The 114,347-nt window shown below is 58.5% G+C and carries 110 protein-coding genes, 1 pseudogene and 1 riboswitch (2 of these 112 cut by a window edge); of the genes and pseudogenes, 76 read left to right on the top strand and 35 right to left on the bottom strand.

All coding sequences use genetic code 11. The annotated features are described in order from the left end of the window. Both istA and istB read left to right on the top strand, forming a co-directional pair. A protein-coding gene (gene istA, locus IMCC20628_RS04690) for an IS21 family transposase (protein ID WP_047029244.1) crosses the window boundary here: on the top strand, positions 1 to 738 show its end. It extends 750 nt beyond the left edge of the window; only the last 738 of its 1,488 coding nucleotides appear in the window; its start codon lies beyond the left edge, outside the window; its stop codon occupies positions 736 to 738. A gap of 20 nt (positions 739 to 758) precedes the next feature. Beyond that, positions 759 to 1,577 (top strand): IS21-like element helper ATPase IstB, encoded by an 819-nt coding sequence (gene istB / locus IMCC20628_RS04695; protein ID WP_047032263.1) that lies wholly within the window; start codon positions 759 to 761, stop codon positions 1,575 to 1,577. Here istB and IMCC20628_RS24590 read toward each other — a convergent pair. The 4 genes from IMCC20628_RS24590 to IMCC20628_RS04715 all read right to left on the bottom strand — a co-directional run bounded on the left by IMCC20628_RS24590 (position 1,475) and on the right by IMCC20628_RS04715 (position 4,999). Beyond that, positions 1,475 to 2,545 carry an IS630 family transposase gene (locus tag IMCC20628_RS24590; RefSeq protein ID WP_082128003.1) on the bottom strand — a complete coding sequence of 357 codons (1,071 nt, stop codon included), beginning with the start codon at positions 2,543 to 2,545 and terminating at the stop codon, positions 1,475 to 1,477. The genes istB and IMCC20628_RS24590 overlap by 103 nt on opposite strands. Positions 2,546 to 2,767: 222 nt before the next feature. Further along, complete coding sequence (locus tag IMCC20628_RS04705; RefSeq protein ID WP_047029246.1) at positions 2,768 to 3,976, bottom strand: UxaA family hydrolase; 1,209 nt, start codon at positions 3,974 to 3,976, stop codon at positions 2,768 to 2,770. Between the two features lie 2 nt (positions 3,977 to 3,978). Next, positions 3,979 to 4,269: a UxaA family hydrolase gene (locus tag IMCC20628_RS04710; RefSeq protein ID WP_047029247.1), complete on the bottom strand. Its 291-nt coding sequence runs from the start codon at positions 4,267 to 4,269 to the stop codon at positions 3,979 to 3,981. Between the two features lie 10 nt (positions 4,270 to 4,279). Further along, positions 4,280 to 4,999: a FadR/GntR family transcriptional regulator gene (locus IMCC20628_RS04715; protein ID WP_047029248.1), complete on the bottom strand. Its 720-nt coding sequence runs from the start codon at positions 4,997 to 4,999 to the stop codon at positions 4,280 to 4,282. Positions 5,000 to 5,444: 445 nt separating this feature from the next. On the opposite strand from IMCC20628_RS04715, the gene IMCC20628_RS04720 reads away from it, so the two are divergent. The 14 genes from IMCC20628_RS04720 (at position 5,445) to IMCC20628_RS04785 (ending at position 18,509) form a co-directional block, all read left to right on the top strand. Continuing rightward, complete coding sequence (locus IMCC20628_RS04720) at positions 5,445 to 6,464, top strand: zinc-binding alcohol dehydrogenase family protein (RefSeq protein WP_047029249.1); 1,020 nt, start codon at positions 5,445 to 5,447, stop codon at positions 6,462 to 6,464. Between the two features lie 2 nt (positions 6,465 to 6,466). Beyond that, positions 6,467 to 7,234, top strand: a complete 768-nt coding sequence (locus IMCC20628_RS04725) for an SDR family oxidoreductase (protein WP_082128004.1) — start codon at positions 6,467 to 6,469, stop codon at positions 7,232 to 7,234. A gap of 24 nt (positions 7,235 to 7,258) precedes the next feature. Beyond that, the gene (locus tag IMCC20628_RS04730; protein WP_047029250.1) at positions 7,259 to 7,936 is read left to right on the top strand and encodes an RraA family protein; all 678 of its coding nucleotides are present in this window, start codon (positions 7,259 to 7,261) and stop codon (positions 7,934 to 7,936) included. Positions 7,937 to 7,993: 57 nt separating this feature from the next. Further along, complete coding sequence (locus IMCC20628_RS04735; protein ID WP_047029251.1) at positions 7,994 to 8,971, top strand: C4-dicarboxylate TRAP transporter substrate-binding protein; 978 nt, start codon at positions 7,994 to 7,996, stop codon at positions 8,969 to 8,971. Positions 8,972 to 9,051: 80 nt separating this feature from the next. Then, positions 9,052 to 9,519, top strand: a complete 468-nt coding sequence (locus tag IMCC20628_RS04740) for a TRAP transporter small permease (protein WP_047029252.1) — start codon at positions 9,052 to 9,054, stop codon at positions 9,517 to 9,519. Continuing rightward, the gene (locus tag IMCC20628_RS04745) at positions 9,516 to 10,790 is read left to right on the top strand and encodes a TRAP transporter large permease (RefSeq protein ID WP_047029253.1); all 1,275 of its coding nucleotides are present in this window, start codon (positions 9,516 to 9,518) and stop codon (positions 10,788 to 10,790) included. The genes IMCC20628_RS04740 and IMCC20628_RS04745 overlap by 4 nt, the downstream gene beginning before the upstream one ends. A 777-nt stretch (positions 10,791 to 11,567) precedes the next feature. Next, positions 11,568 to 12,029 (top strand): enolase C-terminal domain-like protein, encoded by a 462-nt coding sequence (locus tag IMCC20628_RS04750; RefSeq protein WP_047029254.1) that lies wholly within the window; start codon positions 11,568 to 11,570, stop codon positions 12,027 to 12,029. Between the two features lie 78 nt (positions 12,030 to 12,107). After that, positions 12,108 to 13,085 (top strand): aldose epimerase family protein, encoded by a 978-nt coding sequence (locus IMCC20628_RS04755; RefSeq protein WP_047029255.1) that lies wholly within the window; start codon positions 12,108 to 12,110, stop codon positions 13,083 to 13,085. A 120-nt stretch (positions 13,086 to 13,205) separates the two neighbouring features. Continuing rightward, positions 13,206 to 13,907, top strand: a complete 702-nt coding sequence (locus IMCC20628_RS04760; RefSeq protein WP_047029256.1) for a GntR family transcriptional regulator — start codon at positions 13,206 to 13,208, stop codon at positions 13,905 to 13,907. 22 nt (positions 13,908 to 13,929) lie between these two features. Further along, complete coding sequence (locus tag IMCC20628_RS04765; protein ID WP_047029257.1) at positions 13,930 to 14,919, top strand: sialic acid TRAP transporter substrate-binding protein SiaP; 990 nt, start codon at positions 13,930 to 13,932, stop codon at positions 14,917 to 14,919. A gap of 4 nt (positions 14,920 to 14,923) precedes the next feature. Beyond that, entirely contained in the window at positions 14,924 to 15,442 is a 519-nt protein-coding gene (locus tag IMCC20628_RS04770) for a TRAP transporter small permease (protein WP_047029258.1), read from the top strand. Next, positions 15,439 to 16,728, top strand: a complete 1,290-nt coding sequence (locus IMCC20628_RS04775) for a TRAP transporter large permease (protein WP_047029259.1) — start codon at positions 15,439 to 15,441, stop codon at positions 16,726 to 16,728. The genes IMCC20628_RS04770 and IMCC20628_RS04775 overlap by 4 nt, the downstream gene beginning before the upstream one ends. Before the next feature lie 15 nt (positions 16,729 to 16,743). After that, entirely contained in the window at positions 16,744 to 17,703 is a 960-nt protein-coding gene (locus IMCC20628_RS04780) for a sugar phosphate isomerase/epimerase family protein (protein ID WP_047029260.1), read from the top strand. Positions 17,704 to 17,771: 68 nt separating this feature from the next. Further along, positions 17,772 to 18,509 (top strand): TIM barrel protein, encoded by a 738-nt coding sequence (locus IMCC20628_RS04785; RefSeq protein WP_245307879.1) that lies wholly within the window; start codon positions 17,772 to 17,774, stop codon positions 18,507 to 18,509. Positions 18,510 to 19,135: 626 nt separating this feature from the next. Here the strand turns inward: IMCC20628_RS04785 and IMCC20628_RS04790 are convergent. The 4 genes from IMCC20628_RS04790 to argH form a co-directional block, all read right to left on the bottom strand. After that, complete coding sequence (locus tag IMCC20628_RS04790; protein ID WP_047029262.1) at positions 19,136 to 20,584, bottom strand: hypothetical protein; 1,449 nt, start codon at positions 20,582 to 20,584, stop codon at positions 19,136 to 19,138. A gap of 504 nt (positions 20,585 to 21,088) precedes the next feature. Beyond that, complete coding sequence (locus tag IMCC20628_RS04795) at positions 21,089 to 21,859, bottom strand: glucosamine-6-phosphate deaminase (protein ID WP_047029263.1); 771 nt, start codon at positions 21,857 to 21,859, stop codon at positions 21,089 to 21,091. A 46-nt stretch (positions 21,860 to 21,905) separates the two neighbouring features. Beyond that, positions 21,906 to 23,114 carry an ROK family transcriptional regulator gene (locus tag IMCC20628_RS04800; protein WP_082128006.1) on the bottom strand — a complete coding sequence of 403 codons (1,209 nt, stop codon included), beginning with the start codon at positions 23,112 to 23,114 and terminating at the stop codon, positions 21,906 to 21,908. Further along, positions 23,111 to 24,628, bottom strand: a complete 1,518-nt coding sequence (gene argH / locus IMCC20628_RS04805) for an argininosuccinate lyase (protein WP_047029264.1) — start codon at positions 24,626 to 24,628, stop codon at positions 23,111 to 23,113. Before argH ends, IMCC20628_RS04800 begins: the two co-directional genes overlap by 4 nt. A gap of 382 nt (positions 24,629 to 25,010) precedes the next feature. Between argH and IMCC20628_RS04810 the strand changes: the two genes are divergently transcribed. The 5 genes from IMCC20628_RS04810 (at position 25,011) to IMCC20628_RS04830 (ending at position 29,752) form a co-directional block, all read left to right on the top strand. Next, positions 25,011 to 26,060 (top strand): extracellular solute-binding protein, encoded by a 1,050-nt coding sequence (locus IMCC20628_RS04810; protein WP_047029265.1) that lies wholly within the window; start codon positions 25,011 to 25,013, stop codon positions 26,058 to 26,060. Positions 26,061 to 26,126: 66 nt separating this feature from the next. After that, positions 26,127 to 27,017 (top strand): ABC transporter permease subunit, encoded by an 891-nt coding sequence (locus IMCC20628_RS04815; RefSeq protein WP_082128007.1) that lies wholly within the window; start codon positions 26,127 to 26,129, stop codon positions 27,015 to 27,017. Next, positions 27,018 to 27,806 carry an ABC transporter permease gene (locus IMCC20628_RS04820; RefSeq protein ID WP_082128008.1) on the top strand — a complete coding sequence of 263 codons (789 nt, stop codon included), beginning with the start codon at positions 27,018 to 27,020 and terminating at the stop codon, positions 27,804 to 27,806. It begins immediately after the preceding gene. After that, positions 27,803 to 28,906 (top strand): ABC transporter ATP-binding protein, encoded by a 1,104-nt coding sequence (locus IMCC20628_RS04825; RefSeq protein ID WP_047029268.1) that lies wholly within the window; start codon positions 27,803 to 27,805, stop codon positions 28,904 to 28,906. Before IMCC20628_RS04820 ends, IMCC20628_RS04825 begins: the two co-directional genes overlap by 4 nt. 57 nt (positions 28,907 to 28,963) lie before the next feature. Next, positions 28,964 to 29,752 (top strand): amidohydrolase family protein, encoded by a 789-nt coding sequence (locus IMCC20628_RS04830; RefSeq protein ID WP_082128009.1) that lies wholly within the window; start codon positions 28,964 to 28,966, stop codon positions 29,750 to 29,752. 238 nt (positions 29,753 to 29,990) lie between these two features. On the opposite strand, the gene IMCC20628_RS04835 is transcribed toward IMCC20628_RS04830, so the two are convergent. From IMCC20628_RS04835 to IMCC20628_RS04845, 3 genes are read right to left on the bottom strand one after another with little or no spacing between them, the layout of a single operon-like run. Then, positions 29,991 to 30,929, bottom strand: coding sequence for an SMP-30/gluconolactonase/LRE family protein (locus tag IMCC20628_RS04835; protein ID WP_052766300.1), 939 nt, complete (start codon positions 30,927 to 30,929; stop codon positions 29,991 to 29,993). A 2-nt stretch (positions 30,930 to 30,931) separates the two neighbouring features. Then, on the bottom strand, positions 30,932 to 32,215 hold the full coding sequence (locus IMCC20628_RS04840; protein ID WP_047029270.1) for a TRAP transporter large permease: 1,284 nt from the start codon (positions 32,213 to 32,215) through the stop codon (positions 30,932 to 30,934). Beyond that, the gene (locus IMCC20628_RS04845; RefSeq protein WP_047029271.1) at positions 32,215 to 32,769 is read right to left on the bottom strand and encodes a TRAP transporter small permease subunit; all 555 of its coding nucleotides are present in this window, start codon (positions 32,767 to 32,769) and stop codon (positions 32,215 to 32,217) included. The genes IMCC20628_RS04840 and IMCC20628_RS04845 overlap by 1 nt, the downstream gene beginning before the upstream one ends. Before the next feature lie 181 nt (positions 32,770 to 32,950). Between IMCC20628_RS04845 and IMCC20628_RS04850 the strand changes: the two genes are divergently transcribed. The 5 genes and pseudogenes from IMCC20628_RS04850 to IMCC20628_RS04870 all read left to right on the top strand — a co-directional run. Beyond that, complete coding sequence (locus IMCC20628_RS04850) at positions 32,951 to 33,943, top strand: TRAP transporter substrate-binding protein (protein WP_047029272.1); 993 nt, start codon at positions 32,951 to 32,953, stop codon at positions 33,941 to 33,943. Between the two features lie 81 nt (positions 33,944 to 34,024). Next, entirely contained in the window at positions 34,025 to 34,786 is a 762-nt protein-coding gene (locus tag IMCC20628_RS04855) for an SDR family NAD(P)-dependent oxidoreductase (RefSeq protein WP_047029273.1), read from the top strand. Positions 34,787 to 34,860: 74 nt separating this feature from the next. Further along, positions 34,861 to 35,532: a GntR family transcriptional regulator gene (locus IMCC20628_RS04860; protein ID WP_082128013.1), complete on the top strand. Its 672-nt coding sequence runs from the start codon at positions 34,861 to 34,863 to the stop codon at positions 35,530 to 35,532. Beyond that, a complete protein-coding gene (locus IMCC20628_RS04865; protein WP_047029275.1) occupies positions 35,529 to 36,689 on the top strand; it encodes a mandelate racemase/muconate lactonizing enzyme family protein in 1,161 nt (386 codons plus the stop codon). Before IMCC20628_RS04860 ends, IMCC20628_RS04865 begins: the two co-directional genes overlap by 4 nt. A gap of 615 nt (positions 36,690 to 37,304) precedes the next feature. Then, positions 37,305 to 37,616: pseudogene (locus IMCC20628_RS04870) on the top strand (transposase); the annotation flags it as partial. A 398-nt stretch (positions 37,617 to 38,014) separates the two neighbouring features. On the opposite strand, the gene lpdA reads toward IMCC20628_RS04870, so the two are convergent. Then, positions 38,015 to 39,388, bottom strand: coding sequence for a dihydrolipoyl dehydrogenase (gene lpdA, locus IMCC20628_RS04875; protein ID WP_047029277.1), 1,374 nt, complete (start codon positions 39,386 to 39,388; stop codon positions 38,015 to 38,017). A gap of 173 nt (positions 39,389 to 39,561) precedes the next feature. On the opposite strand from lpdA, the gene IMCC20628_RS04880 reads away from it, so the two are divergent. The 23 genes from IMCC20628_RS04880 to IMCC20628_RS04990 all read left to right on the top strand — a co-directional run bounded on the left by IMCC20628_RS04880 (position 39,562) and on the right by IMCC20628_RS04990 (position 67,091). Next, positions 39,562 to 40,473, top strand: a complete 912-nt coding sequence (locus tag IMCC20628_RS04880; protein ID WP_047029278.1) for an ABC transporter substrate-binding protein — start codon at positions 39,562 to 39,564, stop codon at positions 40,471 to 40,473. 106 nt (positions 40,474 to 40,579) lie between these two features. Beyond that, the gene (locus IMCC20628_RS04885) at positions 40,580 to 41,704 is read left to right on the top strand and encodes an ABC transporter permease (RefSeq protein ID WP_245307933.1); all 1,125 of its coding nucleotides are present in this window, start codon (positions 40,580 to 40,582) and stop codon (positions 41,702 to 41,704) included. Next, entirely contained in the window at positions 41,701 to 42,636 is a 936-nt protein-coding gene (locus tag IMCC20628_RS04890; RefSeq protein ID WP_047029279.1) for an ABC transporter ATP-binding protein, read from the top strand. The genes IMCC20628_RS04885 and IMCC20628_RS04890 overlap by 4 nt, the downstream gene beginning before the upstream one ends. After that, positions 42,633 to 43,385 carry an ABC transporter permease gene (locus tag IMCC20628_RS04895; RefSeq protein WP_047029280.1) on the top strand — a complete coding sequence of 251 codons (753 nt, stop codon included), beginning with the start codon at positions 42,633 to 42,635 and terminating at the stop codon, positions 43,383 to 43,385. The genes IMCC20628_RS04890 and IMCC20628_RS04895 overlap by 4 nt, the downstream gene beginning before the upstream one ends. A gap of 193 nt (positions 43,386 to 43,578) precedes the next feature. After that, a complete protein-coding gene (locus tag IMCC20628_RS04900) occupies positions 43,579 to 45,285 on the top strand; it encodes a hypothetical protein (RefSeq protein WP_052766301.1) in 1,707 nt (568 codons plus the stop codon). A 122-nt stretch (positions 45,286 to 45,407) separates the two neighbouring features. Next, positions 45,408 to 46,421, top strand: a complete 1,014-nt coding sequence (gene dgcN / locus IMCC20628_RS04905; protein ID WP_047029281.1) for an N-acetyltransferase DgcN — start codon at positions 45,408 to 45,410, stop codon at positions 46,419 to 46,421. Between the two features lie 240 nt (positions 46,422 to 46,661). Beyond that, positions 46,662 to 48,647 carry an AMP-binding protein gene (locus IMCC20628_RS04910; protein WP_047029282.1) on the top strand — a complete coding sequence of 662 codons (1,986 nt, stop codon included), beginning with the start codon at positions 46,662 to 46,664 and terminating at the stop codon, positions 48,645 to 48,647. Beyond that, entirely contained in the window at positions 48,644 to 49,468 is an 825-nt protein-coding gene (locus tag IMCC20628_RS04915; RefSeq protein ID WP_047029283.1) for an ABC transporter ATP-binding protein, read from the top strand. The genes IMCC20628_RS04910 and IMCC20628_RS04915 overlap by 4 nt, the downstream gene beginning before the upstream one ends. Beyond that, positions 49,468 to 50,427, top strand: a complete 960-nt coding sequence (locus tag IMCC20628_RS04920; RefSeq protein ID WP_047029284.1) for a branched-chain amino acid ABC transporter permease — start codon at positions 49,468 to 49,470, stop codon at positions 50,425 to 50,427. The genes IMCC20628_RS04915 and IMCC20628_RS04920 overlap by 1 nt, the downstream gene beginning before the upstream one ends. A 3-nt stretch (positions 50,428 to 50,430) precedes the next feature. Further along, on the top strand, positions 50,431 to 50,808 hold the full coding sequence (locus tag IMCC20628_RS04925; RefSeq protein WP_047029285.1) for a VOC family protein: 378 nt from the start codon (positions 50,431 to 50,433) through the stop codon (positions 50,806 to 50,808). Beyond that, entirely contained in the window at positions 50,808 to 51,887 is a 1,080-nt protein-coding gene (locus tag IMCC20628_RS04930; protein WP_047029286.1) for a branched-chain amino acid ABC transporter permease, read from the top strand. Before IMCC20628_RS04925 ends, IMCC20628_RS04930 begins: the two co-directional genes overlap by 1 nt. A 152-nt stretch (positions 51,888 to 52,039) precedes the next feature. After that, positions 52,040 to 53,359: an ABC transporter substrate-binding protein gene (locus IMCC20628_RS04935; protein ID WP_047029287.1), complete on the top strand. Its 1,320-nt coding sequence runs from the start codon at positions 52,040 to 52,042 to the stop codon at positions 53,357 to 53,359. A gap of 88 nt (positions 53,360 to 53,447) precedes the next feature. After that, positions 53,448 to 54,290 (top strand): ABC transporter ATP-binding protein, encoded by an 843-nt coding sequence (locus tag IMCC20628_RS04940; RefSeq protein ID WP_047029288.1) that lies wholly within the window; start codon positions 53,448 to 53,450, stop codon positions 54,288 to 54,290. A 124-nt stretch (positions 54,291 to 54,414) separates the two neighbouring features. Beyond that, the gene (locus IMCC20628_RS04945) at positions 54,415 to 55,035 is read left to right on the top strand and encodes a TetR/AcrR family transcriptional regulator (protein WP_047029289.1); all 621 of its coding nucleotides are present in this window, start codon (positions 54,415 to 54,417) and stop codon (positions 55,033 to 55,035) included. Next, positions 55,017 to 56,180, top strand: a complete 1,164-nt coding sequence (locus IMCC20628_RS04950) for an isovaleryl-CoA dehydrogenase (protein WP_047029290.1) — start codon at positions 55,017 to 55,019, stop codon at positions 56,178 to 56,180. The genes IMCC20628_RS04945 and IMCC20628_RS04950 overlap by 19 nt, the downstream gene beginning before the upstream one ends. Further along, positions 56,177 to 57,793 (top strand): carboxyl transferase domain-containing protein, encoded by a 1,617-nt coding sequence (locus tag IMCC20628_RS04955; RefSeq protein ID WP_047029291.1) that lies wholly within the window; start codon positions 56,177 to 56,179, stop codon positions 57,791 to 57,793. The genes IMCC20628_RS04950 and IMCC20628_RS04955 overlap by 4 nt, the downstream gene beginning before the upstream one ends. A gap of 54 nt (positions 57,794 to 57,847) precedes the next feature. Then, a complete protein-coding gene (locus IMCC20628_RS04960; protein ID WP_047029292.1) occupies positions 57,848 to 58,108 on the top strand; it encodes a hypothetical protein in 261 nt (86 codons plus the stop codon). A gap of 2 nt (positions 58,109 to 58,110) precedes the next feature. Further along, entirely contained in the window at positions 58,111 to 58,545 is a 435-nt protein-coding gene (locus IMCC20628_RS04965; RefSeq protein ID WP_197078391.1) for a PIN domain-containing protein, read from the top strand. Next, a complete protein-coding gene (locus IMCC20628_RS04970) occupies positions 58,542 to 60,542 on the top strand; it encodes an acetyl/propionyl/methylcrotonyl-CoA carboxylase subunit alpha (protein ID WP_047029294.1) in 2,001 nt (666 codons plus the stop codon). Before IMCC20628_RS04965 ends, IMCC20628_RS04970 begins: the two co-directional genes overlap by 4 nt. Positions 60,543 to 60,656: 114 nt before the next feature. Continuing rightward, on the top strand, positions 60,657 to 61,202 hold the full coding sequence (locus tag IMCC20628_RS04975) for a DUF924 family protein (RefSeq protein WP_047029295.1): 546 nt from the start codon (positions 60,657 to 60,659) through the stop codon (positions 61,200 to 61,202). 123 nt (positions 61,203 to 61,325) lie between these two features. Then, the gene (locus IMCC20628_RS04980; protein WP_047029296.1) at positions 61,326 to 63,953 is read left to right on the top strand and encodes a mechanosensitive ion channel domain-containing protein; all 2,628 of its coding nucleotides are present in this window, start codon (positions 61,326 to 61,328) and stop codon (positions 63,951 to 63,953) included. Positions 63,954 to 64,068: 115 nt separating this feature from the next. Then, on the top strand, positions 64,069 to 64,332 hold the full coding sequence (locus IMCC20628_RS04985) for a hypothetical protein (protein ID WP_047029297.1): 264 nt from the start codon (positions 64,069 to 64,071) through the stop codon (positions 64,330 to 64,332). Positions 64,333 to 64,529: 197 nt separating this feature from the next. Then, a complete protein-coding gene (locus IMCC20628_RS04990; RefSeq protein ID WP_047029298.1) occupies positions 64,530 to 67,091 on the top strand; it encodes an FAD-dependent oxidoreductase in 2,562 nt (853 codons plus the stop codon). Here IMCC20628_RS04990 and IMCC20628_RS24595 read toward each other — a convergent pair. After that, positions 67,075 to 67,263, bottom strand: coding sequence for a hypothetical protein (locus tag IMCC20628_RS24595; RefSeq protein WP_047029299.1), 189 nt, complete (start codon positions 67,261 to 67,263; stop codon positions 67,075 to 67,077). The two genes, IMCC20628_RS04990 and IMCC20628_RS24595, sit on opposite strands and share 17 nt — an antisense overlap. Between IMCC20628_RS24595 and IMCC20628_RS05000 the strand changes: the two genes are divergently transcribed. Continuing rightward, complete coding sequence (locus IMCC20628_RS05000; protein ID WP_047029300.1) at positions 67,262 to 68,095, top strand: DUF1194 domain-containing protein; 834 nt, start codon at positions 67,262 to 67,264, stop codon at positions 68,093 to 68,095. The genes IMCC20628_RS24595 and IMCC20628_RS05000 overlap by 2 nt on opposite strands. 126 nt (positions 68,096 to 68,221) lie before the next feature. Then, positions 68,222 to 69,550, top strand: a complete 1,329-nt coding sequence (locus IMCC20628_RS05005) for a diguanylate cyclase (protein ID WP_047029301.1) — start codon at positions 68,222 to 68,224, stop codon at positions 69,548 to 69,550. Positions 69,551 to 69,606: 56 nt separating this feature from the next. Here IMCC20628_RS05005 and IMCC20628_RS05010 read toward each other — a convergent pair whose 3' ends face one another. Continuing rightward, positions 69,607 to 70,608 (bottom strand): GlxA family transcriptional regulator, encoded by a 1,002-nt coding sequence (locus IMCC20628_RS05010; protein ID WP_047032269.1) that lies wholly within the window; start codon positions 70,606 to 70,608, stop codon positions 69,607 to 69,609. A 117-nt stretch (positions 70,609 to 70,725) separates the two neighbouring features. Continuing rightward, positions 70,726 to 70,917: a hypothetical protein gene (locus tag IMCC20628_RS25020; RefSeq protein WP_156174411.1), complete on the bottom strand. Its 192-nt coding sequence runs from the start codon at positions 70,915 to 70,917 to the stop codon at positions 70,726 to 70,728. A 118-nt stretch (positions 70,918 to 71,035) separates the two neighbouring features. Here IMCC20628_RS25020 and IMCC20628_RS05020 point away from each other — a divergent pair, with 118 nt between their 5' ends. Next, a complete protein-coding gene (locus IMCC20628_RS05020; RefSeq protein ID WP_047029303.1) occupies positions 71,036 to 71,938 on the top strand; it encodes a LysR family transcriptional regulator in 903 nt (300 codons plus the stop codon). A 124-nt stretch (positions 71,939 to 72,062) separates the two neighbouring features. Then, positions 72,063 to 72,428: an SH3 domain-containing protein gene (locus IMCC20628_RS05025; RefSeq protein WP_047029304.1), complete on the top strand. Its 366-nt coding sequence runs from the start codon at positions 72,063 to 72,065 to the stop codon at positions 72,426 to 72,428. A 54-nt stretch (positions 72,429 to 72,482) separates the two neighbouring features. Here the strand turns inward: IMCC20628_RS05025 and IMCC20628_RS05030 are convergent, their stop codons facing one another. From IMCC20628_RS05030 to IMCC20628_RS05075, 11 genes are all read right to left on the bottom strand, one after another. Further along, entirely contained in the window at positions 72,483 to 73,673 is a 1,191-nt protein-coding gene (locus IMCC20628_RS05030) for an MFS transporter (RefSeq protein ID WP_052766604.1), read from the bottom strand. A 100-nt stretch (positions 73,674 to 73,773) separates the two neighbouring features. After that, entirely contained in the window at positions 73,774 to 73,992 is a 219-nt protein-coding gene (locus IMCC20628_RS25570; RefSeq protein ID WP_082128015.1) for a GDCCVxC domain-containing (seleno)protein, read from the bottom strand. Next, a complete protein-coding gene (gene merF, locus IMCC20628_RS05035) occupies positions 73,989 to 74,192 on the bottom strand; it encodes a mercury resistance system transport protein MerF (protein ID WP_047029305.1) in 204 nt (67 codons plus the stop codon). The genes IMCC20628_RS25570 and merF overlap by 4 nt, the downstream gene beginning before the upstream one ends. Before the next feature lie 96 nt (positions 74,193 to 74,288). Then, the gene (locus IMCC20628_RS05040) at positions 74,289 to 76,331 is read right to left on the bottom strand and encodes an ASKHA domain-containing protein (protein WP_156174412.1); all 2,043 of its coding nucleotides are present in this window, start codon (positions 76,329 to 76,331) and stop codon (positions 74,289 to 74,291) included. Between the two features lie 7 nt (positions 76,332 to 76,338). Then, on the bottom strand, positions 76,339 to 77,301 hold the full coding sequence (locus IMCC20628_RS05045; protein ID WP_047029306.1) for a methyltetrahydrofolate cobalamin methyltransferase: 963 nt from the start codon (positions 77,299 to 77,301) through the stop codon (positions 76,339 to 76,341). Between the two features lie 85 nt (positions 77,302 to 77,386). Then, positions 77,387 to 78,475: a methylenetetrahydrofolate reductase gene (locus IMCC20628_RS05050; RefSeq protein WP_156174645.1), complete on the bottom strand. Its 1,089-nt coding sequence runs from the start codon at positions 78,473 to 78,475 to the stop codon at positions 77,387 to 77,389. Between the two features lie 2 nt (positions 78,476 to 78,477). Continuing rightward, positions 78,478 to 79,065 carry a methylenetetrahydrofolate reductase C-terminal domain-containing protein gene (locus IMCC20628_RS05055; RefSeq protein ID WP_047029308.1) on the bottom strand — a complete coding sequence of 196 codons (588 nt, stop codon included), beginning with the start codon at positions 79,063 to 79,065 and terminating at the stop codon, positions 78,478 to 78,480. Further along, on the bottom strand, positions 79,058 to 79,363 hold the full coding sequence (locus IMCC20628_RS05060) for a virulence factor (RefSeq protein WP_047029309.1): 306 nt from the start codon (positions 79,361 to 79,363) through the stop codon (positions 79,058 to 79,060). Before IMCC20628_RS05060 ends, IMCC20628_RS05055 begins: the two co-directional genes overlap by 8 nt. A 196-nt stretch (positions 79,364 to 79,559) precedes the next feature. After that, on the bottom strand, positions 79,560 to 80,330 hold the full coding sequence (locus IMCC20628_RS05065) for a formyl transferase (RefSeq protein ID WP_047029310.1): 771 nt from the start codon (positions 80,328 to 80,330) through the stop codon (positions 79,560 to 79,562). A gap of 77 nt (positions 80,331 to 80,407) precedes the next feature. Beyond that, complete coding sequence (locus IMCC20628_RS05070; protein ID WP_047029311.1) at positions 80,408 to 81,052, bottom strand: exopolysaccharide biosynthesis protein; 645 nt, start codon at positions 81,050 to 81,052, stop codon at positions 80,408 to 80,410. 114 nt (positions 81,053 to 81,166) lie between these two features. Beyond that, positions 81,167 to 81,793, bottom strand: a complete 627-nt coding sequence (locus IMCC20628_RS05075) for a DUF1638 domain-containing protein (RefSeq protein ID WP_047032272.1) — start codon at positions 81,791 to 81,793, stop codon at positions 81,167 to 81,169. Positions 81,794 to 81,855: 62 nt separating this feature from the next. Between IMCC20628_RS05075 and IMCC20628_RS24605 the strand changes: the two genes are divergently transcribed. Next, on the top strand, positions 81,856 to 81,987 hold the full coding sequence (locus IMCC20628_RS24605) for an Entericidin EcnAB (protein WP_082128016.1): 132 nt from the start codon (positions 81,856 to 81,858) through the stop codon (positions 81,985 to 81,987). 36 nt (positions 81,988 to 82,023) lie between these two features. On the opposite strand, the gene IMCC20628_RS05080 is transcribed toward IMCC20628_RS24605, so the two are convergent. The 3 genes from IMCC20628_RS05080 to IMCC20628_RS05090 form a co-directional block, all read right to left on the bottom strand. After that, on the bottom strand, positions 82,024 to 82,722 hold the full coding sequence (locus IMCC20628_RS05080; RefSeq protein ID WP_047029312.1) for a B12-binding domain-containing protein: 699 nt from the start codon (positions 82,720 to 82,722) through the stop codon (positions 82,024 to 82,026). A 189-nt stretch (positions 82,723 to 82,911) separates the two neighbouring features. Further along, on the bottom strand, positions 82,912 to 84,294 hold the full coding sequence (locus IMCC20628_RS05085; RefSeq protein WP_156174413.1) for a hypothetical protein: 1,383 nt from the start codon (positions 84,292 to 84,294) through the stop codon (positions 82,912 to 82,914). Between the two features lie 173 nt (positions 84,295 to 84,467). After that, complete coding sequence (locus tag IMCC20628_RS05090) at positions 84,468 to 85,745, bottom strand: IS66 family transposase (protein ID WP_047028619.1); 1,278 nt, start codon at positions 85,743 to 85,745, stop codon at positions 84,468 to 84,470. A 220-nt stretch (positions 85,746 to 85,965) separates the two neighbouring features. Between IMCC20628_RS05090 and IMCC20628_RS05095 the strand changes: the two genes are divergently transcribed. The 5 genes from IMCC20628_RS05095 to IMCC20628_RS05115 all read left to right on the top strand — a co-directional run bounded on the left by IMCC20628_RS05095 (position 85,966) and on the right by IMCC20628_RS05115 (position 91,839). Beyond that, positions 85,966 to 87,555, top strand: a complete 1,590-nt coding sequence (locus IMCC20628_RS05095; RefSeq protein WP_156174414.1) for a trimethylamine methyltransferase family protein — start codon at positions 85,966 to 85,968, stop codon at positions 87,553 to 87,555. 100 nt (positions 87,556 to 87,655) lie between these two features. After that, entirely contained in the window at positions 87,656 to 88,336 is a 681-nt protein-coding gene (locus IMCC20628_RS05100) for a 4Fe-4S dicluster domain-containing protein (protein ID WP_047029314.1), read from the top strand. Positions 88,337 to 88,425: 89 nt separating this feature from the next. Beyond that, a complete protein-coding gene (locus IMCC20628_RS05105) occupies positions 88,426 to 88,974 on the top strand; it encodes an RNA polymerase sigma factor (RefSeq protein ID WP_047032274.1) in 549 nt (182 codons plus the stop codon). After that, positions 88,971 to 90,986: a VWA domain-containing protein gene (locus IMCC20628_RS05110; protein WP_047029315.1), complete on the top strand. Its 2,016-nt coding sequence runs from the start codon at positions 88,971 to 88,973 to the stop codon at positions 90,984 to 90,986. Before IMCC20628_RS05105 ends, IMCC20628_RS05110 begins: the two co-directional genes overlap by 4 nt. Before the next feature lie 391 nt (positions 90,987 to 91,377). Then, on the top strand, positions 91,378 to 91,839 hold the full coding sequence (locus IMCC20628_RS05115) for a PadR family transcriptional regulator (protein ID WP_245307880.1): 462 nt from the start codon (positions 91,378 to 91,380) through the stop codon (positions 91,837 to 91,839). A 70-nt stretch (positions 91,840 to 91,909) separates the two neighbouring features. Here the strand turns inward: IMCC20628_RS05115 and bmt are convergent, their stop codons facing one another. The 5 genes from bmt to IMCC20628_RS05140 form a co-directional block, all read right to left on the bottom strand. Further along, on the bottom strand, positions 91,910 to 92,920 hold the full coding sequence (gene bmt, locus IMCC20628_RS05120) for a betaine--homocysteine S-methyltransferase (RefSeq protein WP_047029316.1): 1,011 nt from the start codon (positions 92,918 to 92,920) through the stop codon (positions 91,910 to 91,912). A gap of 135 nt (positions 92,921 to 93,055) precedes the next feature. After that, a complete protein-coding gene (locus tag IMCC20628_RS05125; RefSeq protein ID WP_047029317.1) occupies positions 93,056 to 94,111 on the bottom strand; it encodes a glycine betaine/L-proline ABC transporter ATP-binding protein in 1,056 nt (351 codons plus the stop codon). Then, complete coding sequence (locus IMCC20628_RS05130) at positions 94,104 to 94,991, bottom strand: proline/glycine betaine ABC transporter permease (RefSeq protein ID WP_047029318.1); 888 nt, start codon at positions 94,989 to 94,991, stop codon at positions 94,104 to 94,106. Before IMCC20628_RS05130 ends, IMCC20628_RS05125 begins: the two co-directional genes overlap by 8 nt. A gap of 201 nt (positions 94,992 to 95,192) precedes the next feature. Beyond that, positions 95,193 to 96,209, bottom strand: a complete 1,017-nt coding sequence (locus IMCC20628_RS05135; RefSeq protein ID WP_047029319.1) for an ABC transporter substrate-binding protein — start codon at positions 96,207 to 96,209, stop codon at positions 95,193 to 95,195. Positions 96,210 to 96,853: 644 nt separating this feature from the next. Then, positions 96,854 to 97,036, bottom strand: coding sequence for a hypothetical protein (locus IMCC20628_RS05140; RefSeq protein ID WP_047029320.1), 183 nt, complete (start codon positions 97,034 to 97,036; stop codon positions 96,854 to 96,856). 180 nt (positions 97,037 to 97,216) lie between these two features. On the opposite strand from IMCC20628_RS05140, the gene IMCC20628_RS05145 reads away from it, so the two are divergent. The 10 genes from IMCC20628_RS05145 to IMCC20628_RS24170 all read left to right on the top strand — a co-directional run bounded on the left by IMCC20628_RS05145 (position 97,217) and on the right by IMCC20628_RS24170 (position 107,975). Next, on the top strand, positions 97,217 to 98,683 hold the full coding sequence (locus tag IMCC20628_RS05145; protein ID WP_047029321.1) for a cobyric acid synthase: 1,467 nt from the start codon (positions 97,217 to 97,219) through the stop codon (positions 98,681 to 98,683). A gap of 50 nt (positions 98,684 to 98,733) precedes the next feature. Then, positions 98,734 to 99,110: riboswitch (cobalamin riboswitch) on the top strand. A gap of 48 nt (positions 99,111 to 99,158) precedes the next feature. Further along, positions 99,159 to 99,338, top strand: coding sequence for a CbtB-domain containing protein (locus IMCC20628_RS05155; protein WP_047029323.1), 180 nt, complete (start codon positions 99,159 to 99,161; stop codon positions 99,336 to 99,338). Positions 99,339 to 99,350: 12 nt separating this feature from the next. Further along, complete coding sequence (locus IMCC20628_RS05160) at positions 99,351 to 100,094, top strand: CbtA family protein (protein WP_047029324.1); 744 nt, start codon at positions 99,351 to 99,353, stop codon at positions 100,092 to 100,094. Continuing rightward, positions 100,091 to 100,615: a bifunctional adenosylcobinamide kinase/adenosylcobinamide-phosphate guanylyltransferase gene (cobU, locus tag IMCC20628_RS05165; RefSeq protein ID WP_082128019.1), complete on the top strand. Its 525-nt coding sequence runs from the start codon at positions 100,091 to 100,093 to the stop codon at positions 100,613 to 100,615. The genes IMCC20628_RS05160 and cobU overlap by 4 nt, the downstream gene beginning before the upstream one ends. Before the next feature lie 4 nt (positions 100,616 to 100,619). Further along, positions 100,620 to 101,678, top strand: coding sequence for a cobalamin biosynthesis protein CobW (gene cobW / locus IMCC20628_RS05170; RefSeq protein WP_047029325.1), 1,059 nt, complete (start codon positions 100,620 to 100,622; stop codon positions 101,676 to 101,678). After that, positions 101,678 to 105,409 carry a cobaltochelatase subunit CobN gene (cobN, locus tag IMCC20628_RS05175; RefSeq protein WP_047029326.1) on the top strand — a complete coding sequence of 1,244 codons (3,732 nt, stop codon included), beginning with the start codon at positions 101,678 to 101,680 and terminating at the stop codon, positions 105,407 to 105,409. Before cobW ends, cobN begins: the two co-directional genes overlap by 1 nt. Next, positions 105,406 to 105,846 carry a GNAT family N-acetyltransferase gene (locus IMCC20628_RS05180; protein ID WP_245307881.1) on the top strand — a complete coding sequence of 147 codons (441 nt, stop codon included), beginning with the start codon at positions 105,406 to 105,408 and terminating at the stop codon, positions 105,844 to 105,846. The genes cobN and IMCC20628_RS05180 overlap by 4 nt, the downstream gene beginning before the upstream one ends. 70 nt (positions 105,847 to 105,916) lie before the next feature. Beyond that, a complete protein-coding gene (gene cobO / locus IMCC20628_RS05185) occupies positions 105,917 to 106,555 on the top strand; it encodes a cob(I)yrinic acid a,c-diamide adenosyltransferase (protein ID WP_047029328.1) in 639 nt (212 codons plus the stop codon). A 14-nt stretch (positions 106,556 to 106,569) separates the two neighbouring features. Then, the gene (locus tag IMCC20628_RS05190; RefSeq protein ID WP_047029329.1) at positions 106,570 to 107,001 is read left to right on the top strand and encodes an EamA family transporter; all 432 of its coding nucleotides are present in this window, start codon (positions 106,570 to 106,572) and stop codon (positions 106,999 to 107,001) included. Between the two features lie 248 nt (positions 107,002 to 107,249). Next, positions 107,250 to 107,975, top strand: coding sequence for a hypothetical protein (locus IMCC20628_RS24170; protein WP_156174415.1), 726 nt, complete (start codon positions 107,250 to 107,252; stop codon positions 107,973 to 107,975). A gap of 528 nt (positions 107,976 to 108,503) precedes the next feature. Here the strand turns inward: IMCC20628_RS24170 and IMCC20628_RS05200 are convergent. After that, positions 108,504 to 109,259 carry a TSUP family transporter gene (locus tag IMCC20628_RS05200; protein WP_047029330.1) on the bottom strand — a complete coding sequence of 252 codons (756 nt, stop codon included), beginning with the start codon at positions 109,257 to 109,259 and terminating at the stop codon, positions 108,504 to 108,506. Positions 109,260 to 109,394: 135 nt separating this feature from the next. Between IMCC20628_RS05200 and IMCC20628_RS05205 the strand changes: the two genes are divergently transcribed. The 7 genes from IMCC20628_RS05205 to cobI all read left to right on the top strand — a co-directional run. Beyond that, positions 109,395 to 109,841, top strand: a complete 447-nt coding sequence (locus IMCC20628_RS05205; protein WP_047029331.1) for a TerB family tellurite resistance protein — start codon at positions 109,395 to 109,397, stop codon at positions 109,839 to 109,841. A 3-nt stretch (positions 109,842 to 109,844) separates the two neighbouring features. After that, positions 109,845 to 110,273 carry a TerB family tellurite resistance protein gene (locus IMCC20628_RS05210; RefSeq protein ID WP_047029332.1) on the top strand — a complete coding sequence of 143 codons (429 nt, stop codon included), beginning with the start codon at positions 109,845 to 109,847 and terminating at the stop codon, positions 110,271 to 110,273. A gap of 266 nt (positions 110,274 to 110,539) precedes the next feature. Then, entirely contained in the window at positions 110,540 to 110,779 is a 240-nt protein-coding gene (locus tag IMCC20628_RS05215) for a DUF6732 family protein (RefSeq protein WP_047029333.1), read from the top strand. Positions 110,780 to 110,818: 39 nt separating this feature from the next. Further along, positions 110,819 to 111,997, top strand: a complete 1,179-nt coding sequence (locus IMCC20628_RS05220; RefSeq protein WP_047029334.1) for a sirohydrochlorin chelatase — start codon at positions 110,819 to 110,821, stop codon at positions 111,995 to 111,997. Between the two features lie 3 nt (positions 111,998 to 112,000). Continuing rightward, positions 112,001 to 112,642, top strand: coding sequence for a precorrin-8X methylmutase (locus IMCC20628_RS05225; protein ID WP_047029335.1), 642 nt, complete (start codon positions 112,001 to 112,003; stop codon positions 112,640 to 112,642). Continuing rightward, on the top strand, positions 112,635 to 113,858 hold the full coding sequence (locus tag IMCC20628_RS05230) for a bifunctional cobalt-precorrin-7 (C(5))-methyltransferase/cobalt-precorrin-6B (C(15))-methyltransferase (RefSeq protein ID WP_047029336.1): 1,224 nt from the start codon (positions 112,635 to 112,637) through the stop codon (positions 113,856 to 113,858). Before IMCC20628_RS05225 ends, IMCC20628_RS05230 begins: the two co-directional genes overlap by 8 nt. Further along, positions 113,855 to 114,347: the 5' portion of a precorrin-2 C(20)-methyltransferase gene (gene cobI, locus IMCC20628_RS05235; protein WP_047029337.1), read on the top strand. Its footprint extends 236 nt past the window's final position; 493 of the gene's 729 nt are visible here — the first part of the coding sequence; its start codon is at positions 113,855 to 113,857; the stop codon falls past the right edge of the window. The genes IMCC20628_RS05230 and cobI overlap by 4 nt, the downstream gene beginning before the upstream one ends.

A 114,347-nucleotide genomic window follows, 5' to 3' on the forward strand; every position in this document is an offset into this window, starting at 1 on the left:
ATGGTGCCAATTCCGCAGATGGCGAGCTTCGAGGCGTTGAACATGATGCTCGAAGACCGTTGCCGTGGCCGCCAGGGCGAGTGCGCCGGTCGACACACCGAGACCATAGGTGAGCGCCTGGTGACCGACACCGTGGCCCTTCGTCCTCTCCCTGCAGTGCCGCTGGAGCCCTGCGAGAAGCGTGCCGGCCGCGTCTCTTCAATGGCGCTGGTACGCTATCGCACCAACGACTACTCAGTGCCGACGGCCTACGGCTTCCAGGATGTCGTGGTGAAGGGCTTTGTCGAGGAAGTCGTCATCCTGTGCGCGGGCCAGGAGATCGCTCGACACCCTCGCTCGTATGGCGAAGGCGTGTTCGTTTCCAATCCGCTGCATTATCTGGCGCTGATTGAGATGAAGCCCAATGCGCTCGACCAGGCAGCCGCCCTGCAAGGCTGGGACTTGCCGGAGGTGTTCCAGCATCTACGCCATCTGCTGGAGGCACGGATGGGCAATCGAGGAAAGCGTGAGTTCATCCAGGTCCTGCGGCTTCTGGAGGCAATGCCGAAGGACGTTGTCACCTTTGCGGTGACCGAGGCAATCCATCTGGGCGCTCCTGGCTTCGACGCGGTCAAGCTGATTGCACTGGCCCGTATTGAGCGTCGCCCAGCCCGACTTGACCTTGCTCCCTACCCGCATCTGCCGAAGATGGATGTGAAGATAACTTCGGCAGCAGACTATTCGGTGCTGGCAGCATGACCCGCACAGTCAGCGATGCGATGCCGTCCGGCACAACAGGCGGAACCCCGCAGATCCTTCTGGCCCATCACCTCAAGCAACTGAAGCTGCCTACCGTGCTGCGAGAGTATGAGAAGGTGGCTCGGGAATGCGCCGAAAGCGGCGTCGATCACCCCCGCTATCTGTTGCGCCTGATCGAACTCGAACTCATCGACCGGGAGCGACGCACGGTCGAACGACGCATCCGCGCTGCCCGCTTCCCGGCGGTCAAAAGCTTCGATACCTTCGACTTCAAGGCCATACCCGGCCTGAACAAGATGCTCGTCCTGGAGCTTGCTCGGTGCGAATACATCCTGCGGCACGATAACATTATCGCTCTTGGCAATAGTGGCACCGGCAAGACCCATGTCGCTCTGGCGCTGGGCCTGGCTGCCTGCCAGAAGGGCTTCACCGTGATGTTCACCACTGCAGCCGCATTGGTCAGCCAGCTTCTGGAGGCTCGTGACGAGCGACGCCTGCTCAAGCTGCAGCGCGACCTGGCATCGGCAAAACTATTGATCATAGATGAGCTCGGCTACGTCCCCCTATCATCGACAGGGGCCGAACTTTTGTTCGAGACCTTCTCGCAGCGCTATGAGCGAGGCTCGACCATCGTGACGTCCAATCTGCCATTTGAGGACTGGACGTCGATGCTGGGATCCGAACGCTTGACCGGGGCGCTACTTGACCGCCTGACCCACCATGTTAGTGCACTGACTCATACAGACGGTACAGGTATTTCGTCGAGCTTTGCGAAAATATCTTTGGCGGATTTTGTCCACACGAAGGGCTTTGGATCCGCATTCTGGCGCTTGATATAGTCTCGGATTGTTTTCTGCAGATCCGGCACGGATTTGAAGACACCCCTTCGGAGTGCTCTTCGGGTGAGGGCTGAAAAGAAGTTCTCGACCGCATTGAGCCAGGACGCGGAAGTCGGGGTAAAATGAAATGTCCATCGGGGATGACCGGCCAGCCATTCAAGCACTTTGGGATGCTTGTGTGTGGCGTAATTGTCGAGAATGGCGTGAACGACTTTGCCTGCGGGCGCGGCTTTTTCCACGGCATTTAGAAAGCGGATGAATTCCTGATGGCGATGACGTGACATGCATCGCCCCAAGACGGTTCCATCCAGGATATTGAGGGCTGCGAACAGAGTTGTTGTTCCGTTGCGTTTGTAATCATGGGTCATGGTGGCGCATTTTCCGGGTTTGAGCGGCAGTCCGGGCTGAGTTCGGTCATACGCCTGGATCTGGCTCTTCTCATCGATGGAGACGACAATCGCATGAGCCGGTGGGCTCATATAAAGGCCGACGATATCCTCCACCTTCTGGGCGAAGGCGGGATCGTTGGATGTCTTGAACGTATGCAGGCGATGGGGCTGGAGACGATGAGCCTCCCATATGCGCTGGACAGACCGCAGAGAGATACCGATGATGCCGGCGACAGCGCGCCCGGTCCAATGCGTGATTGAACCGGGTGGCTCCGTGCATGTCAGCGCCAGAACGCGGGCCGTCACGGAGGTGCCAAGTGGAGCCCTGCCAGGTGGTCGTGTCTTGTCGCGGACAAGGCCATCAGGCCCTTCCTCGCCAAAGCGCAACTGCCAGCGCCAGACGCAGGGACGACTGACCCCGACGCGCCGAGCAATATCCTGCACCGTCAGGCGCTCCGCCGAAAACAGAATGATTTTGGCCCGCTGCACATGTTTGAGCGGGCGATTGCGATCCGACACGATCGCTTCAAGATAACAGCGATCGGCAGGGTTCAAAAGAATGCATACGGTCTGGGACATAATCCCAGACTCGCACATTTGAAACCCATTGTGAATCTTCTGTGTGCGTCAATGCATTAGCATCCTCACCATGACCGGCGACAGCTATCGGCTGAAACAGTCCGCCGGTCGCCGCCGCGGAGAAGCTTGAGAACCCTTTCAATGCGATACGGGTTCAATCAGAAGACACCATTGCTGCTCTCGTAACCCAAGCGCCCAGGTTTTTATCCAGCGGTGAGCTTCCTACGCAGCGCTGTGGCAGCCCGGTTCGGGGGTGGCGAGCGTCTTGTAGGTGAGCACGAATTCGGTATGGCCGAGCAGTTCTGATTGTGTCCGCGCGCCTTGCCCAAGCGTCACCAGTTGGTCGAAAATCTCCCGGCCTACATCAGCAAGCCGGGCCTCGCCCTTCAGAATGCGCCCGGCGTTGACGTCCATGTCGCCTGACATCCGGGCGTAGGTTTCGGGATTGGCGCAAACTTTCAGCACCGGCGAAATCGCCGACCCGACCACGGAGCCGCGTCCGGTGACGAAAATTATCGCATGCGCGCCGCAGGAGATCATCTCGATGATCTCGGCGGTGTCGTTGATGTTGGGGAATCCGAATTTGGGCACCCCATCGGGAACCACGTCAAGGAGGTAGAGGCCACCGCCGGGCGCCCGTTGCGCGGGTTTGAGAATGCCGCTGATCGGGCTTGCGCCAGATTTGGCGTAGGCGCCCAGCGATTTTTCTTCGATGCTGGACAGGCCACCCTCGGCATTGCCGTTGGAAAAGGAACCGTAGCCCATTGCCGCATAGTAGCGAGCGGCCTTTTCTACCGTGGCAATGATTGCAGGCTTGAGCGCTGAGTCAGCAACCCGGTCGGCCATGATGTGCTCGCAGCCGATCAGTTCGCCGGTTTCCTCGAAGATGCAGGTCGCACCCTGGTCTACAAGCTGGTCGAAGGCCAGCCCTGCCGCCGGGTTGCCGGTGATCCCCGAGGTGGCGTCGGAGCCGCCGCAGATGGTGCCGATCACCAGTTCGGAAATCTCCATCGGCACTGTGGGTTGTACTGCCAGCGCCTCTGCCGCATCCTTCACCCAGGCTCGGCCGGTCTCAATCGCTGCGGCGGTTCCGCCGCCGGCCTGGATCGTGATCAGGTTGACGGGCCGACCTGATGCCTTGATCACCCCGGCCAGCCGCTGCTTTTTGAAGTTCTCGCACCCCAGCGACACCAGTTGTACCGCCCCGACATTGGGGTGAGTGCAAAGCGCCTCCATCATCTCCTGGCCGTAGTCGGAGGGAAAGCAGCCGGAGAAGCCGATGACCTGCACATCAGCCTCGGCAAACGGCCTGGCGATCTTGCTACAGACATGGTGGGCGCATTCGACCAAATAGGCAACGAGGACGACGTTGCGGATGCCCTTGCGGCCGTCGGCGCGGGGCCAGCCCTGCATCATGGGAGAGGTTTTCATAGTTACTCCATCACTTCGATCGCCGTGTACCGGCTGGTCAGGTTGTGAACATGCACATGGGCGCCCAGCGGGATGTCGGTGGTCGCAAAACCGATTGGCATGCCGTATTTGAGAATGTCGGCACCGGCCGGGATCGGCTGGCAGGCGAGCTTGTGGCCCATGCCCAGTCTTTGCAGCACTTCGATCGGGCAACCGGCCAAAACAATGGTCTCGCCCTTTTCGAGCGTTGCGGCCAGCACCGCGACATTGTCTTGCGGCGCGAGGATGATTAGGCGCGGATCGGTGTCGGTCATGGAATGTCCGTTATTTTGTGTCGGTGGGATTGGCGAATGCGTTGGCGAGCGCGTCGGGGTTATCTCTGACCCATCTGATGACCTGGTTCACATGTGTCCACATGGCGTGACGCGCCTCGTCAACGCGTTGATGTTCGATGGCGTCGACAATCATGCCGTGCTCGCTGCGGATGCTCTGAAAATCAAAATCGGCCAACCGCTGGCGCCAGATCCGGGCCCGAACGGTGGGTGCCGAGACGATACGCAGCAGGGCGGCCTGGATCGGGTTGCTGCCGATTTCGGCGATCAGGTTGTGGAAGGCGCCGTCAAGCGCCATCAACCGCGCCGAGTCGTTTTCGTCCAGCACTTCCCTGTGCAGTTTTTTCAGCGCCGCCAACTGCGCTGGGCTGCGGCGTACCGCAGCTTCCTGCACGGTGGCGACCTCAAGCAGCTGGCGCAGCTCAAGATACCACACCACCGAACGGGCGTCAGAGACGTCAACGGCGAACCGCAACACATCCATCATCCCGGCCGGATCTAGATCGGAGACATAGGTGCCGTCACCTTGCCTTGCTTCCAGTATCCGCATGGTCTGCATGGCGCGCACCGCTTCGCGCAACGAATTCCGCGACACGCCGAGTTGCGCGGCGAGATCGGCCTCGTTGGGAAGCCGGTCGCCGGGACGCAGTTGTCCGGACTGGATCAACTCCTTCACCAGATTGATGGCCTGATCGACCTTTGGGCTGCTCAAGCTCGCATACTCCTCGCTGAATTCGTCCCATGTTTATCGCAGAGTAACCGCGAACTGCAGCAAAATTCAAGTTAATAATTGACAGTCATAGGATGTATGCGTATCAAACATGCGAGGATAGCGCTATAAGTGCAGGATTGAGGGTATTAGTAGCAAAGCTACGCGAATACATGGGAGGACTTGCCTTGGTATTCAAATTTCTTGTCGGTGGGATTTTGCCGGCAGCCGGTCTGTCGGATGCCAGATCAAGCGCCTGTTTGCTCGTGCCGACGAATCTGAGTTCAAAGGAGCCGAGGTTATTGGGGTCATTTTCCGGAGCGGTAAACGTCGCTGATGGCCGGGGCATGTCGGCGTACTGCCGCTCCGGATCCTGGCAATCCGCGGTCCGATCATCCCCGGCGTGTTGATGATCGTCGACCGCACAAATTCACATTGACAGGACCAAATGATGAAAGCAGTTAGCATCGAGGCGATCGGCAAGGTCGCACTAACAGATGTCGCAGCGCAAGAGATGGGCCCCGATGATGTCCGCATCAAGGTGCGTTATGTCGGCCTCTGCGGCAGCGACTTGAACACGTTTCGCGGCCGCAATCCGCTGGTCTCGTTTCCCCGGATACCCGGACATGAAGTGGCAGGGACGGTGCTGGAAACCGGCGTCGGTGTCGGCACGGAGATCAAGCCGGGCATCAGCGTAATCCTCTGGCCGTATTCGGCCTGCGGCACTTGCAAATCCTGCCAAGCGGGCAGGGCCTATGCCTGCCGGTATAACCAGACCCTTGGCGTTCAGCGTGATGGTGCCCTGCGCGAGGAAATCGTCGTGCCGGCCAGCGCCGTCATTACCAACGATACACTGTTACCGCGCCGTATGGCTCTGGTTGAGCCGCTTTCGGTCGGCTTTCACGCCGCGCGCCGCGGGTCCGTCAGCAAGAATGACACCGTGCTGGTGTTCGGCTGCGGCATGATCGGCCTCGGCGCCGTGTTCGCCGCAGCCCGGGCTGGTGCACGTGTCATCGCTGTCGACCCGATAGCCGCCAAGGAAGCTGTCGCCCGGACCTGTGGGGCGGGCGAATTCTTGTCGTTGACCGGCGAAAACCTGGCGCGCGAAATCGAAAGTCTTACGGATGGGCATGGCGTCGATTTAGTCATCGAGGCGGTCGGTATTCCCGAGACATTCGTGGCCGCTATCGATCTCGTCGGCTTCTGCGGGCGCGTGGTCTATGTGGGCTATTCAAAGGCTCCGGTTACTTACGAAACCAAGCTGTTCAACCTCAAGGAGCTGGACATCTTCGGATCGCGCAACGCCAGCCGGCAAGATTTTCACGATGTAATCGCCGCTCTGGAAGAATTCGGTGACAAGGCGGATGCGCTCATTACACGAGAAATTCCGCTGCAGGAAGCTGCCGGAGCGCTGCCTTACTGGGACCAGAACCCGCAGGACGTACTCAAGCTCGTGGTGGCGCTATGACGATGATGGATATGCAAGCGGCCTACAGCCTTGCAGGAAAGACGGCGCTGGTCACCGGCGGAGGCAGCGGCCTGGGGCTGGCGATCGTCCGCTGTCTAGCCATAGCCGGCGCACGAGTGATCATCGCCGGCCGACGCGCAGAAGTGCTGCAGGCAGCCTGCCAGGAGATTGGCGGGGAATGTGCCTTCCAGGTGATGGATCTCGCCGACGTCAAGGGCATGGCGGTGCAGGCTGACGCGCTGGTGTCGGCCCATGGCCCGATCGATATTCTCGTCAACAATGCCGGCAACACGCTCAAGAAGCCCTTCACCGACAGTACCATCGAGGATTTTGATTCGGTCTTTGACGTTCATGTGCGTGGTGCGCTGGAACTGACCCGTCGTCTGGTCCGCGATCAGTTGGAGAAGAAGGCTGGATCGGTGATCTTCACCTCGTCAATGACGGCCTATATCGGTCAGCCAAACGTGCTTGGCTACACCGTTGCCAAGACCGCGCTTTCTGGTGTGATCCGCGGCTTGGCGGCGGAACTTTCGGCGGATGGTGTGCGCGTCAACGGCGTTGCCCCCGGCTGGATCGACACAGATTTGTACCGCAAGGCGACGGCAGGTGATCTACCGCGCCAGCAAAAGATCCTGTCGCGCATTCCCATGAATGCATTGGGTCAGCCCGAAGACATCGGCTGGGCCTGTGCGTTCCTTGCATCGCAAGCCGCCAGATATGTCACCGGTCAGGTTCTGCTTGTCGATGGCGGCGCGGCCACCGGCTTCTGAGCCGAATTTAGAAAGGAACACCACATGGACGATAAATCACTTTTCGCCCGCATGAAACAGGACCTGTTCACCGCAGTCGTCGGCGACGTGCTGGATCAGATGGGTCACCGCAACCAGTTTCTGCCGCAGGCAATCAAGCCGCTGGTTCCGGGTACGGCCGTCATCGGGCGCGCTATGCCGGTACTCGAGGCAGATTATCCTGACGGGCACGGCAACGGCATGGGGCCGATGGCCGACAAGCCCTTCGGCGTCATGTTCGAGGCGCTGGACAGCCTGATCGAGGGCGAAATCTACATTGCGAGCGGTGCTTCGCTGAACTACGCCCTGTGGGGCGGCTTGATGTCCACCCGGGCGCTGCATCTCAACGCTGCCGGTGCCATCCTAAATGGTTACGTTCGCGATACCACCGAAATCCGCAATCTCGGTTTTCCGGTGTTTTCCCAAGGCAGCTTTGCCCAGGACCAGGGCGTCCGCGGCAAGGTGCTCGACTATCGCGTTCCGCTTACCATCGGTGCTGCCAGGGTCACGCCGGGAGATCTGATCTTTGCCGACGACGAGGGCGTGCTGGTGATCCCGCGCGCGGTCGAGGCCGAGGCGGTGGAACGGGCCTTTGAAAAGGTTGCCACCGAAAACGAAGTCGCCAAGGCGATCAAGGCTGGTATGAGCACGCAAGAGGCCTTTGCCACTTTCGGCGTCATGTGAGGCGCCGAATTACACGACACCTACTATCAAATCATGGACTAATGAGGAGTATTGAACATGAGAAACCTTATCAAATCTGCCGTCGGCGGACTTCTGCTGGCAACAGCAATGGCCAGCGCCGCTATCGCGGGAACCACCATCAAGGTGGCCTATGAGAACAATCCCGGTGAGCCTGTCGATCTGGTTGTGCATCGCTGGGCCGAGATGCTGACTGATCGCAGCGGTGGCGAGATCACACTCGAACTGTATCCGAGCTCGCAGCTGGGCTCCAAGCAGGACGTGACCGAGCAGGCGATGCTCGGCTCCAACGTCGTGACCATCACCGATGTCGGCTTCCTCGCTGATTTCGTGCCTGACCTCGGCATTCTGTTCGGGCCGTATCTCAGCGACAGTCCCGAAGCCCTGTTCTCTATCTACGAGAGCGACTGGTTCAAGGAGAAGGAAAAGGAACTGGCCGAGAAGGGCGTGCATATTGTCATGTCCAACTACCTCTACGGCACCCGTCATCTGATTTCGACCAAACCGGTGCGCACCCCGGCCGACATGCAGGGCATGAAGATCCGTACGCCCAACAACATCATGCAGATCAAGGCTATTGAGGCGATGGGAGGTACAGCCACCCCGATGCCGCTTGGCGAAGCCTATACAGCCCTGTCGCAGGGCATCATCGATGGGGTTGAAAATCCCCTGGCGGTGATTTACGGCGGTCGCTTCCACGAAGAGGCCAAGTATCTCAACATGATCGGCTATCTCCTGAACACCTCGGTGTTTGTTGGTGGTGAAGCGTTCTTTTCGACGCTGAGCAAAGAAGATCTGGCGATGATCCATGAAACCGCACACGAGGCCGGGCTTTACAGCCAGGAACTGGCTGCGGCCAATGACGAGGAAGTCATCAACAAGATGAAAGAGGCCGGCGTGGAGGTGATCTATCCCGACACTGCGCCGTTCCGCGAAGCCGCCATGGCTGTCTATACCCAGTTCCCCGAGTGGAGCGATGGCCTTTACGAACAGATCCAGGGACAGCTCTCCAAGTAGGGGCGTCTGATAGATCAATGATCCTACCGGGGACGCGAGCCATCGTGTCCCCGGCTTTCCAACTTGGGAGCGCCCACAGCATGTCGATCATAACCCGCGTCCTGAAGACGCTCCTGTTCGTGCCGATCAGCTTTCTGGTCCTTGCAACTGCCTATTCCGTGTTTCAGCGCTATTGGGCCGAAACCCCGGTGCACTGGATGGAAGAGGCTTCGGGCATTGCCTTGGTCTGGATCGTGATGATCGGGGCCATCGCTGCCGAAAAGGATGGCGATCAGCTTTCCATTCCGTTGATGGTGGACATGATGTCAGACCGCTGGCGCCGCTTGGTCGAGATTTTCATAGGTACGCTCTCCGTCGGCCTGTTGTTGACGCTTGGCTATTTCGGCTGGACCCTCGCCAACAAGGTCGCATTCAAACTCACCGGGGTGCTCAAGATCTCCTGGTTCTGGATCGACATCGCACTGCCTGTCGGTTTTGCCGGCATGATCCTCTGCTATTTGTGGCGCGGCCGCAAATCGCTGCGTGCACGTGAAGGGGCAAGCCAATGAGCTGGGCTGTCATCCTTTTGATCATGCTGGCACTGTTTGCGCTCAACATGCGACTCTATCTCGGCATACTTGCCGCAGTGCTGATCTATTTCGTGTTCTTCAATTCCATGCCGATGGAAATCGCGGTGCAGCGCTTCATCGCGCCGTCGCAGAACACATCACTGCTGGCGATTCCGTTTTTCGTGCTGCTCGGCACGTTGTTGTCCTATTCCGGTGTGGCCGAACGCATCGTCGATGTCGCCATGTTGCTGGTGGGGCGCATTCGTGGCGGTCTCGCGCTTGCCAATATTCTGGTTAGCATGCTGCTTGGCGGGGTTAGCGCCTCCAACCTTGCCGACAGTGCCATGTTGACGCGCATGATGGTACCGGAAATGGAAAAGCGCGGTTACGGCCGCGCCTTTTCCGCAGCCGTGACCGCCGCCGGTTCGCTGGTCACGCCGATCATCCCACCGGGCATCGCGCTCATTATCTACGCATTGATTGCCGACGTATCGGTGTCGAAAATGTTCATGGCCGGGATCATCCCGGGCTTGCTCGCCGCCGCCTCGCTGATGGTGGCGGCCTATCTGGTCTCGCGCAAACGCGGCTATATGCCCGCCGCCACAAAGCGCCCGAGCCTGCGTGAAGCCGCAGGCACAATCCTGCGCGCCTGGCCCGCCGTGTTTCTGGTCATGGTCATCATCGGCGGTATCCGCTTCGGTATTTTCACTCCGACCGAGGCCGGCGCCGTTGCCGTTCTTCTGGTGTTGATCACGGGCATGCTGGTCTACAGGACCATGCGGCTCACCGATGTCTTCACATCGGTTTACGAGGCTTCCAAATCCACCGCCTCGGTGCTGCTGATCATCATGGCGAGTGGCGCGCTCGGCTGGATTTTTTCGGTAGAAAAGGCTGGTGTTGCCTTTGCCGATCTAGCGACTGGAATGACCGATAGCCCAATCCTGTTTCTGCTGCTGGTCAACGTCGCACTCCTGCTGCTGGGCATGCTGATCGAGGGAACGGCTTTGCTCATCATCCTCGTACCGCTGCTCAAGCCGACTTTGATGGCGATGGGCATCGACCCGATTCATTTTGGCATCATCATGATCTTCAACCTGTCGATTGGTACGCTGACACCGCCTGTCGGAACGGTGATGTTGCTGGTCGCCAATCTGGCCAGGGTTGACATAGCTTCCTTCACCCGCGAATCTCTGCCGTTTTTCGCGGCCCTGCTCTTCGTGCTTGGCTTGATCGTCTTCATTCCGGGTCTGTCGCTTTTCCTGGCGGGATGACGAAGCATCTTGTTCTGCTGTTCGAGATGGCGGGAGTTGAGAGAATGCTATGTTCACAACGGCTGCGGGGTCTATGACTCGGCCGCGTGGCAAGACTTGTCCGCTCTCGATCCGGCCGATCGGCTGCCCGACTCAATTTTCATGCAGGGTTTCGCGAACCAGCACCGTTATCGATCTCTCGATGCGTCATCGCTGTTTGCGCGCCTCGCGAACGTTGGATGGGGTCGAACGAAAAAAATCTAACGCAAGGACTCGTCCGGCCGACAGAGGTTCGGGCGTCGCACTGCGGCCAATCCGTGTCATGTAGCCCGCAATAAATTGACGCGTTTCTTCGATGCCACCGCAGACACCACACTTTCAAGCATCTCACGCGGTTTATCGAGGGTTCCCAAAACCATGGGTGTCAGCATGACCTAAGATCAGGGAAGGCTGTCATCTCCCGCATATCGTCTTCATGCTGGAGCAGATTTGCGAGACCAATGGCATGTCGTTTGGATCGGCGGAGGCAAGCTTAACATGGCCGTGAGAGCGCGGCTTCACCACAACGGTCGTCACCGTCATGCCATAGCCGTCCTTCACCAGATCGCGGCGATCCCGGTCCACATAGCGTGGGATAATCCTGCTGCGTTTGCGGCTCCAGGCCGCGCATCAGCATATCATGCTGGATACGCTGGCGAAGCAGTGTGATCGGAGCATCGGCCGACAAGTTAGTGGAAAGTTCCTTTTGTTGAAGGGATATCAACTGGGGAGCAAAAGTAGGTCAGCGCCGCCGATCATGTGGCGCGCTTTGTCGGTGAGGCAGCGAAAATCAAGGTCATGGCTTTTGTTGCGACGAAGGTGAAGCTGGGTCTGGGAGCCAAGGACGAAGCGAAACTGGCCGCTGCCGTCCGCAGGGGCGTGGGCGATGACTCCCACTTCATAGCGGCCGCCAATCATTGCTACACCACGGCAGATGCCTATTACGTCGGGCGTGCGTTGGAAGAACTTGATGCATTCTGGTTCGAGGAGCCGATCGCCCCTAACGCGATGTCAGGCCCGTGTTTCAAACCCGGTTCGAGAGGTGGAAGTGGTTTATTGTTTACGCTTTTCCGTTGTCGTTCTGACGGGATACACGGGAAAGAGACGCTCTATCAGTTGGCTGCATTCGAATGTATGGACGGTGCTGCGTCCATTGATGCTCTTGCTACCTTCGAACTTAATCGTAATTTTGCGATTGCTGTTCGGCAATGGTCCAAATGACGGCCTGAAATTCATTGTGTCTGTCAGTGGCAAAATATCCTGGCAGCCAACTCGATAATTCGTGGAAAAGGATATGCGATGAGCCATGAACTGGAGCCGATTGAGATTCGTGGGCATGGGCTGCTGGCGCGAGTCATCCCCAATGGGGCGTCGCTGATTGATCTGCGTCTGGAGGGTGTCACAACACCACTTATTCTCGGAATGGCGCCTGAGTGTTATGTCAGTCATTCGCATCTCTATTTCGGCGCGGTCGTTGGGCGGCACGCAAATCGGATCGCCCATGGCAGGGCCACGCTGAACGACAAGCCGCTGTCCTTCGACATCAATGTTCCTCCGCACCATTCGCATGGCGGGCAGGAGGGGTTTTCCCGACAAGTCTGGTCAATCTCCGACCGCAGCGAGAGCCATGTGTGCTTTAGCCTTCGGAGCCCTGACGGGCATGAGGGATATCCCGGTGATCTGGTGGTGACGGCCTGCTACAGGCTGTTGCCCGACGCGGGTCTGAGATTGACTTACGAGGCAACCAGCACGGCCGATACGATACTCAACATGTGCCACCACGCCTATTTCAATCTCGATGGGCGCGATACCGTCGACGATCACGTGCTGCAGATTGCCGCTGACACCTATTTGCCGTGCGATGAAACCGTTTTGCCGAGCGGCGGTCCGGTACCGGTTGCGGGCACGGCGTTCGATTTCACGGCACCACGAAGCCTGGGCGTGTTGGCTGACGAAGGGATGCAGCCCTACAACAACACCTACTGCCTGTCGGATGCACCGGTAAATCCGCTGGGCTTTGCTGCGCGGCTGACCGGTTCGACAGGTGTATCAATGGAAGTGTGGACCACACAACCCGGTCTGCATCTCTACAATGGCTACCGCATTGCTGATTGTCCGCCGGGTATCGAGGGGCGTCACTACGGGGCGCGTGCGGGAGTATGTCTGGAGACGCAAAACTGGCCCGACAGTCCGAACCGGCCCGAATTTCCAACATCAATCCTGCGTTCGGGCGATCACTACGGACACATGACCGAGTTTAGATTTGCGGCGCCCTGAGGCGTCAAAACAAGCTTGCAATAAATCATAATATATTGATTTTTAAAGCGAATTATGGGCTTCGCAGAAATTCACTTGTGATACTTTACATGATATATCAGTTCGTATATCGTTTGGAATATGAACATTACGACACTCAATCCACAGTCTCTCGCCGACAGGTCCTATGGCACTGTCCGTCAGGCAATTCTCACCGGGAGACTTGCGCCGGACTCGACATGGTCGGACCGGGAACTGTGCGAGATGTTCGATCTGAGCCGGACGCCGGTGCGCGAGGCATTGCTGCGGCTGCAGACCGAACAACTGGTCCAGATTGTGCCGCGCAAGGGAACCCGCATACTGCCGCTGCGGCTTGAGGATGTTCGCGACATTCATCAGTTGACCAAGGCTCTCGAACTCGAAGCGGCGCTTCTGGTGGCGCGGAACTACAAAACGCTGGATGACCTGTCTCCGATCCGCATCTGCGTCGAAGCGATGGAGACGGCTCTTGACGCCGAAGACCGTGACGCATGGGCGCAAGCCGATACCGCCTGCCACTTCGCGGTGGTCGATTCCTGCGGCAACAAGCGGCTTGCAAGCATCTATCACGCCCAGCGCGGCCTCACCGATCGTGCCCGCTATTTCGTGCTGCATCTGCGTGAGATGCCAGTCCAGTCAACCATAGAACACCGCCAGATGTACGAGGCTCTTGTAGCCCGGGATCTGCGCAAGCTCGAGGTGGCTTATCGCCATCATTGGGAACGAACCACCGAAGAAATGTTGACCCTGATTGCACGGGTATCTCCGCGCAATTCGGGATCTGCTGTAAACCACCAAACCTGAAGAAATATCCTGGGAGGATACTATGAAGAAGAACGCTATTCTGGCGGCCCTGCTGGCTGCCTCCGCACTGGCTACGCCAGCCCTAGCCGCCGACCTGGTTATCAAGATTGGTACTGTTGTATCGGGTGATCACCCCGAAAACGTGGGTGCGCGTGAAATCGAACGCCTGATCGAAGAGCGTTCGAACGGTTCCATCGACGTCCGCATCTTCACCGACAGCCAGCTCGGAAATCAGCGCGAAATGGTCGAGCAGCTTCGTTCGGGCACGTTGGAGATGACCTGGGTGACGACCGGATTCTTTGGTTCGTGGGTGCCTGAAATGGGCGCACTCGAAATCGGCTATCTTTTCAAGGACCGCGAGCATGCATTCCGGGCATTTGCTGGCCCGCTGGGTGACGAGATCGCCGAGCGCGTCGAGCAGCACGGCGTTGAATTGCTGGGCTTTTTTGAAGCTGGAATGCGTCACCTGACCAATTCTAAGCGCGCAATCAATGGTCCTGACGATCTCAAAGGCCTGAAAATCCGCACCCCAAAATCGACCTACCATCTGCGCACACTGGAGATGATGGGCGCCAATGCCACGCCGATGGCCTTCAACGAACTTTACACCGCAATGGAGCAGGGCGTCGTCGACGGTCAGGAAAATCCGCTTTCCAATATCTACAACGCCAAGTTCTCCGAAGTGAACAAGTACCTGGCGCTGACCGGCCATCTGCACCTCACCCATATGGTGCTTTATTCAGAGGAACTCTGGAAGGGACTGACGACGGAACAGCAGGAAATCATCCGCAGCTCGGTCATCGACGCACAGCAGGTCCAGCGTGACAAGGTGGCCTCGGATGATGCAAGCCTTCTGGGTGAACTGAAGAAGCAGGGCATGGAAGTGTCGGAGCCGGACCGCGAGGCATTCGCTGCCAAGGTTGCACCGCTGCGCGACGACGCGATTGCCGAATTCGGTGATACCGCGACGGAATGGTTTGCCATGATCGACGCAGTTCGCGACCAGGACTGATCCCATGCACCCCGACCTTGCAACCGGGACCCTCGGCGCGCTGGCGCGCGCCGAGGCAGCCATCCTGGGTCTCATGAAATGGATGATCATCCTCGGCATGTCGGGAATGGTTTTCGTCGTCTTCCTCCAGATAGTCTCACGCTATGTCTTTTCGCTGTCGCTTGGCTGGTCGGAGGAGGTGGCGCGGTTGCTCTTCATCAGCATCGTGTTTCTCGGAGCGGCCGTTTTGGCCAGGCAAGGTCAGCACCTGACTGTCACCGTGGTTGTGGATCTGTTCGGTCCGCGTGTCCGCCACCTTCTGTTCGCGATTGCCTCGGGCGTCGGTTTGGTCTGCAGCTGGTATCTAGTGCAGGGCGGATGGGCCACCATGCTGCGTGAATGGGACCAGCGCACGCCTGCTCTGCAACTGCCCATGGGCATTATCTTTGCCATCATTTTTGCTTCAGTCAGCCTCATGGCAATCTGGATGCTGGTGGTCATGCTGATGCACGCGCGCGCCGCTCTTACAGGTGACAAGCCATGAGTACACTGGGTCTGCTTTTCGCGGTTTTCTTCGTATTGCTGCTGCTGGGGACGCCGATCCTGTTCAGTCTGGCTGCTGCGTCGATGGTTGTGCTGGCGTCGATCGATCTCCTATCGCCACAGCTGGTCATGCAACGTGTCTATGCAGGCCTCGACAGTTTTCCGATGTTGGCAATTCCCTTTTTCATGGCTGCCGGGGCGCTGATGGAACAGGGAGGCATCTCCCGCAGGCTGGTGAACTTTTCATCCTACCTCGTCGGCTGGATATCCGGTGGACTGGGCCATGTCGCCGTGATTGCCTCGACCATCTTTGCCGGCATCTCGGGCTCGGCAGTGGCGGACACCACCGCAATAGGATCGACCATGATCCCGATGATGAAAAGGCGCGGCTACGACCCGGCTTTTTCTGCTGCTGTTGTCGCGGCGTCCGGCGTGATCGGGCCGATCATCCCTCCGTCAATTCCCTTGGTGCTCTATGGTGTGATTTCGGGCGTTTCCATCGGCGCACTATTCATGGGCGGGATAGTCCCCGGCCTGATGATGACCGTCGCGCTGATGACGCTGATCTATTTCAAGGCCAAGCGCAGCAAATGGGATATCGAGGTTGAACCGTTCTCCTATGCCGGGCTGTTCCAATCCTTCAAGCAGGCTGTTGCCGCGTTGGTGATGCCGCTGATCATTGTTGGTGGAATCCTCGGTGGTGTGTTCACGGCAACCGAAGCTGCGGTGGTTGCGACTGTCTACGCCCTGGTGGTCGGGTTGTTCTGGTACCGGGAACTGACGTTCACGCAACTGCCGGATCTTTTCTATCACGCCGGTCTGAACACCGCTGTGGTGATGGTGATCGTGGGTGTCGCCAATCTCGTTGGCTATGTTCTGACCATTGAACAACTGCCGTTGTTGCTGTCGAACTGGATGACAGCCCATATTGCCAGTGCGCTGATCCTGCTTCTGGTGATCAACCTGCTGCTGCTTGTGGCAGGGTGCTTTCTCGATGGCGGTTCGGCGATCATCGTCTTCACGCCAGTGCTGTTGCCGGTGACCCAAGCTTTCGGCATCGACCCTGTCTTCTTTGGTGTGATGATGACCGTCAATCTGATGATCGGCACCATCACGCCACCGGTCGGCCTCTCACTCTATATCGCCAGTGGCATTGCGGATATCTCAATCCCGCAAATTTGCCGCGCGATCATGCCCTTTTTGCTGGTGCAACTCGTCGTGTTGCTGCTGATCACGGTCTTTCCCGACCTCGTTCTGTTCATTCCCAGCCGAATTTACGATCTCTAAAATCAAGGAACGTTCATGTCTTATAAGAATTCCATCCTGCTCGGCACCATCGGTGGTTACCGGGACCGTTTTCACCAGTTTCAGCCTGACCGTACGTTTGAAGAACGGCTTGAGATCGCAAAGAAGATCCCGCGTACCCATGGGGTGGAGCCGGTCTATCCGCAGGACCTCGGGGCAGATGGAGCCGGCGCCAAGACAATTCAGAAGAGTGGACTGGCAGTGTCTGCCGTCAACGTCAATGTCAAGACCGAGGACAAGTTCAGGGACGGCTCCTTTACCAATCCTGACGCCGGAATTCGCAAGGAAGCTGTGCAGTACCTGAAGACCTCGATGGACCTCGCCGCCGAGTTGAAAGCCGAGATGATAACTGTCTGTCCGCTGATCGACGGCTGGGATTATGCGTTTCAGGCCGACCATATTCAGCAATGGCGCTGGATGATCGAAGCTTTTGCTGAGGCTGCAGCGCACCGCGACGACGTCAAGGTCAGCATCGAATACAAGGCCTATGAATCGAAGAACCACATCATCCTTCCATCCATGGGCCGCACCTTGCATTTCTGTGACCGGGTCGGTGCCAAGAATCTCGGCGTGACGATGGATGTTGGCCATGCCCTGATCGCAGGTGAAAGCCCCGGATCGGAGATCGCGGTTGCCTCGGAAGCGGGGCGGTTGTTCTACATCCACTTCAACGACAATGACCGTGGCGCCGATTGGGACATGTTGCCGGCTTCCGTCCACCTGTGGGAGACGCTGGAAACGCTGCATTACATGCGCCGTATCGGTTATGACGGCTGGGTGGCTTATGACGTCTTCACACGCTCCGGCGACAATGCCGAAGCCATCGCGGCAACGTTCGAGATCATGGAAAATCTCGATGCCCTGCTCGACAAGATCGGTGACCAGAAGGCCAAGGATCTTATCACGGGCGGCCATCCACAGCGGACCTACAACGACCTGATCAAGGCACTGCTGTGAAACTCGGGCTGGGGACATACTGTTTTCGCTGGTCTATCGGGCACAAGGATCGTGTGCCCGATAACCCTATGACTGCAATGCAGGTACTGGAATTTGCCATCGCTGAAGGCTGCGAGGTTGTCCAGTATGCGGACAATCTGCCGCTGGACCGGCTGGACAATTCCGAACTTGAGGCTCTGGCGACCCATGCCAGAGCCAATGGCGTCGCACTCGAGCTGGGCACGCAATCCTTTGATGCCGCACAGGTCAAAGCCTATCTCGACATCGCCGAGACCATCGATGCGCGCATCCTGCGCATAGCGCTCGATGCGGCCGACGCCGTTCGCCCGGTGGCCGATCTTGCCAGCGAGTTCGCACCATTGCTGGAGCGGGCAAGGCAGATCAACTGCCGCATCGCCATTGAGAACCATTTCAACTTTCCATCGCAACGGATGGTCGAGTTGCTGTTGCTCGTCGAAAATCCGGTGCTGGGTGTGTGTCTCGACGTTGCAAATTCGATTTGCGCCGGCGAATGGCCGATGGTGACGGTGGGCATCTTGTCACCATATGCCATCAACCTGCACCTGAAGGATTATCAGATTGTTCCTGACGCTTATGGTGTCGGCTTCACCATCACCGGCCGACCTATGGGAGAGGGTCGCATTGATGCCGACGCGGTGCTCGCTGCACTGCCGATCCGGGACGACAGCATGAGCGTGATTGTGGAGCACTGGCTGCCCTATCAGGACGACATCGCTGCTTGCCGCGCCATGGAGCGTGACTGGACCCGAAAGAACCTGGCTGCAGCGCGGCGCCATATGGGCTGAAACCAGACCCAGATGGTTGTCGCGGTCATCGGCACGGGGCCTGCTCAGAGGCTCCCCGCCGAAGAATGCATAGGCATGTCCATACAGCAAGGCTTCTGTGACCCGGACAGTCCTTGAGGAAACAGGCATTCTTTACCTGCATGGTGTCAGTGAAAACGCCCAGAATTCATCGTCAGCGAATTGAGAGAATGGATTGCGTTGGTCGCAGCCAAAACGGCCTACCTCATGCCGAGGAGCCGTTGGGAGAGGGGTTATTGCGAAAGCTTGAGTTGTCGGAGACGTCAGTGCCGATGAGAGCGTCGCGGCGTGGGTTTGGCAAACGCTCGATGGGTGATGTACTCAAAGTGTCGGCGAATGGACAGAAATATTGGTCTGAAACCGAGTTCTGAGCTTGACGCAATGGGCATAAATGGCGTCAGTTAGCTAAACATCTCGGTAGATCGATTGAATCTATAAAGACATAATTGGCGCCGATTAATCGGAAATCGACGCGGCCAGTCATGGTAATAAAAATGCTGCGATGTTTGAGGTGTGGCATTTTGTTCGGCTCGCAAGGACCGGGCAATCGTCATTGTGACCCACGTCGTGAATATATGACGTCGCGGGATTAATGACATCCATTAATATTATTCTTCCAGAGACCAATATCGGTCGTGATATTCGTCCTGAATTCCACCTGTCGTAGCATACAATACCTTGGTTTCATAAGTCTGCAAGACCTTATGTTTTTCCTTGAGCTTATCGTCGTAGTTATAGATGCTCTGGGAGACGCTTTCTCTTCCTTCGTTTTTGTGGGTTACCGTCTCAACGGACTTTCCGTCGACGAAGCCCAAGCTCGTCCAGTCATCGAGATGCGTCGTGAATGCTCTTCGATGATCATGCGTTCCTTTGAATGTCGTCGGCAGCGGGCCGTCTTCAGTTCGAGCTGCCACGATGGCATTCTTGATAGCCGAGTAGCTGAGATGTCCCTTAGATCGATCAGTTGATTTTCCCTTCTCTGGACGCAACGGCGGGAACAAGTGGACGTTCTCTTCGACGACAAGCTCATCACTGGTGAGCATGTCGTGAACCAAAGAACTGCACACATCTGGCAGTGGCAGCAGACGATAGGCTCCCATCTTGTCTGGTCCCAGCGCCCATACATATTTCCAGGGTCGCCCCTTCGTTCTCACAAACTCGGATTTGTGTGCTGACAGTACTGTCTCGATCCGCTGTCCTGTCAGCATCTGTAGGCGTATCGCATTAATGATACTGACATCACATTCGTAATTGGCACCAAGCCATTTGAAAGCAAAATTGTGGAGCTGAAGCGGGCTTGCGAGAATAGCCGTGAAGGTGGCTTTGTTTCGGATATCGGTAGCATCTTTTTTTGGGCGTGTGGGTACTGACACCATGAGCGAAACGTTCATTTCAAGCTTTGAATCTTTGTAGACTTCGGGACTTGTCGCCCATTTGAAACACCCGCGGATGGCGGAGTGTGTCAACCGCATTTGATTCCAGTTTGCGCCCTTGCCTTTGGCTTTCCCTCTCTCCTGGATAGACAACAGCACGCCGCTGATGTCGCTCGGGGTGATGGACTTGATCGGCATTCCGCACAGGCCTTTGAAGTCTCCAGCAATGACGCCTTCTTGGTAAGCGCCAATTGCTTTTCGATGTCCAGCATATGTAGCTGCACTCAAATTATCTTTGACGTAGTCGAGATACCGATCTCGCATCGTCTCCCAAATCCATTCACCAGCCGCGACACCAGCCACCTCGACGGATTTCTGGATATCTACGCCGCCTGATTTAACGAATGCCTCAATGAGGATTTTGGGATCGCGATCCTCTTTGACCTCTAATTTGAGACGCTTTACCAAGGAGCGGAGCTTTCCCAGTTCGTCATCCTGGAAGGTGTCCAGACGACAAAGGCTTGTCTTTCCATCTCTTGTCGCCCAGAACCAGAGGCATTGACCGTTGCGCACACGGAGCATCAGACCGTGTGTATCCTGATCGCGGTATTCCAGTATTTCACGCTTCTTTGCGGCCGATCTGGCTGCCGTCAATGTGTTGCCGTTGATGTGAACTTTAACCATGCGCTGATACCCAGATTGATGTTAGGGTCACATTAGGGTCACATGCCAAAAAAGCAATCAGAGACATCGGTAATCCCAAAATGAGCCACATTAACACGTACAATTCCAGTAACTTCAGCATTTTCAATATGTTGACAATGCTGTTGCGCATGAAAATTAGACTGCTGTTAACTGACATCGTCCCCGAAATTGTCATAACCGCTGACTCTTAATCAGCGGGTCCACGGTTCGAGCCCGTGCGCGCCCACCATCTTTTCAAATGCTTATGTTGCTGATGGCTCTTTTGCTTTTCCGCTAGTAAGCGCATAGTAAGCAATCCAACGACGTTTCGATCTGACAAATCGAACGGGCTTTACGCGCCAGTCGGCCCAATAATTGCGTAAATTGCGCCGCAACTTCGTTTTTGTGCGTTTTGGGTTGCCGCTCCATCTTCTGTTGCCGGAACACCGCACAATATCAGCGTCCGGGGTTGAGGGGGCAGTTCATCCGATTAGATCAGGGGCCTTACGGAAGAGAATCTGCTGAGTAGGAGAGGGCGTCGGCGTCAGCAAACAGCGTCACATCCCCATGGAAGCGTAGGAAGGATGCTGGATTATTCACGCTTATAGGCCCGTGAAGCGCGCTATACACTGCCGCAGCCTTCGCTTGCCCTGTTGCCAATAGGATTATGCGGCGTGCACTCAATATGGTGTCGATTCCCATGGTAATGGCTTGGGTCGGAGGTAGATGTCCGTGTGGAAAATCTGATGTGTTTGACGCCAGTGTGGACGCCGTCAGGTCCACCACCCGAGTACAAGATTCTCGAGTGGAGCCGGGCTCGTTAAATCCGATATGCCCGTTTCGTCCAATTCCCAACAATTGCATATCAATCCCTCCCTGGGCTTCAATCAGGGCCTCGTAAGCTTCTGCAGCCTTTATGGCGTCATCCGCAGTGCCGCTTGGTATATGGACATTGTTGCGGTGGATATCGACATGATCGAAAAAATGGATCTTCATGTAGTGGGCGAATGAACCATAATCCTCAGGCGAAAGACCGAGGTATTCGTCCAGGTTGAAGCTACGTATCGATTTGAATGAAAGCTCCTTCCTTCGGTAAGATGCCACCATCGCGCGGTATACTGCGATGAACGTCTTACCGGTAGGCAGTCCGAGTATCAGTTCCGGTTTTGCCGCGATCGCGGCCGTCACGTCGTCGGCTAGCGCGCGCGATGCGGCGTCGGCAGAGGCGAATTGCCTGACGGTAACAGCGGTTGAAGATGGGAGATCAGTGTGCATGGCGATTGACTGTGAGGGTGTCCCGTTTGGCGGCGGCATCGGACAACTACTGATCGAATAGGGTTTCGTGGACCCGGTCGATAGCCATTCCGATCGCGCCAACCAAGGCGGCACGTGGGCCAAGCGGACTTATCTCGATAGCAACTGGGTTCGGCATGCAAAGAGGAAGCAGGTCGCGTATTCGCTGAATCAGCTCGGGTCGCGAACCCACGCTGCCACCAGTGATGATGATTTCCGGATCTAACACCGCGCAAATCGCCAGAATCGCCTCAGCGAAGATGCGCGCGGCTTCGTCGATTACCTTGACAGCCGCGTCTTCCTCCTTATTCAGCTGCAAAAATATTTCGGCAACCGTCTCGGCACATGTTCCTCCGAGCGCCAAATAGCGCTGCACCAAAATGGCGCTGCCGACAGAGCTTTCCAATGTCCCAGAGCGAAAATTGCGGCTGTCAAATGCGTTGCCGCCAAACGGCAGCCAGGCAATCTCGCCAGCACCGCCGCCGGCGCCGCGCACCAATCGCTTTTCAGATACGATTCCTAGTCCGGTTCCTGTCCCTATGGCCAGAAATGCGAAACTGTCGAATTGCTGGCCTTTGCCGCGGCAGAGCTCACCCTTGGCGGCCATCGTGACGTCGTTTTCTACGAAGAACGGTATTGCAGCGCGTTGCTGCAGTGCCTGGGCGAAGCCGGGGCCATCAAGCCCCTCAATATTCGAGGTCAACCGTAGCTTGTCTGTCTTCGGATCGTAGGCGCCCGGCACCCCGATTGCCGCACACAGGATAGAGGATGTCGAGATGCCCGCCTTTCTGGCAAGAGTATTGATCTGGCTTGCGATTTGATCCAGCACGTGTTCGCCACCGCGCGGATCGGTCTCGGTCGTTGTCTCGGCCAGCACCTCTCCTGAAAGATCGGACAATGCAGTCCACAACTTCGTGCCGCCGAGGTCAGCGCCAATCACAAAGCCTCTCCGGCTGTTTAGTTCATACTTGGTCGCGCTGCGCCCAATTGTGCCCTTGGTTTTTCCTGCTTCCCGAAGCCATCCGTCAAGTGTCAGATAGTTCACGATTTCGGACGTCGTTTGCTTGGAAAGGCCCGTTTGGCGTGACAGTTCTGCGCGAGAGATCGCTTTGTGCTCGATCACCGCGCGCAGAACTGTGCGCAGTGATGTTCGGCGCGCCCGCGATTGTCCGGAGAACGAAACCCTGCTCTTGTCGAGAGCTTGCTGCGGTCCGTCAGTTGCTGTTGGCGTGGTCATGGCTTTCCTTGGTGTTCTGCTTGATGAAGCTCGGCAAACGCTGTCCGGAGCTTTTCGTCGGCTTCCGTTTTTCGGTTTTGCGCGGCATTCAAATGCTGCGTGAACCCATCAATCGTCTCTCGATATACTGCTGATGACGCCTGCATCGCCATCGGCCCCGGCCCACCGGGGCGCTCGCGCACGGCAACAAAGTGTTCCGGCGATACCACCTGCGCATAGGCCTGCGCAGTCATGTTCACGGGCCGACTCATCCTTGCCGAGAAGGCTTTGGCCAGAAAGGTATGACCGTTGCCCTGCAGCGTTCCGCCGGAGGCCAAGACCTGACGGGCGACATCGCCGCAGATTTCATGCGCCTCGCGAAACGAGAGGCCTTCGTCACGCACGAGCGTGTCGGCCAATTCGGTTATGGTAATGCACGAGCGGTCGATATTTTGCGCCACCATGTCTGTCTTGATGCTGCACTTTTCCACAAACGTCGACAGCAACGCCATCACCCGTTCAGCGGTTTCAAAGGCGCGATAGCCAGTCACCTGCATCGTGCCCTCGCTGTCATTCATGTCGGTGAACGGTGTGTTGTGCATCGTCGAAATGATAGTTTCGGCTTCGCCCATTCCCCTGGAGGCGAGCAATCTCATGTGCTCGATGGGTACCGGATTGCGCTTCTGCGGCATGATCGAGCTGATCTGGACCAGATCGTCGGGAACATGAAGCTGAGCCACTTCGAGGCTGGTCCAGAATTGCATGTCCTGAACGGTTCGTCCCAGATGAAGCAAAAGCAGTTTGAGCGACGAATAAGTCGCAGTCAGATAATCTACGCCAGCAATCGAAACGTAGGAGTTTTCTGTCGGAGCGGCAAAACCTAGCAGATCGGAGACTTTCTGACGGTCGATCTCAAAGCCTGTGGTGGTGATTGCGGCTGCGCCCATTGGTGAGCGGTCGACGTCTTGTCGGGCTGCCAGAAGCCGGGTGATATCGCGCAGCAATACCTCCAGCGCACCGGCGATATAGTGACCGAAAGTTGTCGGTTGCGCTGGCTGGCCATGCGTATAGGCGACCACAATCGTGCGCGCCTCGCGAACCGATTTGAGGTAAAGGGTTTCGGCCAACCGAATAGCCGAAGCTGCGAGATGGTCGATATGATTGAGCAATTCCAACCTGAATATGGTGTGGTCCATGTCGTTGCGACTGCGCCCTGTATGAAGGCGCCCCGCCAGGTCTGGTCCGATCGCCTCGCTCAATCTAGTTTCGATCACGAAGAATAAGTCTTCCTGCTTCGGATCGTAGGCGACGGTTTTTTCCTTGAGATCTTGCTCGACCCTAATCAAGCCGGATGCAACTTTGCTGGCCTGATCCGCGCTCAAGAGGTTGCAATTGGCCAGCATAACGCAATGCGCTCGATTTACCCGACACAGCGCAGGCAGAAAATTGTTCCGGGTATCCTCGAATAACGGCTTCAAAACGGTTTGTGCATAAACCCGATTTGGAAATTCTACCTGATCGTCGCTGTCAGTCATCAGCCATCCAATTGCGCAAAATGTTCATTCTTCCGTATGTCCCGCTGTTCGATCCAATTTGCCAAGCCAATTTTTCCCACTTGAGGCTTCAGGCCTGATCGACTTTCGTACCGGACGCTTGGCGCCACAAATTGCTTCCACATAGAGGCGTACATTTCCTCCCCTTGTTACTCAAAGGGGGGAGATGGACGGGCGACACGCCGATAACCGATACGGCTAAAAACAGACTAAGTGAGCCTTAGTCGTTGCGCAAGATTTATTTTTTGCTTGCATAATCCATGATTAGTAGCTTTATTTGTCTGAATAAAGTTCTAAATAATGGTCGGGATCGCTCTGGCGTCACCGGACTGCTCGCAAAAATGAAACCACACTGGAGGTAATCATGAAGAGATTGATATTGGCTGTCACACTCGCGCTGGCCACGTTGACGACGGCAGTCGCACAGGAAAAGACTGTCACGATTTACGGATGGTCCGGCGACTGGGACCTATGGTTCTCCGAGTGGGGTGACAAGTTCACGGACGAGACCGGGATCAAGGTTCAGTACGTGTCGGGCGGTGGCCTAGAGATGTATTCGCGCGTTCTGGCCGAAAAAGACGCGCCCAAGGCCGATTTGTTGCTGAGCAGCGCCAGCTACTTGTTTCAGGCCAATAATCTGGGTGTGTTGGGCAATATTGCCTGGGACGGTATGGCGAACGCCAAGGATGTAGATGCACGCTTCAAATTCGATAGTGTTGGCGTGTTCGGCTACGACATTTACCACATAGCCTACAACACCTCCGTAGTTGACGTCGCTGATGCACCCAAATCCTGGGCCGATTTAGCTGATCCGAAATGGAAGGATCGGGTTATTCAACGTACACCTGCCTCCGACTTGTCTGCCTGGATCTGGATGGCTATCGCGGCAAACGAAGGTGAAGACAAGGCTTGGGAAACCGTGCTCGCAATGTACGAGAACTCCTCGACATGGGTGAGCTCGTCGGGCGAAATGGTCCAATCCCTTGCTCTGGGTGAAGGTGATCTTGGTCCTGCGTCTATCGGACATATCATGCTTGCCGCCAATCAGGCGGGTGCTCCAATTGCCTCGGCGATGCCTGAATCTCCGGTCCTGATGCTCAATGGCCTGGGTATGATCAAGGACGGCCCGAATGCCGAGGGTGCGGCGAAGTTCCTTGACTTTTTCTTGGGAACCTATGTTCAGGATTTTATTATGAACAAGGCGGGCACATCTATTGCTGTCAACAACGCTGTTGAGTTGACCAACAATGATCTGGTTGAGATCGGGCTCGGCGGCATGACGGTTAGCGAAGTGCTCGAGATCTCATACCTGCCTGATTGGAGCCATTGGACCGAATCCGTAGGTGAGGACAAGACCCGCCTCGGTGAGCTTTCCAACGAGATCGACAAACGGGTCAAGGGCATCAAGCAGTAGGCAACCTTGTCTATAACCAACCGGGCATTGGTGTAACCTTTGCCCGGTTTCACGAAGGCGGATTTGATGAAAAACCTGCGGATAATTCTTCTACTGCTCCCAGTTATAGTGCTCTATGCCTTGCTTGCAGGACTTCCCGTTATCGCCATCTTTGTGAAAAGCTTCACAACCAATCACAATCTTGATCTTGAGATATTCGATCTCGAAAAGTTGCGCCAGACCAGTTGGACACTGCGTAACTACGGTCTTCTTTTTACGGAGCCCTACTATCTCGTAGCAACCTGGAACACGTTTGTGATCGCCGTTGTTTCTGTTGCCATCTCTGCTTTGCTAGGTGTTCCTATCGCGTTTCAGCTGACCCGCGAAGATACGCCCGGCCGCCGGATCCTCGAATGGATAACTTCATTGCCGATCTATCTCTCTGGTGTTCTTGCCAGCTACGCATTGTTGCTGTTTTTCAGCCAGCGCGGGGCACTGAGCGTCGTGAGTGAGGCGTTGTTTGGCGGCGCGGTGCGGCTGCCGGGAACAATTGCCGGTGTCATCGCAGGGACGGTGTACCTCATTCTCCCCATGTTCGTGCGTATCTCGAAGGCGGGTTTCATGGCTATACATGTTGAGACTTTCGAAGCGTCGTTGACGCTTGGCGCAAACGAGTTCGCTTCATTCCGAAAGGTCATGCTGCCACAGGCGCTGCCGGCCATCGGTGCGGCTATGGCCATCACCTTCACCTATGCCATGAGCCTGGTCATCGTCATCCTCGTGCTCGGCAGCGGCGGCGCCAAGTTTACCATTTTGCCACTCGAAATCCTGGCGCAGACACGCAGCACCAGCCTCAATATTCCGCTTGCTGCCGCGATGGCTGTGGTTCTTCTTCTAATCGCGGCCGCCGGCCAGTATGCGGCGGAACGTTTCCTGCAGGCACAGCGGTCGGCACAACCCCAGATGAGGGGCATTTGAATGGCTGGAAAATACTCACCTTTCCGGATCCTGATGTGGGCGATCATGCTGATCTTCGCGCTTTATGTGGTCCTGCCGCTAGTCATTGTCGTGTTGCAGAGTTTCAATCCACGCATCACATTGATACCCCAAGAGTTCACCTTGCGTTGGTATCAGATGCGAACCGGCGGTTTGTTGCCGGCGCTCGGTGCGAGCCTGATGATTTCGGTGCCCGCTGTCATCACAGGGATTCTTGTCAGCCTGCCTCTCGCCTATGCAACCACCCATTACGAGTTCCGCGGCAAGGCTTTCATTCGCCAGATGCTGGTCCTGCCTATCATCATCCCTGGCGTGGTTCTCGGCCTAGCCTATCTCCAATTGCTAAATTCCACACCGTTGCGCGATATGCATCCTGCCTTCGTGCTGATCCTCGTTCACACCATTATCGTGATCCCTTATGCGGCAAGGCCAATTATTGCTGGTTTCGAGACAATCGATCCGGCCATCGAAGAGGCCTCAGCGACTTTGGGTGCCCGGCCTTTCTCCACGTTCTTGAAAATCATTCTGCCTCTTCTTGTGCCTGCGATCCTGTCGGGCGGAATTCTTGGTTTTGCTCGTTCGATCAATGACTTCATTATCACCTTGTTTCTCATTCAACCGGGTTTCGTACCCTTGTCAGTGCAAGTGTTCCAGACGACCCAGTTCGGACTGCCGCAGGTAACTGCGGCGCTCGGATCGATCTTGCTTCTGTTCTCGCTCATTTTTGTTACTGCCGCCGAGGCAATCTTGCGTTTGGAGACCCGCCGATGACAATCGCATCAAAGCAGAATCCAAAAAATCTTGCAGTCACAGGCCTGCGAAAGACCTACGGCGATGTAGTCGCCGTCGATGACGTGTCCTTCGATGTCGCGGCAGGCAAGTTGACGACCCTGCTCGGACCCAGCGGCTGCGGCAAAACAACGACACTGCGAATGATAGGCGGTCTTATCGCCCCGACTGCCGGCAGCATGGCGATTGCCGGAAAGGATATTACAAACCTGGCGCCATGGCATCGCAACTGCGGCTTTGTCTTCCAATCCTACGCATTATTTCCGCATATGAGTATTGGTGCCAATATTGGCTATGGCTTGAATGTTCGGGGTTGGACGGCGGAGAGAATTCGTCGAAAAGTCGGCGAAGTCGCCGATTTCATGGATATCGCACCGCTTCTCGACCGCGTACCGCGTGAACTGTCTGGCGGACAACAGCAACGCAGCGCGGTTGCTCGCGCCCTGGCGATAGAGCCCGACATTCTGTTGATGGATGAACCCCTCGCCAATCTCGATGCCCAGTTGCGTGAACGTATTCGATTTGAAATCCGGCGTCTGCAAAGCGAACTCGGCATCACCATTGTCTATGTCACGCACGATCAGGCCGAGGCATTTGCAATCAGCAATGAGATCTTGGTGATGAAATCAGGAAGGGTGGTTCAGCGCGGCACCCCCAAGGAGATTTTCTTGCGTCCTGCATCCGGTTTCGTCGCCTCTTTCGTCGGTATGAACAATCTGTTGAAGGGACAGGTTGTCGGGGTCGAGCAGGACGCGATCACTGTGCAGTGGGGCATTTTCACACTGCGCGGGACGGCGTCCACAGTCTTCCAACCTGATGATCGGGTTGTTGCAGTTGTCGGGGCCCAAAATTTTCGCCTGGCCAGCAAAAAGTCGACAGAGACCAGCCAGATTAACCGCGCTTCCGGCCAGATAGCTGATGTCTCTTTTATGGGCACTCACTACCGGATCATTCTGCATACTGACTCGGGTGATTTGACAATGGATCTGTCGCAGGAGCAGGGCGAGATAGCGGATATTGAAGTTGGCTCGACGCTCGATATCGACATCAGCAATGTATTTCTAATTCCTGACCATGAATAATATCAATGGGATGGTCACTCCAACACAAACAATAGCAAGCCGAATTGAGGTATCTAGATGATCGTCGACGCACACGTGAATGTAGGCATTAGAGAACAAATCTGGGGGTTGAAGAAACACACCCCTGAAGACCAGATCGAATTGATGGAACGGTGTGGCATCGATTATGCCTGCATTTTTTCACCTGCCCCCGGGCTTGTACGTCCAGAACATTTCATCGAGGGCAACGACTATGTCGCCGCTGCCACGGCGCAGTATCCTGATCGTTTCATACCGTTCGCGATTCTGAATCCATGGTATCGCGGCGAGGCCATTGATGAGTTGAATCGCAACCTCGACCGTGGCTTCGGCGGGATCAAACTTTATCCGCCCGGTCATGGCTTCTATCCGATTGATAGCCCGCTCGTCGATCCAATCTGCGAAGCGGCGATCGCGAACGATATTCCAATTCTGATCCACACCGACTTCAACACGAAGATTTGCTCGCCTTATCATTTTGCCGCGCTGGCCAGGCGATATCCCGAGGCTAAGCTGATCATGGCGCATCTGGGCATGGACCCGGACGTGATCCATTTCATTCCCGACATTATTGAGGACCTGCCCAACGCCTATGTCGAAATATCGTGCACGCCCGATATTCCCGAGGCGGCTGTCAGCCGCCCGGTTGCGAGAATGGGCAGCAAACGAGTGCTGTTTGCCTCTGATGCGCCGGGCCTTGCACCCGAACTGGCGATACTGAAAGTGGAACTCGCAAAATTGTCCGCCGAAGATCATGCCGAGGTCATGGGAAGGGCTTTCATGCGCTTGATTCCTGAAGATCGCAGACCGAAGGGCTATGCTGAATAGCATGCTCTCAGGGTGTCTGGCATTAGTTCACAAATCTGCGTATGGACCGATGGCTGCTGGTTTGGTGTGCTTAGGCGGTGATATGGATGCTTGGTGTAGAGCCGTGTCGGTTTCCTAGGTACAGCCATGGCCTGTAATGTGGTTGTGGCTGAGGGATTGCAGCTATTGCGCGCCTTGCCTTGGATAGCCGGGAGAGTGAGTAACTCCGGCGCTTGCTTTGGGATGTTGCCCCATCGGGTCACGCAGGCGAGGGGCTGTTGCTTTCGCCTGCGTCGCAAGTTGACATCTTGAACCGGGGGACTGCGACCCCGGATGCCGGCACTGGAAAAGTCACTATCCCACCGTCCATGTCGGTGGGATTTTGAATCCGGCGATGTGACGTGACATACATCGTTTCACTCTCAGGCGGTCCGAAAGCGGGCATTGTCGGGGCCTGAACCGGGAGCCGGATTTTAGACTTCAGCGTTCCATCGGGGGCGAATCTGTTGAGGCAACCGGCGGAGACGCCCGCAGACCAATAGCATCCTTCTTGGTCCATGGCAGCGCCATCGGGGGCGCCGTCCTGCTTTGCGATTTCAGCAAATATCCGAACCGACGATATTTTTCCGATGTCGGCATTCCAGTCACACTGCCATATTGTCGATGCCCAGCTGTCCGAATAATACAGTGTTGATCCATCAACGCTCCATGCCAGGCCGTTGGCGACGACGAGGCCTTCGACGAGTTTGTGGAGTTCACCTGTCATGGACATTGCATAGATCGAACCTGTGGGCTTGTTGGTGCCGGATTCGTCCATGGATCCAAACAGAAACCACTTTCCGCAGGGACTGACCTTTCCCTCGTTGAGGCGATTGATTGGAAGGTCTGGTTCGGGGTCGAGCAACCGCTCAAGGACGCCACTTTCAAGATCAAGCCTGGCAAGGCCTGATTTAAGACCAACAATGGCCTGGGCACCGGATTCAAGCAGCGTGAAAGCGCCTACAGGTTCCGGGAGTGGCCAGGACCGCATCGCTGCGCCTTCAGCCGAATACTGGTGCAGCGCCGGCTTTCGGATATCAACGAAAAACAAGCTTCCCGTTTGATGATCCCAATAGGGGCATTCGGTCACTTCCGCCCCGGTTTTCCAGACTGAAATATCTTCCGGAGTGGAACCGTGTGGTTCTGAAATGTCTCCCATCGCTACATCCCGCCGAGAAGCACTGGCAGAAACAGGCTGATCATGGGAAAGGCGCAAATCACGATCAGGAGCGCGACAATGGGAAAATAGAACGGCAATACCGCTCGGCTGAGCTTGCCTATGCTGATTTGCGCCACGTCCATCATGACGAACAGGATGATCCCGAACGGCGGGGTGATTGCACCGACAAGGCAGCAAAGGATCAATACGATGCCGAAGTGAATAGGATCGATGCCTGCAGCGAGGATGGTTGGCAGAAATATAGGGATGGCAATCAGCATCAGCGCGCCGGTCTCTATGACCGAGCCGGCGATCAAGAGCAGGACACTGATGACCAGCAGAATTTGGAGGGGGGAACTGGCAAAGGATGTGACAAAGCCGGAGAAGGAATTTGAGAGCCCTGAAACCGCAATGATCCAACCAAAGGGAACCGATGCCGCCACGATGAAGATGAGAACGCCGCAGGTTCGAACGGTGGAAAAGAATGCCTCAAGTGCGTGGCGCACGGTCATGTTGCCCTGGGTGAAGCCCAGGATTAGTGCGTAGGCAGCAATCATGGCGCCGAGTTCGGTCGGCGTGGCTATCCCGAGAAACAGCCCCGCAAGCAGAAATACCGGCGCGAGGATAGCCGGCAACGCCCGAAGACCGGCACGGCCGACTTCTCGGAATGTGGCTCTTTTTTCGGGTTCAACATTTATGCGCCCGGTATGGGCCATGATGAAGACCGTGCCCATCAGAAAGGTACAAAACATGAGGCCCGGGATGACGCCGGCCAGAAACAGGTCGGTGAGCGAAACGCTGGCCTGGACCGAATAAATCACCATGATCACGCTTGGCGGGATGATCGGTCCGACGACGGATGAGACGGCGGTCAGCGCAGCGGCAAACGCTGGCTCGTATCCCGCGCGCTTCATTTGTGTCATTTCGATCTGCCCAAGCCCTGCGGCGTCCGCTGAGGCGACACCTGACATCCCCGCAAAGATCAGACTGGCAAGAATATTGACATGGGCCAGCCCCCCCTTGATGTGGCCTACCAGCGTGGCGGCAAAGTCGAATATCCTGTGTGCAATGCCTGAGCTGTTGAGAAAGTTTCCGGCAAGTACGAACAACGGGATGGCCAGAAGCGGGAAGCTGTCCAATCCAGGCGCTATCCGCTGGACAATAATCATTGACGGGAAAGTGCCCCCCACGAGAAGCGCCGCGATGCTGCTGATGAGCATGGAAAAGGCGACGGGCATGCCCACCGCGAGGGTGAGTGCAAAGACAAGCAGAAGCGTGAGCAGCATTAGAGTGCCTCCTCGGTAGAAGGCTGAAGCGGCGGAATCGGAGACAGGTCTGGCAAGGTCACCGGCTTCTGCATGAAACCAAACAGCCCCTTCAGCGTGAAATAAACCGCTGTCAGGGAGATCGACGAGAATCCAATAATAACAGGAACGGAAAAGACCCAGCCCTTGGGTAGGTCAATCGGGAGGGACGTGGTGACGGACTTGTTTTCGATGCTGACAATCGGCAGGGCGATCCAGACAACATAAACCGACGTGGCGAGGATCAGGAGATTGGTAACAATACCGATCAAGTGGCTCAGCCGTCCGGAGGTGTGATCTTCCGGGCTCCACAGGCGCATTTGACGGCCTTCTTTGTAGATCAGGCTGGCGGCGAGAAACGTAAGCCAGATCATCGATGCGGTGGATATCTCCTCGACCCATTGTATTGGCGAGTTCCAGCCATAGCGCAAAACCACCTGACTTAGGATGACGACGACAATCAGCGCCAGCAGCAGTGTTGCGGCGATAAGCTCAATTCGGCTTACCACTCGGAGCGTTCGTGCGAAATTCAACATTTTTCCCTCTCCGGCGCCATTTAGGCTTTCACTCTTTATGATCATATAACAGCAAAAATCAACCAATTGCCGCTCGAAAATTGTATTTTCTTATCAATCAGTCTATGAAAATTCAAACTATTGGTTGACATATGATCATATAATGCCGGAAAAGACGTCATTCGAAACACGGAGGAGAGATATGAAACATTTCGGGATACTGGCGGTCGCCGCCACACTTTCATTTGCCGCAAGCCTTGCGCAACCATCTGTCGCACGCGCTGACACCACGCTTACAACATCGACGGTCAACGCCGTCGGGTCGCTTGGAAATCGGGTGGGGAACAAGTTTCGGGATCTCGTTGCAGAAGCGGACTCGACGCTCGCCATCAACCACGTTGAGGGGACCGTTCTCGGCAACGCGGCCCAGGTGATGGACCAGACAATCTCGGGTGCCGTGGATATCATGGGAACGGACATGGCTTGGGTGTCGAGCTTTCATCCCGACCTCGCGGTCTTGAACTGGAGCTTTGCTTTCAACAGCACAGATCACCTCAACGCATTCTTCAAGAGCGAGCAATTTGGCAAGATCGTTGAGGAAATCGCTGCAGAAACAGGGATCCGTGTCCTGGCCGCGACCTCGACGCAGCCACGTTACTTCCACTCCCGCGTTCCGATCAAGTCAGCTGACGACATCAAGGGGTTGAAGGTTCGGGTGCCGCAGATCAGGGTGTTCATTGACAGTTGGGATGCCATGGGCGCAGTGCCGACCCCGCTGAACTTCTCCGAGGTATTCCTGGCCATGAAAACCGGTGTTATCGACGGGGCATTTGGCAATCCATCGGACACGTTCCCGAACAACTTCCATTTGTCGGGTCCGAATATTGTCACCACGGGCGACACGATCAGCAGCACAGCGCTCATCATCAATGAGGCACGTTACCAGTCGCTTACCGATGAAGAGCGCACGGTTCTGGGCGAAGCTGCACAGGGTGCCATTGATTGGGCGTACAAAGAGGCTCAGGCAGAAATGCAGGGCGTTCTCGACCAGATGACGGCGACCGGCGCTACCCTTACCGATATTGATACGGCCCCATTGCAGGCTGCGACGCTTGCAAAGGGACGCATGCTTGAAGACGAGGGTCTTTGGTCCAAGGGGTTGCTCGACAGTATTCAGAGCTTGGACGCCAAGTAACCCGATCGACGCAAAATTGGAATTCGGATTATCGCAAGCGCCTCAGGCGGGGCGCTTGCCGCACAAATAAAGGAACCGACGGTGAGTGTAGAGATCAGTCTTGATGGAAAATGCGCCGTCATAACGGGCGGCGGTGGCGGCATCGGTGCGGCAATTGCCGAGGAATTCGCCAGGGCTGGCGCGCGTGTTGTCGTTGCCGACATCGACGCCGATGCTGCAGTAAGAGTTGCTGAGCGGATTGCAATTGCACGTGGAGCCGCCGAAGGCCGGCAAGTCGATGTGACAGATCCGGAATCCGTTGACAGGCTGTTTGACCATTGCATCGAACAGTATGGCGGCGTGGATATTTTTGTGGCCTCCGCGGGCCTATCGGACAAGGGCGACATCTTCGAGCTTGAGTTGGACGAGTGGCGAACCATCATGGACGTCAATCTCACGGGTTCGTTTCTGTGTGCCAAGCGGGCGACGAAATCCATGCGTGACAATGGCAGAGGTGGACGCATCCTTCTGATCGGCTCTCCCACCGGGTTTCGTGGCGCATTGCGTGGCCATGTCGCCTATGCGGCCAGCAAGGGTGGACTTTTCGCGTTCGCGAAATCCCTGGCAAGGACTGTCGCGGTCGACAAGATCACGGTCAACGTCATCACGCCCGGACAGACAGATACCGAACTGCTTTGGAAGACCAATCCACGAGAGGCAATTGAGAAGATCATGGAGACCGTTCCCTTGGGGCTTGCCAAACCATCGGACGTGGCTGCAGGCGCGCTCTACCTTGCTTCGGACGGCGCCAAACATGTGACTGGCATATCGCTAGATATTGATGGTGGCGGCGTCATGCGGTGATACTGGGCCGATGCGATCTGACTTGAAGGATTGGAGCGCTTGGCCGCCGGCCTTACATAAAAAGGGGTTTTCCTATGCCTGATACAGACAATATTGCACATACCGGGTACTCGGTGACCCGCATCGCGGATCTTCTCAGGTCGGAGATTATCCTCGGAAAATACGCCATGGGCGAGCGGATCAAGATCTCTGATATCGCCGCGCGCTACCAATCCAGCACCATGCCGGTGCGAGAGGCACTCCGCACATTGCATTGCGAGCGGCTGGTTCAGATCATCCCCAACAAGGGCGCGGAAGTCTGCCATGTGGACCACGACTATGTTCGCGACATCTACGATGTTCGCGGTGTGCTCGAAGCGCACCTGACAGAGACTGCTTGTATGAAAATGAGCTTCTCGGCCTTTGCGGAAATCGAGAAGGCGCAGGAACTGGTTGTCGAAGCCGTCCGCAACGACGACCACCAGGCGCTCTTGCTCCACAACGAAAAGCTTCATGTCATCATCGCCGATCTGGGCGGAAATGCTGACGCCAAGCGGATCATCAAACAGAACCAGAACACGATCGTCATGCTGCGCAACCATGTCGGATTTCAACCTGGCCGTTTTGCAGAGATCGTCGAAGAGCACCGCAGGCTTATTGAAGCACTGTTCAGGCGGGACGTCAGCACGGCAGGCGCAGTGGCGCGCCATCATGCGGCGAGCGCGCGTGATGACATGCTCAAATGTATGAGGGAGTTTGAAAAGTGAAAATCGCGTCTGTTAAAACATATATCGTTGACTTCTTCCGTGCCAATCTGGTGTTGGTGAAAATCGAGACCGATGAAGGCCTGTATGGCTGGGGAGAGGCGACCGTCGAGTTCAATGACGAAGCCGTGGCAGCAGCCATCCATACCGCCACGCCATTTCTCGTCGGAAAGGATCCGTTCGAAATCAATCGGCTGGTCGGGCAGATTCATCGGCAAAGCTACTTCCGTACCGGTGTGATTCTGCGCAGTGCCCTGAGCGGCATCGAAGCCGCGTTGTTTGACATCAAGGGCAAGGCGCTTGGTGTCCCGGTTTACGACCTGCTTGGCGGCAAGGTGCGTGATGAAATTCGCTGCTATGCCAATGCCTGGTTCACCGGAGCAAAGACAGCGGATGAATTCGTCGAGAAAGCCAAAGCTGTCGTTGAGCTCGGATATACGGCCCTGAAATGGGATCCATTTGGCTCTGCCTATATGGATTTGACCCCCACTGAACTATTGACTGCAATGGGGATCGTGGAAGCGGTGAAGGCGTCCGTTCCAAAGCATGTCGATATTATCATCGAAGGCCACGGCAGGTTTAACCAGGCCACGGCGCTGCGGATTGCGCGCTCGCTGAAGGAATTCGAGCCGCTTTGGTTCGAGGAACCACTGCCTCCGGAAAATATCGGTGCCCTCGGTGATCTTAGAGCCTTGAGCCCGGTCCCGATTGCCACGGGAGAACGATATTATGACCCTGCATCGTTCCAGGCGCTGATCGCGGCAAAAGCCGCGGACTATTTGCAACCGGACGTCTGCCACGTGGGTGGTCTGGAGGCTCTGAAAGCAATTTCCTCACTGGCCGAAAGCAGCTTCATCCCGGTCGCGCCCCATAACCCCATGGGGCCGGTTGCTAACGCCATGAATATCCATTTGGCGGGAGCTTTGCCCGCAGTTTCGATCCTTGAAACGATGATGAGTGATGTTCCGTGGCGAAAGGATGTTTGCAGAGAGAATGTGGTTTTTTCCAACGGATACATTACCATCAACGACATGCCGGGCCTGGGGATTGAAGTGAACGAAGCCGCTTGTCTCGATCACCCTAGAAAAGATCATTATTTGCGCCACTTCGATGGCCGGCTGACAGATATTCGCCCAGAGAATGAGACCATATCGGTGTAAGGTAGCACTCTTGGTTCATAAGTTTTGTGCGACGAATTTGGTCTAGGTCTGATTTGGAGATTATCAGAATGTAATTTTTGAGCGGGTCAGGGCGGTCGCATAGCGTCGCGAAATGTATAGGATATGCTGCACGAACACGGTATTGAGGTTAGCCACGAGACCATACCGTTCTGGTGGAACATGGTCGGTCCGGTTTTCGCCGCAGAAATAAGGAAACGGCGGGTTTAGGGAACACGGCCGAGCCGCAAACGGTGGCATCTGGAGGCCATCTAAGAGAATGCGGTTCGATACCCGTGAAGGCTCGGAATGCCAAGCTTTGTCGAGCGTCTATTTTACTGTCAGGCGTGACTGCTCAACAACCCGGACGATCTGCGAGTTTCTCGGAGGCGGGATATCACATTCCTCTTCGCCTTGATGCCTGATCATGCTTTTGCGCAGTAGCATTTCGAGTGCCTGTTTGGCGACAAACTCCTTTAAATAGCGGGATCATGCGGCGCAGAATCTTCACCTCGTCCGACATGGCGGAGCGAGCGGCGTTCCTAGCCAACCGCTTCTTGCCAGTTTCCAGGGTTTTCTTTGACCAACCCTAAAAGAGGCTTTCGGCAATGCTTAGCGACCGCACCGATGGTCTTTGACGGAGCGATGAATGGGGTAGCGTTTCGAACCTATATCGAGCAGCTTCTTGTTCCCGCCCTCATCCCCGGCGACTATATCGTCATGGATAATCTGCCGGCCCACAAGGCGGATGGCATTCGAGGGGCCATAGAGGCCGCAGGCTGCGCGCTGCTCTATCTGCCGCCTTGCAGCCTCGACGTTAACCCGATCGAGAACGCCTTCTCCAACCTCAAGGCGCTATTGCGTGCAAAGACCGAACGTTCTGTCGACGGGCTGTGGAACACCGTCGGCGATCTCATTAAACTCTTCTAACCCCAGGAGTGCGCCAACTACTTCAAAGCATCAGGATATGACCCGGATTGAAGTGGACGCGTTCAAGCTTTTGAGTCAGCGGTCTATTTTTCAGATGGAATGTCGGCATTCGCTGCCTGCTCGGCAGGCTTTTCGACATTTGAGGAATTCGGTCTCATTTTCATTCCTTCGAGAGTACGACGAAAACAAGCCCCTCCCTAAATCACAACCTCAATTCTGCGCCATAGGTGCTGACGGGGAACAAGTCCACAAGTAACCGCACCTTATAACTTCTCTCGTGGAGTGGCACGTCGTATGCACTAGCAAACAGATTGCCATTCCCGCAATGCGGAGCCGAATTCGCATCAGTCTGACAGTGCCCTTGTCAGGCTCAGCGTCCGGTCGCACCTGCATTGATTTCAAATATGCAGCGAATGTCCCAGCGCCTTGAGGCAGGCTTCGTGCAGCGCTTCGCCGAGCGTCGGGTGGGCGTGGATGATTGCGGTGATGTCTTCAAGCCGGGCGCTCATCTCTATGGCGATGGCGAAGGCTGCGGCAAGTTCCGAGATTCCCTCGCCAACACCCTGCAGACCCAGAATCAGGCCGTTGTCCTTGCGGGCGACAACGCGAACAAAGCCGTTCTCGGCCTCCATGCTCATGGCGCGGCCATTGGCGGTAAAGGGGAACTGGCCGGTCGTGGTCTCGATGCCGGCGCTTTTCGCCTCGTCGGGCGACAGGCCGCAGGTGACGATTTCCGGATCGGTGAAGCAGACGGCGGGAATGCAGATCTTGTCCCAGACGCGCTTCTTGCCAGAGAGGAATTCGGCGACCAATTCGCCCTGGGCCATGGCGCGGTGGGCCAGCATCGGCTCGCCGGTGACGTCGCCGATGGCGAAGACGCCACGCATCGATGTGCGGCAGTTCTCGTCTATGCGGATGAAGTGTCCGTCCATGTCGAGGCTGAGGCCGGGAATGCCGGCGCCTTGCGAGCGCGGGCGGCGGCCAACGGTGACGAGGATCCGCTCGGCCGGCAGGTCAATGATCTCGCCGTCGGCGGTCTCAACCATCAGGCCGGTGTCGGACGCGGCCTTGGCCTTGGTGTCGAGCATCAGCTTGATGCCCAGCGCTTCGAGAGAGGCCATCACCGGTCTTGTCAGGGCTGAATCATATTGCGGCAGGATCTTCGACGTGGCTTCGACAATGGTGACGGCGGCGCCGAGCTTGGCGAAGGCGGTGCCGATTTCCAGCCCGATATAGCCACCACCAACGACCACCAGCCGTTCCGGCACCGCGTCAAGCGCCAGCGCTTCTGTGGAGCTGATCACCTTGCCGCCGAAGGGCAGGAACGGCAGTTCCACCGGTTCCGAGCCGGTGGCGATGATCACATTTTCCGCCACGATGCGCAGCACCGCCGCGTCGGTGGTCACCTGAACGGTCTTGCCGTCGAGGAATTCAGCCTGGCCGGTGATCAACCGCGCGCCGGCCTTTTTCAGCAGACCCTGGACGCCGCCGGTGAGCCGGGCGACGATGCCGTCCTTCCAGGCGATGGTGCGGCTGAGATCAATGGAAGGGCTGGCGGCGGTAATACCAAGCGCCGAGCGGCCGTCATAGCCGCTGAGCTTGTGGAACTCGTCGGCGGCATGGATCAGCGCCTTCGAAGGAATGCAGCCGACATTCAGGCAGGTGCCGCCGGCCTTGGCCTGCTCGACGACAACGGTGTCGATGCCGAGCTGGCCGGCGCGGATGCCGCAGACATAGCCGCCGGGACCACCGCCGATGATCAGCAGTCTCAAGCGGCGTGGTTTCCATTTGAATTCGCTGAGTGCTGCTCTGTAAACTGCAATTTTCCTGGGGCGCCCTGTCCTTTGCCGGTCGCTGACTTAAATGCGCTGTCGTGCTTCGCGTTTTATCGCGGATATGCCAATATTACCTAAAGCGGGAAACTCTCTTGAAGGAGACAGCGACAATGCGTTTTCAACCCAACATAATCGCAACCACACTCGCACTCCTTGTCACGGCGGCCTCCGCGTCGGCGCAGGTGGTTGTGTCGTCCAAGATCGATACCGAAGGCGGCGTGCTTGGCAACATCATCCTCTCGGTGCTCAATGCCAACAACATCGAGACCACGGATCGCCTGCAACTGGGCGCGACGCCGATCATGCGACAGGCGATCACTGCCGGCGAGATCGACATCTATCCCGAATATACCGGCAATGCGGCGTTCTTCTTCCAGAAGGCCGAAGATCCTCTCTGGAGAGATGCCGCAAAGGCCTATTCGGAGGCCAAGTCGCTTGACTATGACGCCAACAAGATCGTCTGGCTGACGCCGTCGCCGGCCAACAACACCTGGGCGGTCGCGGTTCGCAAGGATGTTGCCGAGGCCAACCAGATCAAGACCTTCAGCGATTTCGGCGCCTTCGTCGCAGGCGGCGGCAATGTCGTTCTGGCGGCCTCTTCCGAATTTGTGAATTCGCCAGCCGCTCTGCCGGCCTTTCAGACCGCCTATGGCTTCACGCTGAAGCCGGATCAGCTGATCACGCTTTCGGGCGGCGACACCGCCGCAACGATCGGAGCTGCGGCCAATCAGACCAGCGGCGTCAATGCGGCCATGGTTTACGGCACTGATGGCGGCATCGCCCCGTCCGGTCTGGTCGTGCTCGAGGACGACAAATCGGTGCAGCCGGTCTACCAGCCGGCGCCGATCATTCGCGAAGCGGTTCTCAAACAGCACCCGGAGATCGAGACGCTGCTGAAGCCGGTGTTTGAAAAGCTCGACCTGGTGACACTTCAGGAACTCAACGGTCGCGTCCAGGTCGGCGGCGAGCCAGCCAAGGCGGTCGCTGATGACTTCCTGAAAGCAAACGGCTTTCTGAAATAGGATGGCGCGGTCTGCCTCTGATCCTTGGAAGCAGGCCGCGTCCGGTTCTGACGGGGATCGCGGCTTGGGCCTTCGCTTTGACAAGCTTGGTGTGGTCCTCGCTCTCATGGTCGCCTATGGCGCCTATGCCGCCCCGTTCGTGACTTTCCGGGCCAATCGCATCGTGCCCGGCGAAGGCCGCTTTCTGCTGGAGGCGCTGCCGTCGGGACTTGGCATGGTGCTGGCCCTTGCCTTGCTCGGCGCTGGTCTGGTCGCGCTTTTTCGCGCACCGATCCTGCTGCGGCTATCGGTGGCGGCGATAATGCTTGCGGGCCTTGCCGTCACCATTGGCATTGCCGCCAGCCATCTGACTCCTGAGGGTGACAGTTACGCGCGCACAGCGCCGGCGTCCGGCTTCTGGGTGCTGGTGTTTGCCTTCGCCCTGATGGCGGCCGATGCTATCGCACGCCTCAATCCGAAACCGCTTATGCGCGTCGCCCTGCTTGCGGTGGCCTTGGCAGCTGTCGGCATCTGCCTGACGTCGGGGCTGTGGGCCAGTCTTTCGATCCTCAAGGAATATGCCAGCCGCGCCGATGCCTTCTGGGCCGAGGCAGTCCGGCATGTTCTGCTCGCCGTGGGATCGCTTGTGGTTGCCGCTGCCGTCGGCGTCCCGTTGGGTATTCTCTGCCACCGGGTAGAGCGGTTGCGGGCCGGTGTGCTGAATGTGCTCAATCTGATCCAGACCATTCCTTCGATCGCGCTGTTTGGAATCCTGATCGCTCCGCTGAGCTGGGTGGCGATCAATGTACCGGGCGCCAGCGCGCTCGGCATTCGCGGCATCGGTGCAGCACCCGCCTTTGTCGCCCTGTTTCTCTATTCGCTGCTGCCGGTGGTGGCCAACACGGTGGTGGGGCTGGCTGGCGTGCCGCGTGAAGCCAACGAGGCGGCGCGCGGCGTCGGCATGACCGTCGCCCAGCGGCTGATGCGGATCGAATTGCCGCTTGCCCTTCCGGTTATCCTGACCGGCATCCGGATCGTGCTGGTGCAGAATATCGGCCTTGCGACCATCGCCGCGCTGATTGGCGGCGGCGGCTTCGGCGTGTTCGTGTTCCAGGGCATGGGGCAGACGGCTATGGATCTGGTGCTTCTCGGAGCGGTGCCGACAGTGGGTCTGGCTTTCGCATCGGCCATCGTCCTGGATGCGCTTGTCGACATCTACGCCCCCGCGGGCACAGCTGGAACAGTCAGATGATTGAAATCGAGGGTCTCAGCAAGCGCTATGATCAGACGACCGTCGTCGCAGATGTCTCGATGGTGGTGGAGCCGCGTAGCGTCACGGTGGTGGTCGGCACCTCGGGGTCGGGCAAGACAACGCTGCTGCGGATGATCAACCGGCTGGTCGAGCCGACCTCCGGCACGATCCGGATCGATGGCGAAGACATCAGCACGCTGCCGGGGTTCGAGCTCAGGCGTCGCATCGGCTATGCGATCCAGGGGCACGGGCTGTTTCCCCATCGCACGGTTGCGCAGAACATTGCCACCGTCCCTGACCTGCTTGGCTGGGACAAGGCCCGGATCAAGGCGAGGGTCACACAACTGCTTGAGCTGTTCCAGCTTGACCCCGCGACCTTTTCCGACCGTTTTCCGCATGAGCTCTCCGGCGGTCAGAAGCAGCGCGTGGGTGTTGCGCGGGCACTAGCGGCCGAGCCGAATGTGCTTTTGATGGACGAGCCTTTCGGGGCGCTTGATCCGATCATCCGCACCAAGGCGCAGATTGATTTGCTGGAGATCCAGAAGCTGTTCGGAACAACGATCATCCTGGTCACGCATGACATGGATGAAGCCTTTCACCTGGCCGATCGCATCGCCGTGATGGATGCAGGCGCACTGGTGCAATACGCCGCGCCCTCGGAACTTGTGCGGCAGCCGGCCACGGATTTTGTCCAGAGCCTGATCGGGGAGAATGAACGCGCCTTCCGGCTGTTGTCGATCGACACGGTGGGCCATGCGGTCGAGCCGGGCACGGCGCAAGGCGCGGCGCTTGTCGAAACCACCAGCCAACGGGACGCTTTGTCCGAGCTGTTGTGGAGCGGCCGTCAGGCAGCACCGGTTGTCGGTGCCGATGGTTCGCCCCTCGGCAAGGTGACGCTCGAAGCCCTGTCGCGCAGGGCTGCCGGGCCATGACGGGAACATGGTTTCCATGGTTTGCGCGTGCCTGCCTGTTGTCGCTGCTGGTGGGCTTTCTGCTCTCACCCGACTGGTTCGAGCCGCTGCTGAGGCCTCTGGCCCAGGAAAATGCGCCGGCGATCTACAATCAGGGCAGCCTGCTGACGCTGACGCTGCTCCACTTGCGCACAGTGGCGATTGCGACAGCGGCGGCGACTGTGGTGGCCGTCTTGCTTGCCATTCTGGTCACCCGCCCGTTCGGCGCGGAATTTCTGCCGCTGTCGCGCAGCCTGGTCAATGTCGGCCAGACCTTTCCGCCGGTTGCGGTTCTGGCGCTCGCCGTACCCGTGCTCGGCTTCGGTGAGAAACCGACGCTGGTCGCCCTGTTTCTGTACGGGCTGCTGCCGATTTTTGAGAACACACTGACCGGATTTGCGACCTTGCCGGGTCCGGTCCTGGAAGCTGCACGCGGTGCTGGCATGACAGACCGGCAGCGGCTTTGGCGGGTCGAACTGCCACTGGCCATGCCGATCATTCTGGCCGGAATCCGTTTGTCGGTGGTCGTCAGTCTGGCAACCGCAACGATAGGCTCCACGGTCGCGGCGAAAACCCTGGGAGAGGTCATCATCGCCGGCTTGCAGACCAACAACACAGCCTTCGTGCTGCAGGGTGGCCTGATCGTTGGAGCGGTCGCAGTTTTGCTCTATGATGGACTGTCCGCCATCGAGCGCGGTCTCGCCCGCCGAACCGGCTTGTCACAGGCATGACGGGCAAAACATTCCAGCTTTGGCGCGCCTCGATTTATTTGAGGGCCAGAAAATCCTGACCCGCCGGTTGATCTATTTCCTGGTCGATAACAAAGTGGCGGTCTGGAATGAACATACGCCGCAGGTCTCGTGATTGACCCGTGGGTCGGAAATCGAACACACTCCCAAACAGGGAATCACCTTCGGGGGCTGTATGAGCATGGTTGACACAGGGTTTGGCGATGCGCCGGGACGGCGCGCGCTGTTTTGGCTCTATCCGGCGCTCATTGGCTTTGTTGTGGTTTTACTGGTGCTGCAAACGTTGCCGTTGGTTCTGCCCATCGGACCGATGTACTGGGATGTGCTGGTCTATTACGATGCGATCGGCCGTATCGCGCAGGGCCAATGGCCGGCGATTGATTTTTTCGCACCTGTCGGGCCGCTTGAGTATTTTCTCGCGGCGTTTTCTGCGCGGGTGTTTCCCGATGCGCAACCGGTGCTTCTGACACAATGGATCTGGCTGCCGGTTACCGCTCCTGTGATGGCGCTGATCCTTTGGGACACGGCGAAGCGTAGTGGCACGGTGGCGCTTTGGCTGTTTGTGCCATGGATGATCTTCACAGCGCTGCCGTTCAACGTCATCGATTTCTACCCTTATCCGGGAACCGACGCCTTTGGCATTTACAACCGTCACGGTGCACATCTGATCTATCTGGTGGCGGCAACGGTTCTATTTGTGCGCAGCCAAGTCATTCAAGCCATCGTGCTCAGTGTGCTGGTGCTGTCGATGGCATTCTGCAAGATCACGGCCCTGCTTGCTGCAGGCCCGATCCTGCTGTTTGGACTGGTACTTGGCCGGATATCGGTCAAAACAGCCATCGCGACTGCGCTTGTCTGCATCGGCGCGACCGGGATTGCCGAATTGTCGACGGGGATGGTTGTCCCGTATGTGCAGGACATCATCCTGCTCGCCTCGCAAAACAGCGACGCCTTGCTGCCGCGGTTTCTGACTGCGATTTCCCAGCATTTCAATGTTTTTGGTGCAGGCGGACTGCTCGTTGTTGCGCTGTTGGCGGCATCATGGTCGGGGCTCGACGCTGCGGGCGGCCGGGCTTCCGGCAACAAGCTGAGCCGGATCTTCGATGCTCACTGGTTCTGGGTTGGTCTGCTGCTGTTTTGCAGTCTGTTTTACGAAACCCAGAATACCGGCGGCCAGGCTGGCCTGATCATCTGGCCAGCGCTCCTGGCAGTGCTGGTGCTGCCGATGGCAACTTACGGCCGTTACAGTGTGATTGTCCTGGTGTTGATCGCATTTTCGGCGGTGCCCAACATCAGCAATGTGCTGCACAAGGCAGCCCGGACGTTGGCGGTGGCCCCGGGTTATGTCGTTCTGGATGCCCCGGATATGGGTCCGATCGGCAGGGTTTCGGCCAAGGACGTGTTCGTTGAACAGGCCGAACGGATGCGCGGGATCTATATCGCCCACCGGGATACCTATGAGGCGATTGCCGAGACCGGGGCATTGCCATCCTTCATCATGTTTTCGGATCCGGATTACCAATACCTCTTACTGCAGGAAATGCAGGCGGCCACGGTGGCAATCAAGGCGATGGAAGCCAAGACAGGTCACCGGTTCGAGCGGGTGTTGAATCTCGATTTCGCCAATCCGTTTCCCTATCTGCTGAACAAGAAGGGCACCGAGTATGTTGCCATCGGCGCCGATCCGAACCGGGCGCTGCCGGAGCTCGACGCCCGAACGCGCGCCGCAGTGTCGCAGACGGATCTGATCCTCGTGCCGACCTGTCCGGTGCATCACGCGCGAAAGCAGCTTCTAGAGCATTACGCTTCAGCGCTGACTGCCCATAACCGCATTACACTGACGCCCTGTTTTGACGCTTTCGTGCTGTCGTCTTCTCCGTAAACGGACGCGGTTTTGGCATCTGCCGGGACAATCAGGTGGAGAGGGCAATTGCCGTCTTGACGGTTACACCCGGGCGCATGACAGTGGTGGTCTGAAACCAATCTCAAAGTCTGGAGTATGTGATGGTCATCGATCCGCCCTATCTGATTTTTCTCGGTGATGTGCCCGACGCTCTGGCGGCTAAAACCGGAGTGGGGATCGTTGACTGGCGGCCGGAGTGGTGCATCGGCCAGTTGCGGCTTGAGGGCTGCCAGGCTGATGCAAATATACCTGATCTCTCGATCGAGGAGGCGGTCGCGCAAGGCGTCAAGACCATGGTGGTCGGCTCAGTGAACGCCGGCGGCGTTCTGCCTCCGCACTGGATTGCGTCCATCGTTGCAGCGCTTGATGCGGGTCTCAACGTGGCGACCGGATTGCACACACGGCTTGCATCGATTCCGGAAATCCGTGCAGCTGCGGAGCGCGGCGGCGCCAAGCTGCATGACGTTCGCTTTTCCGATCAGCGCTTTGATACAGGCAAGGGGACAAAGCGCCCGGGTCTGCGCTGTCTGACAGTGGGAACCGACTGTTCCGTGGGCAAGAAATACACCGCGCTGGCGCTTGAACGCGAGATGCGGGCGCGGGGAATGGACGCGGATTTCCGTGCCACCGGGCAGACCGGCGTGTTCATTTCAGGCCGTGGGGCCGCGATCGACGCGGTGGCAGCGGATTTCATTTCGGGGGCTGTAGAGTGGATCGCACCGGCGGATGATCCTGGCCATTGGGATCTGGTCGAGGGGCAGGGGTCGCTGTTCCATCCAAGCTTTGCCGGTGTGTCGCTGGGGCTGCTGCACGGCGCGCAGGCCGACGCGTTCGTGGTCTGCCATGAGCCGACACGGACAACGATGCGCGGGGTCAAGCATGGCTTGCCGAGCATTCAGGAAGTTATCGACATGACCATCGCCTGCGGGAAATTGACCAATCCGGCCATCACCTGCACGGGGATCGCCGTCAACACCCAGAAGCTTGGCGAGGCCGAGGCGAAGGCGCTGCTGGAAGGGCTTGCAAGCGAGTATGGCGTGCCGGCCACGGATCCGATCCGCTTTGGCGTCACGGCTCTGGTCGACCGGTTGGAAACGATCAATGGAAAAGTGTGAAGACCCACGAAAGTAGCACTTGCAACGGAGGTCAGGACGACTAAGGTAAACGAGCGTTCATTTAATTCGTGACCGCACCCGGAAACCGGCGGCTGAGAGGACAGCGGCTGGTAACCGGCAACCAAAGCTACCGGCTTGACCGGTGCGAAGAATGGCCAGGGGAACGGCCTATGGCGTGGATGGGGATCCACGCGCCCGGAAATGGCATCAAGCCATCCGGACAGGAGGAGAAGTGAGGAGATGGAAGCCACAGGCGTGACCGCCGGCGGCAAGCCGGTTACGTTTCCGCAGTATCTGTTGCTCAACGCAAAGCGTTTTGCAGCGCGGCCTGCGATGCGCATCAAGGACTACGGTATCTGGCAGACCTGGACCTGGTCGGAGCAACTCGACGAGATTCGCGATTTTGCGCTTGGTCTGAAGGCCATGGGTCTGGGTGAGGGTGACCGCATCGCCATTGTCGGCTCCAATCGGCCGCGGCTCTACTGGGCTTTCTGCGCCGCTCAATCGCTCAAGGCGATCCCTGTTCCGGTCTATGCGGACTCTGTTGCTGAAGAAATGGCCTATGTGCTGCACCATGCGGGTGTGCGTTTTGCCATTGTTCAGGACCAGGAGCAGGTCGACAAGATTCAATCCGTTGCTACTGATGTTCCCGGCCTCACCAACATCATTTTCGACGAGCCGCGCGGTCTGCGCGATTATGATCGCGGTCTTCTGCATGATTTTGGCGACGTGCAGGACAAGGGTCGTGAAATCGCGCTGGCGAACACATCCGCAGTGGCTGACTGGGAAGCCGGAATTCGCGCCTCCGATGGCAGCGAAATTTCGGCGATCTTGTACACCTCCGGCACGACCGGCCGCTCGAAGGGCGTGATGCTGACGGCGTCGGCCTCGGTGAAGGCGGCGGAAGACACAGCCGCATTTGATAATCTGACCGAGCACGATGAAGTGCTGGCCTATCTGCCGCTGGCCTGGGTTGGCGATCATTACCTCAATTATGCGCAGGGCTATGTGGCCGGGCTGTGCATGAGTTGCCCCGAAAGCCCCGACACCGTGGCGCAGAACCTGCGCGAGATCGGGCCGAGCTTCTATTTCGCGCCACCGCGGGTGTTTGAAGGCCTGCTGACCAGCGTGATGATCCGGATGGAAGACGCGAGCGGGCCGAAGAAATGGCTGTTCCACCATTTTCTCGGCGTCGCCAAGGCCTATGGCGAAAAGATCCTCGAGGGCCGACCTGTGCCGTTGTCGGGACGGATTTCCTACTGGATCGGCGACAAGCTGATCTATGGTCCGCTCAGGAATGTGCTCGGCTTCACCCGCATCCGGACGGCTTACACGGCCGGCGAAGCGATCGGGCCGGACCTGTTTTCGTTCTTCCGCTCGCTGGGCATCAATCTCAAGCAGCTTTACGGCCAGACCGAAGCCTTCCTCTATGTCACCTGCCAGAAGGATGGCGACGTGCGCCCCGACACGGTGGGGCCGGCCGCACCGGATGTGGAAATCCGCATCACCGAAAGCGGCGAAGTGCAGTTCCGCTCGCCTGGCATGTTCACCGGCTATTACGGCGACGAGGACAAGACCAAGGAAACCATGACGCCCGACGGCTGGGTGATGACAGGAGATGCAGGTATTTTCGATGCACGCGGCCATCTCAAGATCATCGACCGGGCCAAGGACGTCGGCAAGCTGACTACCGGGGCGCTGTACGCGCCGAAATACATCGAGAACAAGCTCAAGTTTTTCCCCAATATCAAGGAAGTGGTCGCCTTTGGCGACGGGCGGGATTTTGTTTCGGTGTTCCTCAACATTGATCTGACGGCGGTGGGTAACTGGGCCGAGCGCAACAACATTTCCTATGGCTCCTATCAGGAACTGGCAGGCCTGCCGCAGGTTTATGAAATGATGACCGGTCACATCAACCAGGTTAACCGCGATCTGGCGGCCGAACCGATGATGTCCGGTGCGCAGATCAAGCGCTTTCTGGTGCTGCACAAGGAACTGGACGCCGATGACGGTGAGCTGACCCGGACCCAGAAAGTGCGCCGCAGCTTCATCGCCGAACGCTACGGTCCGCTGATCGAGGCGCTGTATAACGGGGCGGCCGAGCAATTCATCGAGACGGAAATGACGTTTGAGGATGGTCGCAAGGGCGCTATTCGCGCCACTGTGAAAGTTGCGGATGCCACGGTTCACCCCAGTGTGGAAACGATGCCGGAGGCAGCCGAATGAATGCGCGTGTCAAACATGTCGAGCTGCATGCTGCGGATGACGGGCTCAACCCCGGCGACGTGATGCTGAAAGTTGACAATGTGTCGCTGTCGTTTGGTGGCGTCAAAGCGATTTCGGACATTTCGTTCGATATCCGCAAGGGCGAGATTCGGGCCATCATCGGACCGAACGGCGCCGGCAAGACTTCGATGCTGAATGTGATCAACGGGTTTTATCATCCGCAGGAAGGTGTGATCACGTTTCGCGGTCAGGCGCGCTCGCGGATGCAGCCTTATGAGGCCGCGGCTTCAGGCATTGCGCGTACGTTCCAGAATGTCGCGCTGTTCAAGGGCATGTCGACGCTTGACAACATCATGTCGGGCCGGACGCTGAAGATGCACAAGAATTTCTTCTGGCAGGTGCTCAATGTCGGGCCGGCGCGCAACGAGGAAATCGAACACCGGCTCAAGGTCGAGGAGATCATCGATTTTCTCGAGATCCAGGCGATCCGCAAGACGCCGGTGGGTAAATTGCCCTACGGCCTGCAGAAGCGGGTCGAGCTGGGCCGGGCGCTGGCGATGGAACCGGATCTGCTGCTGCTCGACGAACCTATGGCCGGCATGAATCTCGAGGAAAAAGAGGACATGAGCCGCTTTATCCTCGATGTGAACAGCCAGATGGGTACGACCATTGCTCTGATCGAGCATGACATGGGTGTGGTGATGGATATTTCCGACCGCGTGGTGGTGCTCGACTACGGCCGCAAAATCGGTGATGGGCCACCTGAAGAGGTGAAGAACAACCAGGACGTCATCGACGCCTATCTGGGAGTGTCACACTGATGGACTTTCTCTATACAGTTCTCGTCGATCCGTTCGCCCAGATGGTGGATATGCCCGACTTCTTCCTGCAGGTGTTGTGGGAAGGGTTTGTCGCAGGCGTTCTCTATGCGCTGATCGCGCTTGGTTTCGTGCTGATCTTCAAGGCCTCGGGCGTGTTCAATTTTGCCCAAGGCATCATGGTGGTGTTTGCCGGACTGACGCTGGTCGGCCTGCATGAAAAAGGCGTTCCGGCCTATCTGGCGCTAATCCTGACCATCGGTGTGATGGGTGTGCTGGCGCTGGCGGTCGAACGCTTCGTGATGCGGCCGCTGGTCAACCAGCCCGACATCATCCTGCTGATGTCGACCATCGGGCTGACCTATTTTCTGGTCGGGTTTGGCGAGTTCGTCTTTGGTGGCGAACCCAAGCAGATGATCACTGAAGAACTGGGACTGCCGACGGGGTCGACGGCGTTCGAGATCGGCGATGGCGGACTTCTGATCCTGCAGCATATCGACATTGCCGCGGCGGTAATCGCGTTGATCATGGTGGGTGCGCTGGCAGTGTTCTTCAACAAGACGAGGATCGGCCGGGCGTTGCGTGCTGTCGCCGACGACCATCAGGCAGCACTTTCGGTCGGGATTTCGCTCAATCAGATCTGGGCCATCGTCTGGTTTGCCGCCGGTATCGTGGCGCTGACCACGGGGATCATGTGGGGCGCGCGCTCTGATGTGTCCTTCGCGCTCGAAATCATCGCGTTCAAGGCCTTGCCGGTGCTGATCCTTGGCGGCTTTACCTCGATCCCGGGCGCCATCGTTGGCGGGTTGATCATCGGCATCGGCGAAAAGGTAGGAGAGATTTACTGGGGCCCGTTGGTGGGCGGTGGCATCGAAAGCTGGCTTGCCTACATGATTGCGCTTATCTTCTTGCTGTTCAGGCCACAAGGTCTGTTTGGTGAACGCATTATCGAGAGGGTATAAGCGATGCATAAGAGCCGACTTTCCTCAATCGTGATTGACTGTCACACAGACCATATCGAGCAGGCCGCGGGCTTCTGGTCGCAATTGCTGGGTCAACCCGCGCATACGGATGATGACGGGCATCGCGCCACCATTCTGGCCGGAGACAAAAGTGTTGCTCTGGTCATCGAGGCGGTTCGCGACGAAGCGCGGATCCATTTCGACATTGAAACCAACAACCTCGCCGCTGAGATCCATCGCATTGAAAACTTCGGTGGCCGAAAGGTCAGCGTGGTTGATCACACAGTGGTCATGGAGGCGCCGACCGGGCACCGGTTCCGGCTCACCGGTCCAAGTTCACATGTGCTGCCATCGGGCGGGAATGTCTGGGGAGACGAGTAATGCTGTACCGCGAATCCGGCCAGTACAAGACCACCTATATCGCGGATCAGGCGATCTTCCCGATCCGTGAGGACCGGATTGGCATGGCGATTATCGGACTGATCGCGCTGGCGATCCCGTTCGTGGCGTCAGACTTCTTTCTCAACGCAATCATGACACCGTTCCTGATCCTGTCACTGGCTGCAATCGGTCTGAATATTCTGACCGGTTATGCGGGGCAATTGTCGCTTGGAACCGGGGCTTTCATGGGAGTGGGTGCCTATAGCTGTTACAAGCTGACATCTATCTTTCCGGAAACAAATATCATCATTCTTGTGCTGCTTTCGGGGCTTTTTTCAGCCGGAATAGGCGTGATCTTCGGCCTGCCATCGCTCAGGATCAAGGGGCTGTATCTGGCGGTCACCACACTAGCGGCGCAGTTTTTCCTTGAGTGGTGCTTCATCCGCATTCCGTGGCTCTACAACTACAATGCATCGGGCGCGATTGAGGTGCCGGAACGGCGCGGCTTTGGAGACATTATCTTGACCGGTCCGTCGGCAGCACCCATGACCCAGTATTTTATTGTTCTGGGGATTGTGGTCGTGGTGACGCTTGCCGTCAAAAACATCGTGCGCGGTCGGATTGGCCGGCAATGGATGATGATCCGCGACATGGACATTGCCGCAGAATTGATGGGCGTGCGGCCTCTGACGGCAAAGCTCTCGGCCTTTGCCGTGTCGTCTTATCTGTGCGGCGTTGCCGGCGCGATGTTCATCTTTTTCTATCTCGGTGCGGCCGAACCTTCGGCTTTTTCCATCACCTTGTCATTCCAGATCCTGTTCATGGTTATTCTGGGCGGGCTGGGCAGTCTTGTCGGCTCGTTCTTTGGAGCAGCATTCATCTGGGGCTTGCCGATTGTGCTGCGCTCCGGTCTGCCGGCGCTCGGGATCGGCGTCGGGGCTGAGACTGTCTTTCACATTGCGACCATGGTTGTGGGCGCATTGATCATCTTCTTTCTCATTGTCGAACCGCACGGGCTCGCAAGGCTCTGGTCGCTTGGCAAGGAGAAAATGCGCGTCTGGCCGTTTCCATACGCCTGACCAACTGGTGTTTTCCGGGACGTCTGAGGAGACGAGCCGGGAAGCTTCCACAAGCGACATTGTCCGGGCATGGGGCCCGTCCGGATCAGACATGTCGGGAGGAATAGGGTCCCCGGACTGGTGCGGAAACCGCGCCTAATGGGAGGAATACAATGCGACTGAAATGTCTGATTGCCGGAACCGTCATGGCCGGCACCCTGGCGGGCGCAGCTCTGCCGGCCTTCGCCGCCGATGATCTGTTTGTACCGCTGTTCAGTTACCGGACGGGCCCATATGCCGGCTCGGGCATCCCGATTGCCAACGGCATGCACGACTACCTCACCATGCTCAACGAGCGAGATGGCGGCATCAACGGTGTCAAGATCCGCATTTCCGAGTGTGAAACCGGTTACGACACCCAGAAGGGTGTGGAGTGCTATGAGCAGGTCAAGGGCGATGGAGCGCTTGTCATCAGCCCTTACTCAACCGGTATCACGCTTCAGGTGATCCCGAAGGCATCCGTTGACAAGATCCCTGTGTTGTCTATGGCCTATGGGCTTTCGGCTGCGGCAGAAGGCAACACGTTCCCGTGGGTGTTCAATCCGCCGGACACATACTGGGACGGCGCATCTGCGATCGTCACCGACATCGCCCGCCGTGAAGGTGGCAAAGAAGCACTCAAGGGCAAGAAGATCGGTTACATCTTCCTTGACGCCGGCTATGGCCGTGAGGCGATTCCGCTGCTTGAACAGATGTCCAGCGACATGGGCTTCGAGCTGATGCAATACCCGGTTGCCGGCAAGGAAATGCAGAACCAGTCGTCGCAGTGGCTCAACATCCGCCGCGACAAGCCCGACTACATGATCATGTGGGGCTGGGGTGCAATGAGCCCGACAGCGGTGAAGGAAGCCACCAAGATCCGCTATCCGATGGAAAACTTCTACGGTGTCTGGTGGTCTGGCGGCAATGACGATGCGGCAGCTGGTGGCGAAGCCGCCAAGGGATATCGCACGCTCAACTTCCATGGTGTTGGCGCCGATTATCCGTTTATCGCGGACATTCAGAAATACGTTGTCGATGCAGGCAAGAGCGAGGTTGATCCGGCGAAATTTGCCGACAACCTCTACAACCGCGGCGTCTACAACTCGATGCTGATCGCTGAAGGCATCCGCAAGGCGCAGGAGCTTTCCGGCAAGACTGTGATCGACGCGACAGACATGCGCAATGGTCTTGAGAACCTCGACATCACCGAGGCACGGCTCAAGGAAATGGGCATGGAGGGCTTCGCACTGCCGATGAAACTTTCCTGCGACGACCATTCGGGGCACCACAAGGTCTATGTGGTTGAATGGGACGGCAAGGATTGGCAGAAATCCGGCGACTGGTTCTCGCCGGACGTCGAGATGGTTCAGCCGTTGCTTGAAAAGGCCGCTGCAGACTATGCCGAGAGCAATGCTCCCTGGCCTGAGCGGACTGAACCCTGCGCTCAGTGATGACCTGACAAACAACCACCGCGCGGGACTCAAATGTTTCGCGCGGCGGTCCACTGCTCCCCAGCTTTGTTCAGACCGGAGAGGGTCCATGACCATGTCCACTTCCGTATCAACCGATGCGTCGACACAGCCGAATATCCTGACTGTCAACAATATCGAAGTGATCTATGATCACGTCATCCTGGTGCTCAAGGGTGTGTCGCTGGTGGTGCCGGAAGGTGGAATTGTGGCTTTGCTTGGGGCCAATGGTGCGGGCAAATCGACGACGCTCAAAGCGATTTCCAACCTGCTGCGCTCGGAGCGCGGCGAGGTGACCAAGGGATCGATCGAATTCGAAGGCAAGCGGATCGAAGCGCAGACGGCCAATGAGCTGGTGCGGCGCGGCTGTATCCAGGTGATGGAAGGCCGGCATTGCTTCGGGCATCTGACGATTGAAGAAAACCTGCTTACCGGCGCCTTCACCCGGAAGGACGGCAATGCGGCGATCAAGCGCGACATCGAAATGGTCTATAACTATTTTCCGCGACTGAGAGAACGCCGGACCAGCCTGGCCGGTTACACATCCGGCGGTGAGCAACAGATGACCGCGATCGGGCGGGCGCTGATGAGCCGGCCGAAAATGATCCTGCTGGACGAGCCGTCGATGGGACTGGCGCCGCAGTTGCAGGAAGAAATCTTCGAAATCATCAAGAAACTGAACGTGCAGGAAGGCGTGTCGTTTCTGCTGGCCGAGCAGAACACCAATATTGCGCTCCGCTACGCCACCTATGGCTACATCATGGAATCCGGCCGCATCGTCATGGATGGCGTGGCCAACGATCTTCGCGAGAACGAGGACGTCAAGGAGTTCTATCTTGGCGTTGGTGGCGAGGGCCGGCGCTCGTTCAAAAACGTCAAGCACTACAAGCGCCGCAAGCGCTGGCTGGCCTGATTGGTTTCGAGCATCCCGGCTTTAGGCAAAAACGCAGACTTTGCCCCTGTTATGACATCGTCGGGCTTGCAGATTGATGTGGAAGCCGATAAAATAAACAAACGTTCATTTAATTGTGTGAGTCATGGCGCGACGGGTGGGATCAAACGGAGCTGAAACAGCGGAGAAGCTGCGCAACGCAGCGCTCGAACTGTTTGCGCGCTCGGGTTATGCTGCGGTGTCGATGCGGGCGATCGCGGCGGAAACCGGGGTTCAGGCCGGTGCAATCTACAATCATTTTCCGACCAAGCAAGACCTGTTGAACGAACTTCTGCGGGTTCACATGGAAACGCTGCTGACTTCCTGGGAGGAGGTGAGCGAGCCGGGGCTGGCGCCGCCACAAGCGCTTGAGCAGTTCGTCCGGTTTCACATTCGCTATCACCTTGACCGATCGCGGGAGGTGTTCATCTCCTATATGGAACTGCGAAGCCTCGAGGATGAGAATTTCAGCGCCATCGAGCGTTTGCGCCGCGACTATGAAAAGGTGCCGCGTGCTATTCTCGAGCGCGGCGCTGCCGACGGTTCTTTTGACATTATCGATCCACAGCTCACCACCATGGCGATGATCGCCATGCTCACCGGCATGACCACCTGGTACCGGGAAAACGGACGCCTGTCGCTCGACGAGATCGAGGCGGTCTATGTCCGCCTGGTGGCGCGGCTGGTGGGGCAAAAAGGAAAATTGAAATGTTCACGACGAGCATGAATTTTGGCCATGGCGACGAGATTGACGCGCTGCGTGACTCGGTGTCCCGCTTTGCCAATGACCGTATCGCACCGGTGGCGGAAGCAACCGATCGCGAGAATGCGTTTCCCAACCATCTGTGGCAGGAGATGGGTGCGCTCGGCCTGCTCGGCATGACCGCTGATCCTGAATTCGGCGGCACCGGCATGTCCTATCTGGCGCATGTTGTGGCGATGGAAGAGATCAGCCGCGCCTCGGCCTCGATCGGCCTGTCCTACGGCGCCCATTCCAATCTCTGCGTCAACCAGATCAACCGCTGGGGCACGACGGCGCAGAAGCAAAAATATCTGCCGAAACTCTGCTCTGGCGAGAATGTCGGTGCGCTGGCGATGAGCGAGCCGGGCTCGGGTTCGGATGTGGTGTCGATGAAGCTGCGGGCTGAGAAGCGCAATGACCGCTATGTGCTCACCGGCAACAAGATGTGGATCACCAATGGTCCGGATGCCAACACGCTGGTGGTGTATGCCAAGTCCGATCCGGAGGCGAAATCGCGCGGCATCACTGCGTTCCTGATCGAAAAGGGCATGGCCGGATTTTCGACCGCCCAGAAACTCGACAAGCTGGGGATGCGTGGCTCCAACACCTGCGAACTGGTGTTCGAGTACTGCGAAGTGCCATTCGGCAACGTGCTCGGTCAGGAGGGCGAGGGCGTCAAGATTTTGATGTCGGGACTGGATTACGAGCGCGTGGTGCTGTCGGGCGGACCTCTCGGCATCATGGCGGCGGCGATGGATGTGGTGGTGCCCTATTGCCACGAGCGCAAGCAGTTTGGCGAGCCAATCGGCAATTTCCAGCTGATGCAGGGCAAGCTGGCCGACATGTACACGACGATGAACGCCTGCCGGGCCTACGTCTATGCCGTGGCTCAGGGCTGCGACCGGGGCGAAACCAGCCGCAAGGACGCCGCCGGCTGCATTCTCTATGCGGCGGAAAAGGCCACGCAAGTGGCGCTGGAGGCGATCCAGGCGCTGGGCGGCAATGGCTATATCAATGACTACCCGACCGGCCGGTTGCTGCGCGACGCCAAGCTCTACGAGATCGGCGCAGGCACCTCCGAAGTCCGCCGCATGCTGATCGGGCGCGAGATGATGGCGGAGACGGCGTGAGTATCATTCAATCCAAGATATCCACTGGCTCGCAGGCGTTCAAGGATAACGCCGCGAAGATGCAGACACAGATCACTGAAGCCGCAGAAGCTGCCGCCTTGCACGGGCAGGGCGGGCCGGAGGCCTCGCGCGAACGCCATGTAGGACGCGGCAAGCTGCTGCCGCGCGAGCGGGTGGCGACGTTGCTTGATGCGGATTCGCCGTTTCTGGAGGTCGGGCGGTTCGCTGCCCACGGGCTTTATGGCGGCGATATCGCCAGCGCCGGCGTGATCACCGGTGTTGGCCGGGTCAATGGCCGCGATGTGATGGTGGTGTGCAACGACGCCACGGTGAAGGGCGGCACCTATTATCCGCTGACGGTGAAGAAGCATCTGCGCGCCCAGGAAATTGCGCTCGAGAACAATCTGCCGTGTGTGTATTTGGTGGATTCGGGCGGCGCTAATCTGCCCAACCAGGATGAAGTGTTCCCCGACCGGGATCACTTTGGCCGGATCTTCTTCAACCAGGCAAACATGAGCGCCAAGGGGATTTCGCAGATTGCCGTGGTGATGGGGTCCTGCACCGCGGGCGGAGCCTATGTGCCGGCGATGAGCGACGAGACCATCATCGTGCGCGATCAGGGTACGATCTTTCTGGCTGGTCCACCGCTGGTCAAGGCCGCCACTGGCGAAATAGTCAGCGCGGAGGATCTTGGTGGTGGTGATGTGCACACGCGGCTGTCGGGCGTGGCTGATCATCTCGCCGACAACGATGCGCATGCGCTGGAATTGGCACGGCAGGCGGTGGCCAATCTCAACAATCGCGGCGGGGCGGGGCTTGCCGAAATGGATATCCGGACGGCGGAAGAACCGCTTTACGATCCGGCTGAAATCGCCGGGATCATTCCTGCCGATACGCGCCAGCCCTATGACATCCGCGAGGTGATCGCCCGCGTCGTCGACGGCTCACGGTTTGACGAGTTCAAGGCGCGCTACGGCACAACAATCGTCTGCGGCTTCGCCCATGTGATGGGTATGCCGGTGGGGATTGTCGCCAACAATGGCGTGCTGTTTTCCGAAAGTGCGGTGAAGGCGGCGCATTTCATCGAGCTGTGCTCGCAGCGCAAGATTCCGCTGGTGTTTTTGCAGAACATCACCGGCTTTATGGTCGGGCAGAAATACGAGGCCGGCGGCATTGCCAAGGATGGCGCCAAGATGGTGACGGCCGTGGCGACGACGCAGGTGCCGAAGATCACCATGATCATCGGTGGCTCCTTCGGCGCGGGTAATTACGGCATGTGCGGGCGGGCCTATAGCCCACGGTTCATGTGGACCTGGCCCAACAGCCGGATCTCAGTGATGGGCGGCGAACAGGCGGCGGGCGTCCTGGCGACCGTCAAGCGTGACGCCATCGAGCGCAAAGGCGGGGCGTGGTCGGTAGAAGAAGAGGCCGAGTTCAAGCGGCCGACCATCGAGATGTTCGAAACACAAAGCCACCCGCTATACGCCTCGGCGCGGTTGTGGGACGACGGCATCATCAATCCGCTCAAATCACGCGAAATACTGGCTCTCAGCCTGTCGACGGCGTTGAATGCTCCGGTGGAAGATACGAAGTTTGGTGTGTTCAGGATGTGATGGAAAATCAGATCAAAAAATGATATCATTGTGATATCAATAGGAGTGACTGAGATGGCCCAGATCGTGGTCAGGCAATTGGAAGATGCAGTGCTTGAAGCAGTGAAGACACGTGCGGTGGCAAACAAACGGTCGACCGAAGCAGAGGTGCGCGCCATATTGACCGATGCCGTTGGGCTCTCGTCGTCAACAACCGGTCCACCAGAGCCGGCCCCCAGAAGCTTTCGTGATTTTGTCGGAATAGCTGCAAACCGGCGTACTCAGGACGAAATTGACGCCTATGTGCGGGCTCTGCGCGACGAATGGGTTCGCTAGGCATGGCGAAAAACCGGCGCACCTATCTCGATACCAATGCGCTGATCAGCATTCTTGAAAAGGCGGATGAGTTGGACAGCGCGCAGGAAGAGTTGGTCAAGCAGATCAATGACGGTCAGCTTGAGGCCGTGACCAGTGAATTGACGTTGGCCGAGTGTCTTGTCAAACCGATCACAGATCGGGATGAGGCGTTGATCCGTGCTTACCTGAGCTTGTTGGCGGCCGAGAGCAAATTTCTGCGGGTAGCGGCCATTTCGAGAGACATCATCCTGGAAGCCGCGCGCGTGCGAGCCGGGACCGGGATCAAGTTGCCGGACGCTATTCATGTTGCGACCGCGAAGATCAGCCAATGTGAAGTATTCGTCAGCAACGACAGGCGTTTGGCGACCGCAACCGCAATGCCTTTCGAGCTATGGAGCGAAATGGGAAATCCATGATCACCAAAATCCTCATTGCCAATCGGGGCGAGATTGCTTGCCGGATCATCCGCACGGCGCGGAAAATGGGTATCGCCACGGTGGCGGTCTATTCCGAGGCTGACGCAAGTGCGCTGCATGTCGAGATGGCGGATGAGGCGGTGCTGATCGGGCCGGCGCCTGTGTCCGAGAGCTATCTCAAATTCGACGCCATTCTCGATGCCGCCAGGCGCACCGGTGCGGATGCGATCCATCCGGGCTACGGGTTTCTGTCGGAAAATCCGGGTTTTGTCGATCAAGTCGAGAAGGCAGGACTGATCTTCATCGGGCCATCGGCCAAGGCGATCCGTGCCATGGGGTTGAAGGATGCGGCCAAGGCGCTGATGGAAAAAGCCAATGTGCCGGTGGTGCCGGGCTATCACGGCGATGCGCAGGAACTGGTGGTGCTAGCAGGCAAGGCCAACGAGATCGGCTTTCCGGTGCTGATCAAGGCGCGTGCCGGCGGCGGCGGCAAGGGCATGCGCAAGGTAGAACATCAGGCGGATTTCCCGGCTGCGCTGTCTTCGGCGCGGCGCGAAGCCAAGGCTTCGTTCGGTGATGACCGGGTGCTGGTGGAGAAATATGTCTCCACGCCGCGGCATATCGAGATCCAGGTATTTGGCGACAAGCACGGCAACGTAGTGCATCTGTTCGAGCGCGACTGTTCGGCGCAACGGCGCCACCAGAAGGTGATCGAAGAAGCGCCTGCGCCGGATATGCCCGATGATATGCGCGAGGCGATGGGGGCTGCGGCCGTGCAGGCGGCCAAGGCAATCAACTATGCCGGCGCGGGGACAGTGGAGTTCATTGTTGACGCCAGCGAGGGGCTCAAGGCCGACAGGTTCTGGTTCATGGAAATGAACACGCGGCTGCAGGTCGAGCATCCGGTGACAGAGATGATCACCGGGCTCGATCTGGTCGAATGGCAGATCCGCGTGGCAGGCGGCGAGTCCTTGCCGCTCAGGCAGGACCAGCTTTCGATCAACGGTCATGCGGTGGAAGCGCGGATTTACGCCGAGGACGCGGAAAAGGGTTTTCTGCCTGCGGTCGGCAGGTTGGTGCATCTGCAGTTTCCTGATGGCGACATCAGGGTTGATGCCGGGGTGCGTGCGGGTGACGAGATCACGCCGTTCTATGACCCGATGATCGCCAAGGTGATTGCCCACGGCAAGAACCGGGCCGAGGCGCTGGGCAAGCTCGCCGGGGCTTTGGGCCGTACCGAGATCGCCGGGACCGTGACCAACACGGCATTTCTGGCGAAGCTTTGCCGGGATGCCGACTTTGCCGCAGGTCGGCTCGACACCGGGTTGATCGAGCGCAATATCGATAGCCTCACTGAGCGCGCGCCTGCGCCAGATGCAATCGCGGCTCTGGCGGTTTTGGCCGCTTCCGGCATGGTTCCGACCAGAACAGAGGATCCGGCCTCAGTGACGGCGATTGGCCCGTTCGAAATTTGGGGCGCTCCGAAACGCTCGGTGACGCTTGAAACCAGTGGAGCGGAAAGCCTCTTTACGGTTGAGCGGGAAGCCGCAGATATCTGGCGTATTGCGGGTGATGCGATGAAGACTGGTGCTATGCGCCTGGATGCGGTTCGCCCGAAGGGAAATGACTGGGCCTTCAGCGCCGACGGGGTGACGCAGCGCTGCCGGCTGGTCCAGAGCGGCGTGGAAGTGGCGGTTTTTCATGAGGGGCTGACGCACCGGTTCGGAAAGCAGCAACGCAAGCGCAGCGATGATCTGGCGGCGGGCGGCGATTCTGTTGTCTCGGCAATGCCGGGCATCGTCAAACAGGTGCTTGTGGTGAACGGCCAGGAGGTCAAATCCGGCGAAGCCCTGGTGATCATGGAAGCCATGAAAATGGAGATGACACTGTCGGCGCCGCGCGATGGCATGGTGGCTGAAGTGCTGGTAAGGGTTGGCGCGCAAGTGACCGACGGCGTCAGGCTTGTCCTGCTTGAAGCCGAGGTGAAAGCCGCCTGACACGCACGTGTCTGCCGCGTGAACCACGATTTACGGTAGAAATTGAGCTGTGGATGGTTAAAGTCCTGCCGGCAATCAAATCAGCTCAGAGATTGACACAAAACAGGATTTCCAATGACCGAAACACCCGACAGCGTCCTCAAATTCTGGTTTGAAGAACTCACGAGCAAGGACTGGTTCGTCAAGAGCGACGAGATCGACCGCCTTGTCACCGAGCGTTTTGCGGCGTTGCATCTGGCACAATCACGCGAAGTGACGGCCGAGTGGCGCGCGACGCCCGAGGCACGGCTGGCGCGGATCATCGTTCTCGACCAGTTTCCGCGCAACATCTATCGCGGTTCGCCACTGTCTTTTGCCACCGATCGTCTGGCCCTGAATGCCGCCAAGGCGGCCATTGCTGTGGGCGCCGATGCCGCCACACCGGAAAATCGCCGGATTTTTTTCTACATGCCATTCGAGCATGCGGAAAGTCTCGAGGAGCAGGCTCGTGCGGTGGCGCTGTGCGAAGCGCTCGGTAATGAAAATTATCTGGATTATGCGCTCAAGCATCAGGCTGTGATCAAGCGTTTTGACCGTTTCCCGCACCGCAATCCAATTCTGGGGCGAACGTCGACCCCTGAGGAAGAAGCCTATCTGGCCGAACCCGGTGCAGGATTCTAGTCTCGCCAGCATTCATTTTCATCAAAATGCCGGGCCGGGGCAGGTCGCCTTGCCTTTGCGGCATTTGAGATGTTGCGCGAGCCTGTTAAAGATACCCAGACTTCGCAACCGAATAGGATATTCATGCGCTTTGACTGGTTGAAGGCTGCTTTGCTGAGCGCTGTGGTTCTGATCGGAACCGGCGTTGCTGCCCATTCCCAATCTGCTGTCCAAACTGAACCAGCGGGTGCCGAGCCGGCGATCGCGGAGCAGGTTGCAACTGCGCCCGCCACGGCAGTGGCCTCGCCTATCGTCATTGCGGCGGAAGAAAAGCTGGCCGCTGCGGAAATGGATATCGCTCGGCTAGGCAAGCGGGTTGAGGAAAGCACCGAGAATGACACCGCCTTGGTGGACCTGAAGCTCGAAATTGAGACGCTGGCGCGCTCCATGCTCGATATTGGTGTCTCCTTGCGGCCGCGAATGACGGAAATCAAGGCCCGGCTGGAGCAGCTTGGCGCGTCTCCTGGGGAGGGTGAAGCGCCCGAACCCGACGCCATTGTCGCCGAACGTAACCGTCTCAATGAAGAACGCGCGCTGATCAACACGCTGACCGGCAGAGCCGAGGCGGTTTCGGTCAGGGCCAACGATCTTGGCAACAGGATCACCGAAGCGCGCCGGGACCTGTTTTCCAACACCCTGTTCAAGCGTACGGAAATCAGTCCCTCGATGTTGTCGGAATCGCTGGTTGCGATGGATGGGGAATGGACTGATCTGGTTCGAACCTATGGCTCCTGGGGGAGGTTCGTACTGGCGTTCAAATGGCAAGCGTTGCTGGGCTGGGCTTTTTTCTCTCTGCTTGCTGCGTTGGTGTTCGTGCCGGGTGCCTACCGACTGTTTGGCGGATTGATCGACCGTGATCCGAGCGATGAGGATCCGGCCTACACAAGCCGGCTGTCGGTTGCCTTCTGGTCGACCATAATCCCGACAATCGCCATGACCGCGCTGGCGGGCACAATCTATGGGCTGCTCCAGAGCTTTGCGATTTTGCGTGGCGATGTCGCCCCGGTGATTTCCAGCATGCTGGCGATCGTGGTGGCGATTTTCTTCGTCAGCAAACTGGCGCGCGGTATATTGGCACCGAAAATGCCTGCCTGGCGTCTGGTCAACGTTTCCAATGGCGGCGCCCGAGTTCTCTACCTTTTGGTGGTGGCGATGGTGTTCGTCAACGGGTTCGACTTTGTCGAGGATCAAATGAGTCAGTCGCTCGGATCGCCCGTGGTGCTGACTGTGTTCAAGGGCATCATCTCGGTGTTCATGATGGCGCTCATCCTGATCGCCATGGCGATGGTCAAGCCGATGGTTGCCAAATCCGGAGATCCGGCGGACCCGGGTGAACCCTGGCCGCGGGTGATTTCGGTGACGCTGCTCGTCGCCGGTTTCGGATTGATGGCGACAGCGTCTTTGGGTTATGTCGGCTTGGCACGATTTGCCGCGACCCAGATCGTGGTCACCGGTGCCATTTTGACGACCATGTATATTGGCTATCTTTCAGCCCGGGCAATCTCCGAAGAGGGTGCATTTGCCCATACCATCATCGGGCGGCGGATCGAAACCAAGTACCAGCCGGGTCATGTGGCGCTTGACCGCTCGGGGCTGGCGGCGGGTTTGCTGATCAATCTGCTTGTGCTGTTGCTTGGCGTGCCGCTGATCCTGTTGCTGTGGGGCTTTCAGGTTCAGGATATCGAACTCTGGTTCTACCGCATCCTGACCGAAATCCGCATCGGCGGCATTACCATTTCGCTGGTGGGAATCTTCTTCGGTGTTTTGCTCTTCATCGTTGGCTTGCTCGCAACCCGCTGGTTCCAGCGTTGGCTTGATGGCAGCGTTATGGCGCGCGGCAGCATGGAATCCGGCGTGCGCAACTCAATCAAGATCGGCGTTGGTTATCTCGGCGTGGCCCTGGCCGGACTGATCGGAATTTCAGCCGCAGGTATTGATCTGTCGAGCCTGGCCCTGGTGGCCGGTGCGTTGTCGCTGGGCATTGGTTTTGGCCTTCAGAATATTGTCAGCAACTTTGTCTCGGGTCTCATCCTGCTGGCCGAACGGCCGTTCAAGGTTGGCGACTGGGTGGTGACGGGATCCACCGAGGGGTTCGTCAAGAAAATCTCGGTTAGGGCCACGGAGATTGAAACATTTTCGCGTCAGTCGATCATCGTGCCCAATTCGGAGCTGATCAATGCGCCGGTCGGCAACTGGACCCATCGCAACAAGCTTGGCCGTGTCGAGGTGCCGATTGGTGTGAGCTATGATGCTGATCCCCGCCGCGTCATTGAAATTCTCGAGGAGGTCGTGCGTAGCCATGACCTGGTTCTCAACTTCCCTGCGCCGGCGGTGTTCTTCATGAATTTTGGCGATTCATCGCTCGATTTCGAGATCAAGGCGCATATCGCCGATGTGCTTAACGGGATGACCGTGCGAACCGAATTGCGATTGCGCATTTTTGAACGCTTGAAAGCCGAAGGGATTGAAATTCCGTTCCCGCAACGCGATCTGAATATCAAGCTGGGCGATCAGGACGAACCGCTCACGGTGCTGAGAGAAAAACTGATGGAACGAAAGCCGAAACTCGCCACGCCACCCGAGCCAGCTGTAACGGGTGTGACGGCAGATACGGAGACCTCGGTCAAGAAACCGGCCAAGCGCCGGAAACCGACAAAGGCCGGGCAGGACTCGATGGGAGATGGGTCAGGTCCCGAGGGAGGCGACCGGTGAACCATATTCGTTCAGACTGCATTCAGTTTCGCGATGCTAGAAGTTCATCCATACTGGGCCACCACTGGCTCGACAGTGTTTCAACAAGGAGCGGCGATCAGATCGCCGGATGCCCATGAAAACTATCATAATCGGATTTGCAGTGAGTTTGGCGATGATCGGCAGCGCGGCCGCCGCAACCGTCACCAACAAGGATGACCAATCTCAGGTGCTCATTGTCACTGACGGCGGAAACAAGATCGACCTGGTGGTCGAGGCTGGCGCCACAGTGAATTTCTGTCCCGCAGGCTGTTTCGTGACGATGCCGTCCGGTGATCGCGAAACACTCGCCGGCAGCGAGAGCATCGAAATCGTCAATGGCAGCGCGGTGATCAAGTAAAGCCGTGATGTCGTTGTCAGAGAAACCGGGGCGCGATCCGCAAGGGTCGCGCCCTTTTGTTGTGCTGGATGGGGCGCGACCTTGCAGCACCTCAACCTGCCACTGGTCGTGCAGCATGTGATTAATGTCGTAGACAGGCTCTGGTTTTGTGGAGACAGATCATAAATTCTGTTTAAAGCGCAATCAGGGTAGAGACAATGGCAGAGTTTCCGAAACAGGCAAAGGTCGTCATCATCGGCGTGGGCGGCATTGTTGGCGCCTCCATCGCGCACCATCTCATCGAGCGCGGCTGGGACGACATTGTCGGCATCGACAAGTCCGGCGTGCCCACCGATATCGGCTCGACAGCCCATGCATCGGACTTCTGCTACACGACAAGCCACGACTATCTTTCTGTCTGGACGACGCAGTACTCAATCGATTTCTTCGAGAAGATGGGCCATTACGCCCGCATCGGCGGTCTGGAAATCGTGCGCGCCGGCGACGATGCATGGATGGAAGAAATCAAGCGCAAGATTTCCTCCGGCAAGGCGTTTGGCACGCGCGCCAGTTTTATCGGTCCCGCCGAGGTGAAAACAAAATTCCCGCTGGTCGAAGAAGAGATGGTGGCCGGAGCCTTGTGGGATCCGGACGCCGGGCTTGTGATCCCGCGCTCGCAGACGGTTGCCGGCAAACTCGTCGATGCAGCCGAGAAGACCGGCAAGCTGAACGTCTTCGCCAACACGCCTGCCCAGTCGCTGATTGTCGAGGGCGGACGGATCAAGGGCGTCGTCACCCATCGCGGCACCATCATGGCCGATCATGTCATCGTCTGCGCCGGCATCTGGGGACGCCTGATCGCCGAAATGGTGGGCGAAGACCTGCCGGTCATGCCGGTCGATCATCCGCTGACATTCTTCGGACCCTACAATGAATTCGAAGGCACCGGCAAGGATATCGGCTGGCCGCTGATGCGCGACCAGGGCAATTCGGCCTATATGCGCGACACCGGCGATCCGAAGACCGCAGAGGGTGGTCAGATCGAGTGGGGTTACTACGAGACCGACAACCCGCGGCTGTGCCATCCGCGCGACATTCTGGAAAAGAACGAAGCGCGGCTGTCTCCGTCGCAGCGCGATCTCGACATGGAGCAGATCATCGAACCGCTCGAGCGGGCCATGGAGCTCACTCCGATCCTCGGCGAACTCGGCTACAACGAAGGTCATTCCTTCAACGGTCTGCTGCAGGTATCGGCCGCCGGTGGCGCCTCCTGCGGTGAAAGCCAGAAGGTGCGCGGGCTTTGGTATTGCGTCGCCATCTGGGTCAAGGACGCGCCGGGCTACGGCAAGCTGATCGCCGACTGGATGACCGATGGCCGCACCGAGATCGATCACAACTCGATCGATTACGCGCGTTTCTATCCGCATCAGATGACCGAGGAATTCATCGAGAACCGCTGCTATGAGGCGGCGCAGAAGATCTATTTCCCGGCCATCCATCCGCGCGAGCCCTATGCCAAGAGCCGCGGCGTCAAGCGTTCGCCCTTCAACGAGCGCGAAGTCGAGCTTGGCGGTCATTTCATGGAGCTTGGCGGCTGGGAACGGGCGCATGGCTACGCGTCCAACGCTCATCTGCTCGAAAAATTCGGCGACCGTGTTCCGGTCCGTGAGAACGAATGGGACAACCGCCACTTCTGGCGTGTGTCCAATGCCGAGCATCTGCAATTGACCGAAGACTGCGGCATCATCAACCTGTCGCATTTCCACATGGTCGACATCGAGGGGCCGGATCATGTTGCGCTGATGGAGTGGCTGTGCGCGGCCAAGATCGGTGGCGACACCAATATCGGCAAGGGCATCTACACCCACTTCCTCGATGACGAGGGCATGGTGCGGGCCGATTTCACGGTGATTCGCATGGCTGATCGCTGCCGATTGATCAACGGAGCAGACGCCGGCCCGCGGGATTTCCACTACATACGCCGCATGGCCGAGGACAAGGGCTTCGACGTGACCATCACCGATGTCACCGAGGCCTACACCACCATCGGCATCTGGGGCCCGGACGCCCGCGAAACACTGAAGAAAGTCGTTGCCGATCCGGCTGGTCTTGATGTCGAAAACTTCGCCTTCGCAGCCATCAAGCCGATCGAGATTGCCGGCAAGACGGTATCCGCTTTCCGGCTCTCCTATGTCGGTGAGCAGGGGTGGGAATTGCACATGAAGTTCGAGGACGGCCTGGCTGTCTGGGATGCGCTTCGGTCAACCGGTGTCACGCCGGTCGGTGTCGAGACCTACGCAAACTCCCGTCGCATGGAAAAGAGCCTGCGTCTGCAGAACGCCGATCTTCTGACCCAGTACAATCTGATCGAAGCCGACCTTGCCCGCCCGAAGGTCAAGGAAGCCGATTTCCGCGGCAAGGCCAAACACCTTGAATACAAGGCGCGCGAGCATCAACCGGCAATGCTTTGCACATTGGTGATGACCGACAATGTCGATGCAAAGGGCGTGGCCCGCTACCCGGTCGGCGCCATGCCGGTGATCGACCCGGAGACGGGCAGGACGCTGGTCGATGAATTGGGCCGCATCTCCTACACGACATCAGTCGCCTACGGTCCGACCATCGGCAAGAACATCGCGCTCGCCTATCTGCCATGGGACTACTGCCAGGTGGGGCGCAAGCTCGATGTCGAGTACTTCAGCGAGACCTATCCGGTTGAAGTGGCGGCAGTCGGCTACAAGCCGCTTTACGACCCGGAAAATCTCAAACCGCGCAGCTGATCGAGACGACGTCAACCAAGGCCGCGCCGCTCTGCCAGAGTTGCGCGGCTTTTTTGCTCGGGCGGTTTGCCCATCGGGTGGTCGGGTTGATTGGCAGCGCAGCTTCTGTCTGAGGACTAAATCCGGCGCAATTCTTCTCGACGTTCCGCACTGCCATGGTAAAATGCGCCATGACAACGTGGTCCAGGGCAGTTCTGGTGATGGCAGGCGTGTTTGTGGCATCTCCGGGTGCCGGTGCGCGTGAGCCCGTCGATGTCGCCCTGGTGCTGGCGGTGGATGTGTCGCGCTCGATGTCTCCTCGGGAACTGGAAATCCAGCGCGAAGGCTATGCTGCGGCGCTCAATCATCCTGATGTGGTTCGCGCCATCGCCCAGGGAGCTTATGGCCGCATAGCCATCACCATGTTCGAATGGGCCGGCACCACCGCGATTCGCGAGGTTTTCGACTGGACAATTGTGGAGACGGGGGCCGATGCCGACGCGTTGTCGGAGATCGTCTTGAAATCCAATCCAAGCGGACTGCGCCGCACCTCGATTTCCGGAGCGATCCTGCACGGGATCAAGCGACTGGAGGCCGCACCGTTCGAGGGGTTCCGGAAGGTCATCGATGTTTCGGGTGATGGACCGAACAATCAGGGCGACCCGGTTCTGGATGCGCGGGAGGCTGCAGTGTCGAGGCGGATTGTCATCAACGGATTGCCCTTGATGACCAGCGATGGTCCAGGCAATGGGTTCAATATTGCAGATCTCGATACCTATTATAGCGAATGTGTGATTGGCGGTCCGGGCAGCTTTCTGGTGCCGGTGAGCGGTTGGGATCAGTTTCCTGAAGCCATCCGTCGCAAGCTGGTTTTGGAAATTGGCGGCCTGCCAGCCTCTGCGGACCGGGCCATTCCGGCCCAGTTCTCTCCAAATCAACCATTGCGCGGGCTGTCTGAGCCTTATGACTGCCTGATTGGCGAAAAAATCTGGGATCAGCGGCAATGGATGTTCGACGACAGGTAGATACCCCCTCCGACAGCGGAGAATTCTGATCGGCTGATTGGTGACCGGCATTTGGCGATGTTAACGAAATCGAGAAGCATCGCGTCTAATACTTGCCTGAAGTTTACTTTTTTGCGGATATTTCGCGTGCCCTTCAGAAAACCGGAACAAATCAGAGAGGCCGACAAAGGCTTTGAAGGATCGGAAATCCTGCTGGTCGAGGATTCGCGAGCCTATACGGTCGCATTAAGGAAGCGCCTCGAAACCGACTATGGAATGAAGGTAACAAGTTGCGCCACGCTTGAATTGCTGGCCTCGGCGCTTGAGGAAAATCCGGACAGGTTCACGCTGTCACTGATTGACCTCAACCTTCCCGGAACGCCGTCAGGCGAGGCGTTGGATCTGGTGTCGGCCAAAAATGTGCCGGCCATCCTGTTCACATCGAACGCCTCGGATCTCAGGCGCAAACAGGTTTTGACCAAGCAGTTCGCCGATTATGTTCTCAAGGATGGCCAGAAGGGGATTGAACGCCTGATAGAGGCCACCGTTCGCATTCTGTCCAATCGGAGCGCTCATATTCTGATTGTTGATGATTCGGCACTCATGCGAGACATGTTGAGCGAACAATTGTTGAGCCAGCTTTACCGGGTGACCAGTGTTGCAAGCAGCAGGCAGGCGCTGGAGGTGCTGGACGAGAACACTGAGTTTGATCTCGCCCTGATCAACCATCTCATGCCGGAAATGAACGGCTTGGCGCTGGTTGAGCAAATTCGCAGCCGCACCGAACTCGACGATATGCGGATTATCGGTGTCTCCACGCTTGAAGACAAGTCCCTGGCGGCGCGGTTCCTGCGTGCCGGGGCCAATGACTTCCTGATTCAGCCGTTGGTGATTGAGGAACTGCGTGGGCGCGTGGCCCAGAATATTGAAATTTCCAGTCAAATCGGCAAGCTGCGGGAACTCGCGGCCCGAGACTATCTGACCGGAATCTATAACCGTCGTCATTTTTTTGAGAATGGCCCGCGCAGGGTTGCTCTGAGCCGTAAGCAGGGGCGGGGGCAGGCGCTTGCCATCGTCGATATCGATCATTTCAAGCTTATCAACGACACCTATGGCCACGAGGTCGGCGACGTTGTGCTCAAGGCCGTTGCCTGCCAGTTGAGAAAATATTGTGGGCATAGCCATTTGCTGTCACGCATGGGCGGCGAGGAGTTTGGCATCCTGATTTCCGATTGCAGCTTCGCCGATGCCCGCCGTTTCTGCGAGTTTGTCCGGTATGCAATTGAATTTTTGCTGATCAAGACGGATGACGGCGACGTCAAGGTCACGGTCTCCATTGGGCTTGCCGAAATTGCCGACAAGGAAAGCTTTGACAACTATCTCAATGCTGCTGACCAGTTCCTCTACATGGCAAAAAGCGCCGGCCGCAATCGCGTGTTCTCCGAAACCGACCTGGCTGTTCGCGCAGTCGCCTGACGCCAGCCGGAATGATCCTGCCTTCTGATCTTCCAAAGCTCAGGAAAAGCTCTAACTCAGGCCGCCGTGAGATATTGTTTGCGATCGGCGCGCTCTTGCTGCGGTGACCGGTTGTAGAGTTCACGATAGCATTTGGAGAAATGCGAGGCGGAAACGAAGCCGCAGGCAACCGCCACCTCGACAACAGGCATCGGTGACTGGATCAGCAGATGCCGGGCTCGATCAAGCCGGATTTCCAGATAATAGCGCGCCGGTGACCGCCCCATCTCCTGGCGAAACAGGCGCTCGATCTGGCGTCGCGACAGACCGGCGTCGTCGGCAATCTCGATGAGCGACAAGGGTTCGGACAGGTTCGCTTCCATCAATTCGATGATCGACAGCACCTTGGCGTTTTGAACTCCGAGGCGGGCGCGCAACGGCAACCGTTGGCGGTCATGGGCGTTGCGGACCCGGTCGGTTAGTGCCATTTCACAGATGCGGTTGACCAGCGTTTCGTCATGATCCTCGCCGATCAGGCTCAACATCATGTCAAGTGCTGCGGTTCCGCCGGCACAGGTGTGAATGGTCCCGTCGATTTCATAGAGATCGGCAAAGACATTTGCCTTGGGGAAGGCTTCAGCGAAGCCCGGCAGGTTCTCCCAATGGATGGCGCAGCGACGGCCCGAAAGCAGTCCGGCCATCGCCAGAATATGGGCGCCGGTGCACAAGCCGCCGACGGCAACGCCGCGATTGTGCTCTTCGCGCAGCCAGGCCAGAACCGACTTGTTGTTGAACCGTTCGACATTGGCGCCCGAACAGACGAACACCATGGACGGGCGGTTTTCGCCAGACAGGCTGCGTCGCTCATCGGCAAGCGAGGTGTTGACGGCCACCGTGACCTGATTTGAAGCGCTGACCGGTTCACCGTCATGGGAGGTCAAGCGCCATTTGTAGCAGTCATAACCCAACATCCGATTGGCCAGCCGCAATGGTTCGATTGCCATCGAAAAGGCAATCATTGAAAAATCCGGAACCATAAAGAAAACGATCGAACGTTTCTGCTTATTCTGTGAAGACATGCCCGAATCCCGTTGCGGGCTCTCCGAAAAGGCCCATGTCGCGATCAGGCCATAAATATTACGCATTGTCACTGGGATCAAAGCGAAATTTGTTGGCTTGCGACATGGGTCCTGCAGTTATCCCGGCATGGGACGGGCATGGAGATCGCTTTGCGTCCTTCCTGCGCAACCATGTTCAACCGCGGCGGGCCATCCGATGTCCTTTTGCAGTTCGACAGGAAGGCTGCCCAGCATGCACTCCATCGCCGCCCGCTTGCGGTTGGCGCGCCATTGCCGGGCATGGCGGGCGATCTGTGCGAAATCAAACATAGTCGTGTCTCCTGTTTCCGTGTTGACCAGTCAGACTGGATTGACATGAACATCGCTCCGATGCATGAATCAATCAAACGAAATGAATTGACCTCATCGATCAATGGAATTGAATGATATGAATGCTCCCCTCACTCATCCGCTGCTGATGCTGGACCCGGACGTGCTGCGCAGTTTTGTTGCTATTGCCGAAACCGGAAGCTTCACCGCCGCGGCGGCGCGGATATTCCGCACGCCATCGGCTGTGTCGATGCAGATCAAGCGGCTTGAAGAGCAACTGGGCGTGTCGGTGTTCTTGCGCGATGCGCGGAATGTATCACTGACCCATGATGGCGAAGTGCTGCTCGGATATGCACGGCGGCTGATTGCGCTCAACCGGGAGGCCATTTCGCGGTTTGTCACCTCGGATGTGACGGGAGTGGTGCGGATCGGGTCGCCGTCGGATTATGGCGAGGCGGTGCTTCCGAGCGTGCTCAAGCAGTTTGCCAAATCGCATCCGTCGGTGGTTGTCGATGTGGTGATTGACCAGTCCTCCAGCCTGCTCAAGCGCTTTGCATCTGGACACATCGACATCGTCCTCTTGAGTTGCATGGAAAGCCAGACTCCCGAACCAGGCGAAGTGGTCATGACAGATGATATTGTCTGGGCTGGCGCCAAAGGCGGGCAGGCCTATTTGATGGATCCGCTACCCTTGTCAATGTGGGACGAAGGATGTGTCTGGAGAGAAAGAGCGCTCTCATCTCTGGAGAAAGTGAAGCGGTCATACCGAGTGGCGTTCATGACGTCGCATATGGCCGGGCAGCGGGCAGCGATTTTGTCCGACCTTGCCATCGCACCACTGGGCAGGAGTTTCATCGGATCGGATATCCAGATACTTGACGAAGATTGTGGGCTCCCGGCGCCGGGACAGTATCAATTGCTGCTCAAGGTCGCTGCTGATCCTTCGGCACCGGTTTGTGCCCTCAGTGACCATTTTCGCGCCGGATTCGAACGGTTCAGGCAAACCGGCTCGTTCGATTGAAACAGGAAAACAGTTTCGAAAAATGAACGCTGTGTGAAGGCGCCGTTCAGGTGCCGCACAGGCGGACGCATGTAGGGTGCTGACATTGAAGCATTCCACACTGTGTCACCAAGGGAGAGAGAACATGAAATCATCCATCAAGGTCCTGCTGGCAGTCGCTGCGGCAGTTGTCACATCCGCCACCATTCCGGCCATGTCGTCGGCATTCACCGCCGGGACGATAACGGCGATTGCGCCCGATGACGCGCTCAACATCCGCAAATGGCCCTCGGTGAAGTCGCAGATCATTGACGCTTATCGGCTCAATGAGCCAATCAGCCTGACCGGACGCTGCAAGAACATCACCACCAATATCTCCCTCCGGATTGACGGACGGGGATCGTCGAGACGGCATTACAGGATGATGAAGGCGGCCAATGTCTGGTGCCAGGTGATGACCAATGATGCCGAAACCGGCTGGGCGCGCGGCAAGTACATCTGGCCACAATAAGGTTATCCGAGGTCTTGAGACAATGGCGGCAGAGCCAGATATCCTGAACGCAGATTACATGGCTGAATGTTCTCGGCCCTGCGTTCGGGCCCGGCTCCGCGCCATTGCCATATGCACCAGAATGGCAGCAGCATAACAGATGATCAGTAAGGCCGGGAGACCGGCAGCGGCGCCAGTCGACGTAACAGCCAGCAACGCGGGGGTGCCAAGCGCATTGCCGATATTGCCGGTCTGGGCGATGCCGCCATTGGCCAGCGCCCGGTCGGGCAGGGTTGCGTTGAGTTGCGGTACGGCCGCGAAGCTGGCGCCCTGAACCAGGCCCAGGGCCGCAAACAGTGCAATGAACAGCCAGGCGCTGGGCCCTGCCCATAAAAACACCAACACCAGCACGATGGCGGTCACAAATCCGGCGATGATAACGTTGACGGCGGACATGTGCCTGAGCAGCATGTTGCCGATGCTCATGGATGACGCGATGCTGGCTAGCGGCATGGCTGCAGCGACAAATGGACGTTGCGCCGGATCGACCATCGACGGAAGGATGGCGATCATGGAGACAAAGGTAAGTGTGTAGAACAGCCAGCCAAGCGCCGGCGCGGCGATGTAGGGCGAGGAATAGACGGCAATGTGACGGCGGGCGATATCTGCCAAGGAAGGCCAGGGCGGCGTGTCGCGCCGGTCTGGCGCCGGCAACGCGACTGCGAGAAGTACGGCGAGTGTCGCCATGTAGACTGCATGGATCGCCGGCAATCCAGCGAGACCAAAGGCTTGAAGAATGAGGGGTGCGGTGAGCGCCACGCCAGCAAAGGCGACGCTGAAATAGGATCCCCACAAGGTCAGCGCCATGGCCTGATGACGATGTGCGCTCAGTTGTGCGATCAGTGTGGGGGCGGAGACGACAATTGCCAGATGTGAGAGCCCCTCAAGCAACCGGCTCGCCAGCATCGCCTCGAACCCGGGCAGGGTTGCCTGCCAGACGGAAATCGCTGCGCCCAGAATCAGACCCGACAAGAGCAACCGGCGTATGCCGACCTGGATGCCGATAATGCCGGCAACCAGCCCCAGCAACATGCCGACAACGGAGATCAGGGATACAAGATAGCCCGAGATGGCGCCGGTTTGACCGTAAAAGGCTTGCAGCTCAGGGAAAATGATCACTATCTTGGCGAATTGCGCCGCAGCCCCAAGGCCAGCCGCCCAAAGCGCCAGCACCAGAAACAACGGTGATCGGATCACGGAGAACATGACAAACGCCGTAGACACAACTTCGATTCGGGTAAAGGCTGATCTGCCAGGATGCAGCCGTGCCGGTTGCTGCCAAACTGCAAACAGAGCACCCGGATGGTCAGGTGGCGTCAGGTGCGCAGCAGGTGTCGCCTTGCTGGATAGGTGGGCAGGCAACGGTTCCATAGGAACAGAAGACGCAGCATTCGCCGGGTTTTGGTCTCAGTAGCGCGCCACATTCCTTGCAATCATAAAACCACTGGCAAGCGTCGGTCGGCATAGTCTCCAGTTCGGCGTGACCACACAAAGGGCAGGTGATTTGCGATTGAAGTATCGTCATGCCGGCCGCCGCTTCCACAGCGCATAGGCGGTCAGCACTATGAATGCCGCCAAGGCGGGCAGCAGCACCAGATCGAGATAACCGACAGCTGCCGAGAGGCCAATCGCGCCGAGCAAGATCACCAGGATGGGGGTGAAGCAGCACAGGGCAGCTATCACTGTGCCGATTATTCCGATGCGAAGCAGGTTCTGGTTGGACATGCGATTCCTCCGAGCCGCACTGTACGGTGGCAACTGTTGGAAATCATCTCACGTCTTCGAGATCGCTTGGTACCGGGTAGCCTTTACCCTGTGTGATCAATCGCGGTTGCGGCGTCCACCACCGCGTCGGCGTCCAGCGCCGGGTTCGATGCCGGCGGCCTTGTCCGTGTCCATCGAGCGTTCGGGCAGCGTGACCACTTCGGAGAGCCTGGGGAAGGCGTCGACCTTGTTGGGGAAAGCCATGGCGTTGACGAAATGCTCCTGGAACTTGGGTTCCAGTGCGGTTTCGATTTTTTCGATCTGGGTGACGGTCAGTTCGATCTCGCGGCGGTGCGCGCGGTTGAGCAGCGCCATGCGGGCGCCGGTGCCGGCGGCGTTGCCGACAGCCTTGACCTTGTCCAGATCGCAATCGGGCACAAGTCCGAGCACGAGCGCATATTTTGGATCGATGAAGGAGCCGAAAGCGCCGGCCAGACCGATGCGGTCAACGTGGTCGATGCCCTGCTTGTCCATCAGCAATTTGACGCCGGCATAAAGTGCCGCCTTGGCCAACTGGATGGCGCGGACGTCGGTTTGCGTCACCATCAGCTTGGGTTCGGCTTCCTTCAGCAGATAGGAGAAGGTGCGACCGGTGGAGATGATGCGCGGACTTTGCGCCGCCAGTTCGCCATTGATCACGCCATCTTCGGTGATGATGCCGGCGAGGTACATTTCAGCGATGATCTCGATGATGCCGGAGCCGCAGACGCCGGTGACGCCAACCTTCTTGGCTTGCTCTTCGAAGCCGGGCTCATCGGACCAGGGTTCGATGCCGATGACCCGGTAGCGCGGTTCAAAGGTGACAGGATCGATCCGGATTCGTTCGATGGCGCCCGGTGCAGCGCGCTGGCCGCAGGAGATTTCTGCGCCTTCGAAGGCCGGGCCGGTAGGCGAGGAGGCTGCCACGGTACGTGTCGAATTGCCCAGCACGATTTCGGCATTGGTGCCGACATCGACCAGCAGCATCATCTCTTCCTGGCGGTGGGGACCTTCGGTCAGCGTTGCAGCAGCCGCATCGGCGCCAACATGGCCGGCGATGCAGGGCAGCATGTAGACGCGTGCGCCCGGATTGAGCGGAAGATCGACTTCGGAGGATTTGATGTTGACCGCGCCGGAGACGGCCAACGCAAACGGCGCGCCGCCAAGCTCGGTCGGATCAATGCCCAGGAACAGATGGTGCATGATCGGGTTGCCGACGAAGACAGCGTCGAGAATGTCGGTGCGGTCGATCTCGCCTTGTTTGCAGACATTGTCGATCAAGCCGTTCAATGCCTCGCGCACGGCATTGGTCATGCCCTCGCGGCCTTCGGGGTTCATCATCACATAGGAGACGCGACTCATCAGATCTTCGCCGAAACGGATCTGCGGGTTGGAGGTGCCTGATGATGCCAGCGTGCGGCCCGACAACAGCGACGACAGATGCATGGCGATGGTGGTCGAGCCGATGTCGCAGGCAATGCCGTAAGCCTCGTTCTTGAGGCCGGGATAGAGCGCCACCAGCGTTGCCTGTCCGCCCTCGACCGGCTCGTGGATGGCGGCGGTGACTTTCCAGTCGCCCTTGCGCAGAATCTTCTGCACTTCGCCGAGCAGATAGGTGTCGATCTGCAGTCCCTTGAAGCCCCAGTCGGCCTCGATGGCGATCAGCAGCCGGTCGAGATCGCCGAGCGGCTTGTGCATGTCGGGCTCTTCGATCTCGACATAGCACATCTGGATTGCCGGGTTGCGCTCGATGACGCGGCCGTCGGAATCCTTGCGCACCACCTGTGCATTGACCACCGCATCCTGCGGGATGTCGATGACCAGGTCGCCGAGGATTTTTGCCGAGCAGGAGAGCCGGCGTCCGGCCTTCAGATCGCGCTTTTCGGCATAGCGCACTTCATTGCCGCCAAAGGGGGTGATGTGCTCGTTGGAAGACGTAATGCCATGCTTGGCAAACACGCCTTCCTGCACGTCGACCTGGCAGCGCCCGCAGATGCCGCGACCGCCACAGACGCTTTCGACATGCACGCCCAACTGCCGCGCGGCGTCGAGCACGGGGGTGTCGGTGGGAAAGCGGCCACGCTTTCCCGAGGGCATGAACAGAACTAGGTGGTCGGTCATGGCTGGATTATGCTCCGCCGCCTGAACGGGCAGCGCGTCCGCCACGGCGGCGGCCACCGTCGGCCGCGGCGGATGATGTTTGTGCGGCAGGGGCGGAACCAGCCACATGCGGCTGGTAATCCTTGTAGGTCTTGATCCAGTTGGTGCAGTTCGGATCAGTGCCGTTGAGCACGTTGGCGGCGCGCACGGCTTCCATTTCCTGCGGACGGCAGGGGTTCATGATGGCGCTGGTCATGCCTGCGCCGATCACCATGGGGATGAAACCGGCGTTGATGCCGTGGCGATGCGGCAGGCCGAACGAGACGTTGGACAGGCCGCAGGTGGTATTGACCTTGAGCTCATGACGCAGCCGGTGCAGCAGCGCGAAAACCTGACGGCCGGCATCGCCAAGAGCGCCGATCGGCATCACCAGCGGGTCGACGACGATGTCACAGGGCTTGATGCCGAAATCCATGGCGCGTTCGACAATCTTCTTGGCCACGGCGAAGCGGACATCGGGATCCATGGAAATGCCGGTCTCGTCGTTGGAGATTGCCACCACCGGTACGTCGTATTTCTTGATCAGCGGCAGAATGGCTTCGAGCTTTTCTTCCTCGCCGGTAACCGAATTGACAAGCGGACGGCCCGTGGCAATTTTCAAGGCAGCTTCAATGGCGCCGGTTACCGAGCTGTCGATGGACAGCGGTACGTCGACCAGGCCCTGGACGATCTGCATGGTCTGCACCAGAAGGCCGGGCTCGGTTTCGTTGGGGTTGACCGAGGTGACGCCCGCATTGACGTCCAGCATGGTGGCGCCAGCTGCAACCTGTTCAAGCGCGTCTTTGATCACGGTCTCGAAATTGCCGGCCATCATCTCCGCGGCGAGTTTCTTGCGGCCGGTCGGATTGATGCGCTCGCCGATCACGCAGAAGGGCTGATCAAAGCCGATGATCACTTCTCTTGTGGCGGAGGCAACGATGGTACGGGTCATATTCGGTCCTTGCGGTGAAGACATAAAGATTTGCTTATGTCATTATGCTGTTTTCTGAGTGAAGATCAAGCCATCGCGTTCTACGCTAGTCGCCGCTGTCGGCGGCGACGCCGGCCATGACATGTGGTGTCAGGCGCGAATGATCAGGGGCTTCCTCGAGGAGACTTTCGGCACGTTCATTGGCAGGGTTGGGTTCCTTGCGCCAGGGCTTGCGCCCTTTGAGCACGCCCGAATCATGGACGATCTCGGCAACAAACTCTTCCTGCCGGTAAGCCATAACATGGATGCCGGAGACACCGTCGATTTCCTTGACCTCATTGATGATGTCGATGCAGATCTGCTTGCCCTCGGCTTTCTGGTCGGTGGCGCCTTCCAGCCGGGCAATGACGTGATCGGGGATATGAACGCCAGGCACGTTGGCGCGCATCCACTTGGCGGTGCGGGCCGACGCCAGTGGACCGACACCGCACAGAATGAAGCAGTCATCGGTCAGCCCAAGCTCGCGCACCGTCTGCATATAGGCGCGGAACATCGGCACATCGAAGCAATACTGGCTTTGGACGAATTGGGCGCCGGCGGCGATCTTCTTGGCGAGCCGATGCGGGCGGAAGTCATGCGGTGGGGCAAAAGGATTGATTGCAGCGCCGAGAAACACCTGCGGCGGCGTCGTCAGCTTGCGGCCGGACAGGAATTTGCCATTGTCGCGCATGATGCGGATGGTCTCGAGCAGCGACATGCAGTCGAGATCGAAGACCGGCTTGGCGCCGGGCTGGTCGCCGGTCTGAACGCCGTCGCCGGTCAGGCACAAAATATTGCCGACACCCATGGCCGCGCCGCCGAGCACGTCGCCCTGGATGGCGATGCGGTTGCGGTCGCGGCAGGCGATCTGCATGATCGGCGCATAGCCGATGCGGGTGAGCAGCGCGCAGATGCCGACCGAAGACATGTGGCAGTTGGCGCCGGAGGCATCGACCGCATTGATGCCGTCGACCCAGCCATCGAAAATGGCAGCGCGATTGTAAACATCTTCCGGATCGGCGCTGTCGGGCGGGTTGAGCTCGGTGGTGACCGCGAACTCGCCGCGGCGGAGCACCCGCTCCAGCCGGCCGCGGGAGGAATGCCCGGGAAGCGGATCAAGCGGCAGGTCAATGCCGGCGGGATTGACGTCGGACATGCTCATGCGGGCTCCGTGGATTTGGCAGCTTCAGCAAGGGCGGCAGTCTGGGCGGTAACCCGCAACCAGGAAGAGGTTTCGCGCAAGGATTGATCAACCGGCTTCTGCACCGTCAGAATGGCCTGGCTTTCAAGCATCTGCTGCGAGCCGTTCCAGGCCTGCACCCAGACGCAGGGCATGTCGGGTTCAACCTCGCAGTTGCCGTTGGCGCGAACGCCGCCGCAGGGACCGTTGCGCAATTGCTTGGGACAGTTCATCGGGCACGACATGCCGGTCGACGACAGCACGCACTGGCCGCACATGCGGCAGTCGAACAGGAAGCCCTTGACGTGCTTCTCGACGAATTTGACCGGCCCTTCCGCACGCTGGTAACCGACCGCCTTCCACACCGGGTGGAGCTTCAGGAAGACATGGGCGAAACGGGCGTAGAACCATTCGAGCCCGCGCGCATGGCGTACAGCCCAAAGCCGGACGGCGAATCGCCGGGCGTTGCGACCGGTGGCCGAAACGCCCGAGGGTTTGTAGGCAGTTTTGCGGACCGCCTTCTTGTTGATGCTTGCCTGGGTCTTCTGGGTCGGTTCGTCAGCCATGGCTCTCCCTGCCTCCGCCCTTGACCAGCGCCACCAGGCGTTCCTTGTCGTAGGCTGTTTCCAGTTCTGCCGCAGCCTTGTCGGCCTCGGCTTCAAGATCGTCGGAGACTTCCACCGGGTCGGCGCGCCGCCAGTCGGCGAGGTAGTCGTCGGTCTCGGCAGCACCCGTGCGCATGGCGCACATATCGATCGCTTCGGTGAATCTGAGGGTCAGCTCCCGCTTGGCGGAAGTCCGTCCCTTCTTGATGATCACCTGGGCTGGAATGTCACGCCAGTAGACGACGATGCGGTTGGCCATAGGGGTCTCCTTGAAAGTTACAATGCGCATGGGATTTTCTGGCAGCTTCGCTGACGACGACGCGCGGCGCGTCAAAAACGACCTAGATCATCGTTCGATCAACAAGACGCAATGGATCTTGTCAATCGAACGATGATCTTGCCGACACGGGAGGTATTTGGGATGGCGCGCGGGGTCAAATCCGAGCTGTTGAAAACTACCAGATGCGCTTGGCAATACCGGTCTTGAGGTAGGTCCAGATCGGCGGGTGAAACCGTTGCACCGACGGTAACTGGCTGGATTGTGGCTCAAGGGTTCCGTTCAGTGCGTCTTCAACAGCGCGCACCACGATCTCGCGCGAGCCTGCGGCCATGGCGAGCGAATCGGTGAGCAGGGTTTCACGCGGGTCAGGTGTCAGGAAGGCCTGATAGAGTGTGTCACCGGTATCAACGCCGGCATCGACCAGATGCACGGTGGTGCCGTAATTGTCATGGTCGCCGCTGGCGCGGGCCCACCAGCCGCCGGCCAGGCCGCGATATTTCGGGTTGATGCCGGAATGGTAGTTGAGCACCGGACAGGCGATCGCCGCGAGTGTCGCCTTGGACAGCATCCGGCATCCGGCAAGGAACACCACATCGGGCTTGCGGGCGGCAATGAGTTGCAGGCAGTCATCGGCATTGGCAGACGACACCGGCGTAACCGGCGCCTCGGGTGACAGCTCGGTTTGAATGCCGCTGTGGGCGATAATGGTGTTGGTTCGGGCTTGTGCAAAGCGTTTGCCAAAACGGGAAATCACCATGGTTCCAAATTGTCCGGCGGTCTGAAACCAGCCGATCTTGCGGGCCCGGCGTTTAAGGAAAACGCTTTTTGATTCAGGCTGTTCCAGCGCCACTTCGACTATGTCGAAATGCGATGCAAGGGCGTTGACGATGACCCAGGCATAGGCGCCGCCGGCGGTGATGACGAGGATTTTTCCAGCGTGGCTCATGTCTTCCCCGGAATGTCTGTACTGACCGGGAAGGTTACACGGCGGCAGTTAAAGATTTCTCAGCCTGAATGGCTGGATCAAAACAGCCGAACCAGCAAGGCGCCGGTGGCAACAACGACCAGGCCTGCCACCAGTATGGAAACGAGCCCGGTCACCACTCCCAGTGCCAGACAATTGCCATCGCGTTCCGTATGGGCGACGCCCAGGATGGCGACGGCAAGGGCCGGCAACCAATTGCCGAAGGGAATCGGCAAGACGCAAGTGACCGCCAGGATCAGCGCAAACAGGCCAAACAGACGCTCCCGAATCGGACCATCAAGCGGCCAGTTTCGTGGGCGAACCCAGGTTTCGGCGCTGCGTAGCCAGGGAGAGACCCGCGAAACCATGCGCTGGAAGGTGGAACGTTCGATCGTGTAGTTGGCAAGTGCACGGGGCAGCCATACTTTTTGCAAGCCGATGACCATCTGCCAGGCGACAAAAACCATCGGCAAACCGAGCACCATGGTTGCGCCGGGTGGAAGGGGAATCAGGTTGGGCAGGGCGAAGACCAGCATGAAGGCGCCAAATGAACGGTCGTCGAGCGCATTGGCGATTTCGCGCATGCTGACACGGTCACCGGCCTCGCGCGCCAAGCGCTCGAGCAAATCCGAGAGTTTTTCCGGATGACGATGGGTGCCTGTTGCAATGGCGGGGACTGTGGATGCGATGGACTGCGGACTCACTGCGGATACCCTGAATTGTGACTGCTTCACATCTAAGCATGGATTGCTAAAGAATTGTGGCGAAACCCAAAAATATTCCTGGGTGTGCGGGGCATGAACGCACGAGGCTCCAGTTCACAGCGGCGTCAGGGCATCCGTCAGGTCGCCGTAACCGGTCAATCGGCGTTCGTAACGCAATCCGAGGCGCTCGGCGGCGGCGCGGGCTTTGGCTTCCAGTTCCGGGTCATCGGTCTGGGCGATATAGAGCGCCCGCTCATAATGGCCGAAATAAGTGTCACGCAACTCGGGAAACCGGTCGAGTCCGAGCGGGCGTATCAGGAAGGCTTCAAAATGCCGGGCGAGAAAATCGGTGATGAAAAACGTCATCATCATGTCGTCGCCCTGGGCCTCGAATGTCTGGTTGCCCATGTAAAATGAAAAGCAGTGCGGGCCGGCGATGCGTTCGACGCCATGGGCCGCGCAAACCTTGTCGAGATCGCCGCCGGTGCCGCAATCGGCGTAGCCGATGAAAATATGTTCATAGCCTTCGTCGCGGGCTGCCCTTATTGCGCGGTCGACGGCGGGAGCGATCTTGTCGGGGTAATGATGGTAATTGGCGTCGATGCATTTGAGATCGACATGATCATGGCCGAGTTGTTCATTCACCGCCAGAATTTCGCGGGCGAGCATGCCGCAGGCGATGACCCGGACTTTTTTTGAAGAATTTTCGGTTTGGCTGGCTGGAATTGATTGCTCCGCCATCATCTTGCCTTTCGTCTGGGCCAAATTCCAGCATCAACACCTATTTCAGGATTCAGCAGAAAATGACACATTTCAAGATTGCAACCATCCTCATCGTTGCCCTGACGCTGGCGTCTTGCGCCAACACCATACGCGGCGTCGGCAAGGACGTTAAGGATTCCGCAAATGCCGTCGGTGACGCTGTCACCTACTGACAGCATCACCGACGCATGAATAAGGCTAAATGACGATCAGGCGCCAGCCAAACGGTTGTGGCGGCGCTTGATCAGATCCTTGGCGGTTTCAACGGCAACGGCTGCATCGCGGCAATAGGCATCGGCACCGACGGCCTTGCCGAATTCCTCGTTGAGCGGCGCGCCGCCGACGAGAATAATGTAATCGTCGCGGATGCCCTTTTCCTTCATTGTGTCGATAACGACCTTCATGTAGGGCATTGTGGTTGTCAGCAGCGCTGACATGCCGAGGATATCGGGTTTTTCACGCTCGATTGCCTCGAGGTATTTTTCCACAGAATTGTTGATGCCAAGATCGATGACGTCGAAACCGGCGCCTTCCATCATCATGCCGACAAGGTTCTTGCCGATGTCGTGAATGTCGCCCTTGACGGTGCCGACAACCATCTTGCCAAGCTTTGGCGCGCCGGTGGCGATCAGCAGCGGACGCAGAATGAACATGCCCGCCTTCATGGCATTGGCGCTCATCAGCACTTCTGGAACGAACAGGATTCCGTCGCGAAAATCCTCGCCAACGATCCGCATGCCCTCGACCAGCGCCTTGGTGAGCAGATCGTAGGGAGTCCAGCCGCGCTCCAGAAGGATGTTGGTGCCTTCCTCGATCTCTTCCTTGAGCCCGTCATACAGATCGTCATGCATCTGCTGGACAAGCTCATCATCAGAGAGTTCATAAAGGATGATTTCATCGTCAGACATCAGTTTCTCCCTTGAATGCACTCGTCCCACGGATCGGCATACCTGATCCATCCTGCATAGCGATATAGGCGATCGTTTGCAAAATGTTCCTTGAAAACGACGCCGTGCACCGAATATGCGACGGGCGGCGATATCCTTCGCCGGTATGATTGGAGCACACCATGCGTATTGTGTCATTACCGCTGCGGTTCACCGCCAGAAGACAGTCTCGCCATTGATCGGCAGCGCCATAAATCCCGGCCACATCTTCTGGATTGCGGCATGAAATACAGCATTCTTGCGCCGTTTGTCCAAAGGCGCGCTCAAAAATGCTTCCAGCAGCGCACGGCAGCTGAACATCACGTGGGTGTCAAAGGCGATGTCGCTTTCAAGGCACAGTTCGGACAGCCATGTTCCCATGCGGTGTTCCCAGTGAAATACATCCAGCAAATCAACCTCCGTCACGCGCCAGTATTGTGCGCGTTCCGCCCAGGCTTCAAAGGCAGCGATATCGACGTCGCGGTCCGCGAGATCACCACCCCAGGCTTTGACCAGGGGTTCGATCGATTCGGGCACAAAGCACTTGTCGGGATCGCGAAAGAAACTGCGGGCGATTTCTCCACCACTCGATCGTATGTGCAGAGCGTTCTGGGGAAAATTCAACGTGTAGGCGTAGGAGCCGCGAGGGAAGTGCGGACGCGGCGAAATTCGGCTCATCACGGATTCGAATTCTTCGCGGGATTTGGCCGGAACGCGCACATTGGTATCGAGTGCCTTGTGTTTGAGCCCGAGTTTCAGTGCCGCAGACTTGGCAAAATACATATCCACAAGGTGATGATTGCCGTTGGAATAGGTAAAGCATGTCAGCGCCTTGGCCTGTTCGCGGCTTGCTGCGAGGGTGATGCGGCTGTCGAGGCCGGCCGTCAGAGAGAACACCAGAGGGCATGGCCGATTCGCCAGGCCATTCATCGTCGTGGTCATGATGGCGGCAACCCGGCTTGCAGCCTCCTGCACTGACACCTCGCCGATCTCCTTGCGGGGCCAGAAGCGGGAGATCTTGCGTGTCGCCGTGTCAAGCGTCTGGTTGGGCGTTAGCACGTGAATGTCGCGCCAAGGGGTAAAGTCGCCCGGCAAGCCATACATGACGCGACGGCTCAAGCGTGCGGCGATCTCCGCGTTGGGGGCCGCGCCAGCAACATCAGCCACGAGTGCTGCGTGCGATCCGGCGACAAACGGCGTGCTCAATGCATAGTAGACCGGTCGTGAACCTATCGCGTCCGGAGCAATTTCTGATGACACCGTATCACCAAATATCAACACGAACCGGCCTGACCAATGGTCGGTTTCGGTCAGTAATGCAGTGCGTTCAAGGCCGGCACAGGCCGCAAGAATATCCGGCTCTTGCGCAGACGGTCGACGGACATCGACAAAATGGCCCAGAACGGCAATCCAGCGCTCGCCCGATTGGGTTGTCCACAGTGGTGTGCGTGGGTCGTGCCAAAGATGCAGTTGGCCGATTTGTGCTTCGATCCAGCCCGGGACCGGCATTTCAGCTGCGCGGTCTGTAAGCAAAAATCCGCGCGCGAAAGTCATCGCCTTAACATGGTTTGCCAACATGTTGTTTCTGCCCCCAAGTATGGGGTCTTATTGTTGCAGGTTAATTTGTGAATTTCAAACCGAGAACCAGGAAATATTCAGATCTTGTTGCAAAGGCCAAATGGTAATTACCCACCCCTGAATTTATGATTTCGGGCCTTGATGTCGGCCTACGCCAAGACGGATGCGATAACCTGGAAGGGATTTGCGCCTTTAAGGCGGGCGGTATCGACGGTTGTGCGTACATCCGCCTCGGCTTGGGCGGCCCACATGGCGCGATATCCGTTTGTCACCTTTCTCTGAATGACCCATGGACGGAGCTTTCGCTCAGATGTGTTGTTGGTGACATCGACTTCTCCGGGATAGTCGCAAAACGTCAGCAGCTGATCGCGGGCCCGCCCGATCTTGGCCTGGAGCTTTTGGGCCAGGTCGCATGAAGTCGGGGCGCATAGAAGCCCGGCAAGCTGTTTATCGAATTTGCGCTTCTTGCTTGCGACGGTAGACGCAGCGAATGTGCTTATGGCTCTGGCGAAATCAAACACACGGCCAAACCAAAGCTGGAAGCGAAGAGGGAGATCATCCTCGCCATGTTCCAGCGCAAAGGCTGTATCACGCGCCAAATGTGCAAGGCAGGTTTGATGTCGATGGCCGTGAGATTGCTGGGCTGAATACCGATCAGATATCCATACCTCGGGGACATGGCCGCCCATGGTCTCGTGAACGACCCGTGCTGCACGGGAGTAATCGGGCTGGTGGACAACGGCATCCTTGCAATGAAAAACCCAGTGTTGGGCATTTGTGCCCTCAATACGCACACCGGTTTCGTCGCTGGCGACAACGCGGGCGGCTCGAAGGCTGGCCTTGGCGGCCTGTGCTGTGGCCTGGAAGCTCGGACGGGAGCGGGCAAACATGTTCATGATCGCGCCCTCGCTCGCATGGAGGCCGAAGATATCCATGAACACACCGCTCAGGCGTTCGTAAGACAATGCATGGAAACTCTTGAGGTAGATCGCCAGCGCGTGAATGCCTGGCCCGAACGGCGTTGCGGTTGCCACGGCAGGTGCGGTGGCTTTTGTCGTCGTGCCGCATTGCGGGCAATGACAGGAAAAACGCCGATGCCGGGTGACATGAGGACGGATCGCAGGAATATCGATCTCGTCATAGGCCCCGGCCAGCACCATCGTATCATCACCGGAAAACGCATGGCCGCATCTCTTGCAGGCGGTCGGTTCATGATCGCGAAACATGTCGGCAAAATCCGCCAGCACCCTATTGTGGGGTTCATGCCCGGGCTTGGCTCCACCCGGTCGTGAGTTGACGCGTTTCTCTTTCTTGTCCGTAGAGGGCGGCTTGGAAGACGTCCGAGAATCCTTGGCAGGCCGTTGGAGCCGAAGCACCATCTCGATCAATTCGTCCTTGCTCAGCTGCTGCAAATCAGTCCGATCCATATCATCATGGATTCAGACATTGTGGTGCATGGCAAGGGGGTGGGTAATTACGGCCAAATGTAATCCATCTTTAAACCTCATCAGGCTCCGGTGGCTGTAATCTGATGGCTGTTCCTTCAGCGCCAGCGCTTGGCGCTAAAAGGAACGCGCGCCGTAACCATTTACCTAGCATGGACCCATGAGCGCGATGGTGCGCGAAACCAGAAGATGCAGGCTTTTGATGGCTCATTCAGACATACTCTCGACGACAGACTTGGCTCAGGAAGCAGCTCCGGAAGCTGCATCGGGACGGCGCGGCAAGGGCGCTGCAGGGAGGCGTGCGGCCCGGTCGGGCGGCGGCGCCGGCCAGTCCATGCCCTTCATCATGCGCAAACTCGGCACTTATGATGTGCTGGACGAGGAAGGCCTGAGCCTGATCGAAGCCAACGCCGACAAGATTCTCGAGGAAATCGGCATCGAATTTCGCGATGACGCGGAAGCCTTGGCGCTTTGGCGAGAAGCTGGTGCGGATGTGAAGGGTGAGCGGGTCCGGTTTCCCAAGGGGCTTTGCCGCGAAATCCTCAAGACTGCGCCTGAAGTGTTTACCCAGCATGCGCGCAATCCGGTCCGCTCGGTGCAGATCGGTGGCAAGGCAACCGTATTTGCGCCAGTCTATGGCCCACCCTTTGTCCGCGATCTTGATGGCGAGCGCCGCTATGCGACGATCGAGGATTTCCGCAATTTCGTGAAGCTTGCCTACATGGCGCCGTCGATCCACCATTCCGGCGGCACGGTGTGCGAGCCCGTCGATGTACCGGTCAACAAGCGCCATTTCGACATGGTCTACAGCCATATGAAATACAGCGACAAGCCGTTCATGGGCTCGGTCACGGCACCGGAACGGGCCGAAGACACCATCGAGATGTGCAAGATCCTGTTTGGCGCGGAGTTCGTCGACCAGAACTGCGTGACGCTCAATCTGATCAACGCCAACTCGCCGATGGTGTTTGATGAAACCATGCTTGGTGCGCTGAAGGTCTATGCCCGCAACAACCAGGCCTGTGTGGTCTCCCCGTTCATTCTCGCCGGCGCCATGAGCCCGGTGACAGTGACCGGCACGCTGACCCAGATTCTGGCTGAAGTGCTGGCCGGCGCCGCCTTCACCCAGTTGATCCGTCCAGGTGCTCCGGTCTTGTTCGGAACTTTTGCTGCCTCGATCTCGATGCAGTCGGGCGCGCCGACTTTCGGCACGCCGGAACCGGCGCTGGTCTCCTATGGCGCAGCCCAACTGGCGCGGCGGCTGAAAATCCCGTTCCGCACCGGCGGATCGCTTTGCGGCTCGAAAGTTCCGGATGCCCAGGCAGCCCATGAAAGCGCCTCGACGCTGAACATGACGCTGCTGGCGGGCACCAATTTCGCACTGCATTCGGCCGGATGGCTCGAAGGCGGGCTGGTCAGCTCCTATGAGAAATTCATGATCGATGTCGATCAGCTGGGCATGCAGCAGCGTTTCGCCGAGGGCATTGATCTGTCGGAAACCGGCCAGGCTCTCGATGCCATTGCCGAAGTGGGACCGGGCAATCACTATCTCGGTTGCGCCCATACCCAGGCCAATTTCCAGCAGGCGTTCTTCCGCTCGTCGCTGGCGGACAACAATTCCTATGAGCAGTGGTTGGCCGAAGGCGAAAAGCGGATAGAGGAGCGGGCGCGCGATCTATGCCGATCATGGCTTGCCGGCTATGTCGCGCCTGATCTCGATCCGGCAATTGACGAGGCGCTGCTGGCCTTTATCGCGAGCCGCAAGGAGTCGATGCCCGACGCCTTCACTTGAACACAGCCCGATAAAGCCAGGGAGACAGGCGCTCAGGAGACAGTCGCTAACCTCATACACAAAGAGGTCTGGCGATCTGCGTTCAAGGATCAGGGGACCCGTGAATGAGCCTCGTCTGATCGCGGTGGCGCTGGAGCTGAGCGGGCTTGTGCCGCGCGGTTGGCTGGCGCCGGAGCCAGAGATTGCGCCTCTGCTTGCTGATGGAAGGCCAGCGGCCGGGATCTGCCTCATTGGCCATGCCGGTGGCGGGTTCTGGCCGGTTTTCGACACTTGGTGGCAATCCCATCCGAATTCGGATGATCCGCTCGATGACTGGTCAAAACATCTGATCAATCCTGTTGCCGCGTCGCTTGGCGCGGAGGCGGTTTATCCTTCGGACAAGCCGTGGCAGCCGTTTCAACAATGGGCAATGGCCGCAGAAGGATTGCGCCCTTCACCGCTCGGACTGCTGATCCATCCCGGATTCGGTCTCTGGCATGGTTATCGCGGCGCAATCCTGTTCGGCTCTACGGATAGGGTTGAGGCAACGGAGGCCCGGAGCATCATTTTGTCCCACCCCTGCGACGCTTGCGCGGCGAAGCCCTGCCTTTCGGCCTGTCCAGTGAGTGCGTTTGGCGCAGGTGGTTTTGACGTCAACGTCTGCCGTGGACATCTGGCAACCGATGCCGGCCAGAAAGGCTGTGTTGATTCGGGATGCATGGCGCGCGACGCTTGCCCCGTCGGGCAGGACTATCGCTATCAAGCGGCGCAGGTCCGGTTTCACATGGCGGCTTTTCTTTAAAAAAATGAGCACCACCCAAGGACTGACGGAATTCTGTCGTCTAAGCTGTGATGATGGATGTGAGTGCCACTCAAGTCTCAGAGGTCCGGATGGATGAACCGGATGATCATGCGCTGGTAGCGCGTGCGTGCGAGGGTGACCGCGCTGCGTTCGCGGTTCTTGTGGCGCGTCACTATGATTTCATCCACCGTGTGGCCTGGAAATGGTGCCGCGACCCTTCGGGTGCAGAGGATATCGCCCAGAATGTCTGTCTTCGGCTCGGTGCGTCGATCCGCTCCTGGCGCAAGGAAAGCGCCTTTACCACATGGCTCTACCGGCTGATCATCAATGCGGCGCAGGATCACGCCCGGGCGTCGGCACGCGAAGTGCGCAAAACCAAAGCCTGGGCAACACATGCAATGGCGCTGGGGGAGGGGGCGGACGACACTGATGCAAGCCACACCGATGACCTTTGGACCGCAGTCCGGACCTTACCGGACAAGCAACGCTGCGCGGTGCTGCTGGTCTATGGCGAAGAGCTGAACCACGCGGCGGCAGCGGCTGTGATGGACTGTGCCGAAAGCACGGTTTCCTATCATCTGCATGCGGCGAGGAAGCGGCTGAAACGGCTTTTGCGCGAGGCTGAGGAAGAGCAATGATGGAGAATGAACTCAAGAAACTGGCCACCGGCGCGCCGCCTCCCGATGAGACTGCAAAGCGCGAAGCGCTGACTGCAGCCATGCAGGCATTTGACCAGGCAGGGCAAGAATACTCACAGGCAACCCAAGGATTTTCTGCAGCTGCACGTCTTACCCATATCGCAACCTCGATATGGAGTGGACTGATGAAAAAACCGCTGATGATAGGCTCGGCTCTTGCCACACTGATGATCCTGCCTGCAGCAGGCTACATCACCTGGCAAATTGTGCAGGACCAGCAAGGCGGACTGGCAGGCCTGCCGGCTCCGATGGAAACACGGCTGGAGACGAAAGTCGCTGAGGCGGATGACGCTGCAAAGCTGATGGAAGAGTCCGACATGGCGCTGGCCGAACCGGAGATGGCACCACCCCCGGCGGTGTCTGCGCCGCAGGTCGCAAAACGCGCGGTCAACCCTCCCGGCGATGCCGTGGGGCAAAGCCTGCAGCGCAACCAGATGTCTGCTGCTGCGCCGAAAAATTATGCCGGCAATGCCAATGAGCAACTGATGCAAGGACGAGTAAGGCCTTATCCGGAACCACAGATGGAGGCTGACCGAGACCGGGTTCAGGCATTCGATACCAACAGCGTCAAGTCTGTGACCGAAGAACCGGTGTCCACCTTTTCCGCCGATGTCGACACGTCGTCTTACGCGATGATGCGACGGGCGCTGAAGCAGGGTGCTATGCCGGACCCGAAAACCGTTCGCGTCGAGGAACTGGTCAATTACTTCCCCTATGACTATCCCGGTCCGGGTAGTGCCGAAACGCCGTTCCGGGCAACGGTGACAGTGACGCCGACACCCTGGAATGCGCACACCAAGCTGCTGCATGTCGGGGTGAAAGGCTACAATGTCGCTGCTACCGAACGGCCACGGGCCAATCTGGTGTTTCTCATCGATGTGTCCGGCTCGATGAATGACGCCGACAAACTACCGCTGCTGAAATCGGCTTTCCGGCTGCTGGTCAACAAGCTTGATCCCGAAGACACGGTGTCGATCGTCACCTATGCCGGCAATGCCGGCACCGTGCTGGAGCCAACGCCGGTTTCCGAAAAACGGAAAATTCTCGACGCGATGGAGCAATTGCGCCCCGGTGGATCGACGGCTGGTGCTGCCGGGCTCGATGAAGCCTACCGGCTGGCAGAGAAAGCTTTCGTCAAGGACGGCGTCAACCGGGTCATGCTGGCCACCGACGGCGATTTCAATGTCGGCCCCAGCGGTGACGACGCACTCAAGACCATGATTGAATCCAAGCGCGAAAGCGGCGTGTTCTTGTCGGTGTTCGGTTTCGGACAGGGCAATTACAACGACCAGCTGATGCAGACGATTGCCCAGAACGGCAATGGTGTTGCGGCCTATATCGACACCTTGTCGGAGGCTGAAAAGACCTTTGTGCAGGAAGCCTCTGCGTCGCTGTTTCCGATTGCCTCGGATGTAAAATTCCAGATCGAATTCAATCCGGCTGTGGTGGCGGAGTACCGCCAGATCGGATTTGAGACCCGGGCACTCAATCGCGAGGATTTCAACAATGACCGGGTCGACGCCGGCGAGATCGGTTCCGGCCACACGGTGACCGCGATCTATGAGATCACCCCGGTTGGAAGCCCTGCCATCTTGAACAGCGACTTGCGTTACGGCGACAAGACGCAGACTTCAGCAGAGCCGATGCACGGTGAGGAGTATGCCTTTCTCAAGATGCGGGCAAAGACACCGGGCGAGGCGCAGAGCGAGTTGACCGAAGTTCCAGTGACCAGAGAGAACGAAATCAGCGACTTTGGTGCTGCGCCGGAAGATGTCCGGTTTTCGATCGCGGTTGCTGCGTTCGGTCAGAAGCTGCGCAAGGTGGATGCGGTGTCCCCCTATGGCTACGACGCCATCGAAAAGATTGCATCCGAAGCTCGCGGTGACGATCCCTTTGGCTACCGATCGGAGTTTCTGCAACTGGTGCGGCTGGCTCAAGGACTGGCTCGCTAACGCATCCGATTCCAAGGCGAACCGATAGCGTTCCATTCCGGCCGGCGTTCAGAAAACGCCGGCCGGAGTCCATCAAACGTAATGGTTTGAACTGCTTGATGTCGTGACTTTCACAATTAAAATATAATTGAATCAAAGCGATAGGCTTGTCCACTCGATGAGTTCTTTTTTTCGTCTTGTAAAAGATATATCTTTTCATAAATAGTACTGCAGAACGTGCTATCGAATTTAAGGAAGGAATCAAACCATGTTTGGAATGCACAAACACAGATGTCACCGCGAAGATCGCAATTGTGCCGGCCCGGACGGATCGGGCGGCCGCGGAGGTGGCCGACGCGGCGGTCCATTTGGGCGCCATCGCGGCGGACCATTTGGCGGCGGCGGCAAGCGTATGTTTGACGCGGGCGCGCTGCGGCTGGTGGTTCTCGGCTTGATCGCCGAACAACCGCGCCACGGCTATGACATCATCAAGGCGCTGGAAGCCCGTTTCCAGGGAGCTTACAGCCCAAGTCCCGGGGCTATTTACCCGATGCTGCAGATGCTGGAGGAAGCCGATCTGGTGTCTTCCCAGATGCAGGGCGCCAAGAAGCTCTTTTCGATCACCGAAGAGGGTTTGGCCTACCTTAAGGACAACCGTGTCGACCTCGACCGCATCAATGCGCAGATCGATGAAGCATCGGAAGAAATCCAGGGCGTGTCACTGGGGGCGGAATTCCGTGCCTTGCGGAAAACACTGTTCCGGCAGGTGAGAAGCGGCGGGTTTTCCGCCGGGCAGGCGCAACAGGCGCTTGATATTCTCAAGCAGGCCCGCAAAGACATCGATGACCTGCAGGACGAAAAACAGCAGGACTGACAGTCTGGACACGACATTAAAAAGGCCGGTGTGTGAGCACCGGCCTTTTGCTTGTTTGAATGTCGCTGGTTCAGCTGCGGCGACGGCCGCGTTCGCGGGTTGGGGCAGCCGTGGTGGCAGCGACGGTGTTGCGCATCGGGCCAATGCGCTCGACGATGGTTTCGACCGTCGGACGCTGCGCCTTGATGTGGGTGTCGACGGCTTCGCGCATGGCGGCCAGATGATCGCAGGAGGTGCCGCAGCAACCGCCGATGATGCGGGCGCCGGCATCGATTGCCAGACGCGCATAATCAGCCATCAGCGGCGGCGTGCCGGAATAATGGATTTCGGCGCCACGGAATTCGGGGATGCCGCAATTGCCCTTGACCACAACCACCGCATCCGGATCGGCGCCGGTCATGTCGAGCAGCGACGACAGAATGTCGGAGGCACCGACGCCGCAATTGGCGCCAACGGCAAACGGGCCGTCGCCGATATCCTTGGCCAGCGAATGGATGTCGCGCGGATGCACGCCCATCATGGTCTTGCCGGCGGTGTCGAAAGAGCCGGTGTAGACGTAAGGCAGATCGTGGCGCACCGCGGCCTCGGCGGCAGCGCGGATTTCATCGACGGCCGACATGGTTTCGATCCAGACGACATCAATGCCGCCGGCCTTCAGGCCCTCGATCTGTTCGGCGAAGGACTCGACCGCAGACTCGTAGGTCATGGCGCCAAGCGGAACCAGAAGGTCGCCGGTCGGGCCGACGGAGCCGCCGACGATGACCTTGCGCGGCGCCTTGTCAGCCACAGCGCGGGCGATCTCGGCCGCCTTCTTGTTGAGCGCGTATACCCGGCCGTGGGCGTCGTGCAGCTTGAGCCGGTTGCGGGTGCCGCCGAAGCTGTTGGTCAGAATGATGTCGGATCCTGCATCGACAAAATCCTGGTGCAGCTTGGTGATTTTTTCAGGCGCTGATTCCAGCCACATTTCCGGAGCTTCGCCGGATTCCAGCCCCATGGCGAAGAGGTTGGTCCCGGTTGCGCCGTCGGCGAGCAGGACGCCTTTTTCGGCAAGCAGATCGGCAAGTGGATTGGAAACGGGCATACAATTCTCCTGATTAGCTGCGTATCGTATAAAGATGTCTTTATGTCATTGCAATAGAAGTGGCTGCTGCGCATCAAAAAACCCGCGGGCGATTGTGCCGCCCGCGGGTTCAGGAACTCTGCAATGCCGCAACAATCAGGCGGCAGCGTCTTCGTGATCAACGGGTGTCACCATGGCGGAGATCACGTCATGGATATCCAGCGCGCCTATTGGCTTGCCGGAAGCATCGGTCACGTGGGCCATTGATGTGTTCGAGTCAGTCATTTTCTTGGCGGCAACTTCAAGCACGGTCCCGGACTTCACCGGCATGCCCTGCGGCTCGCCCGATAGCGCGGACAGCACCATGTCGACCGAAATCACCCGGCCGCGATTGACCTCGCGGACAAAGCTGGAGATGTACTCATCGGCGGGATGAAGCACGATTTCCTGTTTTGTGCCCTGCTGCACGACTTCGCCGTCACGCAGAATGGCGATCCGGTCACCAAGGCGAAGCGCCTCGTCGAGGTCGTGGGTAATGAAGACGACGGTCTTGCGGATTTCCTTCTGCAAATCCAGAAGAACGCTCTGCATGTCCATGCGGATCAGCGGGTCGAGCGCGGAGAAGGCCTCATCCATCAGCAGGATTGGCGCATCATTGGTCAGCGCGCGCGCCAGTCCGACACGCTGCTGCATGCCACCGGAAAGCTGGTTGGGATAATTGTCTTCAAAACCATCCAGTCCGACACGAGTAATCCAGCGCCGCGCCTGCTTTTCTTGATCTTCACGTGGCAGGCCCTGGATTTCCAGACCGTAAACCGCATTCTCGAGCACTGTACGGTGCGGCAGAAGCGCAAATTTCTGGAACACCATGGCGGTCTTGTGACGGCGGAACTCGCGCAGTTCGTTCTCGTTCATCTTGACGACGTCATCGTCGCCGACAATCACTTCACCGGCGGTCGGATCGATCAGCCGGTTGATGTGGCGGATCAGGGTCGACTTGCCCGAACCGGACAGCCCCATGACGACCTGAATGCCGCCGCCCGGCATGTCGATGTTGATGTCCTTGAGGCCGAGCACATGGTTGTGTTTGTCATTGAGCTCGGTCTTGGTCATGCCGCCTTTGACAGCGTCGATATAGGCTTCCGGATTGGGTCCGAAGATCTTGTACAGATTGCGGACACTGATTCCGATTTCTTGGGATTGTTCAGCCATGGACCACCTCTAGATGCTTCTGCAACCGCTTGCCATAGGCCTGGCTGGTGCGGTCAAAGATGATGGCGATGCCGACAATGGCGAGGCCGTTGAAAATACCCAGCGTGAAGTACTGGTTCGAAATTGCCTTGAGCACCGGCAGACCGAGACCCTGGACGCCAATCATCGAGGCGACCACGACCATGGCAAGCGCCATCATGATGGTCTGGTTGACACCAGCCATGATGGTGGGCAGCGCCAGAGGCATCTGAACATTCTTGAGCCGTTGCCAATTGGATGATCCAAAGGCGTCAGCCGCCTCAAGCACATCCTTGTCGACCAGACGGATACCGAGGTTGGTCAGCCGGATGATCGGCGGAATGGCGTAAACCATCACCGCAATCAGGCCGGGAACGCGGCCAATGCCGAGCAGCATGACAACAGGAATCAGATAGACGAAGCTCGGCATGGTCTGCATCACGTCAAGGATCGGATTGAGCACGGCCTGGATTCGGTTGGAACGGCCCATCAGAATGCCGATCGGTATGCCGACAATGATAGCAAGGATCGTCGCCACCACGGTCATGGCGATGGTCTTCATGGTGTCTTCCCACATGTCGAAGTAACCGATCAACAGCAAGGTGATGATAACACCAACTGTGATCTTGGCACTGCGGCTTGCAAGCCAGGCGATCACTGCGAAAGCGAGAATGACGAGGGGCCATGGCGAACTGGTGAGCAGTTGCTCGACGCGATACATGAACCACTGCACCGGGTAGAGGGCCGCTTCAAACATGTCGCCGTTGGCGCGGGTAAAATTGCGAAAACCGAGATCGATCGTCTTCTTCAAGGCGGTTAGCCTGTCGGTGTCCATGGCGGGGAATTCTATGAGCCAATCCATATTCACGCTCCAAAATACGGGAAAATAGTGTGAGCTGATCATCAGGCGACCAGCATTTCATCGCTGCCATCAGCCAGACGAATGCGCTTTATGGCGCTTGCCTCTGTCCCGGCTCCAGTTCATCGCGGCTGTGATTACCCCGACCGCGCTTGCTGGATAAAAATGTGGCGGACCTGAGCCCGCCACACTTGAAGCGATGTATTACATCACTGATTTCTTGACCTTTTCAGCCGCTTCGGGCGACACCCACTTTGTCCAGATATCCTCATTTTCCTTGAGGAAGTGACGGGCGCCGGCTTCACCGGTTGCCTGGTTGTCCGCCATCCATGCGAGCAAAGTGTTCACTGTGGAGTTGGGCCAGCTGCGGCTTGCCAGGTAGTCGTAGGCAGGACCGGCACGCTTTTTGAAGTCGTCGGTGACAACCGTATAGACTTCGGACTTGGACCAGGCGTTCTTTACAGGATCCGGGCAATCGGTGATCGATGTGCAACGATCCCACTCTTCTTTGTTGTGCTCAACGCCATGGTCGAGCTTGACCATTTCGTACTTGCCAAGGATCGCTGTCGGAGCCCAGTAATAGCCCAGCCATGGCTTTTCGCTTTCGTAAGCCTTGGCGATCGAACCGTCGAGGCCGGCTGCGGAACCGGTTTCGACTGTGACCCAGCCTTTTTCTTCAGCGCCGTAAGCCTTGAACAGGTTGGTGGTGATGATGCGGCAACCCCAGCCTTCAGGGCAGTTGTAGACGCCGCCCTTGCCTTCGTTTTCCATGCCGGGGGCAGGGAACAGTTCCGGCTGTGCCAGCGCATCGTCAATGGTCTTGATCTCAGGGTGTTCATCCGCGAAATATTTCGGGATCCACCAGCCTTCGACGCCGCCATCGCTGAGCGATTCAGACGCGTAGTGCAGTTTGCCTTCGGCAACGGCTGCATCCAGCAGGGTGCGGAGCGAGTTGATCCATGCTTCAGGAGCGACATCGGGCTCCTGCTTTTCAATCATGGAAGTGAGCGTCGGCGTGGTGTCGCCGGCAACCAGTTCAGCCTGGCAGCCATAGCCTTCGGACAGGATGACCTGGTCGATGTTGGCGAGAACTTCAGCCGAAGCCCAGTTCATGTTGGCGATTGTGACGCGGCCGCATTCGCTGTGTGATGCTGCAGATGCGGCACCGGCAAAGCCCATGAGGCCAGCAGCGAGGACAGTAGAAGCGAGAAGCTTTTTCATATTAAGACCTCCCAGTCTTATTAACGCAGTGTTTGTTCCATTTTTCGGCAATCCGGTCACTGCTTCATACCGGAACCGATGGAATTGAAGGCGAGCCGCCTCTTGGTCATTGAAAACCATTTGCTACGCCGGTTACGACATATAGACGACATCAATTGGCGCAAACCCGTCTTGCGGAATTGTATTGCAAGCCGAACGCCAATTGAAATGCCATTTGCTAGGGTAAGGACTTAGCGCCAGAAATCAACAGCGGCCCGGAGAATTCCTACGCCGGCAGTATCTTGATCTTCGATGATCAATCTGAAATGCGCGTGAACCAATTAAATTGCGAGATTCATGATTGCTTAGGGTTTCACTAACTCTCCGGTAAGGATGTGCGGGTTACACCATTCCCACGGCGGGGGACAACCGCCGACCATTCCGGATCAGGTATTGCGTACCGGGATGTCGTGAGCCTCGCGTGTATTTGTGGGGACGCCAGGCGTATCATTTGGCAGGCCGTTCGAACCGCAAGGTTCGGGCGGCCTTCGCATTTGTGCAATCAGGGCATTTTTTCGCACAGTTCAGAACAAAAAAAACCGGACGCTTTGTGCGCCCGGTCTGGTCATGTCCGTATTGTTTTCGCCGGATGGCTGCTGGCAGTCTCAGCCGGCCGAAAAAGTGCGCACGAGGCTGTTGAGAATGCCGGTGCGGGGCTTCTGGTTGGCCTTCTGCACTGGAAGCACATTGTTCCACGCAATCTGAACGCTGTTGGCGGAGTTGAATACATAAAGCATGGCGATGTCCTTCCTTTTCGTGTTGATCTCGATCTGAATGGCGTTGGCCATCGGTTTGGTGATCTATGCTCATTGCGGGGGCGCAGATGCATTAATCCCGCCAAGCTGTGTCGCAATTCAGATGACGTGAAAAGAAAAATCCGCAGTTGTGAAAACAGGGTTAGCGAATGGTTAACGCGGTGGCTTGAACACCCCTTTTGATCTTCATCCGGCGATGCTATCGACTGGGTCATGACAAAGGCATTGATGTTTCAGGGAACAGGTTCGGATGTCGGCAAGACCGTGCTGGTTGCGGGTTTTTGCCGGCTGGCGGCAAACCATGGCCTAAAGGTTCGACCGTTCAAGCCGCAAAACATGTCCAACAACGCCGCGGTCGCCGATGACGGCGGCGAAATCGGCCGGGCGCAATGGCTGCAGGCGCTGGCTTGCCGGGTGCCTGCGAGCGTGCACATGAACCCGGTGCTGCTCAAACCGCAGTCGGAAACCGGATCCCAGGTGGTGGTTCAAGGGAAAGTTGTTGGCCATGCGCGTGGCCGCGACTACCAGAAACTCAAGCCTCAGCTGATGGCGGCGGTGCTGGACAGCTTTGCCCGCGTCGCAGACGGCGCCGATCTGGTGCTGGTCGAGGGCGCGGGCTCGCCAGCGGAAATCAATCTCCGGCCCGGCGACATCGCCAATATGGGCTTTGCGACAGCGGCGGGTGTGCCGGTGGTGCTGGTCGGCGACATCGACCGTGGCGGCGTTATCGCCTCGGTGGTCGGCACCCACACGATCCTGACAGACGAAGACCGGGCGATGATTGCCGGCTATCTGATCAACAAGTTCCGCGGCGATGTCAGCCTGTTTGATGACGGCATCTCGGCGATTGACCGCTTTACCGGCTGGCCCTGTCTCGGAGTGATTCCATGGCTCAAATCCGCAGCACGTCTGCCGGCGGAAGATTCCGTGGCGCTGGAACGGCTGACGCGGGGTGAGGCGCGGGCGCTGAAGATCGCGGTCCCGGTGTTGTCGCGGATCGCCAATTTTGATGATTTCGATCCGCTCAGGGCCGAGCCGGAGGTGGAACTGGTGTTCGTGCGTCCGGGAGAACAGCTTCCCGATGACGCCGGTCTGGTGATCCTGCCCGGATCGAAATCCACCATCGCCGATCTTGCCGATCTCCGTCGTCAGGGCTGGGACAAGGATCTGCAGGCGCATCACCGGCGTGGCGGGCGGATCATCGGGATATGCGGCGGTTACCAGATGCTGGGGCGCAGTGTGTGCGACCCGCAGGCGGTGGAGGGCGGCGAGACCATGGCCGAGGGTCTGGGATTTCTCGATATCGAGACCGAGATGGCACCGGAGAAAACGGTGCGCAACATTCACGCACACTCGGCGGTACACGATGTCGCCTTGTCGGGCTACGAGATCCATCTCGGTGTCAGCCAAGGACCGGACTGTGCGCGGCCGATGACCATTCTTGACGGCCGTCCCGAGGGTGCAATGTCTTTCGATGGCAAGGTGTCGGGAACCTATCTGCATGGCCTGTTCGATTCGGATGCCTATCGCGCAAAGCTGCTTGCAGAATTTGGAATCCGCGGCGGGGAGACCAATTACCGGGCTGATGTCGATGCGGCACTTGATGAAATTGCTGCTGAACTTGACCGTCTCGTCGGATTTGAGCGCATCATGAGCGCTTCCGCACTGATTGGTCGCTGATAGGGCGCGCGATGGCGCAGTCTCGATTGACAGTCAGCAGCGTCACCCCTATCAATTGAGGTTCGAATGGTTCCAGAAACCCAAGTTGGTTTTCCGGATCAAAAGGGAATGCGACGAGATGGACCCAATCAGGGCATCTTTATCGCAGCCGACCCCGCGACTGTAGAGCGGTTAGGCAAATGTCACCGGCGCCGGGAGGCCAGAGTGACGGAAATGCAATGGTGTTTTTCCGTCAACTTGAAGCTCCGGACCGGACAAGCCACTGACGTGGCGGCATGATCAATCGGCGCGGACGCCTCTTTGTCTACGAATCGTCCCGTTTTCATGACCGCCATCACCGTTGGGAAGGCCGGCATTTGCTGATGATCGACGGCAACGTCGACGCGACCCGCGAGCCAGGAGACCTGCCATTCGCACCGGTTGAGAGCCGGACCTTCGGAAGAGTTCTCTTCCGAAGTCATTCACGGAGGTTGTCATGACTGCTAAGACTCAAACGCTTTCCCTGACCGATCGTATCGGCGCACGCACTGTTGCCGGCCTGATGGCATTGGTCATAGGTTCCATTCTGGTGTTCGGCGTTGGCCTTGCCAATTCCCAGACGCTGCACGATGCAGCGCACGACACCCGGCATTCCTACGGCTTTCCCTGCCACTAAGGGATTGATGTCATGATTGTCCGATTGCTCCTGGCGGCTCTGGCTGCCGGGCTCATTGCCGGTATGGCGATGACGCCCGCCCAGTATCTCAAAACCATTCCGCTGATCATGCAGGCTGAAGCCTACGAGAATGGCGAAGTTCCCCATAGTCACGGGGAGACTGAAAATGCCGTCGCAGCGCCTGCTGCGGAGGCTTATGGCCATAGCCATGGCGCCGAATCCCACACCGACGACTCCATGCTCGGCTTCGGCCGGTTTTGGGACACGGTTCTGGCCAATCTGGTGGCCGGCGCCGGCTTTGCCCTGATGCTTGCGGCTGCGGCATTGCTCACGGGGATCGGATTCCCGGAGGGCCGCGAGGGCGTGACGCGTGGCTTGCTGCTCGGGGCTGCGGCGTGGTTCTGCGTCCAGCTTGCCCCGTCGATGAGCCTGCCACCTGCGGTTCCCGGCTTTCCCTATGCCGATCTTGGCGATCGGCAGGGCTGGTGGATGATTACTGTTGCTGCCTCCGCGGTTGGTCTGTGGTGCATCGCGATGCGGCCGGAATGGCTGGTCAAGGTTGTGGGTGTAGTCCTCATCGTTGCGCCGCATGTCTGGGGTTCACCTGTGCCGGAAGACCTTTCAAGCGAAGTGCCTGCCTATCTTGCCTCGGCCTATGCGGCGGCGTCACTGGCGACAACGCTGTTCTTCTGGCTGCTGCTTGGCGGTCTGCTGGGGTCGTTCCTGTCGCGGGTTCCAGAGGAACAAACGGCGTGAGCGATCGCCTGCCACCGGTGACACTGGTGCTGGGCGGTGCCAGATCGGGCAAATCGGCTTTCGCCGAAGGGTTGGTCGAACGCGCGTCGCCCAGCCGGCTTTATCTGGCGACGGGCCAGGCGTGGGACGACGAAATGCGCGAGCGGATTGCTTCACACCGGCACCGGCGGGGCGAGGGTTGGGAGACCATCGAAGCCCCGGTTGAGCTGGCGCAAGCCCTTGAAACCCATGCACGCACCGACCGTCCGATGCTGGTCGATTGCCTGACGCTGTGGGTGACCAATCTGATGCTGGGCGAACACGACGTCGGCACAGCCTTTGACGGGCTTGCATCAACCATTCCGGCGCTCAAGGGCCCGGTGGTCCTTGTCTCCAATGAAGTCGGCTTGGGCATTGTGCCCGACAACGCCATGGCGCGGGCATTCCGTGACCATGCCGGCCGTCTCCACCAGTTAATTGCGGGCCTGGCCGACGAAGTCCATTTCGTCGCCGCCGGCCTGCCACTCAAAATGAAGGGTTGATCCCATGGTTGCTTCCAAGATTCCTGCCACTGTCATCACCGGTTTTCTCGGTGCCGGCAAGACCACGCTGATCCGCCACATGCTGGCAAACGCCAAGGGCAAGCGCATTGCGCTGATCATCAACGAGTTCGGCGATCTCGGTGTGGATGGCGATGTGCTCAAGGGCTGCGGCGACGAGGTCTGCAGCGCCGACGACATTGTCGAGCTGACCAATGGCTGCATCTGCTGCACCGTGGCCGATGATTTCATCCCGACCATGGAAAAGCTGCTGGCGCGCAAGGATCGGCCCGATCATATCGTTATCGAGACATCCGGCCTGGCGCTGCCGCAGCCGCTGGTCGCCGCCTTCAACTGGCCCGGCATCAAGACGCAAGTTACCGTCGATGGCGTGGTCACCGTGGTCGACAGCGCCGCTGTGGCCGCCGGCCGCTTTGCCCATGATCATGACAAGCTCGACGCGCAACGTCTGGCAGACGAGGGGCTCGATCATGAAAGTCCTTTGGAGGAACTGTTCGAGGACCAGCTCACTGCTGCCGATCTGATCATCCTCAACAAGGCCGATCTGATCAGCGCCGCAGAACTCGAAGGCGTTCGCGCCGGGATCGCCGCTCATCTGACGCGCAAGCCGATCTTTGTCGAGGCGCGGCAGGGCGAAGTGGCGCCGGAAGTGCTGCTGGGTCTGGGGATCGGCACTGAAGACGACATTGCCAACCGCAAATCGCATCACGACATCCACCATGCCGATGGTCACGAGCATGACCATGATCACGACGAGTTTGAAAGCTTTGTTGTCTCGCTCGGGCCTGTCAATGATGCGGCAGCGTTTAACGAAGGTCTCAAGTCCCTGATCACCACTCACGACATTCTGCGGCTCAAGGGCTTTGCCGACATCACCGGCAAGCCGATGCGGATGGTGGTGCAGGCCGTCGGCAGCCGCATCGACACCCATTTCGACCGGCCATGGGGGGGCGGCGAAACGCGCGAAACCCGGCTGGTGGTGATCGGCCTGCACGACCTTGACGAGACAGCCATCCGCGCAGGCCTCGCCGGATTGACCGGATAATGCATCTGCTGGTCGCACAGAAGGGAAGCCTGAGCGATGGCGACGAGGCCGTCGATCTTGGACAGAGCCCGGGCGACATTCTGTTTCTGAGTGCCGCCGACACCGAACTGGCCAGCATCGCAGCGGCGCGGCAGACGACAGGCAATCTGACCTGGCGGCTGGCGAGCCTGAGCGATCTCAAGCATCCGATGTCGGTCGACACCTTTGTGGCGAAGATGGCGCCGAAGGCGAAGCTGGTGATCGTCCGCGCACTCGGTGGGGCCAGTTACTTTGCCTATGCGCTGGAAAGCCTGCACGCAGCTTCCTTCGCCAATGGCTTCAAGATCGCAGCGCTGCCCGGCGACGACCGGCCTGATCCGGGGCTGGAACCGCTGTCGACGCTGGATCCGGCGGCGCGCGACCAGCTCTGGGCCTATCTGATCGAGGGCGGGGCCGAAAATGCCCGTGGATTGATCGAGTTTGCCGAGGCGCTGCTTGAAGGTGGCGAGCAGCCCGCACCGGCAGCCCCGCTGCTCAAGGCCGGGCTGTGGCATGCAACCGTCAGCAATCCTGCACTTGCCGACCTGAGCAAGGACTGGATCCCGGGCGCGCCAGTGGCGGCGATCTGTTTTTACCGGGCGCTGGTGCAAAGCGGCCAGACTGCGCCGGTCTCAGCACTTTATGAGGGATTGAAAGCCCAGGGCGTCAACGCGCTGCCGGTGTTCGTTTCCAGTCTCAAGGACCCGGTGTCGGTCGGCACCGTGGAAGCGATTTTCGCCGATGCGCCACCCGATGTGGTGATCAACGCCACCGGCTTTGCTGTGTCGTCACCGGGCGGGCAGACCAAGGGCACGGTGCTGGAATCGACCGGCGCGCCGGTGTTGCAGGCAGTCTTCGCCGGCGGTGGCCGCGAGGCCTGGGCCGCATCGCAGCAGGGACTGACCTCACGCGACCTGGCGATGCATGTGGCGCTGCCGGAAGTTGATGGCCGGGTTTTGAGCCGCGCGGTGTCGTTCAAGTCGGCAGCGCGGTTTGACGAGATGGTTGAGGCCAATATCGTTACCCACGCGCCGGTACCGGATCGGGTGCAGTTCGTGGCTGAGCTGGTATCGCGCTGGGCGCGGCTGCGACGGACGCCGGCGCCGGAGCGCCGGGTGGCGATGGTGCTTGCCAATTATCCCAACCGGGATGGCCGCATCGCCAATGGCGTCGGGCTTGATACACCGGCAGGAACGGTCGAGGTGCTGCGCGCCATGGCCAAGGCCGGGTACCAGACCGGCGAGCTTCCGGCTGACGGCGACGCGCTGGTCACGGCGCTGAAGGCCGGGCCGACCAATGCCATTCGCGACGATCGCAGTGGCGGAGTGCAGTTGTCGCTTGATGCCTACAGGACGTTTTTCGAAGCACTCGATCCAACTATCCAAGCCGCGGTGACCGAGCGCTGGGGCGTGCCGGAAGCCGATCCGTTCTACCGCAACGGCGCATTCCATCTGGCGCTGCTGACATTTGGCAATGTCGCCGTCGGCATTCAGCCGGCGCGTGGCTACAACATCGATCCCAAGGCCAGCTATCACGCGCCGGATCTGGTTCCGCCGCATGGCTATTTCGCGTTTTATGCCTGGCTGCGTCAGCAGTTCGATGTGCATGCGGTGGTGCATATGGGCAAGCACGGCAATCTCGAGTGGCTTCCAGGCAAGGCTTTGGCCTTGTCGCGGGCCTGCTATCCCGAGGCGGTGCTCGGGGCCATGCCTCATGTCTATCCGTTCATCGTCAATGATCCGGGCGAGGGGACGCAGGCCAAGCGGCGAACCTCTGCCGTCATTATCGACCATCTGACGCCACCGCTGACCCGGGCCGAGAGCTACGGGCCGCTGAGGGATCTCGAAGCGCTGGTCGATGAATTCTATGAGGCGTCGGGTCATGATCCAAGACGGCTGAAATTGCTCAAGGCCCAGATCCTCGATCTGGTGCGCGATATAGGACTGGACGCCGATGCCGGGATTGTTGCGGGCGACGATGATGATCTGGCGCTGGAAAAGCTCGACGCCTGGCTCTGTGATCTCAAGGAAATGCAGATCCGCGACGGGCTGCACATCTTCGGGCTTTCGCCCGAGGGCGGGCTGCTGATCGATCTCACCGTGGCGCTGGCGCGGATCAAGCGCGGCGAGGCGCCCGGCGAAGACAGTCTGCAGCGGGCGATTGCGCGGGATATGGGGTTGTCGGGTTTCGACCCACTCGACTGCCCAATGGGCGAACCGTGGATCGGCCGAAAACCCGCAATCCTGCAAGCCGTCTCCGAAGATCTCTGGCGCACCAATGGCGATACTGTCGAGCGGATCGAATTGCTGGCGATCGAGCTGGTGTCGGAACGTCTGGCCTTGCCGGATGATTGGCCTGCCACCCGTGCTGTGATGGACAATATTCAAACCCTGATCAAGCCCTCGGTGGAGGCCTGCGGCGAGGCCGAGATCAACGGCTTGCTGACAGCGCTCGATGGCCGCTTCGTCACGCCGGGGCCTTCAGGTGCGCCGACACGCGGGCGGCCGGATGTGTTGCCGACGGGGCGGAATTTCTATTCGGTCGACAGCCGTGCGGTGCCAACGCCGGCGGCCTGGGAGCTGGGGCAGAAATCGGCAGAGCTGCTGGTCACCCGCCACGTGCAGGATCACGGTGAATGGCCGACCTCGATGGCGTTGACTGCCTGGGGCACGTCCAACATGCGCACCGGCGGCGATGATATCGCCCAGGCGCTGGCGCTGATCGGGGCCAAGCCGGTGTGGGATCCGGCCTCGCGGCGGGTCACCGGCTACGAAATCATTCCTCTGGCGATGATGAACCGGCCGCGGGTCGACGTGACCTTGCGGATCTCCGGCTTCTTCCGCGATGCCTTTCCCGACCAGATCGCGCTGTTTGACCGCGCTACACGCGCCGTTGCGGCATTGGACGAAGACGAAGCCGACAATCCGCTGGCATCGCGGGCGCGAAGCGAAACCGTCGGGTTGATCGCCGAAGGCGCTTCGCCCGAGGCTGCGGCACGGCAGTCCTCGTTCCGGGTGTTCGGCTCCAAGCCGGGGGCCTATGGCGCCGGGCTGCAGGCGCTGATGGATGAGGGTGGCTGGACCGATCGCGGCGAGCTGGCCGAGGCCTTTGTCGTCTGGGGCGGTTATGCCTATGGCGCAGGCGAAGAAGGTCAGGCAGCGCACGAGCTGTTCGAGCAGCGGCTGTCGACGGTCGAAGCGGTGGTGCAGAATCAGGACAATCGTGAGCATGATCTGCTGGATTCCGATGATTATTACCAGTTCGAAGGTGGCATGACGGCAGCGGTGGAAGCGGCGCGCGGAACGCGGCCGGCGATCTACCACAATGATCATTCGCGACCCGAGCGTCCGGTGATCCGCTCGCTGGAAGAAGAAATTGCCCGGGTGGTGCGTGGCCGTGCGGTCAATCCGAAATGGATCGCCGGCGTCAAGCGCCACGGCTACAAGGGCGCCTTCGAGATGGCGGCAACGGTGGATTATCTGTTTGCCTTTGCCGCGACCACGGGGGCTGTGCGCGACGCGCATTTCGACGCGGTCTACCAGGCCTATCTGATGGATGAGGACACGCTCGATTTCCTGCGCGCCAAGAACCCCGATGCACTTAGGGAAATGGCAGAAAAATTCGAGGAAGCAATTGAACGCGGGCTGTGGACGCCGAAGAGCAATTCGGCCAAGTTTGCACTCGCTGATCTTGCCCGCGGACACAAGGAATGAGCATGACTGTCGACATAAGCGTGATCCAGGACACAAGCGGTGAGTTCGCCGACACGATCGAGGCCATCATTGACGGGACGGCAGCAAAGCTGGGGCTGCCTTTTGTGCACGAACAGTTGCAGCTCAAGGCCAGTGACGCCAACGGAGAACTGGTTGGCGGCCTGACGGCGCATACGGTTCAGGGCTGGCTGTTCATCAAGTTGCTCGGCATTGCCGAGGGCCAGCGCGGCAGCGGCACCGGCCGCGCGCTGCTGGCCCGGGCGGAAGATTTTGCCCGACAAAAGGGCCTGGTCGGCGTCTATCTCGACACCTTCGAATTCCAGGCGCCGCGGTTTTACAAAAGTCTGGGCTATAGTGAATGCGGCCGCCTGCCGGCCAGCGGCGGCCATGCGCAGCGGATCTGGTTTGCCAAGACCTTTGACGCGCCACAGGATTGACGGCTCGACAGAGCCATCGACAGGGCAGGTTTTGCCGAACAGTATTGATGATGAACAGGATGGACAAGCGATGAGCGAACGTGGAAAAATCACCGACGGAATGAGCGAAGAACAGCTCAACGAGCGCCATGCCGAAAAGATGAAGAAGAAGAAGGTAGCGCGGGACAAGATCATCGCCACCAAGACCATCGAAAAGGGCCTGGTGATCATTCACACCGGCAAGGGCAAGGGCAAGTCGACGGCCGCCTTCGGCATGATTTTCCGCGCCATCGGCAACGGCATGAAGGTCGGCATCGTCCAGTTCGTCAAGGGCAAATGGTCGACCGGCGAGCGCAAGGTGCTGGAAGCCTTTCCCGACCAGGTGACCATGGCGACCATGGGCGAGGGCTTTACTTGGGAGACCCAGGACCGTGGCCGCGACATCGCCGCTGCGCGTGAAGCCTGGGACAAGGCGCGCGAGATGATCCTGGATCCCGAGATCGACATGGTGCTGTGCGACGAGCTCAACATCGTGCTGCGCTATGATTATCTCGACGTCAACGAAGTGATCGAAACGCTGAAGGCCAAGCCCGAGATGAAGCACGTCATCATCACCGGCCGCAACGCCAAGGAAGAGCTGATCGAATTTGCCGATCTGGTCACCGAGATGGAAGTGATCAAGCATCCGTTCCGCTCCGGTGTGAAGGCGCAGGTCGGCGTCGAGTTCTGACAAAGGGGGTGGCCATGAGCCTTTCGGCAAGCTGGCAATTCTGGGCGCTGATTGCGGCGGTGTTTGCGGCACTGACCGCGATCTTCGCCAAGATCGGCATCAGCGATATCGACAGCGATCTCGCCACCTTCATCCGCACCTGCGTCATCATGCTGGTGCTTGGCGCCATTCTCACGGCAATGGGCAAATGGCGCAATCCGCAAACCATCCCGCTCAGGACCTGGGTGTTTTTGGGCCTGTCAGGGCTCGCCACCGGCGCCTCGTGGCTGGCCTATTTCCGGGCGCTGAAACTGGGTGACGCGGCGCGCGTGGCGCCGCTCGACAAATTGTCGATCGTGCTGGTGGCAATCTTCGGCGTGATGTTCCTGGGCGAACATCTCTCGGCTATCAACTGGCTTGGCGTGGTGCTGATCGGCACGGGCGCGATTTTGCTGGCAGTGTTTTAGGGGTAGGGCTGGTGGGGGACGGGGGCATTTCGACGAATAGCTGAAACGGGCGGGGAGCGGACTTTCGCTGCGTTGAATATACACCGTCAATGTTTGTCGGCTCCGTTTGGGCCGAACGTAGCGAAGCAAGGGCGGTTGTTGGCTTGATCAGCGCTCAGCTCAGTTGCATAATCATTCGGACAAATCGAAACCGGGAATGGATTTTGAATCATTCTAGCATTGGGCCAAATTTGTTACGAAACCTTGTCATGACCAGATTTTGTACGCTTGCTGCAATTTTTATTGCCGCTGCGGCTATTGCCGGTTGCACCGTTTCGGATCGAATGGCGTCCGGCAGCCTGCACAACCCTCCATCACCACCGGCGCAGCAGATGAATGGAGACAATGTTGCGAAGAAGTCAGCAGCTCAGATTTTTATGTTCCGAGGCGGCTTCAACGGCATCTTCTCTACTGGTATCACTGATATGGCGGAGGAGTTGCGTCGCAGGGGCATTCCGGCGCAGGACTTGAGTTGGGCAGCCAGTAATTCCAGCCTTTCCAAGATCAAGCAAGCGTATGTGCGCAATCCAAACGCCGGACCGATCATTCTGGCCGGCCATTCGCTGGGCGCGGGGTCTGTGATCTCTATGGCATACGAATTAACACGTGCTGGCATCACCGTCGACCTGGTGATCGTGTTCGATCCGCTTGGAGCAACGAGCGTGCCGAAGGGCGTGCGCAAGCTGGTCAACTTCAAAGCATCAGGTAACAAGGTTAATCAAGGCGGTTTCCGCCCTGGCAAGGGATTTGACGGTCGCATCGTCAATGTCGACATCCGCAACCTTCCAGAGCTGAGCAAGGCCAGCCATTGGAACATAGTGAACCAACAAGCTTTGCAGGACCAAGTATTCCGCGAAATTGAAGAGACCTACTGGAATTGGGGTTCACAGGATGCACCCGGGAGGAATGCCGTTCCCCAACCGCAAAACCCGTGATCCTAGAACACGCGTGGCGTGATAACACCAAGCTTGACCATCAATGTCTGCGATAACGTGGCACTCAATTCGATAGTCGCCAAATAGTCGAGACAATTTGGCTTGAGGCTCGCCTAAAGTGAAATTATTTGCTGCAGATCGGAAACGCTGGCGATCAACTCGATGGCTTGAGCATCGGTGAGGACCGGCGTGTTTTAGTCTATCCAATTTGAGGCATCTTCCTGCCGCAACTCAATCCGACATTCCCCTTTTCTGATTGGTGGTTTCTTTTGGGTCCGGCTCTGCATTGATGTCGATTTTTCAGTCGTCAAAAGTTAATTGTGCTCCGCTGCCGACATCGATCCATCAGGATGCTGCGTGATTTACGAATGGCAACAATGCGGAAGTTGCGGTGCAGCATTTGACAAGGTGACGGAGGTCCGCAATGGGCCGGAAGCGACACTCCGCGACAAAGGCCGAAGGTCTCAAACGGCTCGACACCGTCACAGGCCCCTCCCACATCGCCGGGCTCCACCGCTGAGCCCAACCCTATTTGTCCAGCAGCAGCTTTGCCGCCAGCGCCATGCAGGTGATAACCAAGAGTGGCTTGATGATCTTGGCGCCGTTCTTCATCGCCATGCGTGATCCGACCTGCGCGCCGGCGAACTGGGCCGCACCCATCATCAAACCGATCTTCCAGGAGATGACGCCAAAAAGGGCGAAAACGCCGAAGGCGCCGAGATTGGAGGCGAAGTTGAGCAGTTTGGTGTGGGCTGTCGCCTTGAGCAGGCCGTAGCCGGCGAGTGCCACAAAGGCCAGCATGAAGAAGGATCCGGCGCCGGGGCCGAAGACGCCGTCATAAAACCCGAGCACCGGAACTATCAGCAGTCCGAACAGGAAGGGTGAAAGCCGGCGCGCACGATCGATGTCGTCCATATTCGGCTTGAACGCGAAATAGAGCGCAATGGCGACCAGCAAAAACGGCAGGAAAGCGCGGAATAATTCGCCGGGAATGACGGTGGCGAGGATCGCTCCGAAGGCCGAGCCTATTGCGGAGAGCGCTGCTGACGGCAATTGCGCCTTGAGATCGACATGGCCTTTGCGGGCATAGGCAACGGTGGCCGAACCTGATCCGAACAGGCCCTGCAGCTTGTTGGTGCCGAGTGCTTCAACCGGCGAGAAGCCTGCCAGCAACAGCACAGGAACTGTGATCAAGCCACCTCCGCCGGCAATCGAATCGACAAAGCCTGCCATGAATGCCGCCACCAGCAACAGCAGGGTGAGGGTAAGCGTCAGATCTTCCATGGGTGTATCCGTTGGGCGGGAGATGACGGGATAGGTGTGTTGCGGGAGCTATTGCATGTGCTGCTGCTCTGGACAATCGGCTCATACCCATTAGTTTTTATGGTGCGGGAATCATCTCGTCGGGAAAGGGATGTCATGCCGGGGAGCCTTTTTGCTTCGATTGCGCAGATGTTTGAGCGCAAGCCGGAATGGACAGGGGCGCTTGGTCAACTCGCCAGCAATCCGGTGGCGCTGGCCGAGGTGCTGGTGCTGTTCCGCATGGTTCTGGCCGACGGCATCGTGCAGCCGTCACAACTCACCGCCTTTGAACGAATTTGCGAGCGGCAGTTCGGCATCAGTCCACGCGATATGCCGGAACTGCATGCGCTGCTGGAATCACCGCGGGTCCGCTTGATCAGCGCAGAGACCTTCACGCTGCTCGGCCAGCTTGACACGGAGGCGCGAACTGCTCTTCTAGATCACATGATGCGGATAGCACAGGCCGATTCCAATGTCGGAGCGGGCGAGGACCGTTTGCTTCGCAGGACAGCAAGTCTTCTCGGGCTGGAGTCGGGGGCGAGACTTGGCACAGAAAAGGAATAGAGCATGAGTGATGCGGCGAATGGTGGTGGTGGTGGTGGTTTTGGCGACAGGGTTCGGGCTTTTCTCGACCAGAATTCGTCGATCAGCAAGGTGGCCAATGATCCGGTCTTGAGCGCGGAATTGTTACTGCTGGTCAGAATGTCGTTTGCCGACAAGTCAGTGGAGCCAGCCGAAGCCGACGCGTTCGCCGCGATCTGCACCCGTCTGCTCGGGCTCAATGGCGACGAGCTGACCGACATTTTGAAGTATCTGCATGATTTCGGTTATGAGACCACCGATGCTCAGGCAGCCGACATATTGGCCGGGCTTGACGAGACGCGCAAACGCGAGATCCTCGACCATCTTGCTACCATCGCCAAGGCTGATGGCGAGGTTGACGCGCGCGAGCGGCGGTTGCTCGAGGCCACAGCGCGCCGGCTGGGCTTTGCCTGAGACAAAAATCCGGGGAAACTCAGCTTCTGGCGCAGATCGGCGCTGAGTTGGCGCAATCGGTGTTTGACCTGTATTGGCCGAAAGCCTAAGACTTGCCCATGTGCGACGGCGCCTGATCACAGGCTGAGAGATATTCCGGTGCGGCCGACTTATTCCAAGGGTCAATTCCGGAGCTGTCCAGTTCGGCAAAATAAGATGCGTCCAAGCGGTCGCGTCCTGTTGTCCGGCGTATCGTGCTGAATTTGTCACGTTGACCGGAGGCCCCGATGCGCACCCTAGTTGTTTCTCTTCTCATCCCGTTTTCACTCGTGCAGAGCGCTTATGCCCATGGCGGGCATATGGGCGATCTGGCCGGACATTCGCATTGGGTCGGCTGGGCCGCAGCGGCTGCTGCAGGCGCCGTGGCTGCCTGGGCGATCAAGCGCGGCACCAAGGCCAAGGACAGCGACGAGGCGGAAGCCGATGAAACCGGCGCTGAAGACCGCCCCGAAACTGCGGAGGCCTGAGTTTTGCAAAAGACCGAGAGGCCAGAGACAATAGGCATCATGGTTTGCGGCCATGGCAGCCGCAATCAGAACGCCGCCAAGGAATTTGCCACCGTGGCTGAAGGGCTCAGAGCCCGCTATCCGGACACGCCGGTGGAATATGGCTATCTGGAATTCTGCAATCCGGTGATCTCCGAAGGGCTCGACCGGTTGCACGCCAAGGGCGTCACCCGGGTACTGGCGGTGCCGGGGATGCTGTTTGCTGCCGGCCACGCCAAGAACGACATCCCCTCGGTGCTCAACACCTATCAGGCGCAAAATCCGGGCATGGTGATCAGCTATGGCCGCGAGCTCGGCATCGATCTGAAGATGATCCGCGCCGCCGGCGAACGCATTCAGGCGGCACTCGACAGCGCCAACAAGGAGCACGGCGAGGTCGGGTTGCATGACACGCTCTTGATGGTGGTCGGTCGCGGATCGTCCGATCCCGACGCCAATTCCAATGCGTCGAAGGTGATGCGGATGCTGTGGGAAGGCTTTGGCTTCGGCTGGGCCGAGACCAGCTATTCCGGCGTCACCTTTCCGCTGGTCGGTCCGGGGCTCAGCCATGCGGCCAAGCTCGGCTACAAGCGTATCATCGTGTTTCCCTATTTCCTTTTCACCGGCGTGCTGGTCAAGCGGATCTATGCGCAGACCGACGAAGTGGCGGCCAACCATCCCGAGATCCAGTTCATCAAGGCGTCTTACCTCAGCGATCATCCGCTGGTGCTCGACACTTTTCAGGACCGGGTGCAGGAAATCGTTGACGGTCAGGCATTGATGAACTGCCAGATGTGCAAATACCGCGAACAGGTGCTGGGCTTCGAGGCCGAGGTCGGCCTGCCACAGGAAAGCCATCACCACCATGTCGAAGGCATCGGCGGCGGGCTTGAGGATTGTCCCTGCAAGGGCGATTGCGACGCGTCGTGCCGCGAGGAGGAATTCTGCAAGGAACACGGCCTTCCGTGGACGCCGGTGCACAGCCATGCCAGCCCGGCGCCGCTCGAACCCGTGGCCGATCACGGGCATGCCCACGACCATCCGCATGATCACACTCACGACCACGCGCATGACCATGGGCATTCGCACGATCACAGCCATGGCCATGATCACGCGCCGGGCCATGATCATCACCACCATCCCTATCCGCATGCCGACCATCCCCATGGTCCACGCTCGATGGACAAGAAGAAGGTCTGAGACATGACCGCCTTCACGCCCATTCTTGACCCGGCGGAAATCTACCGGCGCTCATTCGCAATCATCCAGGCGGAAGCCGATCTTGCGCGGTTTGACGCCGACACCCGCTCGATCGTGGTGCGGATGATCCATGCCTGCGGCATGGTCGATCTGGCCGATGATATTGTCGCCTCGCCGGGATTTGGCAAAACCGCACGGGCGGCGCTTCAGGCCGGTGCGCCGGTGCTGTGCGATGCCGAGATGGTGCGTCACGGGGTGATTGCGCGGCTGATGCCTGCGAACAACGAGGTGGTTTGCCTGCTCAATGACCCGCAGGTCCGCGGCATTGCAGCGCGCGATGCGACCACCCGCTCGGCGGCACAGGTCGATCTCTGGGCAGACCGAATGGGCGGCGCGGTGATTGCCATCGGCAATGCGCCGACGGCCCTGTTCCGGCTGCTGGAACTGATTGATGCCGGCGCGCCGAAACCGGCAGCCATCATCGGCGTGCCGGTGGGCTTTGTCGGCGCGGCCGAAAGCAAGGCGGCGCTTGCAGCCGATCCGCGCGGTGTCGAATTCTTGACTGTCTCCGGCCGGCGCGGTGGCAGCGCGCTTGCCAGTGCGGCGGTCAATGCGCTGGCCGGGGGGCTTGAAGGGCATGGCTGAGACACCCTGGCTGACCATTATCGGCATTGGCGACAACGGGCTCGACAGCCTGACGCCGTCGGCGCGTACCCTGTTTGACGCGGCAGAGACAATCATCGCGCCCGAGCGGGTGCTGGCGCGGATTGACTGCGGCAGCCGCGAAACAATTCCCTGGACCTTTGGCATCAAGGAGACAATCGCCCTGGTGATGGCGCGGCGCGGCACGCCGGTGACCATTCTGGCCACAGGTGACCCGATGTTTTATGGTGTTGGCGCCACGCTGATGCGTTCACTCAGCGCAGCCGAGATGCGGGTGATCCCGTCGCCGTCAGCGTTTTCCCTCGCGGCGTCGCGGCTTGGCTGGGCGTTGCAGGATGTGGCGATGATCTCGCTGCATGGCCGCTCGGTGCATGGCCTGGCCTCGCATGTGCAGCCGGGCAACCGGATCATTGCGCTGACCTCGGCCGGCCGCACGGTGATCGAGGCAGCGCAGATCCTCGGTGCCCGCGGCTATGGCCGTTCCGAGATGCATGTGCTCGAACATATCGGCGGACCCGACGAGCGGGTGCGGGTAATGCGGGCCGACCGGATAGCTGCCGACAAGCCGCATTTTGCCGATTTCAACACGCTGGCGATTGCCTGTGAAGCGCAGTCCGGAACGGCGCTGCTGCCATGCATCCCCGGGCTTGCCGATGACGCGTTCGAGCATGACGGGCAACTGACCAAGCGCGAGGTGAGGGCAGTGACCCTGTCACGCCTCGGGCCGGTGCCGGGCGGGTTGCTATGGGATGTCGGCGCCGGCTGTGGCTCGATCGGCATCGAGTGGATACGTGCGGCGCGCGGCGCAAGAGCGATTGCCATTGAATCCAGTGAAGCCCGCCGGAAGATGATCGCGCACAATGCCATCACGCTGGGTTCGCCGGGGCTGGAAATTGTTGCCGGCGCGGCACCCGATGCCCTCGCTGATCTCGAAATGCCCGACGCGGTTTTCATCGGTGGCGGCATTTCCATTGACGGCGTTTTCGAGTCGGCCTGGGACGCGCTCAAGCCGTTCGGCCGGCTGGTTGCCAATGCGGTAACCGTCGAGGGCGAGGCGCGGCTGTTCGCCCTGCAAGCCGTGCATGGCGGTGAACTGATCCGGCTGCAGGTCAACCGCGCCGAACCGGTCGGCCGCTATCTCGGCTGGAAACCGCTGATGCCGGTGACCCTTTGGTCCGTGACCAAGGAGCAGGCATGACCGGCAAATTGTACGGGCTCGGACTCGGTCCGGGTGATCCGGATCTGATTACATTGAAGGCGCACAAGATCCTGCAAAAGGTTCCGGTGATCGCCTGGCCGGCGCCAGATACGGGTCCGAGTTTTGCGCGCGCCATCGCTGCGCAGCACTTGCCCGGCGGGCAGACCGAGATCCCGATCGTGATGCCGATGCGCACCGAGCGGTTTCCGGCGCGCGAAGTTTACGACAAGGCATCGGTCGAAATCTCAGTGCATCTTGATGCTGGACGTGACGTGGCGGTGCTGTGCGAGGGTGACCCGTTTTTCTATGGCTCGTTCATGTATCTCTACGAGCGGCTGGCCTCGGATTACGACACCGAAGTGGTTCCGGGCGTGTCCTCGATGATGGCGGCGGCGAGTGCTGCGGGGCGGCCGCTGGCGGCGCGCAATGATGTGCTCACGGTCTTGCCGGGTCCACTTTGCGATGAAGAGCTCACAAATAGAATCAACG

It is taken from the genome of Hoeflea sp. IMCC20628 (assembly GCF_001011155.1).
In the GTDB taxonomy this organism is placed as follows: domain Bacteria; phylum Pseudomonadota; class Alphaproteobacteria; order Rhizobiales; family Rhizobiaceae; genus Hoeflea.

Coding starts and splice junctions, on each gene's coding strand:
- istB (WP_047032263.1), top strand. CDS start 759: ATGCCGTCCGGCACAACAGGCGGAACCCCGCAGATCCTTCTGGCCCAT.
- IMCC20628_RS24590 (WP_082128003.1), bottom strand. CDS start 2,545: ATGTCCCAGACCGTATGCATTCTTTTGAACCCTGCCGATCGCTGTTAT.
- IMCC20628_RS04705 (WP_047029246.1), bottom strand. CDS start 3,976: ATGAAAACCTCTCCCATGATGCAGGGCTGGCCCCGCGCCGACGGCCGC.
- IMCC20628_RS04710 (WP_047029247.1), bottom strand. CDS start 4,269: ATGACCGACACCGATCCGCGCCTAATCATCCTCGCGCCGCAAGACAAT.
- IMCC20628_RS04720 (WP_047029249.1), top strand. CDS start 5,445: ATGATGAAAGCAGTTAGCATCGAGGCGATCGGCAAGGTCGCACTAACA.
- IMCC20628_RS04725 (WP_082128004.1), top strand. CDS start 6,467: ATGATGGATATGCAAGCGGCCTACAGCCTTGCAGGAAAGACGGCGCTG.
- IMCC20628_RS04730 (WP_047029250.1), top strand. CDS start 7,259: ATGGACGATAAATCACTTTTCGCCCGCATGAAACAGGACCTGTTCACC.
- IMCC20628_RS04735 (WP_047029251.1), top strand. CDS start 7,994: ATGAGAAACCTTATCAAATCTGCCGTCGGCGGACTTCTGCTGGCAACA.
- IMCC20628_RS04740 (WP_047029252.1), top strand. CDS start 9,052: ATGTCGATCATAACCCGCGTCCTGAAGACGCTCCTGTTCGTGCCGATC.
- IMCC20628_RS04745 (WP_047029253.1), top strand. CDS start 9,516: ATGAGCTGGGCTGTCATCCTTTTGATCATGCTGGCACTGTTTGCGCTC.
- IMCC20628_RS04755 (WP_047029255.1), top strand. CDS start 12,108: ATGAGCCATGAACTGGAGCCGATTGAGATTCGTGGGCATGGGCTGCTG.
- IMCC20628_RS04760 (WP_047029256.1), top strand. CDS start 13,206: ATGAACATTACGACACTCAATCCACAGTCTCTCGCCGACAGGTCCTAT.
- IMCC20628_RS04765 (WP_047029257.1), top strand. CDS start 13,930: ATGAAGAAGAACGCTATTCTGGCGGCCCTGCTGGCTGCCTCCGCACTG.
- IMCC20628_RS04770 (WP_047029258.1), top strand. CDS start 14,924: ATGCACCCCGACCTTGCAACCGGGACCCTCGGCGCGCTGGCGCGCGCC.
- IMCC20628_RS04775 (WP_047029259.1), top strand. CDS start 15,439: ATGAGTACACTGGGTCTGCTTTTCGCGGTTTTCTTCGTATTGCTGCTG.
- IMCC20628_RS04780 (WP_047029260.1), top strand. CDS start 16,744: ATGTCTTATAAGAATTCCATCCTGCTCGGCACCATCGGTGGTTACCGG.
- IMCC20628_RS04785 (WP_245307879.1), top strand. CDS start 17,772: ATGACTGCAATGCAGGTACTGGAATTTGCCATCGCTGAAGGCTGCGAG.
- IMCC20628_RS04790 (WP_047029262.1), bottom strand. CDS start 20,584: ATGGTTAAAGTTCACATCAACGGCAACACATTGACGGCAGCCAGATCG.
- IMCC20628_RS04795 (WP_047029263.1), bottom strand. CDS start 21,859: ATGCACACTGATCTCCCATCTTCAACCGCTGTTACCGTCAGGCAATTC.
- IMCC20628_RS04800 (WP_082128006.1), bottom strand. CDS start 23,114: ATGACCACGCCAACAGCAACTGACGGACCGCAGCAAGCTCTCGACAAG.
- argH (WP_047029264.1), bottom strand. CDS start 24,628: ATGACTGACAGCGACGATCAGGTAGAATTTCCAAATCGGGTTTATGCA.
- IMCC20628_RS04810 (WP_047029265.1), top strand. CDS start 25,011: ATGAAGAGATTGATATTGGCTGTCACACTCGCGCTGGCCACGTTGACG.
- IMCC20628_RS04815 (WP_082128007.1), top strand. CDS start 26,127: ATGAAAAACCTGCGGATAATTCTTCTACTGCTCCCAGTTATAGTGCTC.
- IMCC20628_RS04820 (WP_082128008.1), top strand. CDS start 27,018: ATGGCTGGAAAATACTCACCTTTCCGGATCCTGATGTGGGCGATCATG.
- IMCC20628_RS04825 (WP_047029268.1), top strand. CDS start 27,803: ATGACAATCGCATCAAAGCAGAATCCAAAAAATCTTGCAGTCACAGGC.
- IMCC20628_RS04830 (WP_082128009.1), top strand. CDS start 28,964: ATGATCGTCGACGCACACGTGAATGTAGGCATTAGAGAACAAATCTGG.
- IMCC20628_RS04835 (WP_052766300.1), bottom strand. CDS start 30,929: ATGGGAGACATTTCAGAACCACACGGTTCCACTCCGGAAGATATTTCA.
- IMCC20628_RS04840 (WP_047029270.1), bottom strand. CDS start 32,215: ATGCTGCTCACGCTTCTGCTTGTCTTTGCACTCACCCTCGCGGTGGGC.
- IMCC20628_RS04845 (WP_047029271.1), bottom strand. CDS start 32,769: ATGTTGAATTTCGCACGAACGCTCCGAGTGGTAAGCCGAATTGAGCTT.
- IMCC20628_RS04850 (WP_047029272.1), top strand. CDS start 32,951: ATGAAACATTTCGGGATACTGGCGGTCGCCGCCACACTTTCATTTGCC.
- IMCC20628_RS04860 (WP_082128013.1), top strand. CDS start 34,861: ATGCCTGATACAGACAATATTGCACATACCGGGTACTCGGTGACCCGC.
- IMCC20628_RS04880 (WP_047029278.1), top strand. CDS start 39,562: ATGCGTTTTCAACCCAACATAATCGCAACCACACTCGCACTCCTTGTC.
- IMCC20628_RS04885 (WP_245307933.1), top strand. CDS start 40,580: ATGGTCGCCTATGGCGCCTATGCCGCCCCGTTCGTGACTTTCCGGGCC.
- IMCC20628_RS04890 (WP_047029279.1), top strand. CDS start 41,701: ATGATTGAAATCGAGGGTCTCAGCAAGCGCTATGATCAGACGACCGTC.
- IMCC20628_RS04895 (WP_047029280.1), top strand. CDS start 42,633: ATGACGGGAACATGGTTTCCATGGTTTGCGCGTGCCTGCCTGTTGTCG.
- IMCC20628_RS04900 (WP_052766301.1), top strand. CDS start 43,579: ATGAGCATGGTTGACACAGGGTTTGGCGATGCGCCGGGACGGCGCGCG.
- dgcN (WP_047029281.1), top strand. CDS start 45,408: ATGGTCATCGATCCGCCCTATCTGATTTTTCTCGGTGATGTGCCCGAC.
- IMCC20628_RS04910 (WP_047029282.1), top strand. CDS start 46,662: ATGGAAGCCACAGGCGTGACCGCCGGCGGCAAGCCGGTTACGTTTCCG.
- IMCC20628_RS04915 (WP_047029283.1), top strand. CDS start 48,644: ATGAATGCGCGTGTCAAACATGTCGAGCTGCATGCTGCGGATGACGGG.
- IMCC20628_RS04920 (WP_047029284.1), top strand. CDS start 49,468: ATGGACTTTCTCTATACAGTTCTCGTCGATCCGTTCGCCCAGATGGTG.
- IMCC20628_RS04925 (WP_047029285.1), top strand. CDS start 50,431: ATGCATAAGAGCCGACTTTCCTCAATCGTGATTGACTGTCACACAGAC.
- IMCC20628_RS04930 (WP_047029286.1), top strand. CDS start 50,808: ATGCTGTACCGCGAATCCGGCCAGTACAAGACCACCTATATCGCGGAT.
- IMCC20628_RS04935 (WP_047029287.1), top strand. CDS start 52,040: ATGCGACTGAAATGTCTGATTGCCGGAACCGTCATGGCCGGCACCCTG.
- IMCC20628_RS04940 (WP_047029288.1), top strand. CDS start 53,448: ATGACCATGTCCACTTCCGTATCAACCGATGCGTCGACACAGCCGAAT.
- IMCC20628_RS04945 (WP_047029289.1), top strand. CDS start 54,415: ATGGCGCGACGGGTGGGATCAAACGGAGCTGAAACAGCGGAGAAGCTG.
- IMCC20628_RS04950 (WP_047029290.1), top strand. CDS start 55,017: ATGTTCACGACGAGCATGAATTTTGGCCATGGCGACGAGATTGACGCG.
- IMCC20628_RS04960 (WP_047029292.1), top strand. CDS start 57,848: ATGGCCCAGATCGTGGTCAGGCAATTGGAAGATGCAGTGCTTGAAGCA.
- IMCC20628_RS04965 (WP_197078391.1), top strand. CDS start 58,111: ATGGCGAAAAACCGGCGCACCTATCTCGATACCAATGCGCTGATCAGC.
- IMCC20628_RS04970 (WP_047029294.1), top strand. CDS start 58,542: ATGATCACCAAAATCCTCATTGCCAATCGGGGCGAGATTGCTTGCCGG.
- IMCC20628_RS04975 (WP_047029295.1), top strand. CDS start 60,657: ATGACCGAAACACCCGACAGCGTCCTCAAATTCTGGTTTGAAGAACTC.
- IMCC20628_RS04980 (WP_047029296.1), top strand. CDS start 61,326: ATGCGCTTTGACTGGTTGAAGGCTGCTTTGCTGAGCGCTGTGGTTCTG.
- IMCC20628_RS04985 (WP_047029297.1), top strand. CDS start 64,069: ATGAAAACTATCATAATCGGATTTGCAGTGAGTTTGGCGATGATCGGC.
- IMCC20628_RS04990 (WP_047029298.1), top strand. CDS start 64,530: ATGGCAGAGTTTCCGAAACAGGCAAAGGTCGTCATCATCGGCGTGGGC.
- IMCC20628_RS05000 (WP_047029300.1), top strand. CDS start 67,262: ATGACAACGTGGTCCAGGGCAGTTCTGGTGATGGCAGGCGTGTTTGTG.
- IMCC20628_RS24595 (WP_047029299.1), bottom strand. CDS start 67,263: ATGGCGCATTTTACCATGGCAGTGCGGAACGTCGAGAAGAATTGCGCC.
- IMCC20628_RS05010 (WP_047032269.1), bottom strand. CDS start 70,608: ATGTCTTCACAGAATAAGCAGAAACGTTCGATCGTTTTCTTTATGGTT.
- IMCC20628_RS25020 (WP_156174411.1), bottom strand. CDS start 70,917: ATGTTTGATTTCGCACAGATCGCCCGCCATGCCCGGCAATGGCGCGCC.
- IMCC20628_RS05020 (WP_047029303.1), top strand. CDS start 71,036: ATGAATGCTCCCCTCACTCATCCGCTGCTGATGCTGGACCCGGACGTG.
- IMCC20628_RS05025 (WP_047029304.1), top strand. CDS start 72,063: ATGAAATCATCCATCAAGGTCCTGCTGGCAGTCGCTGCGGCAGTTGTC.
- IMCC20628_RS05030 (WP_052766604.1), bottom strand. CDS start 73,673: ATGTTCTCCGTGATCCGATCACCGTTGTTTCTGGTGCTGGCGCTTTGG.
- IMCC20628_RS25570 (WP_082128015.1), bottom strand. CDS start 73,992: ATGACGATACTTCAATCGCAAATCACCTGCCCTTTGTGTGGTCACGCC.
- merF (WP_047029305.1), bottom strand. CDS start 74,192: ATGTCCAACCAGAACCTGCTTCGCATCGGAATAATCGGCACAGTGATA.
- IMCC20628_RS05040 (WP_156174412.1), bottom strand. CDS start 76,331: ATGACCGACCACCTAGTTCTGTTCATGCCCTCGGGAAAGCGTGGCCGC.
- IMCC20628_RS05045 (WP_047029306.1), bottom strand. CDS start 77,301: ATGACCCGTACCATCGTTGCCTCCGCCACAAGAGAAGTGATCATCGGC.
- IMCC20628_RS05050 (WP_156174645.1), bottom strand. CDS start 78,475: ATGTCCGACGTCAATCCCGCCGGCATTGACCTGCCGCTTGATCCGCTT.
- IMCC20628_RS05055 (WP_047029308.1), bottom strand. CDS start 79,065: ATGGCTGACGAACCGACCCAGAAGACCCAGGCAAGCATCAACAAGAAG.
- IMCC20628_RS05060 (WP_047029309.1), bottom strand. CDS start 79,363: ATGGCCAACCGCATCGTCGTCTACTGGCGTGACATTCCAGCCCAGGTG.
- IMCC20628_RS05065 (WP_047029310.1), bottom strand. CDS start 80,330: ATGAGCCACGCTGGAAAAATCCTCGTCATCACCGCCGGCGGCGCCTAT.
- IMCC20628_RS05075 (WP_047032272.1), bottom strand. CDS start 81,793: ATGGCGGAGCAATCAATTCCAGCCAGCCAAACCGAAAATTCTTCAAAA.
- IMCC20628_RS24605 (WP_082128016.1), top strand. CDS start 81,856: ATGACACATTTCAAGATTGCAACCATCCTCATCGTTGCCCTGACGCTG.
- IMCC20628_RS05080 (WP_047029312.1), bottom strand. CDS start 82,722: ATGTCTGACGATGAAATCATCCTTTATGAACTCTCTGATGATGAGCTT.
- IMCC20628_RS05085 (WP_156174413.1), bottom strand. CDS start 84,294: ATGACTTTCGCGCGCGGATTTTTGCTTACAGACCGCGCAGCTGAAATG.
- IMCC20628_RS05090 (WP_047028619.1), bottom strand. CDS start 85,745: ATGGATCGGACTGATTTGCAGCAGCTGAGCAAGGACGAATTGATCGAG.
- IMCC20628_RS05095 (WP_156174414.1), top strand. CDS start 85,966: ATGGCTCATTCAGACATACTCTCGACGACAGACTTGGCTCAGGAAGCA.
- IMCC20628_RS05105 (WP_047032274.1), top strand. CDS start 88,426: ATGGATGAACCGGATGATCATGCGCTGGTAGCGCGTGCGTGCGAGGGT.
- IMCC20628_RS05110 (WP_047029315.1), top strand. CDS start 88,971: ATGATGGAGAATGAACTCAAGAAACTGGCCACCGGCGCGCCGCCTCCC.
- IMCC20628_RS05115 (WP_245307880.1), top strand. CDS start 91,378: ATGTTTGACGCGGGCGCGCTGCGGCTGGTGGTTCTCGGCTTGATCGCC.
- bmt (WP_047029316.1), bottom strand. CDS start 92,920: ATGCCCGTTTCCAATCCACTTGCCGATCTGCTTGCCGAAAAAGGCGTC.
- IMCC20628_RS05125 (WP_047029317.1), bottom strand. CDS start 94,111: ATGGCTGAACAATCCCAAGAAATCGGAATCAGTGTCCGCAATCTGTAC.
- IMCC20628_RS05130 (WP_047029318.1), bottom strand. CDS start 94,991: ATGGATTGGCTCATAGAATTCCCCGCCATGGACACCGACAGGCTAACC.
- IMCC20628_RS05135 (WP_047029319.1), bottom strand. CDS start 96,209: ATGAAAAAGCTTCTCGCTTCTACTGTCCTCGCTGCTGGCCTCATGGGC.
- IMCC20628_RS05140 (WP_047029320.1), bottom strand. CDS start 97,036: ATGGCCAACGCCATTCAGATCGAGATCAACACGAAAAGGAAGGACATC.
- IMCC20628_RS05145 (WP_047029321.1), top strand. CDS start 97,217: ATGACAAAGGCATTGATGTTTCAGGGAACAGGTTCGGATGTCGGCAAG.
- IMCC20628_RS05155 (WP_047029323.1), top strand. CDS start 99,159: ATGACTGCTAAGACTCAAACGCTTTCCCTGACCGATCGTATCGGCGCA.
- IMCC20628_RS05160 (WP_047029324.1), top strand. CDS start 99,351: ATGATTGTCCGATTGCTCCTGGCGGCTCTGGCTGCCGGGCTCATTGCC.
- cobW (WP_047029325.1), top strand. CDS start 100,620: ATGGTTGCTTCCAAGATTCCTGCCACTGTCATCACCGGTTTTCTCGGT.
- cobN (WP_047029326.1), top strand. CDS start 101,678: ATGCATCTGCTGGTCGCACAGAAGGGAAGCCTGAGCGATGGCGACGAG.
- IMCC20628_RS05180 (WP_245307881.1), top strand. CDS start 105,406: ATGAGCATGACTGTCGACATAAGCGTGATCCAGGACACAAGCGGTGAG.
- cobO (WP_047029328.1), top strand. CDS start 105,917: ATGAGCGAACGTGGAAAAATCACCGACGGAATGAGCGAAGAACAGCTC.
- IMCC20628_RS05190 (WP_047029329.1), top strand. CDS start 106,570: ATGAGCCTTTCGGCAAGCTGGCAATTCTGGGCGCTGATTGCGGCGGTG.
- IMCC20628_RS24170 (WP_156174415.1), top strand. CDS start 107,250: ATGACCAGATTTTGTACGCTTGCTGCAATTTTTATTGCCGCTGCGGCT.
- IMCC20628_RS05200 (WP_047029330.1), bottom strand. CDS start 109,259: ATGGAAGATCTGACGCTTACCCTCACCCTGCTGTTGCTGGTGGCGGCA.
- IMCC20628_RS05205 (WP_047029331.1), top strand. CDS start 109,395: ATGCCGGGGAGCCTTTTTGCTTCGATTGCGCAGATGTTTGAGCGCAAG.
- IMCC20628_RS05210 (WP_047029332.1), top strand. CDS start 109,845: ATGAGTGATGCGGCGAATGGTGGTGGTGGTGGTGGTTTTGGCGACAGG.
- IMCC20628_RS05215 (WP_047029333.1), top strand. CDS start 110,540: ATGCGCACCCTAGTTGTTTCTCTTCTCATCCCGTTTTCACTCGTGCAG.
- IMCC20628_RS05220 (WP_047029334.1), top strand. CDS start 110,819: ATGGTTTGCGGCCATGGCAGCCGCAATCAGAACGCCGCCAAGGAATTT.
- IMCC20628_RS05225 (WP_047029335.1), top strand. CDS start 112,001: ATGACCGCCTTCACGCCCATTCTTGACCCGGCGGAAATCTACCGGCGC.
- IMCC20628_RS05230 (WP_047029336.1), top strand. CDS start 112,635: ATGGCTGAGACACCCTGGCTGACCATTATCGGCATTGGCGACAACGGG.